The following is a 115,343-nucleotide window of genomic DNA, read 5'->3' as shown; positions in this document are numbered from 1 at the left end:
ACCCTTTTGTTGGCCCAATCGGGATCATATAACTTTAAGAATTCTATCAGACTTGTTCTTCCCAGACTTATTTCTTCGCCACTGAGAAGCGTCTAGCGATACCTATACTAAAGTGAACAAAGTAGCTAACTTATTCTTCACCGGGTTCAACAATTCGCTGGAATAGATAGCCAGTGCCTCTGGCTGTCAAGATCAGTTCGGGGTTACTAGGATCATCTTCTAGCTTGGCCCTTAGCCGGGAGATATGAACATCAACTACCCGGGTATCGACATGGCGTTCGGGGGTATAGCCCCAGACCTCTTGTAAAATTTCAGAACGAGAAAACGGTTCTCCTGAACGGCTTACGAGTAGCTCTAACAGGCTGAACTCCATGCCTGTCAGACGAATTCGTTCATCGCCTTTGTATACCTGACGCTTGTTGGTATCGATGCGAATATTGTTGATTGTGATCACGCCAGAGCTAGGAATGCCAGAGGCGCCTGTCTTTTCAACTCGGCGTAGGACAGAACGAATACGAGCTTCTAATTCTTTTGGAGAGAAGGGTTTGACGACATAGTCATCGGCGCCTAGCTCTAGCCCAGTGATTCGATCAGCAACATCGCCTAGCGCAGTCAGCATGATAATAGGAATATCCGATTCTTTTCGGAGCTCTTGGCAAACGCCATAGCCGTCTAGCTTCGGCATCATCACATCTAAAACGACTAAATCTGGGATAGTGTTGCGGAAGGTATCTAGGGCTTCTTCACCATCGGCGGCAGTGACTACGTCGTAGCCAATCATGGAAAGACGAGTTTCTAAAATACGACGGATGCTAGCTTCATCATCAACAACTAAGATTTTTTCTTTAACGCTTTCCAAGGCTATGTAAACTCCTATAAAACCGTGGCTGCAAAGAGACCACTAGCGGGAATGACTGTAATGTCGATCAAAAAGTTTATGACGTATGCATAACGTTTAGCAACTAAACTTTTTACCAAGGGTCATCTCAGCATTCTAATTGTATGCGGTTGAATCCCTCAAAGCTAGAGTCTCAGAGGGGTTTAGTGTTTCTTAAGGTTATGTGGAACTTGTTTGCGAACTAATACGAATCGCTACAATGCCGACCAGCTATGGCTTTAGCTTTATGAAAGTTATTATTTAGAGACCAATTGTGATTGGTTTACTCCTTGTTTTATGTATGACTAAAGGGGGGCATTTGCAAAGAAATGTATCGCATTCTGCCGTCTTAGCTGCGTCCCATTGTTGAACAAGGTACGTATATACTACTTTTGTTGGTTGTTTTGTCCTTGTTGACGTTGTTAACGATGGTCGTCCATGGCTAAGACCCGTTCTATCTATATATGTAATGCCTGTGGCGCAGAGTCGCGTCAGCACTTTGGCAAGTGTCCTACCTGTGGTACCTGGAATTCTCTTGTTGAGCAGGTGGTTGAGTCTCAGCTGGCGGCGAGCACTCGTCCTAGTATGAAATCGCGCACGAGTAGTACTCGGCGCAAGAAAGTACCTCCTGTGCCTCGGCTGTCGCTAAGGTTTGATCAGATTCAGGACCATCCTCAAACGCGGATTCCTTCTGGCTATCACGAACTAGATCGCGTCTTGGGTGGGGGTATCGTGCCCGGATCTTTGGTGTTGCTAGGAGGAGATCCAGGTATCGGCAAATCCACGCTGCTTTTGCAAACAGCGAACCAGCTCGCGAAGGGCACGCCGATTCTTTACGTGTGTGCAGAAGAATCTGGGCAGCAGGTGAAGCTGCGATCGCTCCGCTTGGGGATCAACCAGAGTGAGCAGTCGAACGGTATTCAAGAAAATTTGTATCTCCTACCAGAAACGAACCTAGAAACTATTCTCGAAGAACTCGATTCGCTGCGGCCTAAGGTTGCCGTTATCGACAGTATTCAAGCTTTGTTCTATTCAGCACTGACCTCTGCACCAGGATCAGTTGCACAGGTTCGAGAATGTACATCGGCGCTAATGCAGCTAGCAAAAAAAGAGAACATTTCTCTGTTTATTGTGGGACATGTGACCAAAGAAGGGGCAATCGCCGGACCAAAAGTGTTGGAGCATCTAGTCGATACTGTTTTGTACTTTGAAGGTGATCGCTTTGCGAGTCATCGCCTACTGCGCTCTGTAAAGAACAGATTTGGCGCAACTCACGAACTGGGTGTGTTTGAGATGGTGGATAAGGGTTTAGAAGAAGTGCTCAATCCTTCTGAGCTATTTATGAGCAATCAAGAAGAGAATGTCCCTGGCGTAGCTACGATTGTTGCCTGTGAAGGGACGCGGCCCCTAGTAGTGGAATTGCAGTCTTTAGTCAGTCCGACTAGCTATAGTTCACCGCGGCGCTCGACCACAGGAATCGAATACAACAGATTGCTACAAATTCTTGCAGTTTTAGAGAAAAGAGTGGGCATTCCGCTTTCAAAACTAGATGCGTATGTGGCGTCTTCGGGGGGATTGAACGTAGGCGAACCGGCGGCAGATTTAGGGATTGCGGTGGCAGTAGCGGCGAGTTTTCGCGATCGCATTATCGACCCAGAGTTGGTTTTAATTGGCGAAGTGGGCTTGGGCGGCCAGATTCGCCCCGTCTCTCAGATGGAGCTGCGGCTAAAAGAAGCCGCGAAGCTAGGATTCAAGCGGGCGCTGGTGCCGAAAAGTCAGGGTCGGAATGATTTGGGTATGGAAGTGACTGAGGTTGGACGGGTGATTGATGCGATCGCCACTGCCCTAGCTAATTCAATCCAACACGAACCTCAGACAGCCTCCGTAGAAGACTAAAATCATTCAGACTAAATTAATTTACTATGTGGATATATCTACGACGTAGACTCAACCGTCAACCTTATGGTTCAGTCAAAGCTGAAGAAGCATCTCCCTTCTGGCTCCGAGCTACCTGATTCGGACGACATCCCTGTGGACAATGAGGATCAAAATCTCCTGCCAAATATCTTATTGTTTGTGCTCAATACGCTGTGGGAGCACCGCAAGGACTGGTTTTTTGCAGTAGACATGGGTGTTTACCATACAGCGGAAGGTAACCCTAGAGTACCGGTTGTCCCAGATGCATTCTTGAGCATAGGCGTTCCCCGTCATAGAGAAGGTGAGAATTTTAGGCGCAGCTATGTTGTCTGGGAAGAGAACGATGTTGTGCCTCTGATGACGCTCGAACTGGTTTCGTGGTCACCCGGTGGAGAGTATGCCAAAAAGATGGAAACATACCGCAATCTTGGCGTTCTCTACTACATTATTTACAACCCTTTCTATTGGCAAAGAGACAGACACCAGCCCTTTGAGGTTTATAAATTGGTAGACGGCAGCTATCAACTACAGATCGGCGAACCTTTTTGGATGGAAGAAGCAGGACTTGCCTTAGGTCGGTATATGGGGACTTTTGGGGGCGAAACTCGTGAGCTGCTAGTTGGTTTGATCAAAATGGCGAGCGTATTCTAACTTCAGAAGAGAAAGCAGAACGCTTAGCCGCTCAGCGGAACGCTTGGCCGCTCGATTGCGCGAGCTAGTGAGGATCCAGAATCGGTTTGACCGCAACGGTTGCTGTCATACTAACTTTGAGACCAATAACCCCGATTCAACACGATAAACCTAGGGATGCTAGTATTGCTACGCCCTTCGACAATTTGGGGTAAGCAATTAGAAGTTAGTATAATCTCGCTTTCCTAAGCAGCTTAATATGTCCAAACGTACGTCTGTAAGCGCTTCAGATTTTTGAACTCGACTTAAAAACTGGCTATACCGCTAACACTATACCGCTAACAGGGGAGTAGTTCGGGCGTTGAAGTTTGCAGCCTTAAGGGAAGCGACCGCGGTTTCAGCATTGAGTACGCGGTATTGGTTGCCTAGGCGGACGGCCTGTCTCTGGTTGTGGGTGCGAATGACGGCAATGACAGGGGTTTTGGCGGCGAACTTATTTTCTCCTTGATGTTCCCTAAGGATGTCGCGAAGGCGGTTTTGTTTTTCGATATCACCTGCGATCGCAGGGTCTAAATCCAGCATCACCATGCGCACGGTTTCAATCGGCTGAGCATCGTCGATAATCATCTGAGTGCGATCATCACGGCGATCGACTTTGCCCCACACCATCAGACGAGCGTCAGGTTTGATATATTGACCAATACGGGCATAGGCTTTGGGGAAGATGACCGCTTCAGCGTGGCCGGTTAAATCTTCGATCTGGACAACGGCCATAGAGTCTCCTTTCTTGGTGGTTACGGGCTTAACCATGCTGAGCATCACAATCGCGCTGAGGGTGACTTTTTCAGGCTTTTCTCCAAGTTCTGATAGCTCAATGGGTGCCAGGATCTTGGCTGAGTGCTGAATATTTTTGAGCGGATGATCGGAGATGTAGAAGCCCAAAAGCTCTTTCTCTAGCTTTAGTCTTTCTTGAGGGTCGTAGTCTTCTATAGGGGGAGCTTTAGGCGCAGATTCAAAGGTTGTTGTATGTGTGGGTTCATTGCTGGTGCCACCGCCGAGCATATCAAAGAGATTCCCCTGGCCGACTTCGCGGTCTTTGGCTCTTGATTGGGCCCACTCTATGACTAGCTCTAAATCGTGCATGAGCTGCTGACGGTTCGGCTCTAGGCTTTCTAGGGCGCCAGAAAGGATAAGCGCTTCAAGCGCTCTCTTGTTGACAGCGCGCAGATCAACGCGATCGCACAAATCCGCTAATGACTTAAACGGCCCTTCCTCTTCCCGGGATTTGATCAGCGCTTCAATGGCCCCTAGCCCTACATTTCGAACCGCAGACAGACCGAATAGAATCTGATTCTCCAAAGGCGTAAAGTCTACTTCCGAGCGATTGATATCTGGTGGCAGCACCTGAATACGCATGCTAAGGCAGCTAGCAATGTACATTTGCACCTTGTCTTGATCGCCACTGATCGCCGTCAGCAGCGCTGCCATGTACTCGACCGGATAATTTGCCTTCAAATAGGCGGTTTGAAACGTAACAAATCCGTAAGCCGTAGAGTGAGACTTGTTGAAACAATACTCTGCGAACAGCACCATCTGATCGAACAGATCGTTGGCGTTCTTCCGGGGAAACTCATTTTTCCTCGCTCCTTCAATGAATTCCTCCCGGTGCAGCTCCATCTCTTTTATTTTCTTTTTACCCATCGCCCTACGCAACAGATCGGCTCGCCCTAGCGAGTATCCGGCAAGGTCTTGAGCAATTTTCATGATCTGTTCTTGATAGACCATGATGCCGTAAGTCTCTCTTAGGATCGGCTCTAGAATCTTGTGAGCATAGTCGATCTTTTCTCGGCCGTGCTTACGATCGATGAATTTAGGAATTAGCCCCGCGTCTAGTGGACCAGGCCGATAAAGCGCTAGCACAGAAGAGATATCTTCTAGGCCTGAGGGTTTTAGCTCTTTGACAATCTGTCGCATTCCGGAAGATTCTAGCTGAAATACGCCTGCGAGTTCTCCACCTGCGAGCAGTTCGTAGGTCTTTGGATCGTCTAGCGGTAGCGCATCTAGATCGATTTCGATATTGTGCCTTGATTCAATATGATCCACCGCCTTTTGAATCATGGTCAGGTTCCGGAGACCCAAGAAATCCATCTTCAGCAGACCGATTGCCTCTACATCTTCCATGTAGTACTGCGTAATTACAGAGCCATCGTTGTTGCGTTGCAAAGGCACAATGGTATCTAGGGGATGCTCGGAGATCACCACACCGGCGGCGTGCATCCCAAAGGTCTTGTTGGTCCCTTCGATCGTGATGGCTGTATCAATCCAGCGCTGAAAGGTAACGTTAGTTCCAGGGATCAGTTCGCCGCTATCGTACTTTTCCTTGAACGTCGCATCGGGCGTTTTATCGGAAATCATGACGTTGAGCTTGGTTGGCTTTCCGCGTGAAACAGGAATGAGCTTGGCGAGTTTGTCGGACTCGTTGTAAGGGATATCGAGCACGCGGGCCACGTCTTTGAGCACCGCCTTGGAGGTCATGCGGTTGAAGGTGATGATTTGGGCAACGTGGTCGGTGCCGTATTTTTCGGTGACGTATTCGATCACTTTTTCACGCTTTTCGATACAGAAATCTGTATCAACATCCGGCATGGATTTACGCTCGGGGTTTAAGAACCGCTCAAACAACAGTCCATGATGAACCGGGTCGATGTTGGTGATGCCCATGGCGTAAGCAACGAGTGAACCTGCGGCCGAACCGCGCCCCGGTCCGACTGAGATGTTGTGATCACGTGCAAATTTGATATAGTCCCATACGACCAGAAAGTAAGTGGCAAAGCCCATTTGGTGCATCATTGCGACTTCGTAGGCCATGCGATCACGATACTCATCTGTCAGCGCCTCTCGGTTGCTTAGACGCATCCGTTCTAGCAAGCCATCCCAAGCCACCTTTTCCATGTAGCTTTCTTTGGTATGACCCTCTGGAATTGGGAAATTAGGAATCTGAGGATTTCCCAGGATGTTGTATTCTTCAACTTTGTCAGCTACCTCTTGAGTTCTTGAGACCGCATCTTCAATGATCTCAGGCGCTATGTGGTCACGAAATAAGCGGCGCATCTCTGCTTCTGACTTCAGATATTCCGTACCGCTGTAGCGTAGTCTCTTATCTTCTGAAATCAGCTTGCCAGTTTGAATGCACAGCAGCGCGTCATGGGCTTCTACATCAACACAAGAAATAAAGTGAGAATCGTTAGTAGCAACAATTTTAATGTCGAGTTCTTGAGCAATTCGAACAATCTCTACATTCACGATTCGATCTTCTGGTGAACCGTGATCTTGAATTTCTAAGTAGAAATCATCGCCGAGCAAATCTTTATACCACTGGGCAACTCTACGAGCGACATCTAGCCGCTTTTTAAGAATGGCTTGGGGAATTTCTCCCCCTAAGCAGGCGCTAGTGATAATTAGCCCTTCGTGATACTGCTCTAACAAATCTTTGTTAATACAGGGGCGGGAAAAAAGCCCCTTGCCCTGAACACCTTCTAAGTGAGAAACGGTAGTGAGCTTGACTAAATTTTTGTAGCCGATGTCGTTCTTGGCGAGGACGAGCTGGTGATATTTTGGCCGCTTTTCTTGCTTGGTGATGTCACCGTTGATCACGTACATCTCGTTGCCGATTATTGGCTTAATGCCTTTTTTGCGGCATACCTTTAGCAGCTCAATCGCACCGTACATGACGCCATGGTCTGTTAGAGCGATCGCATCCATCCCCAACTCTAGCGCTCTGTCGACTAACGGATCAATATGGCTAGCACCGTCTAGCAGGCTGTAGTCGCTATGAATGTGCAAACCAACAAAAGACATACCAACTTCTCCAAAAGACGAGGACGCTGTGGATCGAATACTCAGACGAGTAGTCAGTCAATGAAGTACTAGATGTAAAGTACAAACCTACTACCCTACTGCTAACTATCTCATTAAACTCTCATTAAAATCCATTAAAAGTAGAGCTGATGGACGCGAAAAGTATTTATTCCCTAACTGATTCCCTATCGACCGATTCCCCATTGATAGATGACCGATTCCCCCACCAGATATAGTAACCTTCGCAAGGTATTTCGAAGTATAAACGCTATCAATAGCGCTTGCTAGAATTAAGCGTTGATCGTTACAGAACTCATCTCACCCAGCTGATTAGGTCTTGCGCTAGTCTGACTGTGGATAGATGCATCAAGTATTAGAGCTATCCACAATTGCAGCGTCACCGAGATTCTAGAGCCACACAGGTAGAGCGACCATTCGCTAGCGTTTTCCTTTCAATAAAACTAAACCAAACCGACCAGTTTAGATATACTCACATAAGGCCCCTAGCACGAAAACTTCTCAGGCATTCCATAATGGCGACCACTTCTGATTCTGTGATCGGCTCTCTTAAACGGCGACCGTCTCGTAAATGGATTGCCTGGCTAGGCCTCCTGCTATTAGCAGGCGGACTGGGCTTTTTGTTCTGGCGTGTTTTTGCGAGTAGAGGAAACCCAGGGATGCAAGGGCCGCCCCCGGTTGCTGTCGAAGTAGAGCGGTTAGAATCAGAGTCTTTGCAAGACAGCGCTGAGTTCGTCGGTATCCTAGATGCTCAAGCTGGCGTTAGTTTGCAGCCAGAAGCAGACGGTCGTATCGTCCAAATTTTTGTGGATTCGGGTAATACTGTTGCGGCAGGTGCACCGATTATGCAGCTAAGCTCGCAGCGATCGCAATCTGACTACAATGCGGCGCTAGCAAGCGTGAGTGCTGCCCGCTCTAGTCGCGATACGGCTAGGGCTCAATTGCGTGCGGCTAGAGCTAGGCAAACCGAGCTGCTCGCGGATTTAGAGCTACGGAATAACGACTATGATCGGACAGCGGCGCTAGTGGCACAAGGCGCATTGCCCCAGAATCAATTAGATGAAGTGGTTCGCGATCGTACCGTTGCTGAGTCCGCCCTAGCCTCGTCTAGAGAAGAAATCGCCGCTCTAGAAGCGAGTCTGACAGGAGCAGAAGCCACCCTCGAACAAGCTAACGCTAACGCCGCAGCAACCCAGCAAGATCTTTTAGACAAGACAGTTACTGCCCCAATAGCAGGCATCGTTGGCGATATCCCTGTGAACTTAGGTGACTATGTACAAGCGGGTGACCAGTTAGCAACCATCACTCAAAATCAAGATCTTGATTTGGAAATCGCGATTCCGATCAACGAAGCAGATCGGCTGCGAACAGGACTGCCAGTCGAACTGAGCTTGTTTGGCAGTGACGATACTATTGCAACGGGTGCGATTAACTTCATTTCGCCGACTACTGATACCGATACTCAAACCGTTCTCGCCGAGGCCCGATTTTCCACCCCGCGTCAGCCGCTTCAAGACGATCAGCGCCTAGAGGTTCGGGTCATTTGGGATGAGCGTCCAGGTATCTTGATCCCTTCCACTGCCATCACGAGATTGGGCGGGGAGACTTTTGTGTTTGTTCCAGGTGAACCCGATCCTCCTGAAGAAGGCGAGGATAGCGGTCCACCGCCTGGACAAGCCGGAGGGCAAGCAGATGGTCCCCCACCTACCGTAGCAAAGCTGATGCCCGTAGAGCTAGGCAGCCTGCAGGGCAACGAATATCAGGTGCTAGAAGGCCTAGAAGCCGGCGACACCATTATCACAGAAGGCATATTGAACCTTCGTGACGGCGTGCCTATCGACACTAGCGGTGGTAGCAGTCCGCCGGAGGGTTAAGGCCCGGCTTTACAATCTGCTTGGCGTATTAGCTTTTTTCCTCTCCTCTCCTCGGCGTTTTCATGTTCGTCAACTACTTTATTAAGCGGCCCGTATTCGCTACTGTCTGTGCCTTAATTTTGCTATTAGCGGGGGCGGTCAGTATTCCCACCTTGCCCATTGCCCAGTACCCGGATATCAGTCCGACGCAGGTCAATGTCACTGCGAACTACATCGGCGCAGATGCAGAAACCGTTGAACGGGGGGTAACTTCCATCATTGAACGACAGATCAATGGTGTAGAGGGCATGCGATACATGACCTCTAATAGCAGTAATGACGGTATTAGCAACATCGTCGTTACCTTTGATTCAACTCGCGATAAAGATATCGCTGCTGTCGATGTCCAAAACCGAGTCTCTCTTGCAGAACCCCAGCTTCCAGAGACTGTTAATCAAACAGGCGTAACCGTCTCTAAAGAGACCAGCAATATTCTGCTGGCAATGAGCTTGTACACCGAAGACGACCAGTACGACGACACGTTCTTAAGTAACTACGCCGATCTGTACGTCGCAGATGCGCTACAGAGGGTGCCAGGTGTGGGTAACGTTGTGATCTTTGGTGAGCGCACCTATGCTATGCGGATCTGGCTCGATCCACAAGAATTAGCAGGGCGAGGCTTAACGGCGGATGATGTAGTCTTGGCCCTGCAAGAGCAAAACATTCAGGTCGGCGCCGGTCAAATTGGTCAACCGCCTGTCGCTAGCGATCAAGACTTTCAAATTGACCTGCGAGCTGAAAGTCGATTGCGAACACCAGAAGAATTTGAGGATCTGGTGCTGCAAACGGGTGAGGCGGGCCAATTGATTCGGCTGCGAGATGTCGGTAGAGCAGAACTCGGAGCCGAGCGCTACAGTTCGTTCTTGCGCTTCCGTGGGCAAGAAGCGATTGGTCTAGGTATCTTTCAGCTCCCAGGAAGTAATGCCCTCGCGGTAGCCCAAGGTGTGAAGGCGCGAATGGCCGAGCTAGCATCAGACTTTCCGCCGGGGATGGAGTACGGCATTGGGTTTGATACGACTGAGTTCGTAGAGCAGTCTTTACTAAGCGTCCTGTGGACACTGATTCAGGCCGTTGGGCTGGTCGTACTAGTGATCTATATCTTCTTGCAGGACTGGCGAACGACGGTGGTCCCAGCGATTACTATTCCAGTCTCTCTAGTAGCGACGTTTGCAATCGTGAAGCTGTTTGGCTTTTCGATTAATAGCCTGACGCTGTTTGGCTTGACGTTAGCAACCGGGATGGTGGTCGACGATGCCATCGTTGTGGTTGAAGACATTAGCGCGAAGATTAATCAGCGCGGGTTGAATCCGGTTGAGGCGGCAATCGAGGCGATGAGAGAGCTGACGGGCGCGGTGATTGCGACTTCGCTAGTGCTGATGGCGGTTTTTGTGCCGGTTGCTTTCTTCCCAGGCACAACCGGCGCGCTGTACCGACAGTTTGCGCTGACGATTGCCTTTGCGATCGCCATTTCCACGTTCAATGCACTAACCCTTACCCCAACGCTTTCTGGCCTACTGTTCCGCACAAGATCAGAGCCGACTGGCTGGCGAGCCAAGCTGTTTAACCCGTTTAACGATGCGCTCGATTGGCTACGTGATCGCTACGGCAACGCCCTACAAAAGCTGACCAAGTTTAAGCCCGTTGTGATTGCTGCCTTTGTCGCCTCACTGGTCCTGACTGCATGGCTGTATACCACTGTCCCTTCGGCGTTCTTGCCAGATGAAGACCAAGGTTACTTCATTACCATTATTGGCGGCCCAGAGGGCGTTTCGCTCAACTACACCAGCGAAGTCATGGCAGAAGCCGAAGAAATTCTGCTCGCTCAGCCAGAGGTGAGAGCGACCTTCGCAGTTGGCGGCTTTGGTTTTAGTGGTAATACTGCCAACAGCGGCGTTATCTTTACTACGCTAAATCCTTGGGGAGAGCGGGATGCCAGCGCCTTCGAAATCATCGACCGGGTGCGTGGACCGTTAATGAGCAGTACCAAGGCCCGTCTCCTGCCAGTGAACCCACCGGCTATCCAAGGCCTAAGTAGCTTTGGTGGCTTCGAATTTCAGCTTCAAGACAGGCGCGGTAATGCTGAGCTGAATGATTTGGTCAATAGTATGGGCGCCATTATGGGTGCTGCTAACCAAAATCCACAGCTGCAAAATGTCTTTAGTACCTACGCTGCTAGCACGCCGCAGATTGCTATCGATGTCAACCGCGACCAAGCTAAAGCCCTCAACGTCAGCATTAGCGACATCTTCAGCACGCTTCAGACCAACCTAGGATCGCGCTATGTGAATGACTTCAATTTGCAGGGCCGGACGTACCGAGTCTATGTACAAGCCGACCAGCAGTATCGATCGACGCCAAGTGATATTAACAACCTGTATGTGCGATCGCAAACCGGTAACCTAATACCAATGAGCAATCTGGTTTCTACTACCGCTACCACGGGTGCCCAGACCATCAACCACTACAACCTCTTCCGTTCGATCGCTATCAACGGCGCCCCAGCGCCAGGGGTTAGCTCTGGTGCGGCAATTACCGCCATGGAAAACGTTGCCGACCAGGTGCTGCCTGCCGGCTTTGGCTATGAGTGGTCAGGAACCGCGTTAGAAGAGATCGAAGGCGGCAATCAAGCCCCTATTATCTTTGGACTAGGTATTGCCTTAGTCTTTCTAGTGTTGGCTGCTCAATACGAAAGCTATGTCGATCCGGTGATCATCCTCTTTGCGGTGCCGCTAGCTGTATTTGGGGCGCTGATTGCTCAGACCATCCGCGGCTTGCCCAACGATGTCTACTGCCAAATCGGACTGGTGATGCTGATTGGCCTAGCCAGTAAAAACTCGATCCTGATTGTGGAGTTTGCCAACCAGCTGCGCTGCCAGGGTCGCTCTATCACAGAAGCAGCGCTAGAAGCAGCCCAGCAGAGAATGCGACCAATTTTAATGACGGCGATCTCTACGCTGAGCAGTATCTTCCCGCTGGTGATTGCGACGGGTGCGGGCGCGGGCAGTCGCCAGTCGCTAGGCACGGCGGTTTTCGGCGGGATGCTAGTGGCGACTTTCCTCAGCCTATTCATCGTTCCAGTTCTCTATATCGTGATCAAAGGCTTTACCGTCGATAAGAAGGCTCAAATAGATGCCAGCGGGAACGGTGGCGGGAACGATGATGGGGAATTTTCTGGAACCTTGCTGGGTGAATCAAAACCTAACTTACCTGACTTGAATGAGGGCGTCGCGAAGTAGTAGGCCCACGATTCACAGTCTAAAAGCTTTAACAGGCCAAACGACCAGTGTGTAATGACTGTTTCACGCTGGTCCCTATGCTCACCATCTTCTATTGATATTTATTCTCATTTATGGTTGGATGTAGTGTATCGCTGTCTCTCGAGATAGCGATGATATTTCCATCGATAAAGGTATAGTCGCCTCAAGCGACTTTACCCAACCGAGTCAGCAAAAAATAGGAGATAGTTCAGACTCGCCGATAACAATACAGGCTGACGAAACGATAACGCGGAATACTCGTATTGACTTATGCAGTCAAATAATCTCGCTCAATCTACTGGCGGATCCTTGCAGGTTCTGAAGCACGAAGCGCCACAGTACAGTCTCAATAATGTTCAGTCGGTAAGAGATTCTAACTGCACTGAAATTTCTAAGTTGCCTAATCAAGTTTGCGATGGCCTCAGCCAACGTTGGCAACTGCGTCCTGGGCTAAGTCTAATGGTTCACGATTTAAAATTTCGAGAAAAAGCTGTTGTTAGCCAAAAAACCTCGGGTAGTACCACCACATTGGGAATGAGTTTTTGCGTTGAAGGGAAAATTCGGGGGCGCAGTTCCAATGCTAAACAAGCGATTCAGCTTCAGGCCGGGCAAGCAAGTTTAGGAATATTACGCAGCGCGGATCGGACGATAGAATATGCCGCCAAACGTCTGCTGCTGGTTCACCTGCATATTCAGCCTGAAGCCATTGGCTTGGCCGACCGGGAGATGATGAAACAACTGCCGAGACCTTTAGGTAGAGCGATCGCCAAGTGCGATTCAGCGGATTACTTTCAAACGCACACCATGACTACGGTAATGAGTGCGACCGTACAACAGCTCTTGAACTGTCCGTATCGTGGGCTACCTCAGCGCCTATATCTTGAGGGCAAAGCCACTGAGTTGATCAGTCTATATTTTGATCAAATATTGTCGAACCATCATTATCGGACAGCGTCGTCTGATCTTTCACCTGATCTAGCTTCCGGCTTAAGAGAAGAGGAAGTCGATCGAATCTTCTATGCCAGGGATATTTTGCTCAGCCAGGCCGCTAATCCGCCAAAGCTCATGGAGTTGGCTCATCAAGTTGGTATTAATGACCGCAAGCTAAAGCAGGGGTTTCGTCAGGTATTTGGAACTACTGTATTTGGTTACTTACACATCTATCGAATGCAGCAGGCTCATCAGCTGTTGTTGTTGCCTAAAGCCACGATTGCGAGTGTTTCTCAGCGCGTTGGCTATACCAGCCCCGAAGCGTTTAGTGTGGCCTTTCGGCGTACCTTTGGAATCAGCCCTAAAGCCTATCAAATGCAGCAGCGTTAACCGTCTGGTCTATAGCCTTCGCCACTTAGCTCTACACATTTCCAACAGGTAGAACCCTTGTTGCACATAGAGCTAAGTGGTCAGCAATGACCGAATGCATCCGGCCATTGCTATATCTAGGCCCAGAGGCGAGCCCATCAAAACAAACAGCCGCAGGCGTTAGCCTTCTGCGTGCAGCTGCATCCGGCTGTTGGCTATCTAAAAAGTCCGCCTGAGACAGAAAAAAAGTCCGCTTGAGACAGAAAACAACAGAACCCATCGGCTACTATCTTCTTGTCTAGATTATTGAGAATGAATCCCATTTGTTGCGATGAAAGTAAGCATGACTGCGACGCGGATGAGATGGGGTGGTTGGTTAGTCCAACTGATGGCGGGTTGTGGGCTGCTGCTAGGACCAGCCGCGATCGCAAGTGAAAGCGTACTCAAAGAAAATGCTTCAGCGATGGATATGACAGTGTCAGATGCGAAGCCAGATGAGGCCAGTACCCCAACGGTTACAACAGATAGATGGCTACGAGAGAGATGGCTAACGCAGTCTGATCTAGCTGAGCCAGCCGCTGAAGTCGTGGAAATAACAGATATTCAGCTAGAAGAGACCGCAGCAGGAATCGCGCTACAGCTAGAAACGACGGGCGAACTAATCACGCCCGAGCTGTCTGTGGCAGGCAATGCGGCAATTCTAGATATTCCCAATGCCATCTTGAACCTGCCTGAGGCGGAGCGCTTTGCTATCAGTGCGCCCAATGCAGATATTGCCTTCATTGATATCAACAATCGACCTGATAACCAGGTACGCATTGCCATCACAGGGACTGAAGCGCCGCCCACCCTGTCTGTGACAACGGTTGCAACGATGCTGACAGTCAGGGCGATTGCTAGAGCCTCTACCGCTCAAGATTCCATGCCAGATCCTATGCCAGAACCTATGCCAGATCCTAGCGAAGATGCGATCGCAGGTGACCCAGTCCCAGGCAGTTCAGGATCAGATGACGCTATCCAAATTATCGTGACGGGCGGGCAAGTACAAGATAATTACTTTGTCCCCAATGCTAGCAGCGCCACCCGCACCGATACGCCTATTCTAGAAACGCCTGCTTCAGTTCAGGTGATTCCTCGGCAGGTATTAGAGGATCAGCAGGTGAGGGATCTAGGAGATGCCTTGCGTAATCTCAGCGGGGCATCGGTTAATTCGACTGAGGGTAGAGGCTTTCAGATCAGTCTGAGAGGGTTTAACGGGGTCTCTGTGTATCGAGATGGGTTTCGGCTGTATAGCCCTAATGACAACGGAGATGCGGCTGGGCAAGGATTTCCAGAGATTGCCAATATCGAACGCATTGAGGTGCTAAGGGGGCCTGCTTCAGTTCTATTTGGCCAAAGTGAGCCAGGCGGCATCCTCAATATTGTTTCTAAAGCGCCTTTGGAGCAACCGTTTTACGAGATCGGGCTGCAAACCGATAGTCGCGGCTCAGTGCGTCCCCAGATTGATATCTCAGGCCCTCTCACAGAAGACAACCGTCTACTTTATCGACTCAATGCCGTCTATCAAAATGAAAATGAATTTCAAGATTTTGATGAGAGATCTGAGCGTTTCTTTGTAGCGCCAGATCTAGCCTGGCGAATTAATGATCGCACCGATCTCAATCTCCAGCTAGAGTATCTGAATGACGATCGCCCCTTCAATCCAGGGCTGGTAGCCTTGGGCGATGAGGTTGCCGATATTCCTCGCGATCGCATCCTCGGTGAACCCGACGACAGCATTTCGAGTGAGTTTTCTAACGTCGGCTACGATCTAGAACATCGCTTTAGCGACACGTGGAAAATCCGCAATGCGTTTCGCTATCTCAACCAAAGTGATGACATTAGCGCCACCTTGAGTTTCCCCTTTATTGGCGGACTCGATGAGGCCACAGGCGATCTTAATCGGGTCTTTGCCGAGCAAGATGTCAATAACAAAACATTGGCCCTGCAGACTAATGTGGTGGGTGAATTTTCTACTGGGCCGGTTGATCACACTTTGCTAGTTGGGGTTGATTTAGCTCGTTACAGCTTGGATTCAGATTCTTTTACTGATTTTTCGCCAGGACCGTCAAGAACGCCGATTAATATCTTTGATCCTGTCTATGGGACGCCACCTCGACCCGAGCGCGGTGATGTACCCACTAGAAGCGATCGCATTGATACCAATAGTCTGCAGATCTATGCACAAGACCAAATTGACCTGCTAGACAATCTGATCTTGGTGGCAGGCTTTAGTTACGAAACGGTGGAGCAAACAACAGTAACTACTAGTCGAGGTGTTACTACCGAGGTAGATCTAACCGAAGATGCCTTTAGCCCCAGAATAGGGCTGGTTTATCAGCCGATTGAAAATCTTTCTCTCTATGCAAACTACTCTCGTTCTTTTTTTCCTAGTGCAGCCGTCACGGTTGATGGCGAACCGCTAGCAGCCGAAGAAGGCGAGGGGTTTGAGGTGGGTCTCAAAACAGAACTGTTTGAGGGCAATCTGCTCGCGACTCTCGCTTACTTTAATCTGACCAAACAAAATGTTGCTACGACCGATCTAAACGATCCCAGATTTTCGGTAGCGACAGGAGAGCAACAGAGCCAAGGCATTGAGCTAGATGTGATCGGAGAAATTTCACCAGCCTGGAATGTCGTTGCGTCCTACGCCTACATTGATTCAGCGCTAACAGAAGACAGTTCCATTGAGACAGGCAACCCATTGCCAGGTGTGCCAGAACACAGCGCCAGCCTATGGACAAACTATGAAATTCAATCAGGAGACCTGACAGGCTTAGGCTTTGGCCTCGGGCTGAACTGGGTCGGCGAGCGCCAAGGCGATTTGAGCAACAGCTTTGATCTAGATAGTTACTTTTTGACCAACGCCGCTGTCTCCTACGAGCGAAATCGTTGGAAATTTGGCCTCAATTTTCAGAACCTGTTCGATGTGAGCTTTATTGAGGGTACACCGCGCACTCGAACCAGAGGCATTGAGCCCGGCGATCCCTTTACGGTGCTTGGCTCGGTTAGCTACGAGTTTTGATCGCTTTGATAATCAAGCTTTATCGCAACAAACAAAATCTTTTTACAACAGCTTTACCTAAACCCATAAGCCTGACAAGCCCTCTAAAAACTTAGCCCTACTTTAACTCATGGCCCCAAGTGTTCAATTAAAAGCTAAAGAGACTCTTTCTCCACGCAGAAAGTTTGTGTTGTTGAGCTGTCTTTATACCTCTCAGTTTTTACCCGCTGCTTTTTTCTTTCGAGCCTTACCTATTTTCTTACGCCAGCAGGGCGCGTCACTACAGGTCATTGGCTTGATGGGATTGCTTACCCTACCCTGGATTCTAAAATTTCTTTGGGCTCCACTGGTAGACCGCTACGGCTCTCGAAGATGGGGACACTATAAATCTTGGATTATAGGCACTCAGATTCTGCTTGCTCTCACACTAGTTGCCTGTGCCTCCCTCGACACTTTAAACAACAATGAGGTTTTACTCTTCCAGGGCGTGTTTTTAGTGGTAACGCTAGCTGCCACTCAAGATATTGCCACTGATGCTTTGGCCATCGGACTGCTAGATCCCCATGAACGAGGCTGGGGGAACGGTATTCAAAGCGCCGGGCGAGCCATGGGAGGGATCTTGGGCGGCGGCGTTTTGCTCCTCACCTTGAATCAGCTGGGCTGGCAGGTCAGCGTATGGCTGTTGGCGGGGGGCGTTTTGCTGGCACTGCTGCCCCTGCTGTCCTATCGGGAGCCGACCAGAGCCCGACCGCTAGAGAGAACAGCAGGTATTGCCCGTTCTGGTCGATTCCTCAGTGCGAGAAAATCTGTTTTGGACTATTTCAAGACGCTGCTGAGTTTTGTGAGGCGACCGCAGTCACTGTTGTGGTTGTTCTTTATCTTGCTCTATGCCACCGGTAGCAGTATGGCCGCAACTATGTTTCGTCCATTGCTGGTAGATCTGGGCCTGTCGATGGCGGATATCGGCTGGATGACTGGGATTGTAGGATCGGGTGCGGCTATTATCGGTTCGCTACTAGCAGGCGTACTGATTGAACCGTTGGGTCGTAGACGCGCGCTGATTTTGTTCGGGCTATTGCAGGCGATCGCAGTTGCTGCACTCACCCTGCCTGCAATCGGTATTCGCGATCCGCTTGTGCTCTATACCGTTAGTACTGGAGAAGTGTTTGCTCGCAGTGTTGCCAGTACAGCGCTATTCACCGTGATGATGGACAAAAGCCGCCCAGCAACAGCAGGGAGCGATTATACGCTGCAATCGTCGGTGTACGTGCTGGGTCACCATGTTGGGGTGCCTGCATTCAGTGGATTTATTGCCGCCGCCCTAGGCTATGTTGGCGTCTTTCTCATTGGTTTTGTTGTTTGCCTAGCGAGTGTTTGGTTGGCAACAAAAGTGATTTTTAGCCCAGATCTAACCCCTGAAATCGAGCATTCCCAAGATTTAGAACGCCTGAAAGTAAGCACTAAAGAACAGTAATAGCGAGCATCGTCACGCAATACAAATCACACAATACGGCAGCTAGACTGCTATGGAGGTAACCCTTGACAGATTCAAAGCTGGCAACCTCAAAGACGGCAACCTCAAAGCCAGCAAATTCAAAGCCGGCAACTTCAAAGACGGATCGCCAGCGAAATGGCGCTCCCCTAACTGATAAATTACTGCTGGCAATCACCCGGCATTTAAACCAAGATCACCTTGAGGACATATTGGCCTGCGCCAAGGCTGTGCCTCCCAAAGATCGGGCAATGGATTGGGCAGAACAGGCAAGCATTGCTCAGTTAGATGCCGCTGGGATGACGCTTGAGGTCACAGGACCTAACCAGAGCCAGTCCTTACGAATTGATTTTTTAGAACCGGCTCAAGGCGTGCTGTCTCTGCGGTGTCTGTTGGCTGAAATGATTACGGAAAGTCGCGCCCAGCTAGGGTGGAGCGCGGCAATAGATGACTCATAAAATAGATGACTCGTGAAATATATGTTTGACTTTACTGACAAACTCATTGTAGTAACGGGGGCAGCTCAGGGCATTGGTGCGGCGGTTGTGCGATCGCTCCTCCAAGCTGGCGCAACCGTTATCGGACTCGACATCCAGCCCGAAAAGCTGGAATCCTTGAGAATAGAATTAGCTTCGCCGCAGTTTGAGCCCTACCCAGTTGACGTTAGCGATAGCCTAGCGGTAAAGAAGATTGTTGATCATATCGAGAAAAATATAGGAGCCATTGCCGGACTGGTGAATGTAGCAGGCGTTCTTGTGCCAAAGCCTGTTGTTTCCTTGACTGACACAGATTGGAGCCGCACCTTTGCGGTGAATACAACAGGCGTCTTTAACATTTCTCGCAGTGTCGCACAGGCCATGATTCCTCGTAAAAACGGTGCAATTGTAACCGTTGGCTCCAACGCGGCTAGTGTACCCCGCCAAGAGATGTCTGCCTATGCTGCGTCTAAAGCGGCTGCGACTCACTTTACCCGGTGTCTAGGCTTAGAACTTGCTAGCTCTGGTATCCGCTGTAATGTCGTTTCTCCTGGCTCTACAGATACGCCTATGCAGCACATGTTCTGGACTGACGACACCGCTAAGGACGCTGTCATAAAAGGATCGCTAAACACATTTAGAACAGGTATCCCTTTAGGGAAAATAGCCAGTCCCAAAGATATTGCAGAAGGCATTTTGTTTTTGCTTTCTGAACAGGCTTGTCATATTACGATGCACGATTTGCGAGTAGATGGCGGAGCGACATTAGGCGCTTGATACTCATTTTTTGCAACAACCTATCCATCACCCTCCAAAGAATATGCTAAGGCCCTTACAAGAGATTCTGATGAAAAATACTGCCCAAAAGATTTTCCCCAATCAGCCGCAAAGCCAGTCACAAAGCCAGCTAAACAGTGCCACAGCGCTGCTAGAGGCCTCCGACCACGAGACATCGTTTTTCTTGGCGACACCTCACCAAACTATGTTGGCCCAAGGTATTCGAGACATTTTACCCGCTCAAAAAGGAGCGTTGGCTTACCCTGATCTACCGAAGCAGGCGGTCGCACTGTTCGATCGGCAATCTCAGCGCGGGTTATCAAAGCTGCCATTAGTGGGGGCGATTCCCTTTGATGACAGTGCCAACGTTCACCTGTTTATGCCCGATCGTCTTCACCGAGCAGGCCCGCTGAGAAATGACAGAAATATGAGTGTTGCTCCTAAACCTAAAGCATCGGCCTCTAACGCTTGTAGATTACAGATGCTCCCAGAGCCTGCTAGCTACATGGAGGGGGTTGAACAAGCGCTGGAGTACATTCAGCAATCGGAGCTACTTAAGATTGTTCTATCTCGTTCGCTTGAATTGTCATTTGCTCAAATGCCTCATCTAGGCGAATTATTAAACGGACTAGCTCGCTCTAACCGCTACGGCTACACCTATCTTGTTAATTTAGCCCGCTGCCAGCAGTCTGCGCCAAAGCAGTCGTTTATATCAGAGAAACAGCTCGCATCAGAGAAGACGCTGGCTCCAGAAAAGCAATCTGCATTCGTAAAACAGCTTGATTCTAAAAATACACACTCTTTTCTTCAGCACTCGCGCCATCACTTGGTTGGTGCTAGCCCTGAACTGTTAGTTCGGCGGCGGGGAATGCAGGTAGAAGCCAATCCATTAGCGGGTTCAGCGCCTCGTAGTGGTGATCCAATCATTGATCAACAGCGGGCTGAAGCGCTCATGAACTCTGATAAAGATCGGCGCGAACATGCGGTGGTGGTTGAGGCGATGGCAGAGGCACTGCGCCCGTTTTGTCATGACCTAGCAGTGCCCCCAACCCCTGACATTCTCCAGACCGACAGCATGATCCATCTGTCTACCTATCTGCAAGGCACATTGAAAAACTCAGAGACTTGTGCCCTTTCTCTGGCCCTGGCCTTACACCCGACGCCTGCCATCTGCGGTGCGCCTACCCAATGTGCCTATTCGGCCATTCACGCGATTGAACCGTTTGCGCGGCGTTACTTCACGGGTCTTGTGGGCTGGGTTGATAGTCAGGGTGATGGCGAGTGGGCTGTGACCATTCGCTGTGGCGAGGCGGAAGGTCGCCATCTGCGGCTATATGCAGGGGCCGGTATCGTAGCTGGATCGACCGCTGCAAAGGAGCTGGCTGAAACGTCTGCTAAATTTCGCACCATGCTCAAAGCGCTGGACCTAGAGCATCTGTTGGAGGCAAGACTGTGATTGAACAACTTTTTCAACCCTTACAGAAAGAGGGTTTGCAGGCAGACTGTCCGCGCTGGCCCAAAGCATATGCCGATCGCTACCGCAATTTAGGCTATTGGCAGCCTCAGACGTTTGGCCAAATGCTACGGCAGCAGTCACAGCGCTATGCTCAGCGGACGGCCCTAGTCAGTGGAAACGACCGCTGGAGCTACGCAGACCTGAATCAGCGGGCCGATCAGCTGGCGGCGGGGTTACAATCTTTGGGAATTACGGCAGGCGATCGCGTCATTGTTCAACTCCCCAATATTCCAGAATTCTTTGCCGTGTTCTTTGCGCTCACCCGCTTAGGGGCACTGCCCGTCCTAGCACTGCCGGCCCATCGTCGCACAGAAATTCACAGCTTTCTATTAAAAACTGAGGCGGCTGCTTACATTATTGCTGATAGCGATGGACACTTTGACTATCGAGCTCTGGCGCGTACCCTGATGCCTGAGCACGGTAGTTTACAACACATTATCGTTGTTGGTCAGGAACAGGAATTTGTGGCCCTCGATCAACTCTACCTACAGCCGCTTGCTCTATCTGAGCCCAAAGCTGAAGCTGTTGCTTTTTTTCAGCTCTCAGGCGGCAGCACCGGTACGCCCAAACTCATTCCCAGAACCCACGCCGACTATCTATACAGCGTCAGAGCTAGCGCCAAAATCTGTGCGCTAGCGCCTGAGAGCGTCTATCTAGCGGCTTTGCCAGTGTCCCACAATTTTCCACTGAGCTCTCCAGGTAGTCTTGGTACACTTTACGCTGGAGGAAGCGTCGTCCTCGCTCATCACCCCAATCCTGACGAAACTTTTGCACTAATTGCGCGTGAACAAGTCACTATCACCGCGTTGGTTCCGCCGCTGGTTCCTATCTGGCTAGATGCTACCGCCACCCGCAGTCACGATCTCTCAAGTTTGCAGATATTGCAGGTTGGAGGAGCCCCGCTTGCTCCAGAAGTTGCCAGACGTATTTCACCTATTCTGGGCTGTCGATTGCAACAGGTATTTGGCATGGCAGAAGGGCTAGTGTGCTACACGCGGCTTGACGATACAGAAGAGGTGATTTTGCATACTCAAGGTCTACCGATTTCTCCCGCCGATGAGATTCTGATTGTGGACAATCTAGATCAGCCGGTTTCTCCTGGAGAAACTGGGAATTTGTTGACCCGAGGCCCTTACACCATCCGGGGCTACTACCAAGCCCCTGAACACAACAAAAGGGCATTTACACCGGATGGATTTTATCGAACGGGCGATCTTGTCCGGCTAAGCCCGTCTGGGCAGATCATTGTAGAGGGCCGTGCCAAGGAGCAAATCAACAAAGGCGGCGAAAAGATCAGCAGTAAAGAGATTGAACAGCATCTGTTGACTCATCCCAATATTTGCGCTGCGGCTGTTGTCAGCATGCCAGATCCCTTTTTAGGAGAGCGTATTGGCGCTTTTGTAGTCGCGCAAAACGATGTTTCTTCAAATGATTCGATAGGAGACAACAGCATTGAGATCGACCAGGTGAAAGCTTTTTTGCGCGATCGCGGCTTAGCCCATTACAAGATTCCAGACCAGCTAGAATGGCTCGCGGCCCTACCCAAAACTGGCGCAGGCAAAGTCGATAAGAAAGCGCTAAGGGCTCGGTTATAGCAAAGCTTGCTTGTAGCAAAGTTCTAGCAAAGTGCAGAACCTACATTAGACCACTTTCACGTTTACAGGCTTCAACCCATTTCTTTCAGGAGACATCTGATGACCATTCCTCAACTTCCTGCTTACCGCATGCCTACAGCGACAGAGTTCCCCTCAAGCCGTGCGAGCTGGGAAGCTCAGGCTCCCAGGGCAGCACTGCTCATTCATGACATGCAGGACTATTTTCTAAATTTCTTTGATGCCCAGCAATCTCCGATTACAGAACTGCTTCAAAATATTGTTGTTTTAAAGGCATGCTGCCAGTCATTAGGAATTCCAGTTTTCTATACCGCTCAGATAGTAGAACAATCTGAGGAAGATCGCGGGTTGCTGACTGATGTTTGGGGGCCTGGATTGAGTGCCCATCCTGGACAAGAGGCTATTGCAGAAGTACTGATGCCCAGCGGCGGCGATCGCGTCTTAACAAAATGGCGATACAGCGCCTTTCAGCGGACACAGCTGCAAACGTTGCTGCAGCAAGAGGGCCGAGACCAGCTGATCATCTGCGGGGTTTACGGTCATATCGGTTGTCTAGCAACGGCTTGTGATGCATTTATGAATGATATTCAACCCTTCTTGGTAGGAGATGCTATTGCTGACTTTTCTGTGGACTATCACCATATGGCGATGAATTATGTCGCTCAGCGCTGTGGCATTACGTTACCGAACCAAACGGTGATTGAAATGCTGTCGAATTCTGTAAGTGCTAATCATACAGGATTAAACAGTGCAGAAATGCCACTATCTGAGTTGCTCTCTCCCGTTTCAGTCACTCAGGTCTTGAGGCAGCAGCTTGGTGAATTATTACAGCTGCCGCCGCTGCAGGTGAGTACTGAAGAGAATCTGTTGGATTCGGGGTTAGATTCTATTCGCCTGATGAGCTTGGTAGAAGACTGGCGACGTAAGGGCGCTGAGGTCAGCTTTGCCGACCTTGCAGAGCAACCAACAATCTCAGCCTGGAGTCAGCTCCTGTCTCGAAAGTAGGCAACAACCATTCAGCCATCCGTAATCGAACGATCGCGATCGCATTTACCAGGAAGACTCACTATGACCGATGTAGCTGAGAAAAATATAGCTAAGAAAAATACAGCTAAAGAAAATCAACTCAACTGGCCCCTATCTGCTGCTCAAAAAGGAATTTGGCTAGGGCAGCAGCTCAATCCACAAAGTGCTATTTACAACACTGCAGAGTGCTTAGAACTTATAGGAGATCTCGATCCTGTTTTATTTGAGCGAGCGGTGCGCCAAATGGTGGCAGAAGCCGAAACCCTTAACCTATGCTTTACCGTTGCAGACCAGAGCCCAGTTCAGTCTGTTGCTGAAAATTTAAAGTGGAGGCTGACACATCTCGATCTAAGTGGTGATGATCATGCTGAGCAGGCAGCTTGGAACTGGATGAGACAAGACCTGAGCCAGCAGACTCATCTCGGCGCAAACCCCCTCTTTGCTCAGGCCCTCATCCGAGTAGCGAGCGATCGCCACTTCTGGTATCAACGTATTCACCATATTGCAATAGATGGCTACGGGTCTTCTCTACTCTTGCGGCGAGCCGCCGAAATTTACACGCGCCTAAAGCAGCGGCAGCCGGTTTCTCTTTCTCCTTTTGCCAGCTTACGGGCTGTGATAGAAGAAGATATTGTCTATCAAAAGTCTGAACAGAAAGCGCGCGATCGCAGCTTCTGGCTACAGGCTTTAGAAGGCGCACCTGAGCCCGTCAGCTTGAGCTGTAAACCCATGCCTGCCAGCGACGTGTGCCTCCGCCAGAAAAGCGCGCTGCCATCTGAGGTATTTCAACAATTGAAAACAGTTGCACAACAGAACGGCGCTGCCTGGTCGGATCTGCTGCTAGCGGTTACCGCTGTATATCTACATCAGGCCACAAGCGCTGACGATCTCACCCTCGGCGTCCCGATGATGGGCCGGCTAGGATCAGCGTCCCTAAGAGTTCCAGCCATGGTGATGAATATTGTGCCGCTGCGAGTATTGATCAGTCCTGACATTTGCTTTTTAGAACTGGTAGAACCAATCAGGCAACAGCTTCGAAGTATTCGCCCTCACAGCCGCTACCGTTATGAGCAGCTACGGCGCGATCTGAAGCGGGTAGGTGGAGGACGCCGACTTTTCGGCCCGATTGTAAATATTATGCCTTTTGACTATGCCATCCACTTTGGCGAGACAGCAGGCATTGTGCATAACATTTCTGCAGGGCCAGTAGAAGATATCGCTATCAATTTTCGCGCCCAAGCTGGGGGAAAGAGGCTCACACTTGAGCTAGACGCTAATCCAGACTGTTATTCTCTTAATGAACTCACTCAACATCAACAGAACTGGCTAGCAACGCTACACTCAGTACTTAATCATCCAAAACAGGTGATTTCAGCCGCCCAACTCGTTACAAGAACAGGCATTACAGCACTGAACGCCACGGAACTACACAATACGGAATTACACAATTCTCAGAGAGACAGTTCCCAAAGAAGCATAATTTCTCAGAGAAACATAATCAGGGGTGAGCCACTCTTATCAACGCCCCAGCCTGTACTCACCAGATTGATAGAACAGGTTTCCTTACGGCCTCATTCCACAGCTATAGTAGCCAGTGAAGTGAGTATGTCTTATTGCGAGCTGTTAGCAGCGGCTCACAATTTAGCCGTGAGGCTGACGAATGCAGGCGTCAAACCAGGTCAGATCGTAGCGATTTATCTACCCCGTAGCTGGGAAGCGATCATCACCATTCTAGGCGTATTGTTTTCTGGTGCGGGTTATCTAGCTCTTGATCCGACAGCCCCTGTCGCCCGCAATAGTCATCTACTCAAAGATGCACAGCCTGCTCTATTGATCACCACATCAGAGTATCAACCTCACTCTATTTCAGGGTTGCCGCCTACCATTCTGTTGAATCCTTTAGAATATTTGCCAACAACAGACCTTTCAATGGCAGAGGTTGTAACCTCTGATCTTTCAACGATTCCAGCTCAAAATAGCCCCGCCTATGTCGTGTATACCTCCGGCTCTACGGGAGTACCTAAAGGCCTGGTGATCGATCATCGGGCGCTGTCTAATTTTGTCAGTGGAGCCTTACAGCGATATAAGATTCAGCCTGAAGATCGGGTTTTGCAATTCGCTTCGCTACACTTCGATGCCAGCGTAGAAGAGATTTTCTTGACCCTTTGTAGCGGCGCTACCCTGGTGCTGCGTGAGGAATCAATGCTCCAATCTCTTCCTCATTTTCTAAAGGTCTGTCAACAAAAAGACATTAGCATTCTCGACCTTCCTACCGCCTTTTGGCATGAGCTAGCGTTTTGTTTGAGTAACCATCAGGAAAGCTTGCCTACCAGCTTACGAATGGTGATCATTGGTGGAGAAGCAGCCCAGTCTGAGCGGATTAAGCAGTGGCACTCAGTTGTGGGCAATGAGGTGAGGCTGCTCAATACTTATGGCCCAAGTGAAGCCACCGTTGTTGCAACTGTAGCTACGCTAGAGCCTGGATGCGTCGATCAGGGCAAGGTCCCTATTGGTCGCCCCCTACCGGGCATAGACATTGCGGTGATCAATGCCGCTGGATATCCAGCAACTCCGGGACAGCGAGGTGAGCTGTGTATATTAGGGCCGACGCTGGCAAAAGAATACTTAGGAAAATCTCAGCTAACCGCAGATTGCTTTGTCTGCTTGCATCAGCTTCCAGGTAAACCTAGAGCCTATCGGACTGGCGATCAGGTGTTTATCCGCCCGGATGGTCAGCTCGTTTTTACGGGTCGTCTTGATGCGGAATTCAAGATCAGTGGGCATCGAATCAACCCGGCTGAGATTGAGTCTGTGCTGTTGACAATACCAGGTATCCGAGAAGCGGCTGTGGTTGGTCATCACCTGCCAGAAGGGATCAAGCGCCTCTGTGCCTATCTGGTTGCTAAAGCGCCTCATCCACCCGTTCGAACGCTGCGGCAGCATCTGAGTGAAAGGTTACCTGCGGCAGTTATCCCAGCCGGATTCAACTTTCTAGAGGCCCTACCTAAAACATTGTCAGGGAAAGTAGATCGAACCGCACTACACAGCTGCTCACCCAAATGGATCACACAGCGCGAAAACGCCGCATCCTCTTTAGAAGCTGTAATTCTTCGTACTTGGGAAGACATTTTGGGGCAGCAGGGACTCACTGTACAAGATGATTTCTTTGAATTGGGCGGCCAGTCATTACAGACCATCCAAGCGACCAACTGGCTTAGCACAAAGCTAGATCGTGAAATCTCAGTTTCAACTATTTTCCGCCATCCTACAGCCGCAGCCCTAGCGAAGGCGTTGAATTCAGACATTAGCAGTTCGGAGGTTGAGGGCGCTGGTGGTCGTCAGTTTCTCTCTACTGGCTCAAGCACTGGCGATACCTTATTCTCTCCTTTGTTTCCTATTACCGAAGGCAATCAACCTCTATTTTGCATACACCCTGCTGCTGGCATTAGCTGGTGCTACATGAGTTTAGCCAAACATCTGGGAGCTCAGCATTCCCTGTATGGCTTACAGTCTCCTTACTTGGATGCTGGGGCGCTGGCTTTAGAATCTCTCTCGCAAGGCATCTCTAAAGACAGTTGGGAACAGATGATGGAGAGATATCTGGCAATGATTCGTCAGGTTCAACCAGAAGGTTCGTATCGCTTATTAGGATGGTCTTTTGGCGGGATGGTTGCTCAGGCGATCGCAACCCAACTACAGCAGCAAGGCAACAACATTGAGCAGTTAATTTTACTAGATGCATATCCTGGACACTGCATCAAAAGGCGCGATCGCCACTCCGAACAAGAAGTCCTAGAGCTTCTCCGTCAGGCAACCGGACAAGCCTCGTTGCCCTCAAAGCAGATAGCCGGCAAAGAGGATAATAACCGACCTCAACAACTGCAAAGCAACCTAGGATCTCACCTTGATCTGCTTAGGCAAAACACCTTATTAGATATCACCCGATACAACATTCAAATGGCTCAACAAGCACCCACGCCCGATCCATACAACGGCAATCTTATCTTCTTCACAGCCAGCCACGGCCGAACAGATGCCACTCTCACTCATAGACAATGGCAGCCCTTTGTCACCGGCTCGATCAAAAATTACAACATTGATACGACCCATGGGCAGCTACTGACAGGAGAGTATTCGCAAATAATAGCCCGAGCGATCGCAGCCCATCTAGAGGCTTAAGTTTCAAGAACACATTAGCGCTCTCAAAAAAAATACCGTTAACTCTACCTAGAACGTACACATGAATTCCACATCACTTAATTGGAGTCAGATTGATGCAGACAAACCAGCATCCTTCATCGATTATCTAGACACCGCAACAGCACAATCTGAAATGCAGCGATACAAGCGCAAGTCGTATGATCTACTCGGCGCAGCGCCAGGGGCGTTTCTCCTAGACGTTGGCTGCGGCACTGGAGAAGATGCCGCCGTCCTAGCTGAGCGGGTAGGCCCGGATGGTCGAGTTGTCGGTCTAGACTGTAGCGCTGCCCTAATCAAGGAAGCTCGTCATCGTATTAGAGCAGGTGACCTCTCGCTGACGTTTCAAGTTGGAGATGTGCATCATTTAGATATGCTAGACAACAGTTTTGACGGCTGCCGTGCTGACCGACTATTTATGCATATAGAAGACCGTCAGCAAGCTCTAGCCGAGATGGTTAGGGTCACTCGACCCAAAGGGCGGGTTTTGGTTAGAGAGCCAGACTGGGATACGCTGATTGTTGATCATCCTAATCGGGCGCTCACTCGAAAAATTCTCAATCCTCATTTTGATCAAGCAATACGTCATACCTTTACAGGCGGAGAGCTATACCGACTCTTTCACCATGCTGGGCTCGAAAATATCACCGTCGCAGATACCTCCACCCTGCTGCTAACAGACTTCTCGACGGCCAATCAGCTTTATGGATTAGGGCCTGCTGCCACCCGAGCAAAAGAACAGATGCCACAGCTGAGCGCTCAAATTTCAGCTTGGCTAAGCGATCTTCAGCAGGCGGATAAGGAAGGAATGTTTTTCAGTGCCATTACCGGATTTACGGTTGTTGGCTATAAACCTACTCAATAGGACCTTGCAGTTGAATAAGTTCAAGCCTTGGCCTTCTGTAATATGGGATAGGCAATGTATCTATCTGTGCTCTTAATCTGCCTAGATGTTCGTCTTTCAAATACGACTCTAGGTTTCTTCTCAAGATGCGATACCACGGAGCCAACTTTGAGCTGGTTGAACCATCAGGACGTGAGCGATCTTCTCATAAGCAATCTTCAGAACAACTGATAGATATCTATCGGCGCAGTTCAGAAGGCAGAGTGATGTAGGCTTTCAAATAGAAGCTAAGATTCAAATTGAACATTCAATAGCTCTATAAGATCCTCAGGTCCGCTGATTGTGATGAATGCGCTCAGCGGCACGGGCTCTTCTGGCGCAAAGGTAATCGCAAAGCTGTCGGGGTCGTTGATGAAGTCTTTCATCTCTTCTATAAATTCGGGGGAAAGCGTATTACCGTTGGCGACTTCGCTTTCTAGCCCTGCGATCGCCTCTGCCTTAACTTCTTCTACACTGATGCCTTCTGCAGCTGCCGTCGTTTCAAACAGCCTTTTGACGAAAGAGTCATCTTCGTAGGTGATTTTTGCGCCTTCAAACTGCGCTCCAAACAAAGAGAAAGGCAAACTATTGAGGGTTGATTGATCTAGCGCAATGTTGCCCAGCTCAAGGGTCATTTCCATATCACCAACCTGGTCAGCCCCTAGTTTCAGCTGCTTTAGCTCTACTGTTCTATCGTCTGCTTCGTACTCGTACTCGGTGATGACAGTAGCTGAGATTTCCTTGCCATACCCCAGCTCAGAGAACATCTCAGCATTTTCTCCTAGCGCAGTCTCATCTAGCTCAATGCCTCTGATAGCCATGTTTAAATAGGTCGGAACTTGATCTTCATCTTCGTATCTATATAGGGTCATCTCGTCCACCCTAATCGCGTTGCCAGAAGCAATCGGTGTAACCACTACATCTTTGAGCGTAGTGCCCCGACCTAGCAAAGATACGTCTACTTTTCGATAGTCAACATCGACATAGTCTGAAACGTCGGCAATGGCTTTGTCTACTTCTTTGGCAGCCGACCGGGAGACCCAGAGCTTTCCGCCAACGACTAGCGCGATCGCCCCCACAATACCAATACCTAACCAGGCTTTCTTATTCATCAGCTTTGTTACAAAACTCCCCTGTTTGAAACCTCTACAAAAATTAGGTGGAAACCTAGTCGAAAGCAAGCCCCGCTATTTCTACCCATCTATACCTACCCTCTCACAGTACCCACTTCCGCATAGTCTATCCGCTAATAGCTATGCGCAAACTTTCACGACTGCCTGTCTTTTGACTCCCTGTCTATTTGTCTGCACTATAAAAGGCTACGCAGTTTCGTTCCTCCGCGACTTCATGGTCAACTATCGTCACTATAAAACAACCCACAAAACAAGCCTTCAAAGAACTGTAATCATAGGCTTAACCCTTTTAGCTATTGGCTGCAGCCATTCCACACCAAAAAGTGAGAATCACTCAACCGACCTAATCGATCAAGAGCAAGCGATCGCTCAGCCCACCGTATCATCAGAAAGCATAGACGCCGCTGGTGGAGACTCGCATAGTCACGGTAAGGGAGATACCAACCATAGTTCCCATTCCAAAGCAATCGAAATCCCTGCCCGAACGCCAGTACCGGCGCTCACTATCCAGGTCAAAGAAGATCCTGTACGCGGCTGGAACCTGTATGTAGGCACGACGAATTTTGACTTTGCCCCCGAGAAAGTTAATGACGAAAGTAGCCCTACCGAAGGCCATGCCCACCTATATATCAACAACAAATCTATACAGCGCATCTATGGCCCGTGGACGCATCTACCCGAGCTGCCCAGCGGCACGAATGAAATTCGAGTCACGCTCAATGCTAACGGCCATGAAGTTTTAACCACTCAGGGAAGTCAGATTGAAGATAGCGTTACTATCGAGATCTATGGCCCCGATTCAAACTAAATCGACTGATTAAACTGATTTTGAGCTCTCTCTATTTAGCATGCCAACTTCTTTAGATCTATGGTTGACTGCGGCCATAGGCTTTTTTGGAAGCTTTGGGCACTGTGTCGGTATGTGCGGCCCGGTGGCCACTGCCTTTGCTCTGTCTGTAAGGACTTCGTCAGGGAGTTCATCAAGTTCGTCCTCAGCGAATGGACTGAAAACGAATGGACAGAAGACTGCTGGCTCAAGCGCTGACTTGACTGCTAAAGCGCTTTCTAGCAGCTGGCGCCAGCAGGTGGCTTTTCACCTCTTACTCAATCTAGGTCGGCTGTTAAGCTATGCCTTAGTAGGCATGGGAATTGGGGCACTTGGCTCTGTGCTGTCCGCAGGCGGGCAGATTGCTGGGGTGGGCTCTACGCTTAGGCGGCTGGTTTCTTTAGCAACGGGTATTTTGCTGATCTGGTTTGGTCTGACTCAGGCGCGTCCGGGCTTCTTGCCAAGTCTGCCGCTTTTGCATCCGGCTAAACAGCAGCGGCTACACCAGCAAATTAATGCGTCTATGAACCGAGTTGCTCGCTGGCATCAGGCGATTATGCCGCTTACTCTGGGATTGCTTTGGGGGCTAATTCCCTGTGGATTTCTGTACACAGGTCAACTTCGTGCAGCGGCTACCCAGAATGCGCTTGGAGGCGCGGCGGTGATGCTAGCTTTTGGGCTAGGTACATTGCCGGCGATGGTGGCAGTGGGCCTAACAGCGTCTCGGCTAAGTCAAGATCGCCGATCGCAGCTCTTTCGTTTGGGTGGCTGGATTACCGTAGTCATTGGCATCTTACTGCTGCTGCGAACGGGTGACATGACGACTGACTACAGTGGGCATGTGGCGATTGTCTGCTTGACCTTAGCGCTGATCGCTAGACCGATAAGTCGTCTCTGGTCCGGACTCTTGCACTATCGGCGACTGCTGGGGGTCGGGGCATTTGCGCTCAGCCTATTGCATGTGTTGCATATGGTAAGTCATGCCTGGCAGTGGAACTGGCAAGCGGTGCAGTTTATGCTGCCGCAGCATCAGACAGGTGTGGTACTGGGTCTAGTTGCTATTCTACTTATGCTGCCCGCTGCGATTACGAGTTTTAATAAAGCTCAGATCACGTTAGGTAGTCGCTGGCGAAAGCTGCATCTGCTAAGTCTTCCTGCTTTGCTGTTAGCCGCAGGCCATGCGATCCTTGTCGGCTCTCACTACTGGGGGGCGCTGGCTCTAACTTGGCAAAATCAGGCTATGGTTGGCGGGCTGACGGGGGTTGTATTGTTGGTTTTGTTAGTGCGATCGCGCTTAGCCTGGAATCTGCTCTCTCAAGGAGAAAATTATGCCCCACCTAAAATCCAGAGCGTTCGCTCTAGCTCTAATGACTGCTGCGACAGTTTGCCTTAACACAGTTCCAGTGCCTTTTTCTCAGCTAGCCACCGCTCACCAGGTAGAAATTTCCAATGAAGTCGGTGGCACGTTGCATATAGAACCTGACGACACTCCCCGGGCCGGAGAGGAGGTATTAGCTTGGGTCGCGCTGACTAGGCGAGGCGGCGAGACCATTCAGCTAGCCGAGTGCGACTGCCAAATGACTGTTTACACCCAGCCTAGACAACCGAGCTCAGAGCCGATTCTATCGCCTTCGCTTAGTGCCGTGGCCAGCGAAGGCTATCAGGGTATCCCCGGAGCTAATCTAACTTTCCCGACCGTGGGTTTATACACGATTGCCGTCAGCGGCAGTCCCAAGCAATCAGATGACTTTTCTCCTTTTGAGCTAGCCTTTGATGTGACGGTTGCCGCCGGAGCGTCTCCGTCTGAATCACCCGCCGATTCTGCTGCGGCTCCACCGCAGGATAGTTCAGAAGCAGCGTCAGGCGGATCTGCTCTAGATGACGTATCTACTTCAGATACAGCTGTATCGGACGCAACAGCACCGCCCGATGCGGTTGCAAGCGATAATGTATCAGATGCTGGGCAGCGACCTCTCTTGATTTTACTTTTAGGTGGGGTAGTGATTGGCGCGATTTCTTTTCTGGTGCTTCGCAAGCGCTAGGCGGCCAGTCGCTATACAGGTTCAACCTGTTTATTCAACAAAGGCAAGACAACTACGAGATATCCATGCATACGGTTGAAGCACATAAAGACAATCTGTTGGATCGGCTGTTTATTTGGCTGTTTTCTCGAAAAATGGCCAACGCTATCGGTTCAACAACAGCGGCCACAGGCTACGAAGGATTTGTTGATCTTTCTAAACAGATTATGCAGGGACGCAATGCTCAAGAGCAGCAGGCCGCTGTTGCAAGGGTGCTGCAATCTCTGGTTCCGGCTCCGGTACTATGGGTAATTCGTACTGTTTTCTCGCCAACTCGACTGGTGTGCGTCCTAAATGCCTGGTTTGCGACGCAGATGTTTGAGTGGCTAGTCGGACCGTGTGAAGTAGCGCAGGCAGAGGTGAAAGGGTTGGATGGAGAGGTGCGATCGCAACCCAGCGCCGTCCACATCAAAAAGTGCCGCTATCTAGAGGAAAGTCAGTGCGTCGGCATGTGCGTCAACATGTGCAAACTACCTACCCAAACCTTTTTCACCGAGAAGTTTGGTATTCCTTTGACAATGATTCCAAATTTTGAAGATCTAAGCTGCGAGATGGTGTTTGGTCGGGTGCCACCAGCCGCTGATGAAGACGAAGTGATGACTCAATCCTGTCTAAGTGAATGTTCTACCGGTACGTTATCAGTTGGCAGATGCCACAAGCTTCAGGCATAGCAATAAGATGAGCTAAGGCTTCGGTTCTATAATATGCCTATCACTAAAGCTGGTCTTCCAACTATGACCGCAACTATCCCAGCGCCCACTAAACTACGTCTGATCACGACAAACGAGTATCACCGCATGGCGGAAGTTGGTATCTTGTCCCCAGATGAGCGGGTGGAGCTGATTGCCGGACAAATTATTCAAAAGATGCCAAAAGGGCCTCGTCATAGCGCGCTTTGTAAGCGGATAGAAAAACTAATCGAGCGGCTTTTAGGAGATAAGGTACTGGTTCGGCTGCAAGATCCGATACAGCTAGATCTCTATTCAGAGCCTGAGCCCGATATTGTCGTTGCCCATCCTAACGCTAGCTTTTACGTGGATCACCATCCCACACCGAACGAGATTTATCTGATTGTTGAAATTGCAGACTCTACTATAGAGCGTGACTTGGGATTCAAAGCAGATCTTTACGCAGCGGTAGGCGTTGCAGACTATTGGGTGCTCAATGTGCAGGCACAGCAGCTTCATATCTTTAGACAGCCCCAGGCAGACGGATATCAAAGGCAGATGATACTGAAAGGTCAGCAGTCAGCTAACCTTTTGGCTTTCCCGGAATGCAGTATCACTGTGCAATCGTGCTTTGGCTAATACGATTGACTGGTTGATCTGGCAGTATTCTGCTTCTAGCCAAGGCTAAATACTAAACCAGTTAGACTTAAGAAGAACTCTCTTAACCCTTTCATATGACGCTCTCAGCTACAAAATCTAGCCGCCAAACCCCAGATACCAGTGACTGGAAACTTAATCTACTCTACGACGGTGCTTGTCCGCTATGCGTGAGAGAAGTCAACTTTCTACAAAAAAAGGACGCTGGACGCGGTATTGTCAAATTTACAGATATTGCGGATTTGGACTACAGCCCCGAAGAAAATGGTGGTGTCGATTTTGAAACGGCAATGGGCCGTATTCATGCGGTTCGCGCTGACGGTACCGTTGTCAAAAACGTGGCTGTTTTTCAAGAAGTGTATGACGCGCTTGGCATCGGCTGGATGTATGCACCGACCAAGTGGCCAGTTATTGGCCCGGTGATAGACAAGCTGTATGACATATGGGCTGACTGGCGGCTGGCAGTGACAGGACGGCCTGCTTTGGATCAGGTGATTGCCGAGCGGCAGGCCAAGATTGAACAACTAAATGAAAGTCGCTGTCGGGTTGAGGAAGCGTAGTTTCGACTCCGCTTCTTAATGCTTTCTAAAACGATAGCCGAATACCGCCTGCGACCTCAACGCCGTCGTCGCCACCAAATACGTTCTCAATTTGCAAGTAGGCACCAGGACCCTTAGATTGGTCCGTACCTACGCGCTGAGGTATCGGATCGCCATTTTCGTCTAGCACAAACTGATTGACTGCGATCGCCCAAGACTCTCCATTCTCGTCTGTGACGATCTCGACGACTGGATTCCCACTATCATCTAGCAACGGCTCAGTTTGGTAGACAGGAATTGCGTTACCTGCTAGATCAACCTGATAGCTATCCTGCTTGACCTCACCGAACGGATGAAAAACCAGCTCGCCTCTGATACCTACCCCTGAGCGATCAGCGTCGTTGCCAAACACCGTATCTCTGTAAAACACTTCGGTTCGTACCGTATTAGCGGCGGCTGTTTAAGGTGTGTTGCCAAAGTTATAGACACCGCCAAAAGTCAGCTCACCCTGGACAGCTGAAAAGTTGGGATAGCTTTCTTGCTGAAGGAATGATTCTTGCTTGCGTGAGATTTCTCTAACGGGTTGAGTAACCGCAGAGATGTCTTCAGCAACATCTATTTGCGTCCTCGGACCTACTTCTACGTCGCCAATCTGATGAGTTTCTCTATAGCTTTCTGCCACTGTGATTGTATCGAGGCCGGGAGTGAATTCAATATCGGTCAGCTCACCTGCCTCGTTGATCATAAAAGAAGCCCTGCCTATGTTTTCCTCGGTTGTGCCATGCTCTGTGCTAATTGTGTCCATATGCGACTGAGATGAGGAGAACGTCTCGATGGTCCGCCGCTGCAACAGCTGATCAACCGCGCTAACTGTCGTGGTTCGCGACAGGAAGATCGTATCTTCCTGGTTCCCTAGACCACCGCTCAAACTACCTCCTAGATAAAGCCCACCTGCCCTTGTGACGTTGACATAACCCGGCTGCCCTAATGCTTCGAGTTCAGACACGGGCTCAGGGGCGATCGCATCTAACGCATTGCCTAGCCTGGCATCGACTTCGGCTGCTACAGAGACATCAACAGTCGACACCCGCTCACCGCCAAAGACCTCAGCATAGACGCCCTGAACGCCATTAAACTCCTCAGTTACCGCGTTCCCAGTCGCTACCGTATCTTCTACAGCGTAAACTTCCGTCATCTCTTGAACGAAGTCTTGAGGCTGTAAGTCGGCTGAAATAATTCTAAACTCGCCGTCAGTAATTAGGTGCTGCGGCGCTCCTCTAGTTACTGCGTATGTTTGGCCTAGCTGCAGGTTTTGCCCAGATTGCTGAGGCACTAACGCGTACATAATTCGAGTAGCTTTACCTGCTGCTAACGTCGTTGGCGACTCTATATAGCCATCTTTCGTCCACTGCGGTACGAAGGAGAGCGTACCCTCAGCGCTTTCAATCAGTAGGCCGCCGACATTGTCTGTGTAGGCAGAATTGCCTCGACCTACTTGCTGTGGATTAGGTGGTGCGATCACAACAGCTTGATCTGCTGGCAGCGCAAAGATGCCGTCTGTAGAAGCGATCGGCAGCGCCTGCGTAGATGCTGGGACGGCAGGCACATAGCCAACTATCCGGCGATTATTGAATAGGCCAGTAGGTACAAGTAGATTAGACGCTTCTGCGTCTGCCAAGCCCAAACGATTGCCAAAGACATCTTCCGCTCGGCGGTGAGTCGGCGTCAGATACTGGGTGAGCCCTACTGTGGTCACCAGCCCTGCTTGATTGTTGTTCGCAAAAGGATCGAAACGTAGCTGGCCTGTCAGCAGCGTCGGCGGCGCACTAGGGTTGTTGATCAATGGCCGCGTCTGGCCAGTGACACTCAAACCATCGCTACCTAAACGCGCTTCGATAGCGTTGGCATAGCGACTGTATACTAGCTGTTCCCCTTCATCTGTGCGGACACCTCTCGCATGGCCCAACAAGTTTGATGTTGTCTGGTCGTCAATTTCAATCTGGCCTCGTTCTGTCGCTATCTCTATCTCTTCAACAGTGGTTTGTGGCTCACCTTCGACCAACACATCAGATAAGGTCATTGTTTGCTCGATAAGGTCAGGAAGCTCTATTCGCTCAGTGCGCGTGGTCACGGTTAGATTATTGATTTGTCTGGTGGCGATCGCACTGCCTACCCCTGTTGGTCCTTGTACATACTCACCGTCATCGAAGTCTAAATCACCACCATCTTGCATATCTTCAACAACAAATTCTCCAACTTTCCCATCATCGGAAAAATTGCTAGTAAAGTAAATTGCTGACTCAGTCGGTTCTGCAAAGTTACGTCTGATATTCAGTACTCGCAGTTCAACAACATCATCTGCGCCGTAGGCGACCTCTACTGATGCCATGGTCCCTAGACGGCTACCATCGGGTCCTCTTTTCACATTCTGACCCCGCACATATACAGTCTGAGGGACACTTCTGCTACCGTCTGGGCTGATGACTGTTACTTGGATACCCTCCCCGTAGCCATGATGCCCTGGCGCTTGCCTTAGCTCAAAAGTTGTTGTTATCTGTAGTGAATCTCGTAGGATGTTGTAGCGCGCTTCTAGGCCTCCTCCTGACTCATTGACAACCTGATTGAAAGTCTCTTCGATATATGAAACATCGGGTCTAATTTCAATGCTGTTGGGTGCTAGTCGGGTCATGTCGACATCTACCGCTACCCCTTCGGCAGTGCTTGTAGGTAGACTTGCGGGCAATGGCGTATTTGAGCTATTGCGCAAGGGCCCTGTCCGGATCTCGCGAGCATTGTTGTTGACCCAAACTGATCCGTCATCGCTGCGAATAGGAACATTGCGTGGTGCGGACTGGGCTAGGGCTGATTGCGCATTGGCATCGATGCTCCCTATTGCGCTGATGACTGCTAAATGAAGCAGTACAGACTTGATAGAAGCTGTCGGACGAAAGAATTTGAAACAGGACTCAGATAGAGACGATGTTAAAGCCATTGGTGTGATATTTCAGGATTTATAAGTGCAAATTTCTAAGTAGAAACACTGAGAAACCAAGGCCTGAGGAGAGAATTTTGCCCTGGTATTCGAGATTCTACTTAAGTCAATTTGACAACTACAACCCGTCCACCGAGAAAACGCTAGATCTTCACGGGGCCAACATTTATATGAACATCTACATGCCTGTATAGAGCAGCTAGTGCCATATTCATGTTTCTCGTATCTAGCTAGATGCGTGTAATCGCCTAGCAGAAATAGCTTGAATTCCCTGTGATATTTATCACTTGGTTGCTGTGATATTCGTCACGACCGCTAAAGTGTTCCGTGCCTTCATCACTCCTGTACAACAATATGTAAAAGATGTAAAAGCTAGGACAACATAAAACCAGTCCAACAACATGTATTGTCTGTTGTTGGACTGGTTTGTGTGTATGTATGAAGTTGTTGGAAACGTACGGATTCTTTCTTTAAGTTCACAACTCGATTATCTAGGACTCTTGTAAAAAGCTTAGATAGCCATTAGTCAAATCCTTTACAGCGACTTCGTAAAACTGCTTGCCATGCTCTGGCGTAGCTAGCTTAGGATTAGAGCCCATGCGTCCGTCCGGGTAAAATGCTCTAAAGTCTGTTGGGTTGTAGATAGAGCGACCAGAAGGGGCGATCGCAGGCGAAAGCGAGGCTTGTTTAATATCGTTAGGGTAAACAAACTGAGTGAGCGCAACTTCACTAGGGGTTGCATGAGAGCCTTCTTGGTTGCCATAAAGCTGTTCGGACAAAGCAGCAATGGCCTTACTGCCGTACCAGTTGGCAATTTTACAGCGGATACGTCCTGCATTCGGCAAGTTAGCATCTGCGATCACAGCGTACGTTTCGGAAAAAGCCGCTTTCATAGAAGCTACATTGCCGCCATGCCCATTGACGAAGTAAAACCGCTCGAATCCGTGCCTAGCTAACGGCTTCACATAGTCTTGAATCAGAGCAATGAGCGTGCTAGGGCGTAGGCTGACGCTGCCTGGAAAGGCTAAATGGTGAAGGGCCATGCCGACGTTAATCGTCGGGCCAACTAGGGCGCCAGTCGCCTCGCCTACCCCTTTAGCCACCGCTTCAGCGCAGATAGCATCCGTGCCAATCAGCCCAGTTGGACCATGTTGCTCGGTCGAACCAATAGGAAAAATGATGCCGCGCGATTGCGTTAGATACTCTTCCACCTCTAGCCAAGTAGATAGATGCAGCAGCATTAGCTTCTTCGTCCTATAGTTGTTTCCGTGCTTATTCAGCAAAACTCTATTCGGCACTGACAAGATCAAACACCTGCCCATTTACTAGCAGCCGAGTAATTCCCTTTGCTTGTAGATAGGGCCTTGTCCGCGTGATCAAGTTCCCATCAGGCACTTTAATCACCCGCTGCTTATTACGAGAAAACCGTCTTGCCACTCTATGGTTGTCAAATACAGGTAGCGTAGTGGACTTCTCCTCATCACTAGGAATCCGACCCAAATGTCCAAACTCACTTAGCGGACAGGTGATCAGCTCAGCGCGCATATCTACCACTAGATAGCAAGGCTTCGGTATCTTCGCCGTACCCAACGGCATAATCTCTACCGACTCCTTAGTCTGAAGCTTTGGTGGAGGGACTTCAAACTCATCATCGTCGTCCAGATCGTCTTCGTCTTCCTCTAGATCATCATCGTCATCACCAAAGTCATCGCCTATCGTCTCGTCTAGCCCTTCCAAATCGTCCTCGTCGTCGTCATCCTCATCAGAACTCGACTTCACAACTAATACTGGGGGTGCAACTACCTTCTTATCTTTTACCTCCTCGGTCACTGAGGTAGACATATCCTCTTCTACGTCATCTTGCTCTTGGGTTGAGCCTTGATCAAGTAAAGGTAGCTGACCGTCATCAGCATCTTTTTTACGGCTACGCCGTCGACGCGGCACAGATGAAATGGTATCGGTAGATTCTTTAGCAGTTTCCTTCTTTAGCTTCGGTGGCTCTACTGGCGTGCCAGACTGATCAACATCAGATGACTCACGAGCGGTATCAACGTCTGCTTTTGAGCTAGCTTTTGAACTGGCTTTTGATGCAGACCGTTTGGAAGTCGCACTACGCTTACTAGATGCTTGTGTCTTTGATGCCGTTCCTGAGGACATCCGCTTGTGAGCAATTAGCTCGCTATATTCGTCTGAGGGCAGCGCTGTCTTAAGAATTCGACTGATCGTGCTGTTGCTGACGCCAAACTGTTCAGCCAAAGTAGAGGTGGTCTGCTCTGGCTGTTTGTATAGATCAACAATGTCGCTCTTATCTGAGTCAGACAGTTTTCGAGGAGCCATGCTGCCGGTATCCTTACAAATGCCTTTCTAGTATGGCAGTTTTTGGAAAGTTAAGCCTGATACATTAACGCTAGTTTTGCCAGGTATGAAACTGCGGATCATCTCTAATGAACGCTGCATCTTTCTTCAGCGCCCAGACTGATGATGCCAGCTAGCTGTATGTACTTCTGTCTTTACGGGACAGCCAGAGACTGCCTAGAAAAGACAACTGCAGCCAGTTTAGAAAAATGGTCTTTTCATTACCCAGTAAGACATCGAGGGCTGAGAGGGTGCGGGGTGCAAATTGCGATCGCCCAAAAAACTGACTTCCTAGCTGATGCAGCTTTATCAGTAGCGTGCACAAGTCGTTTTCGTCCCAGTCAGGTAACGTCTCTATCAATGGGTTCAGTTTGAGCAATGCGCCTAGGCCCCCTACCTTCTGGATTGGCACCGGCGCCTGCTCCAAAAGATCAGTGCCGAAAGCTTTCGCCTGCTTGCTGCCCAAAAACTGCTCTACGTCGCCGTGCAGAGCCTGAACTAGCAAAAGGCAAGCCTTTGTGTGTGCTGAGGGTAATACAAAGCTCAGCAGTTCCTTCTCAATCCGAATATGTCGCCACAGGCTCAATTGGTGCGGTTCTGTTAGTAGTATGCATACCTTCCCTTCATTGCTAGTCAAATCTTGCCAAGAGGCTTGAGCTTCTACTTGCTGATGAACTTGAAACACACCCAACAGACGAAATGTTTTGTCTTGATAAGATAAGATCGGCACCCGCTTAGACCGTTTGGGATGCTGAACGCTGCTCATTTCGACATTATCAAGGGTGAGCATAGGCATATCGATTTCTATGAAGGCGAATAGTCTAAATCAGCATCAGCGGCTAAGCTAACGTACCCTAAAACATATTTTCCTGATTCATCAAGGCTGTTGGTTAGTTGCGGCAATGCGGTATATTTTCTATCGAGGTAAGCTAGTTCACACACCTTTTCCCTTTGGATCCTTAGCTCAGCTGGATAGAGCAACCGCCTTCTAAGCGGTCGGTCACAGGTTCGAATCCTGTAGGATCCGTTGATAAAACAAGGCTTGTAGCCCTTTATTCATAAGGATTGGATACAACGAGGTTACTCGGTTGTGTCTATTTTTATCCGGACTTTTAGGGAAAAAGTAGGGAAGATTTAGGGAAGCCCTCAGTCGTGATTGAGGGGCCTACGGGCTGAAAAAGAGAATGAAAAGTCATGTAGATGAGCAGCTACTTGCGGATGCAAACGCTCGACTAAAAGCCGCCAGAATTCGTGTCACTATTCGTTGCCAAGGTGAAGCATTGTATCTTCGGGCCACACTGCCACCTAAACCGGGCAGCCGTCGGGTCAAGCCAGGACTACAAGCGTCAGGGGTTGGAGAAATATCAGCAGTATCGGGTGGTTGAGTGTGACGCAGAGGCGAACCGATTGACGGTGGAAACGCCTGATGGTCAACTTATGATGATTAACCCGGCTCGGTGTCAGCGGAAGACGGTGTATGCGGTGCAGGAGATTGCGGTTGCGAAGGGCGATCACCTGCGATAGACGCGCAATAACCGAGCTGCAAAAATCCGCAATGGTCAGCGATTCACCGTGGCTGGCGTTGATAGCAGCGGCAATGCCCAGATTGTGGATGACCGTGGCAACTGCTCTTACATCAATCTACAAGGACAGCAATACATTGACTATGCCTTGGTGAGCACTACCTACAGCAGCCAAGGCAAAACTGCCGACCGAGTGTTGGCCCTGATGGATAGCACCACTAGCCAGGAATCGTTTGATGTGGCGGCTTCTCGTGCCAAGCATCATCTCAGCATCTACACCGCAGACGTCGCTGAGCTGGCTCAGAAAGTTCGGCGATCACGAGCGAAAGAAAATGCCAGTGACTACATCCCTTTATTCCAGGTGGTAAATAGCCATGCCCAGACCCAGAAAGAAAACGACTCAACCCTTGACTACACTCATGACCGTCGAGATGTCGGGGAGTGTATTGGAAGCCGCATTGCTGAAAGGCTTACAGCCTCTCTATGGAGAGATAGCATCGCTCAGGCAAGAGAGTATCAAGCAGCAAGCAGCACAATCAGATACACAAGCCTTTCTGAAAACCTTGAGCGAGCAGGTTCTAACCTTACTTATTCAGCAAACGCAATTGAATCAAACCCTAGCCAAATTATCAGAGCCATCGAAAAGCGACAACGACATTGGCAACAGTTTAGACAAGCTACAGCAATGCTTAATGCAATTGGAAAAGGGGTTGACCGTCTTACATATCAAGTTGGACAACAACAGCGGTTATCAACACGAGTTAGCGAAGGATTTATCCGACTTAAATCAGCCATTGTCGCAGGCCGATTGAATAGGAAACACCACTATCAGAAGTTATGGAAAAAACACAGCCAAGGCGTTCAAGTAAAAAATCCTTGTTCGTTAGATATTCAAGTCGCAGCTAGAGCTTTTCGTACTGGCCTAGCTCGTAGAGACATCGTACTCATGTTGATAGCTGGAAGTCCCTATGTAAGGAGCCTCTATCGAGAGACGAACAGAAAACAAGTCATGCTTTATATGCAGCAAACGGTTAAACATTTGCACCGGCAGAGCGGCTACCAGAAAGTGAGCAAACAGGACAATTAGAAATGTAGAAAAGCACTGAATACAGAGACATAGAGGCATTGTGCTGAATGAGTACAACACCTATTTAAAGGCAAGTAATTCTACGTACGAAAAACCCTGTTTAGATACAGCGCTGAAAGCACTACGCAGGACATTTGGCCAAGCATCCTTAAGACTAAAAAGAAAAATCAATTTTGGTTGAACTTTTAGTAGTGAAATCGAGGTTGCTGCCAAATACATCTATATTTGAATGGCTGTATTTTGTAAGTTGAGAAAAACTCTAAAAAATCAGTTGTTTGGGCAGTAAATTGCCTATTTCTCAGTTTTCAGGACTTTATGACGGATCAATTCTTCGAAAAGCCAATTCTCAATTCGCCCTATGACTATCCAAGCCAGCATTGGGAGTTAGATGAGAAAGGTCAACCGACACAAAAGATCTTGCAGCAACGGCGACCCGCTGAGTTTGTCTCGCTAGTTGCGCCAATACCGAAGCCAAAAAAGCGCAGACAAGGCCAAGATGACGAGCAACAGACACTCGCGCCCTACGATACGGCAGGTATTTCGGATGAGCAGCAGAAGTACGATTTGTCCCTATTTATTAACAGCGTGCGGGAGAAGGTGAATGCGTGGCGCAGGTTGCCGAATCCAGTGGACTGGAAGGTGACACCGGAGACGGCTAGGCTGCTTCAGCATTGGCGGCACCATAAGTTTCAGTCGAAACGGCCTTTCTTTTGTCAGGTGGAGGCGGTGGAAACGGCGATTTGGTTGGCGGAGGTTGCGTCCAGTAGCGGCAAGAAGGAAAAGGCGTTTTTAGAGCATGTTGTGACCGTCAACCAGGCGGCGAATCCGGAGCTGCTGCGGGTGGCGCTGAAGCTGGCGACGGGAGCAGGGAAGACGACGGTGATGTCGATGCTGATTGCTTGGCAGGTGGTGAATGCGGTACGGCATCCACAGAGCAGTCGGTATACCCGTGGTTTTTTGATTGTGGCTCCGGGAATTACGATTCGCGATCGCCTCCGTGTCCTTCAGCCCAACGACCCCAACAGCTACTATGCCGAGCGGGAGCTAGTGCCCAACGACATGCTGGCAGATTTGCAAAAGGCCAAGATTGTCATTACGAACTATCACGCCTTTAAACTGCGTGAGCGCGTAAAGCTGGCCTCGGGTACTCGCAAGCTGATACAGGGGCGAGGCCCGGAGCTGAATACGCTAGAGACAGAAGGCCAGATGCTTCAGCGGGTGATGCCGGAGCTGATGGGGATGAAGAACATTCTGGTGTTAAATGATGAGGCGCACCATTGCTATCGCGAAAAGCCAGATACGGACGATGAAAATAGCCTCAAGGGAGACGATAAGAAAGAGGCAAAAAAGAACAACGAGGCAGCTCGGCTGTGGATTTCTGGCATTGAAATTATTAAACGCAAGATCGGGGTGCAGAAGGTATACGACTTGTCGGCAACGCCTTTTTTCTTGCGCGGTTCTGGCTATGCGGAAGGAACGTTGTTTCCTTGGACGGTGAGTGACTTTTCGCTGATGGATGCGATTGAGTGTGGCATTGTGAAGCTGCCTCGGGTGCCAGTAGCCGACAACATTCCTGGCGGTGAGATGCCCAAGTTTCGCGAGCTGTGGAAGCACATTAGCAAGCGCATGCCGAAGAAGGGACGGGGTAAGGCTAAGGTGTTGGACCCGTTGAGCTTACCGACTGAGCTGCAAACGGCGCTGGATGCACTGTATGGTCACTATGAGAAAACCTATCAGATATGGAAAGAACAGAATATTGGCATTCCGCCTGTGTTTATTGTGGTGTGCAATAACACGTCCACTTCTAAGCTGGTGCACGACTATATTGCGGGCTTTTTCCAAGAAGGAGAGGATGAGAGCCGTACGTTTAATGCAGGTAGGTTAGAACTGTTTCGCAATTATGACGAGTATGGTGAGCGACTGGCACGGCCCCGCACGCTGCTGATTGACAGCGAGCAGTTGGAGTCGGGGGAGTCTTTGGATAAGGGCTTTCGGGCGATGGCTGCGGACGAGATTGACCGATTTCGCTACGAGATTGGGCAGCGGGATGGCGGGGTTGCGGCAGCGAAGATTACGGATCAGGATCTGCTGCGGGAGGTGATGAACACCGTTGGTGAGAAAGGCAAGCTGGGTGAGTCGATTCGCTGTGTGGTGTCAGTGTCGATGCTCACCGAAGGATGGGACTGTAATACGGTGACCCATGTGCTGGGTGTGCGGGCTTTTGGTACTCAATTACTGTGTGAGCAGGTGATTGGCCGGGCGTTGCGGCGGCAGTCTTATGAGCTGAATGAGGAGGGTAAGTTCCATGTGGAGTATGCCGATGTGTTGGGCATTCCGTTTGACTTTACAGCGAAGCCTATGGTGGCAAAGCCAGTGCCGCCCAGGCAAACGGTGGCGGTGAAGGCAGTGCGGCCTGATCGCGATGGGTTAGAGATTCGGTTCCCTCGGGTGGAAGGGTACCGGGTGGAGCTACCAGATACTCGGATTACGGCGAGCTTTAGTGAGGATTCGGTGCTGGAGCTAACGCCGAACTTGGTAGGGCCTTCGACGACGCGCAATGAGGGGATTATTGGTAAAGGGGTGGACCTCACGGTGGAGCATCTGAAGGAGATGCGAGAGTCTACGGTGCTATTTGAGCTGACGAAGCATTTGATTTATAACCAGTACCGGGAAGTGGGAGAAGAGCCTAAGCTGAACCTGTTTGGACAGTTTAAGCGGGTGACTCGTCAGTGGATGAAGGGGTATTTGCGCTGCATTGGAGGGACGTATCCGGCCCAGCTTTGCTACAAGGAAATTGCGGATATGGCCTGTGAGCGGATTAAGAATGCGATTACGGAAGCGACGGGCGATGATAAGCCGGTGAAAGCGATTTTGGATGCTTATAATCCGGTGGGGTCTACGGTGCATGTGAAACTTTACTACCTCTAAGCAAACGCTGTGGCAAACAGATTCGCGGCGGTGCCATGTGAACTGGGTGGTGTGCGATAGCGACTGGGAGGCAGAGTTCTGCCGGGTAGCGGAGGCGCGCCCTAGGGTAAGGGCGTATGTGAAGAATCAAAACTTGGGCTTGGAAGTGCCGTATTTGATGGGGTCTACCCAGCGAAAGTATCTGCCGGATTTTGTTGTGCAGGTGGATGATGGTCAGGAAGACTTGCTGAATCTGATTGTAGAAATAAAGGGATATAGAGGAGAAGACGCGAAAGATAAGGCGAATACAATGCGCACCTATTGGGTGCCGGGGGTGAATAACCTGGGCGGCTACGGGCGCTGGGCTTTTGCAGAGTTTAAGGAGATCTACGAGATTGAGACTGATTTTGCACAGGTGGTTGAGGCACAATTCAAAGCAGTGATGGACACTCACGTTAAATAGGGAGTTGGCAAGATGCTAAAAAGCTATGAAGCGATTTATGAGAATGGACAGGTGAAGTGGCTAAATGAGCAGCCAGTGGCAGCTTCTGCTCGAATCATTGTGACTGTATTGGAAGAATTTCAAGTGTCTACGACTACAGATGAACAGGTTAAGCCTAAGCGACGTACTTTCCCGACAGAATTAGCTGGGCAGGTGAAGATTTTAGGCGACATTGTCAGTCCGATTGTAGATGAGGAAGATTGGGAGTGCCTAAAGTGATTATCCTAGATACTCACATTTGGCTCTGGCAGATCAACGCGAACTTTGATCGGTTTCCGTCACACTGGCCAGCAGTCTTTGAGTCTGAAGATCGCTTAGGTATATCGCCTGTATCTTGCTATGAAATTGCGCTAGCTAACAAGAAAGGCCGATTGGAGTTACCCTATCCAGCTAATAAATGGTTTGAAGCAGCGTTGGAACCTGCGGGGATAGAGCTTTTTCCGTTAACTGCTGAAATAGCTTCTAGGGCAGTAGCCTTATCTGATGCTCATAGAGACCCGTTTGATCGAATGATTATCGCTACAGCTTTGAGTCATGGGTCCAAGCTAGCGAGTGTTGATAGTGTGTTCTCACGGTATGACGAATTGAAAGATTGTTTGATGGTGTAATCAACAGTTTTTCGTTCTTTATTTATTTCTCTTACTTTTAGTTTCTATGGCATCCCGCAATTCTAAGTCTAAGCTGCCGAAGAAGGTGGACGCCCTCAAACATGATGAGGCCACGCGCAAGAATATTCCGACGGCGGAGTATCAGTCGGTGATGGCTGAGGATGAGAAGAGTCCTGTGCAGGTGGCGTATGAGCGGCGCAATAGGGACTTAGACCCGCAGTCGGGGTGGCGGGGAAAGGATGAGCAGGATGTGAGTGATTTGGTGGTGAGTGCGCCGCCGCTATACATTCAGGCGAAGGTGTCTCCGAATGTGCTGACGGTGGATGATTTGCTACGGCAGCACCAGATGCGGACATTTAATATCTCTGGAAAGCAGCTATGAAGTTTTGGGTTGGAGTAACAGATAACAACTGGTACAGTTTTCTTTCTGAGCGGCAACCAGACGAAGTGAACTTCTGGCAGCCAAGCGGTACGCCACCCTTTAAGAAACGGCTTGAGCTTTTTCTCTTCAAGCTCCATAGTCCACTAAACTACATTGCCGGTGGCGGGTACTTTGTCACATACACTTCTTTGCCTATCTCAATAGCGTGGGAGACTTTCGGAGAAAAGAACGGTGTGCAGAGTTATTTGCAATTAAAAGAAATTATCAGCAAATATAGAGAATCTCGGGGAAGAACCAAGACTCTTGACCCCGAAATTGGATGCAGTGTTTTGGCGCAGCCTTTCTTCTTTAAAAGAGAAGATTGGATTTCGATTCCAGAGGATTGGAAATCTAATATCGTTCGAGGCAGGACATACGATACGCAAACAGATATCGGCAAGAAGCTGTTTGAAGACGTGCAATTGCGCTTATCTTCGCAAAGCATTGCACTACCGAAGCAAGATACCTCACCGAGAACGAGCGAACTTTCTACTGAAAGATATGGAGCAGAATGTATAACTCGTCTAAGACTAGGTCAAGGATCTTTTAGAGCGCTAATCACAAATGCATACAGCAGACGTTGCGCGATGACTGGTGAAAGAACCTTACCTGTGTTGGAAGCAGCACATATTAAGTCATATGCAGAGTTTGGCCCTCATAGTATTAAGAATGGACTTCTTCTACGGGCAGATTTACATAAGTTGTTTGATAGACAATACATTACAATCACGCCAGACCTTAAAATCGAAGTCAGCAAGCGCATTCACGAAGAGTATCAGAATGGCAAAGACTACTACAAGCTGCATGGGAAAAAGCTAGCTGTTACACCAAATGACCCAAATGATTTGCCTGCACGAGAGTATATTGAATGGCACAACCAAAGGTTTTACGGATAAGTAAACTACAAAAAACTGCCTGTATTCATAACGCCGACTTCCACATTGCCACCGTCCTCAAAGCAACAGATGAAGCCAACCTCCTGGTCTATATAGCTTTGACCACTTAGCTTACGCCACTACGCAAGGCTGCAACCCCTGTTCTACAAAGCTAAGCACTTAAGCTTTGTAGAACCCAACCTTAGCATCGACGAAGTAGACAACGGCCAAATCCAAGTCACCATTTATGGCGTAGACATAGTCCATCCGCAATCTGGCGAAGTCCCTGCCAGCAGCACCGACGAAATCGTCGCTGGTTCATTGAGACCGACTAAGCGTCTTCGTCCGTTATGCTTACTTCCTGGGGGCTATCTATCCATATGAGCTAATCGAAACTACGCCAAAAGCTGAAGTTGCTGTCGAAGCTTGCCAAGCTTCGACAGCGAGACCTTATGTTCCTTTGATAAGCCAAAATCTGGCCGTATCGCAGTGGAAGTGATTAACCACTTGAGCGATGAGGTTATGAAAGTCTTTAGCGTAGATAGCATATAAAATCAGGTCATATCCTTCCGCTAACCGCTACATCAGAAAACGCTAGCTTTTCGACTAGAGAGGACTCATGAGCAAACAAATCATTGAATATGCTTCACCTGTAGATACTTTGATCGCTCTAGTCAAAAAGCTATATGCCTACGAAACTGAACATCATATGGATTCTGCTGAGTTTTTCGAAAAGTACAATCGAGGAGAACTGGGTGATAATGAAGTGTTTGCTGAATGGTCGGGTAACTACAAACACTTCTCAGCCATAAGAAAAGAGCTAAAAACGAAACTACAGTATGCCGCTTAAAGTCTTTCAAGCATACTTTAGTTCTATTGAGACACGGCTGGCCCCATTCCCGATATCTCTATTTGCGATGATACAGAGGCAGAAAATAAAATCGTGAGCGACTGGATTTCAGCACGTTTGGCAGAAGGATTGCAGCCGGATGAGATAGGGGTGTTTGTGCGATCTTCAGCAGAGTTTGGATAGAGCGATCGCAGCCATCCAATCATCAGGAGCCACCCCCACCGAGCTAGACGATCAGGTAATGCCGTCTAAAGGATGCATTGCCGTAAGCACCATGCACCTAGCCAAAGGTTTAGAGTTTCGTGCTGTCGTCGTTATGGCCTGCGACGATGAAGTCATTCCTTCCCAAACCCGCATCGAAAACATTTCAGACGAAGCAGATCTTGAAGAGGTTTATAGTACCGAACGCCATTTACTTTATGTCGCCTGCACCCGTGCCCGCGATCAGCTATTGATCACAGGCATGGAACCAGCTTCAGAGTTTCTAGATGATCTCGATATAGTCAATTCCATATCGAGTTAAACCAAGATTGTCCTTAAATGAGCTTTCAGAGCATCTAGCGGCTTCCAACGTTCCATAAGACTAGGGCTATTGAGCGATTTTACTTGGGTATTTTGCCAGCCCCAATCCCTCTCTAGTTCTGCATCTAAAGGTGCATGTTCAGGATCGGCATTGGCCCAAATAACCTTCACCCAACGAATAATTCCCCACTCTGAATTATTCCACTGTGGTCTGTCTTCAGAAGGCTCATTGACGACTTCGACCACATGAGATAGATAACGTTTCCCCTCAGCATTTCGAGATTTTTCTGCCCTATAGTTTTGAGACAAAATAATTAAATCTCCCTTCTCTAGATTCATGGCATTTGTTTCAACGCCTTTTCCTTCTCTAAAATTTAAGGGAAAATAAGAACCCTTACCGTATTCTTCGTAGGCCCATTTACCACTTTCTAAATAGCTGACATTTTAAATATATTCCAACCGTTCAAGATTCATTGGGTTTTCCCTCATGGCTATCCTTACGCTAGGAAGATACCCAAGTCAGATGGAACGACCTTAACCACAAATGCAATCGCGAAGAGACGGATTTGTGCGATCGCACAGACACTCAATTACCCAAACCTAGAAGCAGAGTGCTTAACCGGGGCAGTCAATCCATCATGGCTTGACTACAGGGAAAATTCGATCTATCGTCAAAACCAAGGCTGTGATATCTGTCACAGTCGTTCCTTAGAACTCAATTTTTCTTAGCGCCATCGGCAGGTGCTACCAACACCTAGCCGACGGCTAACCCCCAGGATTCACAGGCAATCCCGGACGCTAGGGTTACTCTACCCCAGCCACCCCGATTTGCACTACATCTTCGTGGGGTGGCTAGGTTTAGTTGAGTTCTGGTTTCCTCCCAAACCCATATCTGGAGACCAGATCTCATGTTTATCCCTTCCGTTCAGGACGCCTCAGCGTCCACAGCTTCACCTATCGCGAGTACTACGCCACCACTAATCAACGACACTGAAACCGTACGCCACCTGCTATTCGGCAGCCTCAGCGCCGTACAGTTCACCATCCGGCTCCTATACAAGCGGGGCTACGCCGAACCAAACGACTGGAGCCAGCTTATTTCCACCGGCAGACCCAATGAAGTCATGGCTATTTTGACCAGGCGGATCAGGCTAGAGAGTCAATAGCAAGGTGCAATAGAACCCGATAACGGAGCCGATTATGCTGTCGGCTCCACCGGCTCACCCATTCCCTGACGTCGATAACGCAGAAACTCCGCAAACGTTTGAACCTCTTCGAGTAGCTCTTCTGGCATTTCATCCAGTAGTCGAAATCAACCAACTTTCACCACATTAGAAGGCTTGAGAAGCGTCATTTGCTGCGATCGCAAAGCCTCTCCCGTGGAGACTCGCACAACCTCAACCCCCAATGTTTCCTGAAAAGCGCCTTCCTTAGAAGCCTGTGCTCGCCGCAAACCCTCCGCCCCTTCCAACTTCACCCAGCCATCAAAAAGCTCTACTAAGAACACCTGCCCCGGCTCCAGAACCTCCGCGATAGTGCCCGTCGTCCCAATAGGAGCCTCATTTTGAGCCGTTAAAGCATTACTAGAATCGCTCGCCAATGCAATCGGCTCTAATAACCGCACTTGCTCTAATAGGTTGAACTGCTCCATTTTCACCTCTGCGACCTTTCTGGGATAGCGGTTACAAATCTAGCCGTTGTGTCTCACCAAAGCGTAAATCCATCCAGTTCTCACCCACCAACCAATACCAGAAAGCCCTTGAATCTACTCTACGGACTAATGTTGCTCTCCATACTGATTCTGATAAGGAAAATATAATCTGCCACTTGGACACAATTTTCTGACACTGATTGCACTGGGACAGGTATCTTAGAGCAATTCTCCTGGAACCACTGGAACCATCAGCTAAAATGAAGTAGCAAGGAATCAATGTCCTAGGAGCCCCTCAGGTTGCAACTCCCTAATTGCTCCCAGGCCTACATCCAGCCCAATAAACTAACAGGTTACCTCTTATCTCAGACCCATGATATCGGTAAAGCAAAAGCTAAGTTTTTTCTCGGAGTAGGCTTCAGCCACACAAACCCAACGCCACTGGAGCAAGCACTGCTCAACCTGACTAAAACTCAAGGCGTCCATGAAGTTATCGAGACCATTCATGGAACAAAATACGTCATCATTGGCCCTATCAAAACCCCTTCAGATAAAACAGTTACCATCTTGACAGTCTGGATTATTGATAATGGAGAAGACTCCCCCCGATTTATTACGGCTCGACCTTATAAAGACAGCTAGAGGCGAAGGATTTACTGATTCATGATTAAGGAACTCGACGTCATCACCCTCACACGCGATATCAAAGAGCAGGGCTCCGGAAAGGTCGTTCCGAAAGGCAGCCGGGGCGCAGTGGTGCATTGCTATAGCGACACGCAAGGCTTTGAAGTCGAATTTATGGATGATACTGGAGAAAACTCTAGTGTACTGACCTTAGAAAAATCTGATATCCAGCTAGATAGAACAACGATTCAGGCCCAGGTCATCGAACTACTGAACTATTTACCTGAAGACCTATTGGCAGAAGTTCGAGATTTTGCAGAGTATCTACAACAGAAGCGATCTAAAAAAGCAGGCTAATCCAATAGCGCATGGGTCACGCAGCCTTAGACAAAACCATCTCAAACCGAAGAATTTCTTCAAGCTGCTGACGGCTTAAGTCATAATCGTCAGCCAACGATTCCAAGCTTTCGCCTGCCCGGAAACGGTCAATAATCATATTCGCAGGAATCCCTGTATTGACCACCACAGGCCGTCCAAATGATAACCGTGGGTTAATCTCCAATACACGAGGCTCATCTGCCTGCTGTAGCTGAATCAGTGGAAATAGCCGTTGCGGGTGCCCTTCCTCATCCCATTCAATACGCTGGAGGAACTGCTGTAAGGTCTTTTTCATAGCCAGCTGACCATCTCTAGACGCATTAATCAGCTGACCTACAGACTCCACAAACAAATCCACACCGTCCGTCTGAAATTGGGCTCGCGCCAGCGGGTGAGGCAACCCAAACTTTTGCTCTACGTAATCCAGCGCCGTACGCACCTTGTCCAAACGCACCTTGTGGTTTTGCCTAATCACCCTCAGCACATGAGCTTCAACCAGGTTAGTGAACGAAAGCTGGGGACTATTGCCATCTGGCAAGTGAATCAACGGCTCAAAATACTTATTTCCATTTGCAGTCGGATACGTCCGCCCATGCAACCACGATCGCAATGTCCCCGCTGGAATAGCCAAGTAGCGAGCAGCATCAGCAACCGGATAAGTTGCCACATTACGAATATCTAGTTGCTCATAGGTGGAGGTCATAAATGTTACGCCCAACTAGCCTAATGCGTATTTATACGCAATGAAACCATCTTGATACGAGTGTTTTTAAGACCTGCTCACGGCCTATCGTTTTCTGATTGTGGTGTTGGCTGTTGTTGGGAATATGTTGGGTCGGAGCCCAACACAGTCAATGTGCTGTGTCCAAGGACATCTAGAAATAAGTCAGGTAAAATATTGGTTGTAGGGTAGATAATATTCAAGCGTTTGTATCGTAGCTAGGGAGGTGCTCTGTGACATTGCAAGAGCTTCAAGCTCAAGTATTACAGTTACCCTTAAAGGAGCGCTGGCAACTGGTTCAGCAGTTGTTAGGTTCGATCCAGCAAGAAACGATAGGCTCGGGATTATCTTTAGAGCACGAGCAGGCTTTTCCTCAGATTCAATATCGCGTGGGCACAAGCGGACAAGCCAGTGCGAGCATTAAGGGCACTGGTATTAGAATACAGACTATGGTCATTGCGAAAGCTGACTGGGGCTGGGACGTGAGTAAAATTGCGGATGAATATAACCTGTCCACAGCTCAAGTTGCAGAAGCTTTGAGCTTTTATGAGGCTCATAAAGCAGAGATAGATGATGCGATCGCATCCGAAGCAGCACTAGAAGCAGCTTCCTATGCCTAGTTTAAAGCTGCACTTGGATGCCGATACATCTATCAAAGCCCTGCATAAAGCATTGATAGAGCGCGGACATGATGTCACGCGAACACCAAATAATTGGATGCCGGAAGATGCTAGCGATAAAGCCCAATTGTTGGGAGCTAGTGAGCATAAGCGATGCATATTTACCTTCAATATCAAGGATTTCATCGTATTATCAGCTCAAATTCCCGAGCACAGTGGCATTTTACTCGCGGCACAAAGAAGTTGGTCTTTGTCAGACTTAATCCGCGCTATTGATCGGGTGTTCACCGAGACTCAGAGTGAGGACTGGCGAAGTCAAGTCCTCTGGCTCAATCAATGGCGTGAATGATGCCCTAAAAAATCAGGCTCATGGCACTCAATGAAGTAGAAAATAGCAGCAGGTAGTATGTTGGATATGGGGCAAATTTCGACCTGAATTTTCCACTGAATGGCCGCATGGTTACAGCATCTAGGGAAGATGCTAAATCCAATCTCTACAAAGCCTATACACAAAGGGGCTTACAGGCGAATGTCCACCGTCTTCTAAGCGGTTGGTCACAGGTTTGAATCCAGTAGGATCCGTTGATGAATAGAGACCTGCAGTCCTTTCTCCGAAGGTTTAGGCACAACATAATTAGGATATTCGATGCAGTTTTTCCTGCTAGCAAATGAAGTCGAGTATCACTGATGTTATTTGCACAGTTCGCGAGAATTGTACAACGCTTAAATTTGCCAGTCAGTCATTGGAAGCCAATAGCGCAACCTCACATTCCAGGGTGAAAATCTCTTTTCACCACATAGACTCTAACTGTATGAACCAAGCATATGCTCGTCCGCTTCTTCGAAAAGTGCTAGAAGTGGCGCCACGAGATACCGTCTGCGGGTCTTAAGCAGATTTCGGGCGGGTTTCAAAACCTGAAACGAACCCGTGCTTGTCTGGAAAGTGGGTCAGGCTGTTGATGTTACGACTAAGAACATCACTCAAACCGACGGTTTATGAAACGCTCTTGGACGCTTTTGTTGATCGGATCTGCTTTAGCAACATCTAGCTTTAGTAGTTGTGCTCAATCACCTAACGAGAGTCAGGTAGACTTTACAGAACCAGCAGCAGTCGAAAGTGACGTTGCACCAGACATTGATCAGGTACCGACTGCTCTAGAGGTAGAACAAGCGAGCGAGTTACCAGGAGAACGACCTCAAACGACTAGACCTCAGCTGACCAAGCGAGCCTATCTAACCCTAGGGGTAACTTCAATAGAAGATAGCTTTGGGCAAGTCCGCCAGATTATTCAAAAGCAGCAAGGCGATTTGCTTTCCTTACAAGACAGCAGTGACCGTCAGCGCTCTCTTAGCCTTGAGCTACGGGTACCTCAAGAAAGGCTCGATGCGACGCTAGACGACTTTACGGTCTTAGGTGAGGTTCGCGGCCGATCAATCAGCACAGAAGACGTATCTAGTCAGATAGTGGATCTGCAGGCAAGGCTGAAAAATGCGCGAAAGTCAGAAGAAGCATTACTAGAACTGATGGGACGCACTGGAGAAATTTCAGATATACTCGAAGTCTCCAAGGAGCTAAGCAACGTCCGCCAAACAATTGAACAGATGGCGGCCCAGCAGCAGAACCTTCAGACTAAAGTGCGCTACTCGACGATTACCCTTGAACTGGAGAGCGCGATCACCATAACGTCAGATCAACCTGCACTCTCTCGCCAGCTTGCTAATTCTTGGCAATTGGCGACCCATTCTGTAGGCAGCTTCACTACTAATCTTTTGCAGATTGGTCTCTGGCTCTTCGCCTATAGTCCGTATTTGGTAGTTTTACTTTGCGGGGCAGCGATAGTCAAAAAAGTTAGATTAGCTGATCGCAGCTAGAGGGTATGAATTCCTACTACTTCTGTAGAATTCCTCGGGGCACTATTAGAAGGGCACTATCGGAGATGACACTCCCGATGTAACGCGCGATCGCGATAGATGACTACATCCTCTCAAAAAGGTTGAGCAGGTTTTACTGTGATTCACTCGACGGAACGCTTAGGCTGAACATACGGGCTAATCAGCGCGTGCCTCACGACTGAACTATCTGAGGAAAGACCTGTGGAAAACTCTGTGGAAAACTTTGGATTGAAGAGACGAGTTTATCAAAACCTTAAATATTTCAGAAGAGACAAAGTCTGTCAACAGTGCTGTAAGTGCCTAAGGACAACGGTTGAGATATTGTTAACTCAGATACAGATCCGTGTAAATACTGAGCTGGTCGGTGGTGTAAGTTTTCCACAACTCTCTCAAAACAGTCATAAGATCTAGTCTCACGCACCGCTGTAATGCGGAGCTGCCAATTTGAACCAGCTAGGAACAGTGTGCTTTTCTCTAGCTTTAGGATTGCTGTTTACTAGAGAGCTGCGCAATCTTTTCTTTTAGCAGCTCTATCTGGGCTTTCATCGCATCGATTTGGCCGTCTTTTTTCGCAAGTAGCTCTTCATACTTAGCTAGCAGATGCGTTTTCTGCTTGATTTCTAGCGCGCTTAGCCCAGCACGAATGAGGTTGGAATAGGGTAACTCTGCAACATCTACGGCCTGCGGAGTTTCTGCTGAAAGGTATAAAAATCCTTTCTGCTGGCTCATTTGCACAACTAACAGATGCCCTTCTCCATTCTCAATTGTAAGCTGTTTCTCGTCGTCATTCGTCTCTAGGGTGCCTTTGTAGAGCCGCTTGCTGTGATAGAACTCGATGTCGAGGCGGGCAACGCTTTCTAAGACGCTATAGCACTCAGAGCTATAGTTCGCTAGCTGGGTCTGTGCTCTTAAGTGGCTCTGTTCAGCTACTAAGGAAAGATCGGATGAATCAGCAGGCTGTTCTTTTGCGAGGTCAGCTGATGGTGAAGAGTCAATTAGCTGGATATTTTTATTAGGGTATGGTGATGGTGTGGCTATCTTTGCTTCTCCTTGGCTACCTGACCAAGGGTGGATACCTGCCTTTGTCTGAGGCGCTGGCTTAGAAGGGCGAACGCCGACTAAATCAAGTTCTACGGTACGATGACCTTTCCATTCATTCAGACGTAGCTTGTAGGCAATATCTAAAATTCTTGGAAGCGGATAGTATTCTGCCCAACGCCAGGCGATCGCTTTCATCACTACCTTCTGGGCGTCATCGCTAGCCTTATGAGCCATCGTCAGTTTCAGATGATCACTGTTCTTTCCGATCACCTTTTGTTCGACAATCGTAACAGCAGCAGTCCAAAATACCGGATCGGGATTCTTAATACCGCAGGGATGAATCTGATCGAGCTGCTGGTAGAGATCCAGGGTCACCTCTTCTAAGGGGGCATGAACATCTACTTTGATTAGTGGCTTTAGATGATCCGGCTGTAGATGCTTTCGAGCAAAGTTGCTGAGCCGAGACTTGACTTGTCTAAGCTTATTAGATCTAAAGGAAAAGCCGCCTGCTGCCTGATGGCCGCCGTATTTATTCATCAGGTCATCGCAAAACGTCAACGCCTCGAATACGTTGAATTCTGGAATGCTCCGAGCTGAGCCGCGAATTTCTTTTTTGTTTTCGTCTTCGTATGTACCAATAAAAACAGGTACGCCATAGCGCTCTACTAGCCTAGAGGCCACGATACCGATGACGCCGTGATGCCAATCGGGCTGCACGACAACGAGCACCCGTTCTTTTTGGAGGTTGATTAAACCGGATTCAATCTGAGCATCGCACCATTCTATTGCCTGCTTCTCAATGATCTGACACATTTCACGACGCAGCAAATTCGCTTCTTCGCACTGCATTGCTTGCTGAAGCGCCACACCGACATCATCCGTCGTTAGTAGATCAATTACGATTTGTGGATCGGCAATGCGTCCGACGGCGTTGATTCTAGGGCCTAATCGAAAGCCGATCGCTTCTGGCCTAAGCGCAGTCTCTTTGCTAAGTCCAGCGACTTCAATCAGCGCCTGCACACCTGGAATCAGTGACTTTGGAAGTAGTTTTAGCCCTCTTTTTACCCAACGACGGTTGACACCTGTAAGCGGAGCAAGATCGGCGATAGTGCCTAATGTGAATAGTGCTAGCAGGGTAGCTGTGAGATCTTGCTGTTTGTTTAGACGTTGAGCCAGACAGACGGCCAAAACATAGGCCACACCGACACCTGCTACCCCACGGTAGGGTGAGCTTTCGCGGATCAGCTTAGGATTGAGAATAGCATCGGCTGGTGGTAGCTGCTCAGGAAGATCGTGATGGTCTGTAAGGATGATAGTAAGACCCAGTTCTTTGGCCCGGGAAATGGGCGCGTAGGCAGTAATGCCGTTGTCTACCGTGAGTATAAGGTTGCCACCAGCAGCGTGAAAGTCTTCAACCATGCGCTGATTAATGCCGTAGCCTTCATGCATGCGACTGGGGATGGCATAGGCTACCTGAGCGCCTAGGTATCGAAGCGATCGCATCAATAACGCTGTGCTAGTCATGCCATCAGCGTCATAATCACCACAGATCAATATTTTTTCTTCTAGGGTGATCGCCTGCTCTAGTAGCTCCAAGCTTTTCTCTAAGTCTGGAAATTCACATAAGGGCGAAGGTAATTGGATCGTTTCAGGATCTAAAAACTCCCATGATTGCTCTGGTGTGTAGATGCCTCTGTTGATTAGAACCTGGGCCAGCAGTGGTGATAGTGCCGTTACCGCCGCAATGTGATCAGCTTGAGATTTCTGCGCAGGGAAAATTTGCCACCGCTGCGCTGGAAATGATGCCGGCGATTTGGGATGCGATTTAGGCGACGGCCCTGGACTAGGCAGCGCCAGCTCCCCACCAGCGAGTGCCGTTTCGATAGAGGTTTCTGACACGTTAGACCACAGAGATTAGCTTCAAGTACTCATTCAAAAGCACTATACTCCAAAGCTACTATAGATCATATGTTCTAGCCAAGACGAATATATTATATATTAAGAATGGATTGAGTGGGGCCACCGGCTACTACCACGGTAATCGACTGCCATCCCAGGAGAAAAATGCTCCACTATCTTTAATCGTTACGTTCTCTAAAACACTTAATAGTTGAGTAACCGTCCTTTCGGTGGAGAACAGTTTCTCAGGCGCAACTCCCCTTTGAAAAGGCTTCGAAAGCCCGGTATCTGTTGTTCCAGGATGTAGCATCACCAGTATTGTTTTCGGACTACGCCGGCTGTATTCAATTGCAGAGGTCTTGAGAAACATATTTAGTGCTGCTTTAGAAGCTCTATATCCGTACCATCCACCAATACGATTATCACCAATACTGCCAATCTTGGCTGAAATAGTGGCAAATATACTTAGTTCTGCGTGCTTAAACAAACCCAGTAAGTGCTTTGCTAGCAACACTGGACCAATGCTATTAATTTGAAAATAAGTTAGAAGATTCTTTGAATTCAGCTGTCTGAGCGCCTTCTCAGGCTGTTGCTGCTGATTATGCAACAATCCTACGCAGTTGATAGCAACATGAAGATTGGGGGCTATCAACTTCACTGCTGCAAGACCACTTTCGATCTGTTCTTCATCAACAATGTCTAGCTTAATTAGATGCAAGCGATTAGGATGCTGACTGGCTAGTGTTAGCAGGCTTTCTGCGGTCTGTTTTGAGCGATAAGTGGCAAATAAATGCTTCACTCGATTGTCTAATAACAGCTGTTGAGTAAAAGCTAGACCAATTCCCTGAGTTGCACCAACGACAAGAGCGTTTATAGTCATCACAGAGGGTAGCAGCATCAGTTATAACCTCTGATAATGGACGCTCTGAGCTTATCACTTTTTTTCTTTATCTGTATAGGTTGTCCATAAACGCTGGTCGCATTAGCTTCTTCTACATCCTCCTGTCAGTTATAAGCTATAGGCGGCTCGCCTTATTAGCAAGATAGTGAACTTGCTAAAGAATGAACTTGTTGAAGGCTAAGTTTAGAGGCAAAGTGTCAAGTTCTATAGTCGTCTAAACCTTTGGCTACCACTGCGTAGATACTACACCTGCTATTACCGTGTCTCAGCAGGGTAACGAACATGAGATAAAATCTACGTAGCGGTAACCAACGAAAGGCGAATTGAAGAAAGCGCTCTAGTACTGGCTAAGGGTCAGCCAACGATAGCATCACGAACGAAGAGATAACTCTGCTCAAAGCTCATCTCGTTGATGGCGCTAACTAGCTGTTGGGCATCGTTGGATAGACTATAATCGCCAGGAACTTGAATAACAGATCCTTTTGCCATACCCTGTCCTAAACGATACCAAAGCGCGATCTTTGTAGTATTGCTTAAATTGTTGTACGCATTGGTTAAATCATTCCCCTCACCAGAGAGGACATCGCGCATGAATTGAAGCTGTTCTTCTTTAGACTTCTCTTTAATCTGGTTGTACAGATCGCTAGAGCTGTCTGACTCCTTATTATCATCAGGGTTTTCAAGTCTCTCTTCGCCTAACCCTTCATATACGTACCACAGAGTCGCTAGCTTCTCGTCGGCGCTTAGCGCGTCAAACCGTTGCTTTTGTTCTTTCTGTGATGTTGTGTAGTCGGCAGCAGTGGCCATAGAATTATCTCCTTGCAAACGTATTTGCAAACTTAATTTGGTAAGCTAAACGCGCTCAACTTTCTTCTTGCTTTGATTTTTCTCATTCTAATTGTTTGCACTTCAAACAGTTGCTAAAAACCTCTCATCTCTAGGACAGGTCTTTCAACGCACTTTATGAGAACAATATGTTTTGTGAGAAGCCTCTTATAAGAAGTACTTAAGAATTGCTCGCTTGTCCTTAATGTAGTGAATCGCATCGTCTGAATACGACCTTCTGAAGATAGAACAAGAATACCAATAATCTCTTACGTCTGAAGTAGCCAGATTGTACCTTTAGGACTGCTATTACAGTTGATCTTCTCGTCGCTATGATCTTAGTTTTAGCAGTTCGTTCAGTTTTGCTAGGAGCTTGACCTTTACACTCACTATCTGTTGAGTCTCATTAAGCACAAATTCCCAAGCGACGTTGACTACAAAAAGTGGTGTTTTAACTTTTCCTCTGACGAGAGAGTGTGGGGATAATTGCTGAGATGATCCTGAAGTGTCAGTCTTAGACTCTTCTAAATCGAGAGTTTCGTGGTCAAAGGTGTCACGACCAAGGGCTTCATAGTCTAAAGGTGTAAATCTCATCCCAGTCGCTTCGGAAGTTAGATACTGAGCGATCGCCTTTCTCCCTACAATAGGCTTCTCAAAAGGTGGTATGAGCTGTCCCTCTTCTACAAATAAACCTGCCATCTGCCCAAACTCACCCGCGTTCGCAGTTTCGAAATATCGTCGAATCGGACTGGGTAAAACTAACTCTGCCATTGGATGGGAGTTTGGTGAAGTGGAGGGCTCTGCCATAGCTCTAGTTGTGATGAATTTGTGCTGGTAAATTTGTATCCATACGTTTGCGTTTGTGAATTCATATCTGTGAAAGATAACGCGGGTACGAATTCTAGATGCCTTGTAATCAAACGCCCTTTAATCAAACGATAGAGCGTCTTGGTCTTTCCTCTACCGTAGGTCAGAATCCCCCTTAGACTGGATAAAATCGCCCCAAAAGTGCTTATTGCATAGCTTGCTCTGCAATTAAGAAGTCGACAAACTGCCTGGCGGTGCGACCCGAACGGCCATTGTTTCTGGTGGCCCACTGCCGAGCCCGCCAGTCTAGGTTCCCAGCCTCTATTTCTAAGCCCGCTTGTTTGGCAAGTTCGCGAACGATTGTCAGGTAGGTCGGCTGGTCGGCAGGAGAAAAGGTCAAAGTCAGCCCAAAGCGATCGCTAAACGAAAGTTTCTCTTGTACGGTATCCCAAGCTTGAATTTCGTCGGCATCTTTGGGCCGAGGTCGCTCATCGAAGAACTCACGAATAAGATGGCGGCGATTCGATGTTGCATATACAACCACGTTTTGAGGTCTGACCGTAACCCCCCCTTCAAGCACAACTTTGAGCGCTTTGAAGTTCTCGTCATCATCCTCGAAGGACAAATCGTCCACAAAAATGATGAACTTCTGTGGAGCCTGACTAAGCGGTTCTAGAATCTGAGGCAGGTTGGGCAAATCAACTTTGGGCACCTCGATTAAACGCAAACCGCGATCGCTATACTCATTGAGCAGTGCCTTAACTAAAGAAGACTTACCTGCTCCACGACTACCGTACAACAATACATTTTGAGCAGTGTAACCTCGCAATAGAAACTCTGTGTTCTGAATCAGCTGTTGCTTTGGATGGTCGTAGCCAACAAGCTCAGAGAGTCGGATAGGATCTGGCGTTGAAATACCAACAAGCTGACCGATTGCAGATTTCCATCGGAATGCACTAAATTGTCCGAACAGACCAACGCCTTTAGCACGATAGTAGACAGTGAGTTCTCGTATGGCACCTGTCCATTCTGGTTCGTAGGGAAACTCAACCGGAAGCTTTGCTTCCAACCCAGATTGAGCAGCAGGCAAGTCTACGCCCCCACCTGCGTCACCATTTGCACTATCACAGGTCACTTTTACCCACTCACTGATCTGCGCTGTCGGCAGACTATAGAGATTGTGAAGGATGACAAGATCGTGATGAACAGCAGCAAGGATGCTAGGGCTAAAGTGATTTGATAAGTCGCTTTCGGCAGGGCCTTCAGTCATTGAAGATAGGTGCTGTGCCTGCTGTGAAAACGGAGTATCAGCAGCTAGAATTTGTTGGATAAGGTATTGCTGCCAGCTCTGTGTTCGCGCGGCTAGTGCAAAGAACCATTCCCCGTAGGCCCGGCGACAAGCGGCTATCCGTGCATTTTTGAGAGCTGGTGTAGTCTTACCGGTCAGTACGCTTGCTTCTAAGTTGTCTGTCTTTAGATCAACTATTTGGATCGATAGTAAGGTTTCGAGTAGTCGAACAAAAGCTCGACCAACATTACTCTTTAATACTGACTGATAGAGTAACAGTGAGGCAGATTGCTGGTAGTAGTTCTGAATTTTGGCAACATCTTTAGGGAGTGAGTTGGCCGTCACGTTTGGCTCCATTGCTGATTTAATTTGCGAGTGACTGGTCTGCTTACTAGTAGTCTTTCATTGTGTTAGCTCACCAACTAAGTTCTCTGCAGTGAGTTCTAAAGAGAAGGCACAGGCACCCGCCGACAAGATTTCTCGGGCTTATCTTCAAGCTCATATCTGATAGAACGTGTGTCTCCCAACATTGCTTGGCATCGGCAAATATCGCGCTCCCTCATCTCGCCGTATAATTCCTATGCATAGCCGCATTATGAATTAAGACAGCATTATGAATCTTACTTTTGCACCTTTGTTTACATTGATCTATGGCATCCTTGCGATCGCAGGGGGCGCCATAGGATACAAGCAAGCAGGTAGTCAGGTCTCTCTTATCTCTGGCTTTATCAGTGGGCTACTGCTATTGATTGCAGCCTATCTACTCTATGGCAGAAGTCAAGCAGGTCCTTTGCTAGCTGGCGTGGTTAGCTTGGTCTTAGTCATCGTTTTCGTTATTCGGCTAGCCAAGACACGTAAGTTTATGCCCGCTGGACTAATGATTATCATGGGTGTGATTAATTTAATCTCTCTTTCAACACTATTTACCTCAGTCTAGCGATCGCTCAACTAAACGTAGGCCAAACTGCGCCAGCGTGCGTCAAAGTGCATAGTTGGGCATGCCTACAGTTAAGCCTTCTGAGAGTGCCATTGCAGATAGCGGGTTTGTCACGATATTAACCGGTCCTTTCCAGTACCTATCTACGTTTGCATACCTGTAATTATGTCGTCCGAAGATCTCAGCGCTCTAATCACGCCTGCCTCTGTTCAAGATCTTGCTATCAACCAGCAGATATATTCGAAAGCGTCTAGCTACGAAGGGACTGCTCAGAAAGGGATCTTTCAGAAGGCTGTCTCTTTCGCCTCACATACTCAGCAAGCGAGTGGCCAATCGGGTCAGGCCCGTCTGTGGAAGCCTCGTCAGGTGCTATTTACCCCTGCTGCTTTGGAAGAAGCGTGGGGACAGCAGATATACCAAAGGGTGAGCGATCTGGGCCTATCGATCACCGAGCTGAAAAGCAACCGAATTACCGGGCTGCGGGGCAAAGACGAACGCGAAACCTACGCCAAAGCCAAGCAGACAATGGCCGTGGTCACTGCGCCACCAGGACAGTTCAAGCTACAGCCAATTCCGCCTTCCGCCGACTGGCAATTTCATCTAGCAGAAGGCTGTCCGGCGCACTGCCAATATTGCTATTTGGCCAGCAGTCTTTCGGGGCCTCCGGTGATTCGAGTCTATGCCAACCTTCCTGCTATCTTGGAAAATACCGACCGCTTTATCAAAGAAGACAGCGCGTCTACGAGCTTTGAGGTTAGCTGCTACACTGACCCACTGAGCCTAGAGCATCTAACAGGTAGTTTGGGAGAGTGTATTCGTTACTTTGGTACACAGCCACGCAAGCACCTCCGCTGGGTCTCGAAATTTAACAATGTCGAACCGCTGCTAGAGATTGAACATAATGGGCGGACTCGATGCCGCGTAAGCATTAATGCTAATCCGGTGTCGAAGGGGTTTGAAGGTGGAACAGCAAGTGTGAGCGATCGCATTCAAGCATTAAGAACTTTGGCACTACCAAAATCGCAGGGCGGCGGTGGCTACCCTATCGGTTTTGTCATCGCGCCGATCATGGCCTTTGAAGATTGGAGAGACAGCTACACTCAGCTACTCGAAGAGATTGCTACTGCTATAGATTTTGAGTGCGATCTGACGTTTGAGCTAATCACCCATCGATTTACCGCTAAATCAAAGCAGGTACTAAACGAATGGTATCCCAACAGTGAGCTAGACATGCAAATGGACTCACGAACGACAAAGCGCAACAAATTTGGCGGCATCAAATATGTTTACGATAAAGACACCACACAGGCGTTGCGTAGTTTCTTTGAAGAGAAGATAGAACAGAATTTTACCAACGCGAAAATCTTGTACTGGACATAGTAGTTGTGCGAGATTTACTTCTGAAAATATAGTGGCTAGAACCAATGCATGCATAGAAATCGATATATAGAAGATCGAATACTATTGACCCATGCACTAGATATTATTGGAAATAGTGACGAATTAATGAGTTGTTAGCCTATACCTTATACGATACTGTTGACGAACTAAATATCGACGGCTGAACCCACGAGTTTTCGTTGATTTAGGAAAGGAGGCTACCACGAGCTTATTAGGTTTGAGCCGCTTGAACGGAGTTCGCCAACAGTATCTTATACTTTCTCGGAAATAGTATAATCCTTGCTGTATAAGGCTTTCACGGATTTACAAAAAAGACCTCAAATGAATGCTGAGTAAGGGCTTGAAGCCATTTTGGGCCTCTTATTACCGATAAAGTCTCTTGATTATGTCGGTAGCACTCATTATCCACGATAAGCTAGTCGGAAGTCGTGCAGTTTGTCTTCTTGGTACATTTGATATGATCAAACATGGACATGAGAACGTAGAAAAAACGCTATGGTAATTAGCCTTGACCTTCCGTCGGAGCTGGAAAATGAGTTGTCTACAGAGGCTTGTCAGCCTAAATTGCCTCTAGCAGAGTATATTGTGCGTGTGCTTGCATTCCGCCCTTTTCTCCTAAATCCTCATAGAACGGGTGTAAAACTTGTGGCTTAACGGGAAGATATTGGGATAGTTGGCTCCTGACCTGATATTACTGATAGTCAGGAATATGCACACAGGTTGCGCAACCAAGCTGAGTACCGCGAGCAGGTTTAGGTAGCGAATGCGTCGTAGATACTGATGTCATGATTGACATCCAGTGAGGTTATGCCCCTGTGCTTGCCTAGTTTGCCTCTGCCTCAGAACTGCCCAACATTCCTAACTTCATTGTCATGGAACTGATTCAGGATGCTCAGAATAAGGAACAGATTCATAAAGTCCTACAAACGGTGGCTCCATCCTAATCTTTTGGCCTACTGAAACTGACTGTGCTTATGCTCTGTCGGACTTTACGGCTTATCATTTGTCTCATAAGGGTGGCTTTATTGATGCGTTGATAGCCGCTTGTGCCGCTGGACAAAATGCGACTCTCTGTGCGTTCAATGTGAAACACTACCGAATCATTCCGGGCTTAAGGTTGGAGCAACACTATAGCCGCTGAACCGCCTAATACCGCGTTAGTGCGGACGAAATGAGTGGTATCAGTAAGAGTTTAAGGTTACCTACGCAGCATAACTTCACTGTTAACTGGCTCCCCAAATTTAGTTGGGTGAAGCTTGAGAATTTGGTTTGGTCACTGAGGGTTTGTGATTTTTAGCTTAATTCGGGGAATACTAGCACAAGTCGTGAATATTTTTTAGGCAATTTAGAGCGATTGTTAGAGGTTAAACAATGACGGTTGCGGAAGATTTCAACTTTGAGGCTACAGTCAAAGCTGCTTTACACGAAGCTCTAAGGGAACGTGGTCATGTCAATGTTCTAATCGCCGGACGAACCGGAGTAGGTAAGAGTACTCTTATCAATTCGGTCTTTCAGGGAAACTTTGCTACTACTGGTCAGGGTCGTCCTGTCACGCAGAACACAAGAGAAATCAAAAAAGAAGGGATTCCACTTTCTATTTTCGATACTCGCGGTCTTGAAATGGCAGATTTCTCTGAAACATTAGATGCGTTGAAGTCTTTGATTAATCAGCGTTCAAGAAATACCGACTCAAACCAACACATTCACGTTGCCTGGATTTGTATAGCGGAAGATTCCAGACGTGTTGAACCAGCAGAGGAAGAACTGGTAAAAATGCTGGTGGACCGTAATATACCTGTCATTGCTGTAATTACAAAATCGAGATCCGATAAAGGTTTTCGTGCTGAGGTCCTACGAATATTGCTACCTGTAAGCAATGCTGTTAGGGTTCGTGCTATTGATGAAGAATTAGATGAAGGCATTGTTCTTCCTGCTATGGGGTTGAAAGATCTTGTGGATTTGACTATGCAGGTTGTCCCAGAAGGATTGAAAAGGGCTTTTACGGCAGCTCAGAAAGTAGATATTGAGTTAAAAAAAACACAGTCTCATGTAATCGTTACGGGCGCAGCGACTAGTGCCGCAGGAATTGCGGCTTGTGCCAGTTCCATTTTCTGATGCGGCCGGTATTGTACCAATTCAAGTTGGCATGCTGGCTGGTATTTCAGCAACATTTGGTCTGTCGATTGACAAAAGTTTTCTGAGCACTATAGTCGGGAGCATCATTACCGGAGCAGGTGGGACACTTGCAGGACGCTCTATTGTATCTGGTCTGCTCAAAATGATTCCTGGTGCAGGTTCTGTAGTCGGTGGAACAATTGCAGCAGCTACAGCAGCAGGGCTTACCACTGCTTTTGGTGAAGCATATATTGCCGCATTAGATATGTTATTTATCCAAAATAATGGTGAGCCACCCACATCTGAAGAAGTTGCAGAGGCATTCAAAGCCAAATATCTGCTACTTGCTGGTGGTAAATGAGCTACAGAAGTTTAGACAGTTAGAATTTTTTGGGGTGGGCTCAACGCGACGTATTGACGAACATTCTAGCGTCTGTCTAGTTCTCAAGGCTGAGTAGTTGAATCTGTTGCTTCGCCTTCTTCATTAGATATCCAGTCAGGGACAGGGCGTTCGATCGCGTTGGCGATTCCACCAGAAACAAGATGAATTTCCATCTCACTAGACTCTTCAGCTTCAACTAAGTTGGCGGAATCTACTTCCTCATTGCTGCTATTTTCATCACTGCTAGTGGCATCTGCTTGGCCCATCAGCTCAATAACCTGTACATATCGCTGGTCTCCACCGAAGTCAGCTCCGCCTAGCAGCAGCTGATAGGTATGCTTCTCTGCTTCTGAGGCGGTTGCTTCTAGGGTGATGGTAGCTTCTGGATCTTCTAGGCCGAAATCGACGAGGTTGTTGCTTTCGGCGGTTATAACTCGATTGGATGGACGGGTGATCTGGCTGAGGAGAAAGGCGATCGCCCCCCCTTCTGCTATTGTTTCTTCGGGTGCGCTCATCTGCCAGACACCCGACTCATCTTTTACGAAAGCCAAATCGCTCTGGTTAGAACGGCTCAGCGTGAACCGCGTGATCGCACTTTCTTCAAATGGCAGCAGCGGTTTGCCTTGCGCTTCACCTACGGTTTCATCTGCATTCCTAGCGCGCTCTGCACTATCACTGTTTTCAAATAGTAAAACACCACCGCCAAGCGTGATCGCAATCAACAACAACAACAGCGTTCCGCGATTCAACATAGATCATTTCTCCTAATCCGATCTCTCCTATCGGCGTTTTAGCCATAGCGATCCAGCGCCGATTAACCCAGCTAACGGCAAGACGACCAGCGCTAATACTGTCAGCATAATCTGCTGTCGAACCGTCATATTCAACCGTCTGTCAGTTACCTCCTTCGGTCGAATCTCCAGCGTTGGATTCTCTACCTTGCTTAGCCAGCTCACAGCATTCAAAAATACATCGCCATTGAGCTGCTGGTTGAACAATCCATCGGTCGCAAAGCTAGAATTGCCAATCACGACCATCCGCGCATCGTTAGGGCCCAAGAGGGCTACGCCTAAAGCGAACGGCCCCGCTGGTGGCTGGTTAGGATCGATCGATAGTTCGTCATCATCAGCTAGCGGCTGCGTGTGACTGTTTTGGTTTGTAAATAACAAAGGAGTCCCTTCTATGTCTGGGATTTCTCTAATCTGTAATGGCCTGGCTACTGGAAAGAAAGAGCGCCCCTGCTCGAAAGGCTCGGTAATAGGATGATCGCCATAGTCAGTGACCAAAGGCGCTGCTGGTCCCAACCCGACTAGCTGTCCACCACCTGAGGTATCGATCACAACCGTTTCTTCTGGCACTACGCCCCACTGGTTCATCAGCGCTTCTAGTCCTGTCTCCACTCGCGGATCGATCATCACTAGCAGACTTCCACCAGAGTCTAGATAGTCTTGCACAATGATCACTTCAGTCTCAAACAGTTCCTGCTGTGGCCCTGCTACAACGAGCACATCAGCGTCGTCTGGCACTTGGTCAGTCTCAGCTAGATTTAGCGGTGCCACGGTAAAGTTTTCACTTTCCAATCGACTAGCAGCCTCAAACAAACCAGGCCTCGAACCATCAATCACATACTCATCGTGCCCTTGTAAAAAATAGGCGGTGGGCGATTCATTCTGACTGAGCTGCGCTAGTTTGCTCGTTAGCTGTCTTTCGCTTAGCCGTTCTTGCAAGTCAACTGTTTGAACCAGAAGGGCTCGACTATCGGGCTCTGCTTCGATAGTTTCTTCGGCATTCTCTTCGACATTCCCTAAAGTGCCTTCAGTAGTCGGTTCTGCTTGAACATATACTTCGCCTTCTGTCGTGACACCAAGCGCCTGGGCTTGCTCTGGATTGGCAAAAGGATCGATATACTCGTAGCTCAGATCGCTGTTGTAGCGGCGATAGTTTTCCAATAGCCGCTGGTCTCTTATGTCTGCGTTCGAGCTAAAGATCAAAACTTGAGTGGGAGTCTCTAGATTTCGTACGACTTCTTGGGATGCAGGAGAGAGCGTCAACAGTTGACCGTCGGTTAGATCGATGCGGCTGTCATAGCGAGCGCCGATGAAATTAATCAAGCCTAAGATTGTCAGCACAGCAAGGACTGAGACCGCTGCGTTCGTGCCAGCTTGAGTAGAGCGACGCTGCCAGAACCCTAGCTTGAACACGCCAAAGTCACCAGCGGTAATGCCAACTACTAGCATCAACAAACCCACCACTAGTAGCAATACGGCAACCAGCGTCCAGCTATTTAGCAGACCGACCACGATTCCTGCTGTTATCAGCACAATACCTGGCCAGACGAGATACTTAAGCAAGCCCTGAAGATTTTTCATAAGAGATTACTAAAAAGATTAGGACCGTTGGAACCTTAGCGTATCGATTGATTGCGCAGTTAGATAGAGCCCTAAAACGCTGTATGAGAGAAAGAGAATTAGCCCGCTGGTATCAAATACCCCTTCTGTAAAGTCGGTGAAATGGGTCAAGAGTGAGAGATGACTAAGTGATAAGCCAAACGGTCCAGGTAGGACAGTCGCGATCGCATCGACAACCCATAGCAACAGAACGACACCAAATGTCATCACGGCTGCTAGCACCGTACTGTCTGACAAAGAAGAAATAAACATGCCCAGTGCTAGCGTGCTAGCCCCTAACAGCAAGAGTCCGAGATGTCCTAGTAGAAACAAAGATAGCGGAAACACCGGGTCGCTAGCGCTAAGTGCAATCAGCTCTAGTCCCATCAGCGGCACTAGCATCGCACTGTAGAACGTCACAACCCCTAGCAGCTTACCGAGCGCCACCACCCAGTTAGTCAATGGAGAAGTCGCTAGTAGCTCCAGAGTGCCTTGCTTGCGTTCTTCGGCATATAGCCCCATTGAGAGCATGGGTAAGACAAACATCGATAGTGAGCCCAGTAGGTTGAGGTATATCTTTAAAAACTCATACGGTACATCGTAGGTCTGTCCTAGCCCTAGCTGGTCGGACGCACTGACCTGGGCGATAATGCCTTCTGGCGAAAGCAGTAAGACAATTAAAAACAGTCCACCAATGAGCCAAAATACGACGGCGATAACATAGGCAAACGGCGACTTGAAATAACTCTGTAGCTCTCGTTGATAGATCGCTAGTAGGTTTGCGATAAATGTCTTCATGAGGGCGCTTCCTTATTCAGTATCAGCCGCTGGCTCTGCTTTAGACGACTTAGCTTCAGACGACTTAGCTTCAAACGTCGTAGTTTGTTCTATGTCTAGTTCCGCACTTTCTTCCGCCTGCGCAGCCTCTTGGGTGGTTAGATTGATGAATACGTCTTCTAAGCTCGCCCGGTTGCGAGTGAGTTCAAACAACCCCAAACCTTGCTCGACGACTTGAGCTGCGATCGCACTTCCTACATCTTCGGATCCTGTCGTTACTTGAAAGCGTGAATGCCCAGCCGCTAGCCCTTCGCTCGCAGTTATTTCGGCGTTTACTACCCCTGGTACTGAACGCAGCGCCGCTAGCCCTGCGTCTATATCTCCGGCTATCTCTACCCAGTAGCCTCCTCTACCAGTTAGCCGTTCGACCAAATGTTCGGGGCTATCGGTCGCGATAATTTCGCCTTGGTTAATGATGGTAATGCGATCGCACGTCATACTCACTTCGGGCAAAATATGTGTCGATAAGATAATCGTATGCTCGCCGGCTAAGCTCTTGATCAAATTTCGCACGTCGATAATCTGCTTCGGGTCTAGTCCCACTGTTGGCTCATCAAGGACAATAACCGGTGGATTGTGAACAATTGCCTGGGCAATACCTACTCGCTGCTTAAATCCTTTGGATAGCTTACGAATCATCACCTGGCGCTTTTCTTCTAGATTGCAGCGAACGATTGCAGAGGAGACTTTAGAGGGGCGATCGCCTGCGCTCATGCCCTTGATTCGCGCTACGAAATGCAAAAAGCCTTCTACGGTCATCTCCGGATATAGCGGTGGTGCTTCGGGTAGATAGCCAATTCTTTGACGTACCGCCATCGACTCAGTGTGAACATCCTTTCCCGCTACCCGAGCCGTCCCCCCTGTCGCTGGCAGATAGCCGGTTAGAATTCGCATGGTCGTTGTCTTGCCCGCGCCATTAGGGCCCAAAAAGCCTAGAATCTCACCTGGCGCTACTTCAAAGGTCACATCCTTGATTGCCAGCGTAGATCCGTATGCCTTGCTTAGCTTCTCTACCTCAATCATCGATGCATCTCAACCGTTCTAAACTAGATACAGATACTTCATAGAAAAGGCATATTAGCACCTACCTGCTTAAACCAACCGCCTCGGTCAACCACTTCTTCAACCCTATCTGCTGTGCCCAAACAAAAATTTCCCCACCTGCTTGGTTCAAAGTGGACTGCTCAGCAGAAAACCCTTGGCTGGCGTCACTTTCATGTCGTCAACCGCAAGAACCAAGACACTCTCGTCTTTGCTGAACTTGCGGCCGCTTGCGATCCTAGCGTTCGTTTATGGATCAACGCTAAAGTTCTGAAGAACCGTCTGCTGTGGGCCGCTGGCTGGCAAACTTTACACGAAATTGATGCAGTGGCTACTGACTATACCGGCAGACCTCATCGGCTCAATCCTCCCAATGAATAACCCTTTTCTATCCCTAGTATCGTAACAAAGTCGTAACACTCAAGAGAGTTCATACTAATATAGAGAAAGCTGCTAGCCGCTCTTTGTACTTCTATGCCTTCACCGTCCGTCCCACCAGAAGATGCTGAATTGTTAAAAGCAGTTCTCCCACCGCTTTTAGATGATTTTCAGCACTGGTTTGGTCGGACAGCTACCCTGCTTGAAGAACAAAACATTAGCTTTTTAAGTTCGATGGAACAGGCAGACCTCCTTACTAGAGTCCAATCCGCTCAGCAACAAGTCGGTGCATCACAGACACTTTGCTCTATTACTGATGGACAGGCAGGTATTGAAATGAAAGTTGTGATGGCTTGGCACAAGCTTGTCAATGAATGCTGGAGCGTGGCCATGCGCTATCGCCGGGACCAAGCCAATCAGGACCAAGACAATCAAGACCAAGCTAATTAGCAGAGCTAGCCATCTAGCAAACCGCCTACAGTTAGTTCTTTACAGTCAACCTGTTACAGTCAAACTATTTAGAGTCAAGCCACAAGCGCTAAGGCAACATAGTCAAACACTCACAGCTCATTCATCGAATCACATTACTTTTCAGCGATCGCCCAGCCTAACCCTCTCCCCTTCTCCTACGACCCATGCTCCACCTGCTATACGTTCTTGCTTTCACTGTTTTAGCGGTTCTCGCCGTTTCTAACATGATTCGTAATATGGTTAGGTTGGGCACCGAAGTGCGTCAGCCTATGCAGACAGTAAAATCTGACCGTCCGGTTCCTCACCCTGAATTACTTAACGATAGTGGCGACGTGATCAATGAGCCATTACTAGTGATGCGCTCTATCTCTATTAAAGATGCGAGAGATCAGCTAAATGCGCTTTACGAATCTTCTGGAAATTCTTCTATCAACAATGAAGACCCCCCTGCTGAAGATGTTTAGTCTCATCGGATGCGGCCTATTGTATGATTTGAGCTTATGAATTGCTTGAGTGATGCAACGAAAGATTCTGACCCTTATCCATAAAGAGACGAGCATACCCGGGTTAATAGGCCACAAGCTGGAGCTAATGGGCTATCAGCTTGATATTTGTGCGCCGATTCTAGGCGATCCGCTACCTAGTGACCTTGATGACTACGCGGGCGTATTGGTGTTTGGGGGGCCGATGAGCGTTAATGACAATGAGGCCTTTTTGCATCAGGAAATAGAATTGATCCGACAGGTGCTTGCGGCGGAGCTGCCGTACTTAGGAATCTGTTTAGGAGCGCAGTTGCTAGCTAAGGTTTTAGGGGCAGAGGTTGGACCTCATAGGGAGGCGGTAGAAGAGATAGGCTACTATCCAATTTATGCAACTGAGGTAGGGCGATCACAGTTCCCCGAAAAAATGATGATCTATCAGTGGCATAAAGAAGGCTTCAACCTACCTGATGGCGCAATATTGCTAGCAACGGGTGATAATTTCCCTCATCAGGCCTTTCGATGGGGCGATCGCGCCTATGGTCTTCAATTTCATCCAGAAATGACTGCTGATATGGTTGATTTTTGGAGTACAAACGGCGCGGACCTGATTGGTGCTCCAAACACTCAAACCAAACAGCAGCAGATAGATAACCATTACCGCCACAGCCAAAGCGTAGAGTCTTGGTTGGAAACTTTTTTAAACAATTGGCTTTCCCCCGTGCCTGAACCAGCATGATTGAGAGGTTGCGTTTGTCGGCGAGCAGATGAGAGGCACTAAAGGGAGAAGATCTCCGAGCAGGCCTATTGTTAAGAACTTGGGGAGCTGGCTGCTGGCAGTGATCCTCTCTATCCCCTTTCTCTTTCAAGCCTGTGGATCCAATCCGGCCATTCAGTCAAGCGGTGCTAGCGGCCAACCTACTACAGAACAGCTTGCCACCGAACGTCTTGCCGCCGAACATGAAGGCGATAAACCTACTGCCACACCGATTGCGATCGCCAAACCCTCTGTCTTGGTCACCGGTCAAGCCATTACCTACGCCACCATCGAAGGACAGCCCGTTACTGGCTATCTAGCTCAGCCATCAAATCCTAATAGCGATACACTTCCCGCTATCCTTAGCATCCATGAGTGGTGGGGGCTCAATCAAAATATTGAGGCAATGACTCGTCGGCTCGCAGGTGAAGGCTACACCGTTTTAGCACTGGACTTATACGACGGCCAAGTTGCCACAGATCCTAGCTCTGCCCGGCAGCTGCTGCGCGCTGTGATGGACAATCCAGAGCGGGCTCAAAATAATATTCTTCAAGCGGCCAATTTTCTAGAAACTGAGCTTAATGCGCCTAAAATTGGCTCTATTGGCTGGTGCTTTGGTGGCACCTGGTCTTTACGTACTGGGCTTTTGCTTTCGTCTGATCTAGATGCCTTGGCTATCTACTACGGGCAGCTAATTCTAGAGCCCGAAGCACTTGACGGACTAGAGGTGCCGATTATTGGCTTTTTCGGCGAAGAAGATAGCTCGATTCCTATTAGTGACGTGCGAACCTTTGAATCTGTACTAGAGACCACTGGCCAGACTGCTGAGATCACGCTATACCCCAATGTGGGACATGCTTTTGCTAACCCCTCTGGCCAAAATTACGACGCGGCCGCGGCGGAAGATGCCTGGGAGAAGACCATTGCTTTCTTTAATACTCATCTCAAAGCCTAGACTGCCCAGGCCCAGGATTCTATCTAGAATCTGTCTAGAAAGTTCAAACAGGTGCGGCGGCTCATTAGCCAATACTTGCCAACTCATGTTATGAAATTGGGCACCATCCGACATATTGACTTGTCATGTTGATGTTTAGTAAGTGGCGTCAAGTTGGTCTAACTTAAATTAGGCAGCTTAGTAGACGAAACTAGCATCCAAACCGAAAATATCCAAGCTTTAGAGACTCTATCAAATGAATAATCTTACTCTTACCACCTTAGAAGGCGTTCCCGGCAGAGAAATTGTCGAGCACTATGGCCTAGTTCAAGGCAGCACTATTCGCGCTAAGCACGTTGGAAAAGATATCCTTGCCGGCTTCAAGAATATCGTCGGTGGCGAACTCAAAGGTTACACTGAGCTTCTTCAAGAATCTCGGAGAGAATCAATTGAGCGAATGGCGATGCAAGCCGAACAGCTAGGGGCTAACGCAGTCGTCAACATTCGCTTTGCCACCTCTTCTATTGCGCCGGGTGCAGCCGAGCTGTTTGCCTATGGCACTGCTGTTAAAGTCAGATAGGATGGGATGACTAGGGTGGCCGACTAGTTAACGAGCGACGATTCGGGAGTACTGATCAAGCTAACTGTCACTGTTGAGGAAAACCATGGAGCAGCTGTTAATTCTGTTGATCTTAGTAGGTGTTGGCTTTTTTGCAGGTCGACATTTCGAAGCCAAACACTACGCGTCTATCAAAGCTAGAGAGAAAGCAACGCTTCACGTTCCGATGATTAATGTCGGTGCTAAGCAAGATTTGCCATATGCTCACGATGCTCAGCTGTTTGTAGGCAGCGTTGTCGTGGCCAATGACTATTTCAAAACGATTTCTGCGGGTTTGCGTAATCTAGTAGGTGGTCGAGTAGTCGTTTACGAAAGCCTAGTAGATCGCGGTCGAAGAGAAGCCTTGCTGCGGATGAAAGAAGATGCGATTGAATGGGGTGCCTCTCAAATTGTTAACGTTCGCTTTGAAACCTCTAGCATTGGAGGAAAGTCACGCGACCAGGGCCTTTCCGCAGTCGAAATTCTGGTCTACGGAACGGCGATTCGATAGGGATATTTGATAGTAGCCTCCATGAAGTTTGTCCCCAAAGAAATTACCGAAGAGGTCAACGTTACGCCGATTCATCCCTTAGTGAATCTAGCGCATTTGCTTGGAACGGTGACGTTGGCGGGTGTTGTTATCTATGTTGTGCTAGGTCTAATAGCTGGCCAGCTAGTCAAACGAATCGGCCCTGAAACAGAGGAAAAAATTGGGGCAAGCTTAGTCAGCTCTTTGCCTGATAGAATAGCCGCTGGCGATAGTCGGCTAGAGTATTTGCATGATTTAACCAGCTCGCTTCAAAACAATCTATCGCAAACGGGAATAGCCGCCGTTGATTACCCGCCGGTCAAGATCAGTATCCTAGATACGCCTGAAGAAAATGCAATGGTCACAGCGGGCAGCTATTTGATTGTGACCGAAGGTCTGCTTGCTGAAGTGGAAAGTGAAAACGAACTAGCGTTTGTCTTGGCCCACGAGTTGGGTCACTTGCATAACCGCGATCCGCTCAATGCGCTAGGGCGATCGCTCGTATTGCTGACTGTTAGTGGCCTGTTGGGGTTAGGACAAGGACCGACCTCTGTACTGGTTCCTAATGTATTGAATTTGACAGAACAGGGTCATAGTAGAACCCAAGAGACTACGGCTGACGAATATGCGATCGCGTTGATGATGGCTCGCTATGACCATGGGGGGCATAGCCTAGACTTTTTCAAACGTCTCCAGTCAGAGGAATTCGATTTAGGGATCTTTAGTCCTGTTGCCGAATGGCAACACACCCATCCTCTAACGAAAAACCGTATTCAAAACCTAGAATCTATTGCTGAAGCAAACGACTGGCCCCTTACTGGCTCGCCAATATCTTTACCGGAAGGCATTGAATGCCCTAACTTCAATACGCCCTGCTGAAGGCATCTTTACGCTGCATTTGAAGGCTCTAAAGCAATGCAGGCCCTAAAGTAGCGGCGGGATGACTAGTTAACGTCAGTTCGGGTTAAGCAGCAGGGGGAAGTTCCCACTCCATATGGAGAGAAGGCTTCTTCGGTTGGTGGCAATAAGCAATCAGTCCACAGAGGATGTTGACCCAGCAGTTGACCGGACTACGGTGACGAGAATGCTCTATCTGCGAAATGTTCTTCAGTTGGTCGATAATCGTTTCGATGATGGAACGTTTGCGCGAGAGTAGCTTGTCAGTTAGCCGCACTAGCTGGTTCTTCATGTTGCGCCGAGGCTTAGCAAAGAACTCGATGTTGAACGCGTCGAGTAGTTGCTTGGCCAGCTGCTTCGATACATAGCCTTTGTCTGCGCAGACTTTTCCCCATAGTCCAGTAAGTAAGTCAAAGGCGGGCTCACGGTCGTCCGTATTGCCCGGGGTCAGGGTGAGGTTGAGTAGTTCACCGCACTCGTTCACCACCAGATGTAGTTTGAAGCCATAGAACCAGCCGACAGAGGTTTTGCCCCTAGCTGCCGTATCTTTGCAGACCTTATGCTGCCAGATCCGACGGTTGTGGCAGACCGATAGACTGGTCGCATCGATAAAACTAATGCCTGTACAACGGCCGAAGCAGCGCTTCAGATAACAGCACAGCGGGAACAAACAAGAGGGCGTCCATTCGACAAAGCGGTTATAGCTGACTAGCGTTGGAAACGCTTGCTTCCAGTACTGGCATACATGATGAACGTAGTAGTGTTTGAAGGTGCGGTAGTGGCTTTGGTGAAAGCCGATGAGTATCGTCATGATTTCGCTCAAGCTCAGCGAACGAGCGCGTTGTCGCGTCTTTAGATGGTGGCTTAGCAGTTGACGCTGCCAGAGGGGTTCAAACACTTGGCAGAAGTCATCGACGTGGCAGAACAGTTCTTCTAAGCTGAACATAGTGGAGGATAGGGCTGATGGGTTTTACAACTTCAGCTTACCTATCCTCCTTTCTTCGAGCTTTCCTTATCCCGAACTGACGTTAGTTAAGTAAGAATACTTGCTATGAAACGGCCACCAAAGGGCTGAGGATAGAAGTTTTATCCCTCCCGATATTTTTCCTGGCAAAGTCAGGGATTGTGCTTTTTATACTGGGCATACTGAGCGTAGAACAGCAAACATGCTAATAAAAACAATAAATCTTCATATTTCATTGTTTTTCGGTAACCGGCTCTTTCCCAGATACCTAGCAAGCTGTCGCAAATACCTGTTCACGCTTGCTTAGAATTAACCACTAGCCAAAGTTTTACGTATAACCTCATTCTCTGCTGTCTCCAGCATCTTACGGATGCATATTCATAGAGAAGGCTACGCCTACTAGAAACGCAAGTCACTTGGCCTGTCGTTTCGCCAGACTTTCAGCCAGAAAACTGTAACCCCAGCTAAGTGACAAACGCTATAGAGAGATGAGGCTAAGCGTGATGATGCCTAGTGTCTAGGCTTAGCAAGTATTACCAAATTAGGTCTAAAAATGTCTGAATTTTCGAAGAGTGCAAAGACTAGGACAGACAATACTAGTGAATTGATAGTTCAGCAGTCGATACCTCAAGAATCAGTAGCAACCAAAGCTGATTTGTCGAAAACTAGTCTAAAGCACGTAAAGCTGAAGCGAACAACGTTTGAAGGAACACAGCACAGTCATGCTAGTTCATGTCGTGTTGACCTAAGTGGCGCTAAATTAGACAACGCTAACTTGAGAAATTCCATTCTAAGCGGTGCTGTTTTGCACCGTGTTAGCCTGCGTAAGGCTAGAATGAGCGGTATTGATCTAAGAAATTCCGACCTTAATGAGGCCGATCTTAGCGGTGCTAATCTTAGTCAGGCAAAACTGCACAAGGCAAGTCTAAGTGGTGCTATCTTGCACGTTACCAACTTGTGCCGCTCCAACCTAGGCGGCGCTAACCTATACCGTGCCGATCTGCGTCGCGCTAATTTGAGCCAGACCAACCTAAGCAATGCTAACTCGAGCTGTGCAAAGCTGCGTCATGCCGATCTAAGCTGTGCTAACCTTCGCCACGCTGACCTAAGCCATGCTGACTTGCGTAATACCTATCTAGTAGATGCTAACTTAAGCGGCACTGACTTACGCCATGCCAACTTGGGCAACGCCGATCTGGAGAATGCCAAGCTGTGGGATACCAATCTGAGCAATGCTAACCTGCGAGGCATCAATCTAGAAGAGACTAATTTAAGGAACGTCAAATTTATAGGGGCCGACCTACGGTGGGCTGATCTTAGCGATGTCGACCTGCGCAATATCGACTTGCGAGGTGCTGACCTGCGTAACGCCAACTTACGCAATGCTGACTTGCGAGGCGCTAATCTAGAGGGCAGCAAAGTGCATGGTGCTAATCTTAAAGGTGCTTATATAGCAGATATGAGAATCAACCCAAAGGACAAGCTATCGCTAGAGGACAAGCAGTTCTTGACTCAGCTTGGAGTAGTCTTTTCTAAGGATCCGCGCAAACAGCAAGAGCACTCTTCCATCGATGACGCCTCTAAATTAAGTTGATACGCCCAGTCTATAAATAGAATTCTTCCTATGCACAATAGCAGAAGTCTTTTTTCGTCGTAGTCATGCCCAAGAGAGGAACTCTATGAGGTTACTAAGCTTTAGTGCTCACGGATAAAGATCTCCTTAAGGAGATTACAGGAATCGAGCTATTGTCATCTGTTCTATGATCTCGTCGGACGATTCGCTAAGGTGCTGAGCATAGCGCTGGGCGACAGGTGGCACTAGAGCGAAAGGACCCGTAAAGCCGCTGAAAAGGTGCAGGCCCTTGATACTAGGAACCGAACCAAGCAGCGGGAGATTGTCCTGGGTGAAGGTAACTAGGCAATGTCTCCAGGTGCCAGGGACGTCTTTGAGATTGGGGAGCGGATGGGCGATCGCCTCTCTAATCGCACGTTCACCCACGCTTGCCTCAACTGGTGGCATTAAGGCTGTGTGAAACCGACTGATCTGTCCAATTCGAGCTGTCTTGTCTTGAAACTGAATAACGCCGGCTTCTAGAACGGGCGGCATTACCTGATGATTGGGCTTTTGCCACTCGGCTGGCTCAGGCGAGGCCGATTCCAAGTCGGTGCGAGCATTCGTAGCAGGCATAATCAGTGATCGCACCTCAAAGTCTAAAGGCGCTGTCTCGATGATTTCTGCGTGCGTAAAATACAGCGGCACCTGCACTCCCACTGCTCGCAGTAGCTGTAAGCTATACGCCCCCGCTGCGACAATCACCTTTTTCGCTGCGTATGCTTGTGCCTGGGTCATCACACCCGTTACCGTATCCTCGACTCGAACTATGCCGGTCGCTGCCGATAGGTTGTGATGTCCTCCTAATTGTCGAAACGCTTTGTTGTATCCAGCGACTAGTGACATCGGATCGACCTGGGCGTGTCGAATGGTAAAGGCTCCCTCAATGGCTGTTGGGTTTAGCTGCGGCTCAATCTCACAGGCCGTTTTCGCATCGACAAATTGCGGCGGCGTCCGCATAGCGCAATAGCTTTCTTTCGCAGCCGCGATCGCCTCGCCTTTTGCTACCGTTAGTAATAGATCGAGTTCTCTTAGCTGAGTGTCTACCCCTAACTCGTCCGGTAGTTCCCGATGCCGAACGATACCAGCTCGAAACAGCATCTCTGTTAATTCTGTTGTTCCAGCCCAGTAGCCGATGCCACCATAGCTGTATCGCGTTCCACTATCAGCTCTGCCATCATCTATCAATAGAACAGACTGCCCTACCTTTGATAGCTCGTAGCTAATAGCCGCACCGGCTAACCCATTCCCGATGACGATTGTGTCGTAAGTCTGCATTGACAAGGACTATGAGTTGCGATGAACAGTGCGATGAGCAGAAGGTTATGGGTGGATTTGCGAGAGAATCATTCGCAGGCGATCATAGTCGTCTTTGAGTAATAGGCTAACCATTCGACCTGCACTGATCAACCAGTCGCGATCCAATTCACGCAGATTGTACACTTCTCGAATTGCCGCTGCTATGAGGCTTTCAGTGGGCACACCGCTGACTTGCAACAGCGTTCGTAGCCAGTCTAGCTCTTCTGTAAATTGAACGATCTCTGCTGGCTCACATTGGTACACCGCCTGATGTACTTGTGGCGGCCTAGGAGGCAAATGCTGATAGTAGCGATCACCTAGTTCCATAGCGTCTTTACGCTTGCGGCTAACCCGCATCGGGACAAAGCCTACGATCGCCACTCGAAACTCTGTTTTGAGCATGGCAAAAATCTGTGGCTGCTGCTCACGCAAGTCATCCAAAGACATTCCCAAGGCTCTCGCTCGGTGTACAGAGTCTAGGGGGCTAGTCGTGGCGTGATAGACCACACCGTAGATCTGGTTAGCGGCTTGTTCGTCATAGGCTTTCACCCAACTACCAAACGGCGGCATCGCTGGGAAGCTCAAATCTTCAGGTTCTAAGCACTGGGCTAGAAACTCAGTTGTGCTCGTCTCAATCACCTCAGCAATATGAGTCGAACGACGTTTGGCGGTGGCAAACTGCGGCAGCGGCAGATGCATTATTTACTTCTTCCCACGTTTGGGCTTGACAACTTCTAGATCAGAGGATTTGAAGGTCACTAGCTTGTCCCAGTTACCGCCCTCAAATAGGACTGCAATTTTGCCATCGGTCACACGCTGTACTTGTCCTTCAAACCCGTAATAAGTATCGTCGGCGTTCGTTACTCGGACGGGAGATCCCGGAAAAATCATCATGGCTTTCTTGTGCCCTAATCTCGGTTTTATAGTCTTTACATAGCTTACAGCGCTGATCTTAGACTACACCCCTTATTTTAGATAGTTATCCTAAATATCATCCTATATATCGCTTGAGAGAACGGCTATGTTCATAGAATATCTGTACAACGCGGCCAATGTTTTTGCACTTCCTTTTTGGCTGTTGATGGTTGTGTTACCAGGTTGGTCGGTGACACGGCGGGTGATGGACTCTGTGTGGCCGTTTGTGCCGTTGGCGCTAGCGTATATCTATTGCTTTGTAAATAGCTTAGACCCAGATTCTATTAGGGCTTTTGCGAATCCGACGTTGGCTACGCTTGCTGGACTGTTTGCCGATGAGCGAGTGATGGCCACTGGGTGGATTCATTTCATTGTGATGGATCTATTTGTGGGTCGCTGGATTTACTTACAAGGGCAGGAGAAGGGAATCTGGACTCGGCATTCTTTGGCGCTGTGTCTTTTTGCAGGGCCCATAGGACTGCTTTCGCACCTAATGACAGCTCAGCTACAGGAAAGCGTGTTGGGGCTAAGTGTTGGGGCTGACTAAGGGCAGTGATTCTGAAATGATCAGATGATCTAGATCTGGCTATTTGCTGAACTGACACCCTCTTTGCTGCTAATCTACTCGCCATCACTCATAATGACGTGTTGTAGCTTACACAAGCAGCCCATGATTGTCACTTTATTCTTCAACCGAGCGCATTCTAGACGATGGTTCTTTAGAACAGGGCGCTATGTCGGTCTGTTTAGCCTGTGTCTGATGTTGGTTGTGGGCTGTGGTGGTGATGTTCAGTCTCCAGACCAAGCGAGGGCTGTCGGTGATCGCATCTCTATGGGCACCACGCTCAGTGCCAGGACGCTAGATCCAGCCGATGCCTACGAAATCTTCCCAGGTATCTTGCTCTACAACATGGGCGATCGCCTCTATACCTACAGCCCTGGCACCACCGATTTGGTGCCGCAGCTAGCGACCGAGCTGCCGACGGTCAGCGACGATGGGCTTACCTACACCATTCCTTTGCGTGACGATGTTACCTTGCACGATGGCACGCCTTTTACCGCCGAAGTGATGGCATTCTCTATCGAACGCTTTATGGAGAACGGCGGTCGCCCGGCTTCGCTACTTGCTAGCAAAATTGACTCTGTGACTTCTGCAGACGGGCGCTAGAAATTGTTCTTCAGCAGCCGTTTGCCGCATTTCCAGCGTTGCTGACCTTCTCCGGGGTAACGCCTGTTTCTCCAGAGGCCTACGAAGTCGGGGCAGGTGAATTCAACCCCGATACGTTTATTGGCTCAGGTCCGTACAAGCTGGCCTCTTTTAGTAGCGATGTGATCAAGCTAGATGTTAACGAAGACTATTGGGGCGATCGCCCTGCCAACGACGGTATTGATATCCAGGTCTTTACTAGCGCGGTAAACCTGTACAACACCTTTACCTCGGGCGGTCTAGATGTGGCCTACCAAACGCTTGATCCTGATCAAATAGCTCAGCTAGAAGAAGATGCGCCTAGTAATGACTGGCAGGTAATTGAGGCAGGGTCTACGGTGGTGAACTATCTATCGCTTAACCAAAAGATTGCGCCGTTTGATGATTTAAATGTGCGAAAGGCAGTGGCATCAATGATTGATCGTCAGCTGATTAGCGATCGCGCCTTTAAAGGTCAAGCCGAACCTCTCTACAGCCTGATTCCCAAAAGTTTTCCTGTCTATGATCCTGTCTTTGAAGAAGCCTATGGCGATGGTAACTATGACGAAGCGAGAGCATATCTAGAAGCGGCAGGTATCACCGAAGCTAATCCACTAACCTTCGAAATCTGGTATCCCTCTGCTTCAACCCCTAGGCAGGTTGCTGCCCAAACGATTAAGCAGTCAGTTGAACAAGAACTATCCAACCTAGTCAATGTCACTGTTAGCACTGCTGAATCCGCCACCCTCTGGGAAAATGTAGAAAGCGGTGCCTACAATAGCGTGCTCTCCAACTGGTACGCTGACTACTTCGATCCTGAAAACTTTGTTCAGCCCTTTCTCACCTGCGACGAAGGCTCTAACGAAACCCTCTGTACAGCGGGATCTACGCAGGCCAACGGCTCTTTCTACTACAGCGACACGGCCAATCAGCTTGTCGCTGAGCAAAACGCTGAGCAAGACCCAACCGAGCGAGATGCCATCTTTGCTGACCTGCAGCAGCTAATGATTGAAGATGTTCCCTACGTTCCTCTCTGGCAAACCAAAGACTACGTATTCACCACCGCCGATGTTAGCAATGTTGCGATAGAGCCCAACCAGCAATTGCTATTCTGGCAAATCGACAAAAACAGCGAACAAGCTGCAAAGTAGAGAAATCCTATGTCGTCTCGCACCCGCTCTCTTCGCCTCTACGTTGTCTCTCGCCTGCTGCTCGCGCCGTTAATGATCTGGACGATCACCACCGTCGTTTTCCTACTGATGCGAGCGACTCCTGGTGATCCGGTCGATGCCTTGCTAGGTCCACGTGCCCCAGAAGCCGCCAAGCAGATTATGCGAGCCAAACTAGGGCTCGATCAGTCTTTGATCAAGCAATACATCGACTATATTGCGCAGCTATTCACGTTTGATTTGGGAAGCTCGCTCGCTAGTCAAGGCCAAACAGTCTGGCAGATTATTGGCGATCACTTCCCAGCTACTGTAGAGCTGACCATCTGCGGCATGTTGATCGCAGCAATCGTGGGCTTAACGGTAGGATCGATCGCTGCGTCCCGGCCAAACACAGTATTTGATGCTGGTGGCAGGGTCTTCGGCATTGTCACCTATGCAGTGCCAATGTATTGGTTTGGGATGATTTTGCAGCTAGTGTTTGCAGTGCAGCTACGCTGGTTTCCGATTGGTACGCGCTTTCCTTTAGGTCAGCTAGCACCGACTGGACCGACTGGACTGTATTTGCTAGACAGCCTTTTGCATGGGAACTTAGCGCAGTTTGGCACCGCCCTGTATCACCTAGCGCTACCAAGTTTGACACTAGGCGTGTTGATTAGCGGTGTGTTTGAACGAATTGTCCGGGTGAATTTGAAGCAGACGCTAAAGGCAGATTACGTTGAGGCGGCGAGGGCTAGAGGAATTTCAGAATTTCGTATCATTACCGCCCATGCCTTGAAGAATGCCATGATCCCGGTGATTACGATCTTGGGATTGACCTTTGCTTCCTTGCTCGGTGGTGCAGTGCTTACGGAGGTGACATTCTCTTGGCCAGGTCTAGCAAACAGACTATACGAAGCGATTAGTCAGCGGGATTATCCAGTTGTGCAAGGGCTTATGGTTTTCTTTGCGGCGATTGTAGCGATGGTAAGCATTGCTATTGATATCTTGAATGCCTACGTCGACCCGCGCATTCGTTATTAGGTCTACAAAGTCATAACTTTCATTGGATTTTCTAGTGTAGAAGACAGATCATCCACCCATTGCTATATGCATTGCTATATGTTTAGAACTGCTGTATGGAGCATTAGTAAGCAGATACGGGGTAATGCCGGTTTCCAAGATAGAAGGGTTTGCAAGCCTTGTAAGGGATAAGCGTAGACAACGCTAAAAGCTCTGCTATTTTCGGATGCCAATAGGGGTTTCCCGGTATTTTTGATGTCCTAAATCACGTACTTAGCGATAGACTGTCGGTAGACTTCGGTGAGACAAGACCTGCTGAGCTAAAACCAGCACCTTGAAGTTGAAATATAGCTAAAGTAGGGCTGTATTTTTACTTTATCTTGGTAGGCATTCCCTATCCTGGTGAACATTCCCGGCGCCGTACGACGACGCGAGGTCTTACCGCTGCTAGTTAGGTTAGTTGTCTCATTCAAGGCTTTAAGCAGATATTCACTGTCCAACTAACCTAGCAGACGCAATCCACGCATCCAATACAAGTATCAAAGCGTAACTATCAAGGTGCGGTTGTATCGGTGCTATTGGACGCTTTTCTTGAGGAGGCGAAGAGTTGTCTAAGTGGTTAGGAATCGGTGCGATCGCCTGGGTAGCCTTTTCACTACCTGCTCAAGCAGAATGCACATTATTCTCGGAACCACAGCGGTTTAATACTCGACCAACACAGGACGCTATTGTAGTCGGACATCAGCCTGCTCTCCCCTACCGCGTAGTGGTGATAGATGACTCAGAGGCGACGTTAGATCAGCTTAGGCGCTGCGTGCTAGATGCTTATTTAACGCGATCGCGTTTAGGTAGCTACATCCACATTGCTAGCTTTAGCAGGCGACAAGATGCTGAAATGCTACGTCGAATACTGCAACGCTACGACTATCCGGCTCGTGTGATCTACAGACGTTGATCTATTCGTTTTTAGAAGGTTTAGGAGGCGATTATCCAACTCAATCTACGGCTAAACAATAACAGAAAAGACAATATGATGATGACGATATAAAATTCTATGCTCAAAGTTAGACCTACCTTGCTGCTTGTAGCGCTGTTGGGCTCGTTATTCTGTCTGGTTCCAGCTTACGGACAACTATGGAGGGTTGAGGGCAGCCGCTGGCTGAGTATCACTCAGATTCAAGGAGGGGTCGAAATCGTTCCTCTAGGTCGTAGCCCTCGCCGTGCACTAGTCGGAAATCGCCTTAGCCAAGTTGGCGATCAGCTGATCACCGGACAAAACGCCTCGGCTCAGCTAGCTGTTGATCAAGGTATTGCCAGTATCTCTGTTGCTGAAAAGACCCAACTGCAGATTCGAACATTGAGTATCACTCAATCTGGTGGGCATGTTACCGAACTTTTGCTTATTAGGGGTCAGGCTCGTCTTCAAGTACGTCCTTTCACCAATCCTGATAGTCGATTGGATCTGTATACACCTGCTGGCGTTAGCGGCGTACGCGGCACAGACTTTGGTGTTTCGGTGCAGTCAGATGGCAGAACCGGTGTCGCGACCCTAGAAGGTAGTGTCGCTTTTAGTGCTCAAAATCAAACCGTATTAGTAAGCGACAACCAACAATCGTTAGCGAGTCCAGGAGAGCCGCCAACTCCGCCTGAACCGCTTAGAGACAATCCTTCGCTATCTATCGCTATCCTCAAACCCATCGGAGAGGGCTCTATTCAAGTCTCAGGATCTACAGATCCCGTTAACCTATTAGAAGTTATAGAAGAATTCCGTGTCTTAGATGAGAGTGGTCAGTTTGATTTGACTGTCGAGCTGCCGCGAGATCGTCTGATTCCGGTGAAAGTGACCACGCCTTTAGGAACCCAACAAGCCTACGAACTAGTGGTGCCGTGATTTTTAGAATAAGTAGACGATTCAAAGGAGTCAGTCGTTTGGTTCCTGGACTGATTGCTAGTGGTCTGGTCACACTACTGTTGAGCCTTCAAGCATGGGCTCCAATAGAGCGAATGGTCAACAATCAGGTGATTCGCTGGTATGGCGCCCACGGCTGGGATAGCCGTCTGGTGGTGATTAGCATTGATGATAAAACGATCAACCAGCTTGGACAGTTTCCTATCTCTCGTAACTACTACGCCCAGCTACTAGAAGTTCTAAGCGAAAATAGTGAGACTCAGCCTAATATTGTCGCTTTTAATCTGATTTTATCTGACGATATTGTTGCTGATAGTCCCCCTCCGAGCCTTATTTCCTCGCATGATGGGGAAATCAGGCTTAGCCAGACGGATGGCAGGTCGGCGACGGCGCGTATGGCCGAAGCAATGCGCCAGCATGGCTATGTGGTTCTAGGTCAGATATGGGACTCAGAAGGGAAGCCCATCGAGCCAGCGCCTGTCTTATCAGAGGCTGCGATCACCATCGGTCATTTACGGCTGCCTATTGATCGAGATAGCTTTACCCGATCGGTAGAAGTCTTCTATCGAGATGTGCCGGCGCTAGGAATGGCGGCGGTGCAAGCCTACAGCCTAGATCATGATCCCGTGCACCTGCCGAGCAATCTTAATAACTTCCAAATCAACTGGCCAGGGCCCGTTAGCGATCTTACGACCCTCAGCTTTGTAGATGTGCTCAGCGGCGCTACCCCGCCTGATTTTTTCTCAGACAAAATCGTTTTTGTCAGCTACGGCGCGACTGCGAGCCATACACCTCTGCGAACACCGTTTGACTATCGCTGGCCGGTCCCCGGAGGATACATGCATCCGGCAGTCGTTGACAACTTACTTAATCGTGATTGGCTACGGTCTTTCCCTTGGCAGAGTGTAGTGCTGTTACTGCTATTTGGGGGACCAATTTTAAGCAAATTGCTGTTCTCTTGGAATTGGCTAGTTCAGCTAATCGTTGTGATGACAGTGACAAGCATCTGGCTTTTAGTCTGTGTGATAGCGGTGCGTATGGGCTATTTACTCCCAGTGACATCGCCAGTCGCGGTGGTTCTAAGCACATACGTGTGGGTCGTTGTTTGGCAGCGACTTCAGGCTAACGCCCTGCTACAGGTTCGATCGGCCTTCTTAAATACAGTGAGTCACGAGATTCGAACACCGCTAAACGCGATTGTGAATCTGTCTGAAATGCTGCAGGAAACACCTTTAGATAACAGGCAAAGAGAATATGCAGAGTCGTTACATAGCAGTAGCCAGACATTGATGACGCTAATTAACGATGTGCTCGATTTCTCTAAGATTGAATCGGGACAGCTGCTTATAGGTGATTATCCAGTCAATCTTGTTGAAACCATCGAACGCAGCATCGAACTGCTGGCGCCTAGAGCCGCCTTAAAGAACATTGAACTGGTTTATGCAATCGCTCCGAATGTGCCTGCGCTGATTAGAAGCGATCCAGTTCGCCTACAGCAGATCTTGAGCAATCTACTGAGTAATGCGGTGAAGTTTACTGCTGTTGGTGAAGTCAGCGTGCGGGTACGGGCAAGTCCATCTCATCAATCACGTAGTCACACGCTTTGGGGGCGTCTGCTTGCAAGCGTTAGATCCAAGTTGCCTGACTGGATCTGGCCTCACTGGCTGCGCGCAAACTACGCTGAACGATCACGGCCTGATCAAGGACTGTACGAACTTTGTTTTGAAGTCAAGGATACGGGAACGGGTATTCCGGCTGCTCGCATCCCCCATCTGTTTAGACCGTTTAGTCAGGGTGATATTTCTACTGCCCAAATGTATGGGGGGACCGGACTAGGGTTGTCTATTAGCAAGCGTTTGATCAGACGGATGGGCGGCGATATCTGGGCCAAAAGCACACTGCGTAAAGGCAGTCAGTTTTTCTTTACTTTCGATGCTCAAATCGCTCAGGCGACGCTCCCACCACCTAACTATTTAATCGGTTTGCGCGGTACACGTCTGCTGGTGGTTGATGCTAATCCGACTCGGCGAGAACAGCTCGCTCGCACTTTACAGACGATTGGCATTTTGACCTTACTCGCTGAGTCTTTGGCCGAGGCAAGGCCGTTGATGAATAATAGGCTGACTTTGGCTGGACTGATTCTAGATGAGACTGCCATCAGTACAGCCGAGGCTAGTCAGGCGATCAACGAGCTGCGTCACCTAAGTGGCGATCGCCAACTCCCGGCTATCTTTATGAGTGCGCTCAAAAGTGATTTAGGTAGCGATCTAGGTGCAGCCTTAGATGATGTCGTTATCCTCTGGAAGCCGGTTAAGCAATCTGCGCTTTATCAAGCCTTACGTTCTATCCAATCACCAGATCTGAAGGCCGCTCCTAAAACGCTTGTTTCTAGGCCCACCTCACTACTGAGTAGAACCACGCTCAAAATTCTGGTTGCAGAGGATAATCGGACTAATCAAAAAGTAGCTTTGCGGCTGCTAGAGCTCCTGGGCTATAGAGCGGACGTGGTTAACACTGGAATAGAAGTATTAACTGCGCTTGAGCATCAGCGCTACGATGTGATTTTGATGGATATGCGAATGCCAGAGATGGATGGCGTAGAAGCTACCCAAAGGATTCGTCATATGCCACACCACAAGGAAACCTGGATTATCGCAATGACGGCAAACACGATGGACAGCGATCGCGAGCTATGTCTGTCGGTGGGAATGGATGACTATCTTTGTAAGCCGATTAAGCGCGACGCCCTAGAACTAGCGTTAGAGAGTAGTCCGGCGTTGCAGCAGCTAGCTCTAGAGTGATAGCCTCGGAGGGATTGCTTTGGAGTGCTCTTCGAATCACCGCAGTGAGCTTATCGTAGACGGTTAATGCTGGTGCTATTGCAGCAAATAATCGCTTGTCCTACCTAGATAACGCTAATGCTAGCGATTAGAACCAGCAATAACAGATTTTAAGACCTGATAGCAGTTGCGAATTGCACTGAGATGAGCAATCTCATAGCCATGGGTATTCTCAGTCGGAAAGGCCAGACAAGCGCCTCTAGCCACATGGCCAAACTTCATCGCAATTGAGGCGTCGCTCCCGAATCCATCGATGGTAGCAACTTGCAAGGGTAAATCCATGCGCCCTGCAGCTGCCATGATCTCTCTGTTTAGACCCTCGTCATAAAGACCGTAGCTATCTTGCGAAAATAAAGCTGGTGTAGGGCTATCTATCAGCGGGTATTCCTTTGAAAGCGGGCAGATCTCCAGCGAGATCATCTGATCAAACTGATGTCGCTGCGTGAAATACAGCGCCCCGACCGCGCCAACCTCTTCTTTGGCAGAAGCTACTAGGTAAACATCTATTGGCGGTGATTTTACCTGTTCGGCTAGGGCCAGCAAAATTGCTAAAGATGCTTTGTTATCTAGGGTGTAGCTAGCAATATGATCGCCCATGCGAAACGGTCGTTTGCGATGCTTACCGATGACCATTCTCGTTCCAGGCCGCACGCCAGCAGCGCGCAATTCACCAGGTGAAAGCTTGGTTTCTACCCAGGCAAGTGGCCATTCCACTGCTTTCCCTGCTTGTAATCTTTTTTGAGGTGATTCGTGCGAGACATGGCGCGAGCCAAAGCTGAGAATGCCGCTAACCGTAGCGCGATCGCCTAGCAAATCTACGACCCCTTCGCCATACACCCATGGGTATGCCCCGCCTAGAGCCCGCACCGAAATGCGGCCATCGTGTTCTAACCCCTTCACAATTCCACCAATCTCGTCTTTATGACCAGTAATCACCAGCGAAGGCACCGATAGAGGAACATCTCCTTCCACCTCGGCCGCAAGCCGCACCACAATGTTGTCTGCCTCATCTTGCCAGTGCTCTACGCCTAGCCCTGAAAGCCTAGCTAGCAGATAATCGTTCACCTCATCTTCTACGCCGCTGGGCGAATGCAGCATGACCAGCTCGGAGATAGTGTCAAAGAAATGGTCATCATTCCAGGGATCGCGATCTAGCACGCTATCAAATGGACGAACCTCTTTAGCATGGGGACTTCCAGAATTAGCGCTTTGAGACGGGGTGGAATCATTCATTATCTTCGCTATCGGTTGTAGTCGCTGACGCGGTAGGGTTTAGCACTTCGTTGGCAGTGATGCCTTCAGCAGGATTGCCAAACCGCCAGAGCACGGCTGCAGTCTCAGCGCGAGTAGCCGCTTTATCAGGCTGGAAGAGCGTCGTGTAGCCGAAGGTACGACGAATGTTTGAAAAGTCGCCTAGCTGATGATCCGCGATTAGAGCTTGAGCTACGCGCGGCTCGATGGTATCGGTATCTTGAAAGCTCCACGCTTGTCTGACAGCGGTAGCGGTAGCTTCAGGTAGTGGCTGACGCGTGTCTAGAGGAACTTTCCATAGCAGCAGATCTTTGCGAGTTAAAGGCGCGTCGGGGCGGAAGGTAATGGTGGTACTACTGCCGGTGAGCGAGCTGGGGATGATGCCCGCTTCGGCCAGTCCTTGGATGGCGGCAAAGTCGGCATCGCTGACAGGAACGTCTTGAAAAACGGGTTGACTACTGGTAACGCCAGGGCGGATTCTGCGGTTGGGAGTCCCCTGATAAAAGCGATTGTTCGCAGCGAGTAGCCAGCGAGCGTACTCTCGCCGGGTCGTGGCTTGATTGGGACGAAACTCATTTGCCAGAGGGGGCGATGGTGTCGCATTTTCAGAGGTAGGCGTAGGCGATCGCACCGTCAATACCTCTAGCGCTATCAAGTCAGCTAGATAAGGCCGAATTTCTTCTGGCGCTTTATCAAGATCGATATAGTCTGCTGCTTGATTAGATGACTGACTATCACCATCTAAGTCAGTGGTGGTTTCGGTATCAGACTCGTCCGAGTCCTCTGTAGCATTTTGATCGGTATCAGTCGCTGGCCTAACGGTGATCCTTTGATCATCAGCCGTATCAGAATTAGTTGACTCACTTGGACTATTGCGATTAGCCCGTTCAGCGAGCTGCGGGTCCGGCTCTAGGCTTTGACCTACGCGATCGCCTAGGTTGCTACCAGCACAGCCGGATAAGGATAGCAAGCTGAGGAGCGCTACCGTGCTTGCTGTAGCTGCTTTTACAGTCTTTTTGGCAGTCTTTCTAACAAGCTTTTTAGTAATTTTCTGAATAGTTGATTGTCCAACAAGGCTTCGAGGTATCACCATCGCCAATGAAAGTACTCAAAAGATACTTTGGATAAACGAGTTCGCTATTTTGCGCTATGGCTTTAAGCTATCGTAAAACGCAATACTTCTGCCGATATCGACTGTTATAGAGCGCGGTCTATGAGTAGGCGGCCCCAAGACAAATGGTGTGATCGCTCATTTCCTCTTTTTCAGTGGAGTCGTTGATCCGCCAGCTTCCGCACCTTGCTAAAATGGTGCCAAACTTATCACCCGGCGAGCTATGGCCTACACCACCGCCCAGCTATTAGACATTCTCAACGCCGAGATGAAAGCCGCTGTTCGAGGCGATCGCCTACTACTCAGTACAGACAGCCGTATCGACGACCCTGTTATCGCTAAAGCCATCGGCCCTCAAAAACTTAGCCAAATCTACGCTTTTCGAGACTTTCGTGAACAAATTCATCAGTACCAGATTGCTGAGGGCGTCTCAGGTATCGTTTGGCGTGACTGTCGCTTTAAAGGAGAGTCCGTTCGTTTTCCAGAAATTCATCCTCAGCTTACCGCTACTGCTGAAGATAAACTGCGTTTGAGCGCAGCTAAAGGCGCTGTAATTTCCTTTTGGCGGCGGGCGATCACAGGTCTCAATCTCTGGCGAGCTAGCAATCCTCCGGAGCCTATCACCCTAGCGCGCGTCGAAACCCTAATTGAAAGTGCTGAATGGGCCGATGTCGAAGCTACCCGCAGTGAGCTGTATTTGCTCCTGTGCTGGGGAAATCCCAAAGAGAGCTATTACGCCTGGGCCTATCCTGAATCGGGATGCGATCGCATCATTGCCACCGAAGGGCGGCCTAGCGGAATCAAGGTATGAACAATGAATAGCCGGTGATGGTTTTGGGCTTCCGCTTTCGTCCATATAGAAGGCATATTCTTTTTTCCCGCACTGTTGACTTATCGGACGCTGGTGCTTGTGGACTTTGCGATCTATCTTAAGCATTGAACGAGCACTGAACGCAGAAATCACTACCGTTATCCTGAAATCGACTGGGTTGCTTGGTTTTTGATCTAGTCGAAAGCGTATGATGAATTAGTTAGTACAAGTAGCCCGTAAAAAGCTTTCCTGTACCATTATTTCTTACTTTCTCGTTCCCCTATGCCTATTGCCGTTGTCACTATCGAAACTCATGGATTTCCTGCTTCTTTGGCGGCAGCAGATGCGATGGTCAAAGCTGGCCGCGTCACCCTGATCAAAATTGCGCCGGCTGACAGTGGCCATCAGTACGTCGTCGTGCGTGGGCCTAATGCAGAAGTCGAAGCGGCGCTAAAAGCGGGCCTTAAAGCGGCTAATGCCTGTCATGGCGATGGCGCGTATGCACATACGCTGATTCCAAGCCCGTCTCAAAATGTCATTACGACCCTAGAACTGGACTATACAGAAGAGTCTTTGCCGTTTGTCGAGTGACTTCGACTCCGCTCAGCTACCGAGCCGGATGCATGTATGGTCTGATTGCTTCGATAAGAAACGTAGACACTCACCTAATTGAGGGCGTTCCCCTTCTCATCAATTACTGCTGTCGAGTTGCTCAAAAGAGTCTTCGTCTAAGCCTGTTGTAGGGCAATAGCCACTCGACTAGCAAAGTAAGACTGCATCCTTACTTTGCTATACAATCAGTGATGGAGTTCATAGAGTCACTGCAATAGCAAACGGGTGATCTCCATTCACCTTTAGGAGAGCATAGATGGGACAGGCAGTTGGATCACTTGAAACCAAAGGGTTTCCGCCCGTATTGGCGGCAGCAGATGCGATGGTCAAAGCTGGTCGAGTGACCCTAGTTACCTACATCCGAGCCGGTAGCGCTCGGTTCTGTATCAATATTCGCGGCGACGTTTCAGAAGTCAAAGCCGCTATGGAAGCGGGCGTAGAAGCTGCTCAAAACGCGCCGGGCGGTGTACTAGAAACCTGGGTGATTATCCCACGCCCACACGAGAACGTGATTGGTGTCTTGCCTATTCAGTTTGATGAAAGCGTCGAAGATTTCCGCGAGGCTGTAGAAGTCCCCGTCATTCCTGGCAGCAGCACATTGGGTCGACAGTCATAAGAACAATCGCTCTAGATTAAGGTCTTAGACAATTCTGATTGGTTTCGCTACGTGCTGAAGTCCACTGCTACTCTTCGGGGAGGAGGCTCAATAGGTCGCGGTTGACTCTTTCACCCAAAAATCTCTCACAAAAGAAAGTCCCTGCTCATGCCCGCGCTACTGACTAACAATACTCCAGATACATTTCCGCTGATGGCTGTTGTCGGCCAGGATTCTATCAAGTTTGCGCTGTTGCTTTGTGCGGTTGATCCAGGTCTAGGCGGGGTTGTTATTGCCGGACGAAGGGGGACGGCTAAATCTGTATTGGCAAGGGCACTTTATCAGCTTTTGCCGCCGATTGAGATTATTCAGGGCTCGTGCAACTGCGATCCAACCAACCCAAAAGAGTGGGACGATGAGACTGCTGGCCGGTTTGCGGCAGATACGCCGTTTGACGAGTTGCCTACCCAAGTGATCAAAGCTCCCTTTATCCAGATTCCTTTGGGAGTCACTGAAGATCGCCTGCTAGGTTCTGTGGATGTGGCGAAGTCTATTCGGTTAGGAGAAAGTGTCTTTCAGCCAGGACTGCTAGCAGAGGCGCACCGAGGAGTGCTTTACATCGATGAGATTAATCTGTTAGATACTCAAATCAGCAATTTGTTGTTGACTACGCTGACAGAAGGGCGAAACAAGATTGAGCGAGAAGGCATTAGCTTTCAGCATCCCTGTCGACCGCTGATGATTGCAACGTATAACCCGGAAGAAGGGGGCTTGCGAGAGCATTTGTTGGATCGGATTGCGATCGCGCTGTCCGCAGACGCTGAACTCAGCATAGAAGATCGCGTTGCCGCAGTCGGACAAGTCAATCAGTTTGCCAACAACCCCAAAGCCTTTCTGGCTGATTTTGAAGAAGAAATCGACACGCTCAAAACTCAAATTGTGTTGGCTCGCGAGTGGCTAAAAGATGTGACTATCACCACCGAGCAAATTAGTTATCTAGTCACCGAAGCGATGCGCGGTGGGGTAATGGGCCACCGGGCCGAACTGTTCGCCGTTCGCGTCGCCAAAGCCTGCGCGGCCCTAGATGGTCGGGCCATCGTCAATGCCGACGATCTGCGTAGCGCTGTAGAACTTGTGATCGTACCGCGCTCTAGTGCGATTCCGCCGATGGAAGATGAGCAGTCCCCGCCCCCGCCCCCACCGCAGGATCAGCAGCAAGAAGACTCTGACGATAATCAGGACGAGTCTGATAGCGAGGATGATAATGAAGACGATAACGAAGAGTCAGAACAACCTGAAACGCCACCTTCTATTCCCGAAGAGTTTGTCTTCGACGCCGAAGGCGTGGCCATGGACGAAAATCTGATGTCTTTTGCCGAAAGCACTGGCAAGCAGGGCGCGTCAGGTAAAAATAGCGTTATCTTCTCTGACGAAAGAGGGCGATATATCAAGCCTTTCATTCCATCTGGTCAAGCGCGCCGAATTGCGGTAGATGCTACTCTTCGTGCCGCTGCGCCTTACCAGAAAGCTCGTCGCGCTCGCCATCCTGATCGAAAGGTGATTGTCGAGCAGGCAGACATTCGCGCCAAAAGGCTGGCCCGTAAGGCCGGTTCACTGATCATTTTTGTTGTAGATGCCTCGGGTTCAATGGCATTAAATCGGATGCAGAATGCCAAAGGTGCGGTGCTAAGTCTGCTGACTGATGCGTATCAAAACCGCGACCAAGTGGCGCTGATTCCGTTTAGAGGCGAGCAGGCTGATGTGTTGTTGCCACCTACCCGGTCGATTACCGCTGCCAAGCGAAGATTAGAAACGATGGCCTGTGGCGGAGGCTCACCGCTGGCGCATGGATTGATGCAGGCGTTGCGCGTGGGCATGAATGCTCAGAAGTCTGGTGATGTTGGTAGCGTAGTGATTGTGGCGATCACCGACGGTCGTGGGAATGTACCCCTCGCTAGATCCTTAGGCGATGAGCTAGATGAACCGGAAGAAAAGCCAGATCTTAAAGCAGAGCTACTAGAGATCGCTGGGAATATTCGCACAGCCGGCTATCAGATGCTGGTGATCGATACTGAACGGAAGTTTGTTTCTACTGGCTTTGGCAAGGAGTTAGCAAAAACAGCAGGTGGCAAATATTATCAACTGCCGAAGGCGACTGATCAGGCGATCGCGTCAATGGCTCGCAGCGCTATGTCAGAAGCTAAGGCTTGAGGCAATAGAACCATAAAATTGCATCATAGGCGTTGTGGCACTTCGTCCGATTCGATCTGGCCATAGTCTAGTTTGATGATGCGATCAGCAATGTGAAAGTAGTGATCGTCGTGGCTGATGACGATGATCGTTTTTCCGCGTGCAATTAGCTCGCCTAATAGCTGAGTGTAGAAAATTTCTCGAAAGACGGGGTCTTGATCGGCAGCCCACTCGTCGAATAGATAGAGGGATCGATCTTCTAGATAGGCAGCTAGTAGCGCGAGTCGCTTCCTTTGCCCTTGCGATAGAGCGGTCGTAGAAAGCTGACCGTTCTGAATAGAGACTTTTTCCTCTAGCTGCAGCTTTTCTAGATAGTTTTGAGCAGTGCTTCTAGGAGTGACTTCTTCAAGCGAGGTTTCTTCAGTGCTGACTAGCCGCTCGAATAGGTAGTAGTCTGAAAAGACGGTAGAGAAAAGCTGCCGATACCACTCTCTGTTAATATCTGTAATCGGTTCGTTATCTAGAATTAGCTGGCCCGAGTCAGGAATGTACAGACTTGTAATTAGCTTAGCAAGGGTAGACTTGCCGCTACCATTACCACCAACGATGAAAATTAGCTCGTTTGCCTTGATTGTTAGATCGATCGGTCCAACTGTAAAAGTCCCATCTATTTCCTCACTACGGTAGGTATGGGTTACTCCTTCTAGGGTGAGGGTTCGCCAAGCCGGGAAGTGACTGCTTTTGGTAGGGGAGCTAATTTCTGCCTGCTGGGATAGGGTAAGTCCCATTTCTGTGACTTTGCGAATAGAGGCGTTAGCGCTAAGCAAGTTAGGTAGACGTCCGAGCAGCCCTTCTATATCGCTAACAACGTACGTCAGCGTCAGAATGTATGCTGGTAGAACGGGGCGGATGTTAGGGACAAGCTGAGGAACCCCAAACAACATGATGCCAATGAGGGTAAAGAACAACAGTTGGCCGCTACCTGTAGACAGGGAAGCTAGCTTAAAGGCGGTTTTGTTGTAGTCGCGAGTGGTCGCAGCAGTCACCCGCAAATCTTCGTCTATAAAGCGCTGCCGCCTAAGCGTATTTAGCTTCAGCTCTTTAATTCCTTCAGTAATGCCACGAAAGTTCTTGAACAACCGATCAACTTCTTCACGGGCAAGGGCAATGTAGCGGTATGCTGCGGTGATTAAAGTCTGGACAAGCGCGATCGCAACAACGAGAAAGGCGACTACAAGCGCTACACCCTGGGTAGAAAGAATACCTAGATAGAGCAGACAGCCGCAAATAACAGCGATGTCAATGCATAGATAAGGAAGTACGAAAACAGAATTTGAGATAGACTGCACGTCTTCCGTCAATACGGCGAGTAGATTGCTAGGTCCAACTGCTTCTAGCTGCTGTAAGGGTGAGGCGAGAATTCGCTGGCTAAGCCGCATCCGTAGCTGATAGACCGAATCTTGAGCGAGATCGATTAGTAAGAACTGAGAGATTGCGCCAGTGACGAGGGCAAGTAGCGCTAGTCCTGCAAAGGGAAGGATGAGCGATCGCGGTGTTCCCTGTTCTATCGCCGTATTAATTAGGGCAATCAGCGCCGCACTGCCCACACCGCTAATCAAACCAGAAACAACCGCCACTACTACACTTATCCAAGAAGATCGCAGCAGCATCCAGATAATGTCCATGAGCTAACAAGCTAGTAAGAATGAACGCTTTCTAAGGATAGAGAAGATGTGGAGCCTATGACACCAAGACTATGACACCGAGCCTATGGCAGGGAGACTACGGCGATATGTCAATACTAGAAAGCAAACCATCAGTTACGACAACAGTGACCGAATGCACATTGCCTGCTGCTGTCTGCGCCCGATAGCGCTGCCAGATACTGTTAGGGTGAGCTGCGCGTTCGAGCAGGTTAAGGGACTCGATCGTGTGTGCTTGGATGTATTGCCGAACCTGCTTAGAATCGACTGACCGCGTAGCGTCTGTAGGGCGATTATTCTTTCAGGTGTATGGGCGATCGCTCGGTTATCCCCGTTCACATAGGCCAAAATCTGCTTAGTGAGCGCCGGTTTAAGGTCGAGGATAGCCGCAGTCTCTCTATTGACGATCTTTAGGACCAACCGGAGACCGTAGTCAACGACTCGTCCGTTGCTGAGCCCATCGAAGTTATATTAACTGAATAGAGAAAGAAACGTGATTTTGCTACTAGGTCAGGAAAAGAACAACAAAGAGATTGCTTAGGCGCTACACCTCAGTTAGGGACAGTTCGCAATCATATCAGCCGAATTGTGAGTGGATTAGAATTGCGTGATTGCACTCAAGCCGCGCTTTGGGCGCAGAAGTATCTGAAACATCTGTAAAGCTCTCAAAGTTCAATCATAGGCCACGTTCCATCACGGCTTTACTCACACAGCTATTAGCGCCTCTATATCGGCCTGAGTGATGATTTCTAGATTGCGTGTGATCTTTTCAATATCCCAGTTCCACCAGGCAATCTGTAGCAGTGATCGCACTGTTTGATCATCGAACCGCTGACGCAAGCACTTCGCTGGATTGCCACCTACAACCGTGTAGGGCTCCACGTCTTTCACAACAACAGATTTCGCCGCGACAATTGCACCATCGCCAATTTTCACACCAGGCATGATAGTTACCTCGCAGCCAATCCACACATCGTTGCCGATCACTGTATCTCCTTTATATGGGAAGTCTCCAGCTTGCGGCGTCACCTTTTCCCAACCGTTGCCAAAGATATAGAAAGGATAGGTCGAGAATCCGTCTAGCTTGTGATTTGCGCCATTCATAATGAATTTTGGATTGCGGGCGATCGCACAGAACTTTCCAATAATCAGCTTGTCGCCGATGAAGGGAAAGTGATAGAGGACATTGCGCTCGAAATTCTCTGAATCTTCTGGATCGTCGTAATACGTGTAGTCGCCAACAACAATGTTGGGATTAGTCACCGTATTCTTGATAAAGCAAATCTGAGGAAACCCTGCCATCGGATGCTTGCTATCAGCGTTTGCTCCATGCATTTTGTCGCCTGACTAAAGGGCTCTATCTAAACAATCGCTAGCTATGATAGTCCTAACGCCACCTAAATATTGCTATGCAAACGGGAAAATTAACCATACCGATCTTCAAGAAGAATCAGATGAGTCAACTCACTGAAATGATCACCGTCACCAATCATCAGGCAACAGTTGAAAACGTTGCCGATGATTGGAGATGGCTCATACCTCTATGCGGTTTGATCTCTTGCTAATACCGACCGAGAATATCAAAAAGCCCCAAACTCAAAGAAGAGGTCAGGGCTCAAGGTAGATCTATCTGTTAGTTAATTGTCTGACCAATACAGAAGCTTAACGGCGAGGTTCGCGAGGCTTGGCTTTGTTGACACGCAAATCACGACCCATCCACTCAGCGCCATCAAGCGCTTCGATAGCAGCATCTTCTTCAGAATCAGAGCTGAGGTCAACGAATGCAAAACCACGAACGCGCCCAGTCTCACGGTCAGTCGGCAAGGTTACTCGCTTGACAGTTCCGTACTCAGCAAAAACGCCATTGAGGTCTTCTTGGGTGACATCATAGGAAAGATTCCCTACATAAACGCCCATAATCTTTATCTCCAAAAAATAGGTGAAAGAACGAAAATTGAGAAAAACGAAAGTTGGAAAAAGTTGTTGAATACTCTGTCAGTGCATGAGAGTAAAGATTTTGTTCGCACAGTTAGCCTCAATACAGCTACCCCTGTAGACAGTGTTCTGCCTAGGTAGCGTGTCGGGAGACACAATTCAAGGAACACAATAAGCCTCGAACTCAACAGAGCTCAAGGCTTCTCTCTAGTCACTTACGTATTCACTAGACATGCAAATTCTTAACGACGCGGCTCGCGCGGCTTAGCTTTGTTCACGCGCAAGTCACGTCCCATCCACTCAGCACCGTCCAAAGCCTCGATTGCCGCTTGCTCTTCTTCATCAGAGGACAAGTCTACAAAGGCAAAGCCTCGTACGCGGCCAGTTTCACGATCTGTTGGTAGGGTTACACGCTTGACAGTTCCGTACTCGCCAAAAACAGAGTTAAGGTCGTCTTGGGTGACATCATAGGAAAGGTTTCCTACATAAACGCCCATACAAGTAGTCTCCAAAAATTAAACAGGGTATTGAGAATGATAAGTCGGTCGGAAGCCTGTAAAAATTAAGGAAGATCCCTTTAAACAGAAAAGCAAACCTGTAGCCGATATCGATTTCTTCATCACCATCTTATATCCAATTTAGAGAATAGATCACAGATGCAACGCAAATATCGTCACAAATTGCTAAGTTCACTCTAATGCCCATCCAAATGCTCACCTATCTCAAGGACATCATCACTACGCCGCTGACCATAATGCTAGCACCTAGAAGGCGAGCCCTAAGCCCTTTCTCTCTAAAAATGAAATGACCGAATAAGACGGATAGCAATGCGCTCATACGCTTGACAGCAATCACCTGGGCAACTGGGGCCATCGTCAGCGCTAGCATCTGAAAGGTAATTGCGATCGCATTGAATCCGCCTGTCGTCGTCAATAGTCGCCACTGACACAGCAAAGGCTTGAGCCCAGCACTAGGCTTTCGCCAGAACACAAAGGGCACCATACCACCTGCGATCAACGTAAATAGAGACATTGCCCAAAATAAGGGTGAGGAATTAACAACGCCAATTTTGTCAAAGTTAGAAGTAATGCTCCAAATAAAGGCCACGCAGAGCATCAGGCGGCTGCCTGGATTTTGAACCATAGACAGTAGAGGTGCCCAAAATTTTTTGCGAGCGCCATTCTGATAGGGGTTGGAAAGATTAGCTTGGGAGGAAATAGTTGGCGTGATATTAAGGACATAGGAGCCAACAACTAAAAGGATGGCGCCCAGTGCGTCAGCTAAGGTGGGTCTCTCGTTAACGATAATTGGGGAAGTAATAAGTAGGAACAGAGGTGTAAGGGTGACCAGAGGAACAGTGAGCGAAAGATCGGCAATCTTGATAGCGCGAACGTAGAGCGTGAAGGCCAATATGTTGAGCCCTCCACCAATTAAAAGAGCCCACCAAAAGTTTGGCTCAAGGGTGGGAATCCCGCCAGAAAACCAGAGGATTGGCAGCATGAGTACAACGCCTACAGCCATGAAGCTGAACAAGACAGAATATTCGTCTAGGGTTTTGAGGCTTTGTTTTCCAGTGGCGTCTTTACAGGCCTCGAAGAAAGCAGTGAGCGAGGCAAAAAAGAACCACATATTTAGGGCGAGAAGAGGATAGAAGGTGGAGGGAAAGATAAAGTGGGAAAGGAAGAAAGCTGCTAGATTTTTAGAGAACAGAAAGAGCCATACCGGCTAGTAAGATGAAGCCGATGGTGACGTTTTGGCGAAATAAATTGCTGAAAACTTTTGGAGATGTAGGGAAGTGGGTAAGCTGACGGTACTGGCGATACCAGAGGTAAGTGCTGATAGCTAGAGATAGCCAGTAGAAGATGCCAAGAGACATCACCAGACCCAGCCAAAGCAGCATTAAGACAGTACCGAGGTAAAAAAGTCCGACCGCTTGGGGGACTCTAGATCCAAAGAATAGGGCGCTAGAGTTGATGCCGAGCTTTCGATCAAAGTCGCGATCTGGGATGGCATAGACGGTATCGAAACCTAGGGTCCAAAAAACGGTAGCGGCCCACAGTAGCCAAGTGGCAAATTCAATCGTACCTGTCACTGCGCTCCAGCTAATTAAGACTGCGAAGCCCCACGCAATAGAAAGAACTAGCTGCGGAACGGGAAAGACTCGTTTGGCTAAGGGGTAGAGCACAATCACCGGGAGGGCTGCGACACAGAGCCAGAAGCTCGTTGGATTGAGATAGAACGAGAGCCCCCAAGCGCAGAGAAAAGAGACCAGAGCAACTGCGATGCCTACTTTCGCAGAGAGGGCCTTAGCTGCTAGTGGACGATTGCGAGTGCGTTCTACCTGTGGATCGATGTCGCGATCCCAAAGATCATTGACGACGCAGCCACCGGCGCTAGTGGCAAGCGTTCCTAGAACGATCACACCCAGTAGAGGAAGATCTGGTAGGCCACGCTCTGCTAAAAAGATGGCCCACAATGCTGGAATCATTAAGATCAAACGGCCTTCTGGTTTGTCCCAACGCAGAAGGCGAACAATAGCCATTCGAGTGGTCATTGGAGCGGACTGATCAGATGAGTCACGAGGGCCTTCCTGGGACACTTTTCGGACGATGGGGTTCATATAAAGAGGCGTTGAAAAGAGAAAGTAAAGACCATCTCTCACGATACTTTAGTTTTTTCGCACCGTCTGAAGGAATTTAATTTGAATAAGTATTCAATACGTTATTTTGGTTCCCTTTACTAAATAGAAGCTAGATAGAAAAGAGAATAGTCGCATGCTGCCTCGACAAGTTAATCATCTACAGCCGAGGTAAATATAATGAAATCGTCATCTACCGAATAAAGAAGTAGCGCTATCAAAATATTTATGGTTAAAATAACCATAAATCACTGTGGTTAGCGTATACGTTAACGAAGGCTAATGGATCTTTCTCTCAATGGGACTTCAACGCCAGCTTCTCAGCCCGATGCCCTAGCAGCTTCTTCGGCCATCGAAAAAGGCATCGGTGTAGGGCTAATGCGATCGCAGTCTATGGACTCCCTAGCACAGCCGCTTTCGGTTCTACCGGGTGAGTATGGGCTGCTAAACGATCTATATCAGCTAACGATGTCGGCCTGCTATACAGGTGAGGGAATAGCGAATAAGCCAGCTAGCTTTGAGCTATTTACACGCAAATTGCCCTCCGGCTACGGCTATCTAATTGCGATGGGCCTAGAGCAAGGGCTGGACTATCTGCAGAACTTGAGCTTTAGTCCAAAGCAGATTCTAGCGTTGCAAAAGACAGGTCTTTTTGATGACGCACCGAATAGCTTCTGGGGATTGTTGGAAGAGGTCCGTTTTGAGGGCGATGTCTGGGCGGTGCCAGAAGGAACGGCGATTTTTGCCAATGAGCCGATGTTGAGAATTGAGGCTCCGCTATGGCAGGCACAGATCGCAGAGACCTATCTATTAAATACGCTGAACTACCAGACGCTAATCGGGACGCGGGCAGCTAGGATACGGCAGGCGGCTGGGCCAGAGGCGAAGCTGTACGAGTTTGGCACGCGGCGAGCCTTTAGTCCGCAGGCATCGCTTTGGGCGGCAAGAGCTGCGATCGCAGGTGGGCTAGATGCCACTTCTAATGTACTGGCTGCGCTGAAGCTCAATCGTAAGCCCGTAGGGACGATGGCGCATTCTTTAGTGATGGCAATCTCGGCGCTAGAGGGCAGTGAAGACGAGGCTTTTGAAGCGTTTCATCGCTATTTCCCTGGCGCACCGCTATTGATAGATACTTATGATACGGTAGCAGCTGCAGAGCGATTGGCTCAGAACGTTGCCGCTGGGCTACCGTTGAACGGTGTGCGAATAGATTCGGGTGATCTAGCCAAGGACTCTCAGCAAGTGCGATCGCGTCTTCCTGATACACCGATTTTTGCCAGCGGCGATCTCGATGAATACGCCATTGCACGGTTGCGCTCACGAGATGCCTGCATTGATGGATATGGATTGGGGACTAAGCTAGTAACTGGCCCGCCTGTCAATGGCGTTTATAAACTGGTCGAGATTGATGGCACGCCGGTGATGAAAGAGTCTCGAGATAAGCTGACCTATCCGGGCTGCAAGCAGATTTTTCGTCAGTATCAAGACGGACAGATCGTCGGTGACCGCTTGGCTTTAGCGATAGAAAGTACGCAGCAAGGTGAAGTGCCACTTCTAAAAAGAGTCATGCATGATGGTATGCGACTCTCAAAGGCGCAGAGCCTAGATGAGATTGCTCTGCGCACTGCTCAAACGGTTCAAACCCTACCTGAGTCTGTTCGCCGCCTAGAAAATCCTGAGTCTCTACCAGTCGATCTTTCGCACGGATTAGAGAGTCTCATGCGGTCTACGCAAAAACAGTCTCTTTAGGCGACTGCTCTTTTTAGCTCTTTTTTCTTCCGGTTGCTCATGCGCTTGCTTCCAAAATCACCCCGCATTGCTCTTTTTGGCACTAGTGCCGACCCGCCACACCTAGGACATCAGAGCATTCTACTTTGGCTGTCATCCCATTTTGACCAAGTGGTGGTTTGGGCTGCCGATAATCCCTACAAAGAAGAACAGTCTCCTCTCGGCAATCGCGCTCATATGCTTCGTCTTTTAGCAGACACGCTCTCCACCTTAGAATCAAGAAATAATATCAGCGTTAATCAGCAGCTGAGCGATCGCCATTCTATTAATTCCATCATCCGCGCTCGTAGACTCTGGCCAGAAGCTAAATTTAGCTTTGTAGTCGGATCAGATCTACTCGACCAACTACCCAAATGGTATCGGGCCAAAGAAATCTTTAACCAGGTCAATCTTTTGGTTTTTCCTCGACCTGGATACCCTATTGAGGAATCGTCACTGATAAAACTTCAACAGTTAGCTAGCGTTGATATCGCTCATCCACCGGCGCAATATGATGTCTCATCGAGTGCCTACCGCCAAACTCGCTGTGATCATGCTAGGCAAACGGCCCATTTTTTCGATGACCTCCCTGCTGTCATCCGCGACTACATCACCGAGCACGACCTCTACCCATGCCTACAACAAACCACCCCAGCAAAAACCTCGAGTCGCTAGTATCGGCACCGCCTACAAACCGGCCCACAGAGCCAATAGAACAACCTACGAGATCAACAAGACTGGCTGATTTTAAGGTAGGTGTAGATACCGTGATCTTTTCAGTAGATACGGTACAGCATCGTTTGCTGGTTCTACTGGTAATGCGGCACCAAGGCCCCTTTAGCGACTATTGGAGCTTGCCTGGCACACTTGTCAGAGAAGGTGAATCACTAGAGGATGCCGCCGATCGCGTGCTGACAGAAAAAATACGAGTCAACAACCTCTACCTAGAACAACTTTTTACTTTTGGTGGCCCGAACCGAGACCCTAGGGAATCTGAAGATGCTGATAATATGCGCTACCTTTCGGTCAGTCACTTCGCGCTAGTTCGCTTTGAAGATACGGCGCTAATTGCTGATGGCGTTAGCGGCATTGCCTGGTATCCCCTAGATAGAGTGCCTCAGCTCGCGTTTGATCACAATCAAATCTTGACCTACGGCTATCAGCGACTGCGCAACAAGCTCGAATATAGTCCGGTTGCGTTTGATGTGTTACCTAAGATGTTCACCTTAGGTGATGTCTATCAGCTCTATGCAACGGTACTAGGTGAAGACTTCTCTGACTATTCAAACTTTCGAACTAGGTTGTTGAAGCTAAGAGTATTGAAAGAGACCGGCATCAAAACCTCTCGCGGAGCGGGGCGACCGGCTAGCCTCTACCAGTTTGACGCGGAAGCCTTTGAGCCGTTGAAAGATAAGCCAATGGTGTTTCTATGAACTAGTTACTGCGAACTAGCTTTCATGACCTATTCGACTCCTGAGTACAGTTACTTCGATACGTTGGCCCCAATTCGGTTTGCTTATAAGGGCTTCTTACCAAGATAGAACAGCGCCACAACTTCTAGCTTCTCTTTTTTTCAATTATCTCTTCAATCATCCGTTCCTATCGCTAAATCCTAAACTTATCCCAACCTTATGAAAATTGCGATCGCACAAATCAATCCTACCGTCGGCGATCTTTCTGGCAATGCCCAACGTATTCTCGAAGCTGCGATTCAGGCCGCCGATCTTGGCGCAGATTTAGTGCTGACCCCAGAGCTATCCCTGTGTGGCTATCCCCCTAGAGATTTGCTAATGCGGCCAAGCTTTATCACCAAAACGAAGAGACAAGCAGAAGCACTAGCAAAAGCGTTACCTTCAGATTTATCTGTGCTGGTCGGCATTGCCGAGGATAATCCAAGCGCGGCAATGCAAGGACAAAAGCCTATCTTCAACAGTATGGCGCTCTTGCAGTCTGGAAAAGTGAAAGAGGTTTTTCACAAGCGACTACTGCCCACGTACGATGTATTTGACGAAGATCGCTATTTCGAGTCGGGGACAAAGGCCAGTAGTTTCCTTTTACAGGCAGAGCGCGAGTCTATTCATGTTGGCGTTACCATCTGCGAAGACTTGTGGAACAATGAGACTTTTTGGGGTAAGCGGACCTATTCTATTAATCCCACTCAAGAGCTAGTCGAGAACGGTGTCGATCTTGTCGTTAATCTATCGGCATCTCCCTATGTGTACGCCAAACAGGTGCTAAGAGAAGACATGATTGCCCACGAGGCCAAACAGCATCAAAGAGCCATTGTCTATGTTAACCAGGTTGGTGGAAACGACGATCTCATCTTTGATGGACAAAGCGTTGCTTTCAATCGTCAAGGAGAATTAGTCTGCCGAGCAGCCGCTTTCTCCACAGATTTAAAGCTGGTCAACTTTGATATTGACAAGCAAGATTTACAGCCAGCGGTTATTGAGACTACGCTGCTAGCAGCGGATGCAGAGATCTGGTCAGCGTTAGTGTTAGGGGTCAAAGACTATGCCCGTAAGTGTGGCTTTAGAAAAGCAGTAATCGGCTTGAGTGGAGGCATTGATTCTGCCCTAGTGAGTGCGATCGCCGCCGAAGCCCTTGGCCCTCAAAACGTACTCGGTGTTCTGATGCCTTCCCCTTATAGCTCCAAGCATTCCATCAGCGACGCTGAGCAGCTCGCCAAAAATATTGGTATACCTACCGAAACAATTCCTATTGGCCAGCTAATGTCAGGCTATGAGAAGACGCTAGACGATCTATTTAAAGGAACAGAATCCGATGTTACAGAGGAGAATCTACAGTCTCGTATTCGCGGAAACCTATTGATGGCAGTTAGCAATAAGTTTGGACATTTGCTATTAACAACCGGCAACAAGTCAGAAATGGCCGTTGGTTATTGCACGCTCTACGGTGATATGAACGGCGGTCTAGCAGTCATTGCCGATGTGCCCAAAACCCGAGTATATTCTATCTGTCGTTGGTTAAATCGAAAGCAAGCGCTTATCCCGAATAACATCATCACCAAGCCACCTAGCGCTGAGCTAAAACCCGGACAGGTGGACCAAGATTCGCTACCAGACTATGAAATCTTAGACGATATCTTAGAGCGACTAGTTCAAAAACAACAGTCTGCAGACGACATTGTTGCCGCAGGGCATCCAGCGGCAACCGTAGAGAAGGTTGTTCGTCTAGTCACCCGCTCAGAGTTCAAGCGTAGGCAAACGCCGCCTGTGTTGAAAGTAACTGATCGCGCGTTTGGTATGGGTTGGCGAATGCCAATTGCTAGCCAATGGTCTCTAGAGCTTTCTGCAGAGTCAGATAAGTCAAAGTAGAACAAGAAGCCTATGACAAGCGCTACATTGTCCAAACTAGCCTGATAGCTGTCTAGCATGGACGCTGTTCTATAGCATTCGTTGAGTGGCTTAGGAGAGATTTATCAATTGAGACCATTGTATGCCTACTATGTTTATGTTTGTCGATCCTGGTAGCATGAGATCCTGTGCCAAGTCTCAGGACCAACCTCTTTCTCGAACTCTGTTATCACCCACTCTTCTAGATCGCCTGTGATCTTTCGGGCGCTACGATATAGGTAGTCAATGATATCGAGCTGCTCGTCCCATGTCGGTTTCGCACCATACAGAGACCCAAAGCACCATTCTGCTCTAGGTTCGCGTCCGCACTGATCCATGAAGGTCCTATCGGCCCAGCCGGGTCCTCTACCCTGTTTATAGGCCCGTCGCCGGTGCCCATGATATAGCTCTATTAAAGTTGGAACATCTTTGATCTGTTGAGCTTGAGCGTTCGAATATATTTCCACCATATTCTCGGTGTTTATAGGCCGCTCGCTAATCCATTGATGAGCGCAATCTGGGCATTTCACGATGAAGGAGAGAACAATTCTGCCACAAGCAGGGCAAGGCTTCGTTGGCGGTGCGCCGCCACCGCCAGAGGAGGCTGCTCTCGTAGGTAGTGAATAGCTTTCTATATCTTCAGGAAAGCCTAGCCGCTGTAGATTTCCAGCTTGATCGAGGATAATTCCGTACTCTTTGCCCGTCTGGGGCGAAATCCGCATCACCCGTCCTAGCTGTTGAAAGTGCATGGCGCTAGACATCGTCGGGCGTAGCATCAAGCCTACCTCTACGCTAGGCTCATCAAAGCCAATACTAATCACATTGCAGGAGGTCAGCACCATAAGCTCGCCGACCTTAAGGGCCTGATACAGCCGCTTTCGCTCTTTAATCGACGTGTTGCCATCGACTGTCTCGGCGCTGATACCTGCTTTTTGAAATTCTGCGGCCACGTGGTTAGCATGTTCTATATCTACGCAAAAGGCAATTGTGCGCTTGCCTTTACCAATGCGGAACCACTCTTGAACAATCTTTTCTACAAGTTCGATGCGATCGCAAGCATTCTTTAGATCTTGTTCATCATAGTCACCTCTAGCTGTCTTAACCGCTTCTAAATTCGCCATGCTGTCCCTAGGCATGCTGTAATACTTCATTGTCGACAGATAACCCATCTCTTGCAGCACATTGGGCACCGGAGAAGACACTAGCGTTTCTAAATAATCTCCTAACTGTTCTTTTCCTAGCCGCAGCGGAGTTGCTGTCATTACCAAATGAACAGCATTCGCATGAGTCTTTGTCATTACCTTCTTGCCCACCTGGCTAAAGAGGGTGATGTGTCCTTCGTCATAAAACACCACATCCGCTGGCCACTTCTGCCACCATCTGCGCTTCGCCATCGTCTGAATGCTGGCGATCTGAATCGGTGCGTCCCGGTTCTCTTCCCATCCGGCTTTGATGAAGCCACACTGTAAGCCAAAGGCCTTCATCTTTTCATAGGTTTGACCCACCAGCACATCTAAATGCACCAAAAACATTAACCGCTTACCCGCCGCTTCGGCATGGGCGCAGATCTGCCCACTAATAACTGTCTTTCCAGCGCCCGTACCCGCGATAATGGCAACTCTCTTATGGCCAGCGTTCAGCTCCTTATAGAGATCCTTGATTAGCGTTTCCTGATAGGGCCTGAGTTTGGGAGGCCCAGAGGCTATAGACGCAGCGATGATAGGCTGCGCTTCATCGAGTTGGCTAGGCACAACGACACACGGGTTGTAAATTGTTTGTCGTTCAATAGGATATACGTATAGAAGCTCAATTTGCTATGCGCTCAGCTAGTCGTTATGACGTCTAACCACATATATAGTAATGGCCGGATGCATACTCTGCGAGAAGGTAAAGCCTATGGTCATTGCTGACCACTTAGCTCTTCATGTATTAAGGGTTTCAGCCCTAGAAAGCGTGTAGAACTAAGTGGCGAAAGCTGTAGCTTTCGTAGATTTGCTTTGGACATGCTCATCGGCTAAAACCGTTACAGCAAACAACGCACTGCATTCTGCTACTTGCTAAGCACTCAGCTTCATAGAAGGCGGGTTGTAGCGTTTGATCATGCTATAAGCGAATGTAGATTGCTATATCATCGAATCAGATAGTGTTAATTCTGAGAAAAAATATTCAAAGACTGTGGCGTACATACTCTCTTGTGTGAATTGCTTAAACAAGTGAAATGCTTAAACAAGTGAAATGCTTAAACAAAGATGAATGCTTGAGTTTGTAGCGTCAACCCATTATTGCCACGAACGATCCCAATCAGCTCAGCTTCATCCCCTGCGTTTAAGAAGATGCCTTGTCCGCCTTCGCTACCTTTAGGTGCGCTTCCTATAGAATAGTCGCCGGCACTGCCGTGAAGCTGAATGCGATCGCCTTCATTCGATCGAAAGTCCGAGATAAAAGCATAGTCACTAGTCCCTACCGTGTCGGAGAGTCCATCATCATAGAAACTTCCTGCTTGATTTCCCAACACGAACAAGTCACTTTGGGCTCCGCCTATAAGCGTGTCCTTCTCTCCGATACCTTTCTTCCCAACCCCTTTCTCACTATTGTCTACGCCTACTAAAGTATCACTTCCTTTACGTCCACTAAGATAGTCATTGCCTGTGCCACCCACTAATACATCTTTACCCTGCTCACCAATTAGACTATCGTTCCCCTCTCCGCCATCTAGGAAATCGTTGTTTGCATTTCCAAACAGCTCATCATCGCCGCCTTCCCCAAAAAGCTGGTCGTTACCCTTATCCCCAATTACCGTATCAGACCCCTCTCCTGCGCGAATCTGGTCATCTCCGTTTAGCCCCTGAAAGGTTTGCGATCTCTTACTACCTAGAAGCACGTCATCAGCATTGGTCCCTAGCACCAAAGCGGCGTCAGAGTTCGGTACTTCGAAGACTGGCTTGACTAATCCCTTTCCCTTTCCATACAGCGCTCGAATACCCTCAATATCATCGCTATATAAAAAAGCAGTCCCTAGTCCCGAATAGATGTCGGATGCAAAAGGATGCATAACAGCGTCCTTGTTGGATTCATGATTTAGACCTAGCGTATGGCCAATCTCATGAACAGCAACTGCTAAGAAGTCGAACGCGCTGTCTGTTTGGTCTATTGCCCAATTTTCACTACTATCGAAGTCGATCTCTGTTGCTAAGTCGCCAAAATAGGTCAGTGCTGCTTCTCCTAAAGTACCACCGCTGCCGTCGATCGTTCTGTAGCCGATTCGAATATCTGCTGCATCGGGGTTGCTTTGCGACTTTCTCCCCGTGTCATCCACTTCAACAAAGTTGAGCGGTGCATATTGAGCCCACAGTTCAAAAGATTCTTCGATCGCTGATCTCATCTCCGATTCGGTAATACCGCCTTTGATTCCTCCATCGAGCAAATTGTCATAGCTGTAGGTCAGTGTGATTTCTGAGCCTTTGCCGTTAGGCTGCTGCCATCGAAAGAGCGGATCTTGTAAAGAGAATCCTAATTTGATTGTGCTACCGTCTGAGGTGAAAGCAGCATTTAGTTTCATATCCGAATTAATATCTGAGATGTTCATGGAGTTAAATTTTTTGACATTGTTGAGATGTTCTTATCTGGGTAGAGCTTCAGTAAAACTTGTTCAAGCGCTCGCGATTTCTCTACGATCTCTCTAGTGAAGTAACTGCATAGACTTTTTCCCAAAATAGACTGTTTTTCCCAAAGAAAGTGAATGACAATTGCAGCTTAAAGTCCTTACTTTTAAAGAAACCTATGCTCTCAAATTGTGCGTTTCGATCATCGTGCGTTCTGAATCCTTACTGCCCGCCTTTCAAAAGTGTTCGTACTCTAGAAGAAACTCAGACCTCTAGGCTACTATCATCAAAAGCTGCTATCTTCAGCAGTCTCATCCTCTATAACGCTGCATTCCATAAAGCGATATATTCAGACAAATTAGACAAAGTTTATACAAAGGTGCAGGCTCTTCCCATATCTCTAACAGGCTATACGTGAGAGGTAACATACTATGAGAACGCTTGTATTCCTGAAGAGAATATCAGCAAACAGAACTTGATCGAACGGGGTCACATCATCAGCGTTTGATGAATTATACCGTATAAACACTTAATCTGCGATAGTCGCTCTAGCTATCGATCACGTTTGCTTTGTGTGGACTATTTATATGGAATGTCCTCTTGTTCGGCTTCCTTTCACGAAAGCGCATATAATTCTAATTCGATTACTTTATCTCTATCACTCTATCAGTGAAGCTACCAAGAAGCCTCTAGAAGTGAGGTCTTAAGAAACTGTGCCATCCTCCACACCACCTAGGCCCAAAGTAGATCTGCTAAGTTTCTTGCGATCGCGACTTTCTCAGAAAATCGTACTTTCCGTTTTCGGAAGCATCGTTGCGATTGAAGGACTTATCCTGATTCCATCTGTCATGCGTCGTCAGCAAGAACTGCTAGAAGGGCTAAGGCAGCAATCTTTAGCTAGTTTAAAGGTCGCCACAGTGGATGTGAAAACGACTGATGAAGTTGTCTTTCCTAATCAACTACTTGCAAAGCTCAGTCGGCTAGAAGCCATTCCTGTTGTGGTAGGTGGGAGCCTCTATAACGCTAGGGGTGAGCTAATCGGCAGCTTCGGCGAAGCGCCGACTATGACGTTTTCAGACTTCTCAGCTGAAGAAGATGCGGTAGACTTCAATCCTAATTTGGATAGATACGAGACAGCTCAATCGTTTCCCCTAGTTGGGATTCCTCACTGGGTGGTGATCAACCACGATACTACCAGCGTACGGCGGGAGGTCGGCGCGTTTGTCTGGCGTATCTTCGGGTTAGTCCTGCTTATTTCAGTTGTAGTTACGCTGACTACAATGGTGGTTTTACGGGCTGTATTGATCTCACCTATACTCGCGCTAAACGATGATTTACTAGAGGCAGCGCCCGCTGCTCTAAATGAAGAGAATACGACAATGCAGCCGTTCAAGTCGCTTCGTTATCGGTACAAGAAAGACGAGATAGGGGCGGTTATTTGTGCTTTTCAGCAAATGTTTGAGCGAATTTCTACTAACATCGCACAGCGTCAGCAGGCAGAAAACCAGCTTAGAGATAGTGAAAACCGCTTTCGCACGTTAGTAGAACAGGCAGCAGAATCAATCTTTGTTTTAGATCAAGATGCAAGAATCTTGAATGTTAACCAGTTTGCCCTGGATAGTTTGAATTATGAGCGCTCTGAATTAATTCAGTGTCGCCTATTTGAGATTAACCCGGCGTTCACACCTCAAGACTATGACTTACTTTGGCAAAGGCTACAGGCTGGGATGCCTATCACTATAGAAAGCGTTCACCGCCGCAAAGATGGCAGTTGTTATCCTGTAGAGATCCGGGCTAGTTTTATAAAGATGACGGGTGCGCAGCAGGCACTGGCGCTAGTACGAGATATCAGCGATCGCAAGCAGGCAGAGAAAGCACAAGCGCGCCTGGCAGAGATTGGTCAACTTGCTGCCATGATTGTCCACGAGGTTCGTAATCCTTTTACAACTGTATATATGGCACTTTCTACTTTCCAGACCATGGAACTGCCGCCTAGAGGAAAGATGCGGCTATCTCTTGCTATGGAAGAATCGGAGCGATTAAAGCGGCTACTCAATGAGATCTTGGCCTATTCTAAAGAACAAAAGCTAGCTGAAGAAGCGATTGAAATTAACGACTTATCAAGAGAGTTACTCGGTTCACTACAAGACTCGCCAGCGGCAGTAGATAAAAATATACAGCTGACCACGCCGTCAGAGTCATTGGTGGTCAAGGGTGATCGTGACAAGCTCAAACAGGTATTAATTAATTTAGTCACTAATGCCTGCGAAGCCATTCCAGCCAAAGAAACGGTTACTTGGCAGTTGCAGCGTACCTCTCAACAACTGATCGAAATCCAAGTTCATAATGGTGGCGATCCGATTCCGCCCGAAGTTCTTCCGAAGCTTACTCAGCCTTTTGTCTCTACGAAAGCCAATGGTAATGGTCTAGGATTAGCAATTACTAAACGCATTGTTGAAGCTCACCAGGGCAGTATGACCATTAGCTCTACAGCGCATGAAGGTACAACTGTCACTGTCTTCCTCCCACTATCTACAAACTTGATTAATCGCTAGAAGCCGATGAAAGTGTACAAGTAAAGAGAAAGATTCTTGGCTTTCAACATAATTACACCAACATAATTACACCAAGCTTGATTTGCCGATAAAAGGAGAACCTTTAGCGCCGACTAACGACAATATTCACAAGTTAATAGAATTCTAATAAGTAGAGTCACTAACAACTCCTACGGCTGTTCTACCCACGTTTTATCAACTAAAGAAAATCTTTAAGGAGAGGCGATAGCATAGATTAGACGCTGGGTTAAAACGATGAGTGCTAGAGTAGTCACATCAGGTGCGTTTGCCATTGCGTATAAAATATAAGCAAGTTTCTCTTTTGTACAAGTTCTGCGCTTCTAGCTTGATTCATGGTTAAAATTCTGCATTTATCAGATACTCACATGGGCAGTGGCTTTAGTCATGGCCGGATTAACCCAGAAACAGGATTGAATACAAGACTAGAAGACTTTTCGCGCGCGCTAAGCAAATGCGTAGACAATGCGATCGCCCAGAAAGTGGATCTGGTTCTTTTTGGCGGCGATGCCTTTCCTGATGCGACCCCGCCGCCTTATATACAACAGGCATTTGCCAAGGAATTCTGCCGCCTAGTCGACGCCAAAATCCCGACTGTTCTATTGGTGGGCAATCACGACCAGCATGCTCAAGGTGCAGGCGGAGCTAGTCTTTGTATCTACCGCACCCTCGGCGTTCCAGGATTTATTGTAGGAGATACCCTAACGACGCATCGGATCGAAACTAAAAGGGGCCCCATTCAAATCGTAACGCTTCCTTGGCTCACCCGCTCTACGCTGCTCACCCGCCCAGAGACTCAAGGACTTTCGATGGAAGAGGTCAGCGAGCTGCTATTAGAGAAGCTACGAATTGTTTTAGAAGGAGAGATTCGCAAATTAGACAAAGCGCTGCCAACGGTACTATTAGCGCATGTAATGACAGATACTGCCCGCTATGGCGCAGAAAAAATCCTAGCGGTTGGTAAAGGATTTACAGTACCTATGGCGATTCTTGCTCGCGACTGCTTTGACTATATTGCCTTGGGTCACGTCCATAAGTATCAGCAGGTCAACCAATCTCCCTTGGCTATCTATCCTGGCAGCATTGAACGGGTAGATTTTAGTGAGGAAAAGGAAGAAAAAGGCTATGTCCTTGTAGAGATTAGTCAGGGAAAAACAACCGCAGAATTTCAACCTTTACCAGCACGGGCGTTTAGAACTGTAGAAGTTGACCTAACAAAAGTAGAGAATCCGCAGTCGTACTTGATAGAAGCAATTGAGCAGGCAGCAATCACGCAAGCGGTAGTCAGAGTAATTTATCAGGCCACTGCTAGTCAAATAGAGATGATAGATAATGCTGTTATTGGTGAGGTATTAGCCGCGGCGCATAGCTATACGATCCAACCACAGCTTGTTAGCATGACCTCTAGGCCAAGGCTGCCTGAACTAGGAACAGATAATACGCTGCTGCCAATGAATGCGCTACAGGCTTATTTGGATAATCGAAAAGATTTAGTTGCGATCGCTCCAGATATTCTACAAGCGGCGCAATCGCTTTTGAACCAAGACCCGAACGGTGATAAGACTATAGAGAAAGAAGAAAAAGAAGATTTGCTCAGCGTCGAAACAGAAGACAGTCAACAGCTTAGACTTTTGTAGAGAGTTTGTAAGACCCTATAGAGTTTGTAGGGATAGAGTTTGTAGGGAAGATTGTGGAGCTGCGTAGGCTTATTGAGTTCGTAGGCTGCCTTTTGCCTCTTTTGTTGCTATTATCTGCTCTAAACGAGGTAGCGCACTTTCAGCGGTTTCCCTGATGTAGCTATCGACCGAATCATCGGTAATTAACTGACGCAAGACTTCAAGCGCTCGAGGATCTCCAATGGAGCCTAGGGTGTTTGTGATAGTAAGGGCGATCGCCACGTTATCTGTTGTCTTTAGCGCCTCTAGCAGCGTGTCAACAGCCGGCACACCGACTTCCCCTAGCGACATTACTGAAGCAATCTGCACAACTGGATATGGATCATTCATTGCCTGCCGCAATCCGTCTAAACCTTCGATAGGAAAAGGCTCGTCTGGATGGTAAACCGCAATTTGAGCCATTGCTTTTGCACAGCTAGCTCGCACTGTGTCGTTCTCGCTATTAATCATCTGTTCGACTACTCTGGGAACAGAGGCCATGCCGATCGCACCCAGGGTCTT

Annotated in this window: 103 protein-coding genes and 1 tRNA gene (1 of these 104 only partly in view); 67 read left to right on the top strand and 37 right to left on the bottom strand. The window is 48.7% G+C overall.

All coding sequences use genetic code 11. The features are described from left to right. Positions 1–130: 130 nt before the first annotated feature. The gene (gene rpaB / locus S7335_RS04015) at positions 131–859 is read right to left on the bottom strand and encodes a response regulator transcription factor RpaB (protein ID WP_006453376.1); all 729 of its coding nucleotides are present in this window, start codon (positions 857–859) and stop codon (positions 131–133) included. 456 nt (positions 860–1,315) lie between these two features. Here rpaB and radA point away from each other — a divergent pair, with 456 nt between their 5' ends. Together radA and S7335_RS04005 are read left to right on the top strand one after the other, a co-directional pair. After that, on the top strand, positions 1,316–2,773 hold the full coding sequence (gene radA, locus S7335_RS04010) for a DNA repair protein RadA (RefSeq protein ID WP_006456230.1): 1,458 nt from the start codon (positions 1,316–1,318) through the stop codon (positions 2,771–2,773). A 66-nt stretch (positions 2,774–2,839) separates the two neighbouring features. Further along, positions 2,840–3,445 carry a Uma2 family endonuclease gene (locus S7335_RS04005; RefSeq protein WP_006453852.1) on the top strand — a complete coding sequence of 202 codons (606 nt, stop codon included), beginning with the start codon at positions 2,840–2,842 and terminating at the stop codon, positions 3,443–3,445. 309 nt (positions 3,446–3,754) lie between these two features. On the opposite strand, the gene S7335_RS04000 is transcribed toward S7335_RS04005, so the two are convergent. After that, on the bottom strand, positions 3,755–7,282 hold the full coding sequence (locus tag S7335_RS04000) for a DNA polymerase III subunit alpha (RefSeq protein ID WP_006453613.1): 3,528 nt from the start codon (positions 7,280–7,282) through the stop codon (positions 3,755–3,757). 533 nt (positions 7,283–7,815) lie between these two features. On the opposite strand from S7335_RS04000, the gene S7335_RS03995 reads away from it, so the two are divergent. From S7335_RS03995 to S7335_RS03935, 12 genes are all read left to right on the top strand, one after another. Continuing rightward, positions 7,816–9,174 carry an efflux RND transporter periplasmic adaptor subunit gene (locus tag S7335_RS03995; RefSeq protein ID WP_006457472.1) on the top strand — a complete coding sequence of 453 codons (1,359 nt, stop codon included), beginning with the start codon at positions 7,816–7,818 and terminating at the stop codon, positions 9,172–9,174. Between the two features lie 62 nt (positions 9,175–9,236). Continuing rightward, on the top strand, positions 9,237–12,449 hold the full coding sequence (locus S7335_RS03990) for an efflux RND transporter permease subunit (protein ID WP_006455290.1): 3,213 nt from the start codon (positions 9,237–9,239) through the stop codon (positions 12,447–12,449). Between the two features lie 291 nt (positions 12,450–12,740). Next, positions 12,741–13,790, top strand: a complete 1,050-nt coding sequence (locus S7335_RS03985) for a helix-turn-helix transcriptional regulator (protein ID WP_006454921.1) — start codon at positions 12,741–12,743, stop codon at positions 13,788–13,790. A gap of 322 nt (positions 13,791–14,112) precedes the next feature. Beyond that, on the top strand, positions 14,113–16,833 hold the full coding sequence (locus S7335_RS03975; RefSeq protein ID WP_006457569.1) for a TonB-dependent siderophore receptor: 2,721 nt from the start codon (positions 14,113–14,115) through the stop codon (positions 16,831–16,833). A gap of 109 nt (positions 16,834–16,942) precedes the next feature. Continuing rightward, a complete protein-coding gene (locus S7335_RS03970; protein WP_157620082.1) occupies positions 16,943–18,286 on the top strand; it encodes an MFS transporter in 1,344 nt (447 codons plus the stop codon). Positions 18,287–18,351: 65 nt separating this feature from the next. Then, positions 18,352–18,762, top strand: a complete 411-nt coding sequence (locus S7335_RS03965; RefSeq protein ID WP_038015566.1) for a DUF2470 domain-containing protein — start codon at positions 18,352–18,354, stop codon at positions 18,760–18,762. Between the two features lie 21 nt (positions 18,763–18,783). After that, positions 18,784–19,557, top strand: a complete 774-nt coding sequence (locus S7335_RS03960) for a 2,3-dihydro-2,3-dihydroxybenzoate dehydrogenase (RefSeq protein ID WP_006457329.1) — start codon at positions 18,784–18,786, stop codon at positions 19,555–19,557. Positions 19,558–19,627: 70 nt separating this feature from the next. Beyond that, the gene (locus tag S7335_RS03955) at positions 19,628–21,013 is read left to right on the top strand and encodes an isochorismate synthase (protein WP_006457317.1); all 1,386 of its coding nucleotides are present in this window, start codon (positions 19,628–19,630) and stop codon (positions 21,011–21,013) included. Continuing rightward, complete coding sequence (locus tag S7335_RS03950; RefSeq protein ID WP_006456198.1) at positions 21,010–22,668, top strand: (2,3-dihydroxybenzoyl)adenylate synthase; 1,659 nt, start codon at positions 21,010–21,012, stop codon at positions 22,666–22,668. The genes S7335_RS03955 and S7335_RS03950 overlap by 4 nt, the downstream gene beginning before the upstream one ends. A 99-nt stretch (positions 22,669–22,767) precedes the next feature. Next, complete coding sequence (locus tag S7335_RS03945; RefSeq protein ID WP_006455725.1) at positions 22,768–23,691, top strand: isochorismatase family protein; 924 nt, start codon at positions 22,768–22,770, stop codon at positions 23,689–23,691. A gap of 63 nt (positions 23,692–23,754) precedes the next feature. Continuing rightward, on the top strand, positions 23,755–27,891 hold the full coding sequence (locus tag S7335_RS03940) for a non-ribosomal peptide synthetase (protein ID WP_006456721.1): 4,137 nt from the start codon (positions 23,755–23,757) through the stop codon (positions 27,889–27,891). Between the two features lie 61 nt (positions 27,892–27,952). Further along, complete coding sequence (locus S7335_RS03935; protein WP_006454623.1) at positions 27,953–28,774, top strand: methyltransferase domain-containing protein; 822 nt, start codon at positions 27,953–27,955, stop codon at positions 28,772–28,774. Between the two features lie 266 nt (positions 28,775–29,040). Here the strand turns inward: S7335_RS03935 and S7335_RS03930 are convergent, their stop codons facing one another. Next, positions 29,041–29,904 (bottom strand): hypothetical protein, encoded by an 864-nt coding sequence (locus S7335_RS03930; protein ID WP_006454266.1) that lies wholly within the window; start codon positions 29,902–29,904, stop codon positions 29,041–29,043. A 235-nt stretch (positions 29,905–30,139) separates the two neighbouring features. Between S7335_RS03930 and S7335_RS03925 the strand changes: the two genes are divergently transcribed. The 6 genes from S7335_RS03925 to S7335_RS03900 all read left to right on the top strand — a co-directional run bounded on the left by S7335_RS03925 (position 30,140) and on the right by S7335_RS03900 (position 34,717). Beyond that, the gene (locus S7335_RS03925; RefSeq protein ID WP_050765769.1) at positions 30,140–30,733 is read left to right on the top strand and encodes a hypothetical protein; all 594 of its coding nucleotides are present in this window, start codon (positions 30,140–30,142) and stop codon (positions 30,731–30,733) included. A gap of 40 nt (positions 30,734–30,773) precedes the next feature. Beyond that, positions 30,774–32,144 carry a sulfite exporter TauE/SafE family protein gene (locus S7335_RS03920; RefSeq protein ID WP_050765768.1) on the top strand — a complete coding sequence of 457 codons (1,371 nt, stop codon included), beginning with the start codon at positions 30,774–30,776 and terminating at the stop codon, positions 32,142–32,144. A gap of 10 nt (positions 32,145–32,154) precedes the next feature. Further along, a complete protein-coding gene (locus tag S7335_RS25675; protein ID WP_006456324.1) occupies positions 32,155–32,793 on the top strand; it encodes a hypothetical protein in 639 nt (212 codons plus the stop codon). 65 nt (positions 32,794–32,858) lie between these two features. After that, positions 32,859–33,503, top strand: coding sequence for a DUF4033 domain-containing protein (locus S7335_RS03910; RefSeq protein ID WP_006454034.1), 645 nt, complete (start codon positions 32,859–32,861; stop codon positions 33,501–33,503). Between the two features lie 63 nt (positions 33,504–33,566). Then, positions 33,567–34,139 (top strand): Uma2 family endonuclease, encoded by a 573-nt coding sequence (locus tag S7335_RS03905; protein WP_038016980.1) that lies wholly within the window; start codon positions 33,567–33,569, stop codon positions 34,137–34,139. Between the two features lie 95 nt (positions 34,140–34,234). Next, positions 34,235–34,717, top strand: coding sequence for a thiol-disulfide oxidoreductase DCC family protein (locus S7335_RS03900; RefSeq protein WP_006454210.1), 483 nt, complete (start codon positions 34,235–34,237; stop codon positions 34,715–34,717). Between the two features lie 25 nt (positions 34,718–34,742). Here S7335_RS03900 and S7335_RS03895 read toward each other — a convergent pair whose 3' ends face one another. From S7335_RS03895 to S7335_RS03875, 5 genes are all read right to left on the bottom strand, one after another. Then, positions 34,743–35,126 carry a hypothetical protein gene (locus tag S7335_RS03895; protein WP_157620080.1) on the bottom strand — a complete coding sequence of 128 codons (384 nt, stop codon included), beginning with the start codon at positions 35,124–35,126 and terminating at the stop codon, positions 34,743–34,745. A gap of 30 nt (positions 35,127–35,156) precedes the next feature. Next, the gene (locus tag S7335_RS03890; protein ID WP_006453785.1) at positions 35,157–37,688 is read right to left on the bottom strand and encodes a hypothetical protein; all 2,532 of its coding nucleotides are present in this window, start codon (positions 37,686–37,688) and stop codon (positions 35,157–35,159) included. 491 nt (positions 37,689–38,179) lie between these two features. Beyond that, positions 38,180–38,929, bottom strand: a complete 750-nt coding sequence (locus S7335_RS03885) for a creatininase family protein (RefSeq protein WP_006453638.1) — start codon at positions 38,927–38,929, stop codon at positions 38,180–38,182. 46 nt (positions 38,930–38,975) lie between these two features. Then, positions 38,976–40,025, bottom strand: a complete 1,050-nt coding sequence (locus tag S7335_RS03880; protein ID WP_006453507.1) for a hypothetical protein — start codon at positions 40,023–40,025, stop codon at positions 38,976–38,978. 151 nt (positions 40,026–40,176) lie between these two features. Continuing rightward, positions 40,177–40,839 (bottom strand): hypothetical protein, encoded by a 663-nt coding sequence (locus S7335_RS03875; RefSeq protein WP_006456367.1) that lies wholly within the window; start codon positions 40,837–40,839, stop codon positions 40,177–40,179. Positions 40,840–40,996: 157 nt separating this feature from the next. Between S7335_RS03875 and S7335_RS03870 the strand changes: the two genes are divergently transcribed. The 11 genes from S7335_RS03870 to S7335_RS28345 all read left to right on the top strand — a co-directional run bounded on the left by S7335_RS03870 (position 40,997) and on the right by S7335_RS28345 (position 49,339). Continuing rightward, a tRNA-Arg gene (locus S7335_RS03870) sits at positions 40,997–41,070 on the top strand. 245 nt (positions 41,071–41,315) lie between these two features. Further along, entirely contained in the window at positions 41,316–41,567 is a 252-nt protein-coding gene (locus S7335_RS27675) for a hypothetical protein (protein ID WP_227499942.1), read from the top strand. A gap of 48 nt (positions 41,568–41,615) precedes the next feature. Continuing rightward, complete coding sequence (locus tag S7335_RS03860) at positions 41,616–42,653, top strand: hypothetical protein (RefSeq protein ID WP_006454019.1); 1,038 nt, start codon at positions 41,616–41,618, stop codon at positions 42,651–42,653. Positions 42,654–42,968: 315 nt separating this feature from the next. Continuing rightward, entirely contained in the window at positions 42,969–45,581 is a 2,613-nt protein-coding gene (locus S7335_RS03855; RefSeq protein WP_006456637.1) for a BPTD_3080 family restriction endonuclease, read from the top strand. 37 nt (positions 45,582–45,618) lie between these two features. Further along, a complete protein-coding gene (locus tag S7335_RS28350; protein WP_006456828.1) occupies positions 45,619–46,023 on the top strand; it encodes a hypothetical protein in 405 nt (134 codons plus the stop codon). Positions 46,024–46,035: 12 nt separating this feature from the next. Then, a complete protein-coding gene (locus tag S7335_RS03850; protein ID WP_006454792.1) occupies positions 46,036–46,281 on the top strand; it encodes a hypothetical protein in 246 nt (81 codons plus the stop codon). Further along, entirely contained in the window at positions 46,269–46,670 is a 402-nt protein-coding gene (locus tag S7335_RS03845; protein ID WP_006454181.1) for a type II toxin-antitoxin system VapC family toxin, read from the top strand. Before S7335_RS03850 ends, S7335_RS03845 begins: the two co-directional genes overlap by 13 nt. A gap of 46 nt (positions 46,671–46,716) precedes the next feature. Continuing rightward, positions 46,717–47,052 carry a hypothetical protein gene (locus S7335_RS03840; RefSeq protein WP_198011342.1) on the top strand — a complete coding sequence of 112 codons (336 nt, stop codon included), beginning with the start codon at positions 46,717–46,719 and terminating at the stop codon, positions 47,050–47,052. Continuing rightward, complete coding sequence (locus tag S7335_RS03835) at positions 47,049–47,987, top strand: HNH endonuclease (protein WP_006456542.1); 939 nt, start codon at positions 47,049–47,051, stop codon at positions 47,985–47,987. The genes S7335_RS03840 and S7335_RS03835 overlap by 4 nt, the downstream gene beginning before the upstream one ends. 598 nt (positions 47,988–48,585) lie before the next feature. Beyond that, positions 48,586–48,816: an antitoxin TumA gene (tumA, locus tag S7335_RS03830; RefSeq protein ID WP_006456428.1), complete on the top strand. Its 231-nt coding sequence runs from the start codon at positions 48,586–48,588 to the stop codon at positions 48,814–48,816. A gap of 154 nt (positions 48,817–48,970) precedes the next feature. Further along, the gene (locus tag S7335_RS28345; protein ID WP_227499941.1) at positions 48,971–49,339 is read left to right on the top strand and encodes a 3'-5' exonuclease; all 369 of its coding nucleotides are present in this window, start codon (positions 48,971–48,973) and stop codon (positions 49,337–49,339) included. Here the strand turns inward: S7335_RS28345 and S7335_RS03820 are convergent. Continuing rightward, the gene (locus tag S7335_RS03820; protein WP_198011341.1) at positions 49,336–49,677 is read right to left on the bottom strand and encodes a hypothetical protein; all 342 of its coding nucleotides are present in this window, start codon (positions 49,675–49,677) and stop codon (positions 49,336–49,338) included. The two genes, S7335_RS28345 and S7335_RS03820, sit on opposite strands and share 4 nt — an antisense overlap. 415 nt (positions 49,678–50,092) lie before the next feature. Next, the gene (locus S7335_RS27670) at positions 50,093–50,248 is read right to left on the bottom strand and encodes a hypothetical protein (protein ID WP_157620075.1); all 156 of its coding nucleotides are present in this window, start codon (positions 50,246–50,248) and stop codon (positions 50,093–50,095) included. Here S7335_RS27670 and S7335_RS03815 point away from each other — a divergent pair. Further along, positions 50,247–50,504: a hypothetical protein gene (locus tag S7335_RS03815; protein ID WP_006455185.1), complete on the top strand. Its 258-nt coding sequence runs from the start codon at positions 50,247–50,249 to the stop codon at positions 50,502–50,504. The two genes, S7335_RS27670 and S7335_RS03815, sit on opposite strands and share 2 nt — an antisense overlap. Positions 50,505–50,650: 146 nt before the next feature. On the opposite strand, the gene S7335_RS03810 is transcribed toward S7335_RS03815, so the two are convergent. Next, positions 50,651–50,989, bottom strand: a complete 339-nt coding sequence (locus tag S7335_RS03810; protein ID WP_006457332.1) for a hypothetical protein — start codon at positions 50,987–50,989, stop codon at positions 50,651–50,653. A 300-nt stretch (positions 50,990–51,289) separates the two neighbouring features. Between S7335_RS03810 and S7335_RS03805 the strand changes: the two genes are divergently transcribed. Together S7335_RS03805 and S7335_RS03800 are read left to right on the top strand one after the other, a co-directional pair. Beyond that, positions 51,290–51,631 (top strand): DUF6883 domain-containing protein, encoded by a 342-nt coding sequence (locus S7335_RS03805; protein WP_038015561.1) that lies wholly within the window; start codon positions 51,290–51,292, stop codon positions 51,629–51,631. Between the two features lie 21 nt (positions 51,632–51,652). Further along, positions 51,653–51,970, top strand: coding sequence for a DUF4926 domain-containing protein (locus tag S7335_RS03800; RefSeq protein ID WP_006454911.1), 318 nt, complete (start codon positions 51,653–51,655; stop codon positions 51,968–51,970). A 16-nt stretch (positions 51,971–51,986) separates the two neighbouring features. Here S7335_RS03800 and S7335_RS03795 read toward each other — a convergent pair whose 3' ends face one another. Continuing rightward, positions 51,987–52,694 (bottom strand): DUF433 domain-containing protein, encoded by a 708-nt coding sequence (locus S7335_RS03795; protein WP_006454511.1) that lies wholly within the window; start codon positions 52,692–52,694, stop codon positions 51,987–51,989. 251 nt (positions 52,695–52,945) lie between these two features. Here S7335_RS03795 and S7335_RS03790 point away from each other — a divergent pair, with 251 nt between their 5' ends. From S7335_RS03790 to S7335_RS03780, 3 genes are all read left to right on the top strand, one after another. Beyond that, on the top strand, positions 52,946–53,332 hold the full coding sequence (locus tag S7335_RS03790) for a DUF433 domain-containing protein (protein ID WP_050765765.1): 387 nt from the start codon (positions 52,946–52,948) through the stop codon (positions 53,330–53,332). Beyond that, positions 53,325–53,681, top strand: coding sequence for a DUF5615 family PIN-like protein (locus S7335_RS03785; protein WP_006453812.1), 357 nt, complete (start codon positions 53,325–53,327; stop codon positions 53,679–53,681). Before S7335_RS03790 ends, S7335_RS03785 begins: the two co-directional genes overlap by 8 nt. Before the next feature lie 647 nt (positions 53,682–54,328). Then, the gene (locus S7335_RS03780) at positions 54,329–55,204 is read left to right on the top strand and encodes a DUF4349 domain-containing protein (protein WP_006454071.1); all 876 of its coding nucleotides are present in this window, start codon (positions 54,329–54,331) and stop codon (positions 55,202–55,204) included. Positions 55,205–55,705: 501 nt separating this feature from the next. Here the strand turns inward: S7335_RS03780 and recJ are convergent. From recJ to S7335_RS03755, 5 genes are all read right to left on the bottom strand, one after another. Next, positions 55,706–58,165 (bottom strand): single-stranded-DNA-specific exonuclease RecJ, encoded by a 2,460-nt coding sequence (gene recJ / locus S7335_RS03775; protein WP_006454434.1) that lies wholly within the window; start codon positions 58,163–58,165, stop codon positions 55,706–55,708. Between the two features lie 130 nt (positions 58,166–58,295). Beyond that, positions 58,296–59,063 (bottom strand): SDR family NAD(P)-dependent oxidoreductase, encoded by a 768-nt coding sequence (locus S7335_RS03770; RefSeq protein ID WP_006455801.1) that lies wholly within the window; start codon positions 59,061–59,063, stop codon positions 58,296–58,298. A 357-nt stretch (positions 59,064–59,420) separates the two neighbouring features. Further along, complete coding sequence (locus S7335_RS03765; RefSeq protein WP_006454254.1) at positions 59,421–59,873, bottom strand: orange carotenoid protein N-terminal domain-containing protein; 453 nt, start codon at positions 59,871–59,873, stop codon at positions 59,421–59,423. 348 nt (positions 59,874–60,221) lie between these two features. Beyond that, positions 60,222–60,698: a nuclear transport factor 2 family protein gene (locus S7335_RS03760; RefSeq protein ID WP_006457059.1), complete on the bottom strand. Its 477-nt coding sequence runs from the start codon at positions 60,696–60,698 to the stop codon at positions 60,222–60,224. A 205-nt stretch (positions 60,699–60,903) separates the two neighbouring features. Beyond that, positions 60,904–62,343 (bottom strand): ATP-binding protein, encoded by a 1,440-nt coding sequence (locus S7335_RS03755; RefSeq protein ID WP_038015559.1) that lies wholly within the window; start codon positions 62,341–62,343, stop codon positions 60,904–60,906. A 256-nt stretch (positions 62,344–62,599) separates the two neighbouring features. Here S7335_RS03755 and S7335_RS03750 point away from each other — a divergent pair, with 256 nt between their 5' ends. The 4 genes from S7335_RS03750 to S7335_RS28725 all read left to right on the top strand — a co-directional run bounded on the left by S7335_RS03750 (position 62,600) and on the right by S7335_RS28725 (position 66,800). Beyond that, entirely contained in the window at positions 62,600–62,923 is a 324-nt protein-coding gene (locus S7335_RS03750) for a TMEM14 family protein (protein ID WP_006455054.1), read from the top strand. A gap of 165 nt (positions 62,924–63,088) precedes the next feature. Then, positions 63,089–64,303, top strand: coding sequence for a spore photoproduct lyase family protein (locus tag S7335_RS03745; protein ID WP_006457052.1), 1,215 nt, complete (start codon positions 63,089–63,091; stop codon positions 64,301–64,303). Positions 64,304–65,695: 1,392 nt separating this feature from the next. Next, positions 65,696–66,439, top strand: a complete 744-nt coding sequence (locus S7335_RS03740) for a GTPase domain-containing protein (RefSeq protein ID WP_227499940.1) — start codon at positions 65,696–65,698, stop codon at positions 66,437–66,439. Further along, positions 66,420–66,800 (top strand): DUF697 domain-containing protein, encoded by a 381-nt coding sequence (locus tag S7335_RS28725; protein ID WP_006454490.1) that lies wholly within the window; start codon positions 66,420–66,422, stop codon positions 66,798–66,800. The genes S7335_RS03740 and S7335_RS28725 overlap by 20 nt, the downstream gene beginning before the upstream one ends. A gap of 83 nt (positions 66,801–66,883) precedes the next feature. On the opposite strand, the gene S7335_RS03735 is transcribed toward S7335_RS28725, so the two are convergent. Genes S7335_RS03735 through S7335_RS03720 form a run of 4 tightly spaced genes read right to left on the bottom strand, consistent with a single transcriptional unit; the run spans position 66,884 to position 71,068 of the window. Further along, the gene (locus S7335_RS03735; RefSeq protein WP_006455782.1) at positions 66,884–67,573 is read right to left on the bottom strand and encodes a DUF4340 domain-containing protein; all 690 of its coding nucleotides are present in this window, start codon (positions 67,571–67,573) and stop codon (positions 66,884–66,886) included. A 27-nt stretch (positions 67,574–67,600) separates the two neighbouring features. After that, positions 67,601–69,190: a Gldg family protein gene (locus S7335_RS03730; RefSeq protein WP_006456117.1), complete on the bottom strand. Its 1,590-nt coding sequence runs from the start codon at positions 69,188–69,190 to the stop codon at positions 67,601–67,603. A gap of 18 nt (positions 69,191–69,208) precedes the next feature. Next, positions 69,209–70,006, bottom strand: a complete 798-nt coding sequence (locus S7335_RS03725) for an ABC transporter permease (RefSeq protein WP_006456882.1) — start codon at positions 70,004–70,006, stop codon at positions 69,209–69,211. A gap of 12 nt (positions 70,007–70,018) precedes the next feature. Beyond that, positions 70,019–71,068, bottom strand: coding sequence for an ABC transporter ATP-binding protein (locus tag S7335_RS03720; protein WP_006453576.1), 1,050 nt, complete (start codon positions 71,066–71,068; stop codon positions 70,019–70,021). A 114-nt stretch (positions 71,069–71,182) separates the two neighbouring features. On the opposite strand from S7335_RS03720, the gene S7335_RS03715 reads away from it, so the two are divergent. From S7335_RS03715 to S7335_RS03680, 8 genes are all read left to right on the top strand, one after another. Further along, positions 71,183–71,467 carry a TIGR02450 family Trp-rich protein gene (locus tag S7335_RS03715; RefSeq protein WP_006457103.1) on the top strand — a complete coding sequence of 95 codons (285 nt, stop codon included), beginning with the start codon at positions 71,183–71,185 and terminating at the stop codon, positions 71,465–71,467. A gap of 93 nt (positions 71,468–71,560) precedes the next feature. Further along, the gene (locus tag S7335_RS03710) at positions 71,561–71,914 is read left to right on the top strand and encodes a DUF2605 domain-containing protein (protein ID WP_006455098.1); all 354 of its coding nucleotides are present in this window, start codon (positions 71,561–71,563) and stop codon (positions 71,912–71,914) included. A 185-nt stretch (positions 71,915–72,099) separates the two neighbouring features. Beyond that, the gene (locus tag S7335_RS03705; RefSeq protein ID WP_038015557.1) at positions 72,100–72,399 is read left to right on the top strand and encodes a DUF2973 domain-containing protein; all 300 of its coding nucleotides are present in this window, start codon (positions 72,100–72,102) and stop codon (positions 72,397–72,399) included. A 52-nt stretch (positions 72,400–72,451) separates the two neighbouring features. Beyond that, a complete protein-coding gene (locus tag S7335_RS03700) occupies positions 72,452–73,153 on the top strand; it encodes a gamma-glutamyl-gamma-aminobutyrate hydrolase family protein (RefSeq protein WP_050765764.1) in 702 nt (233 codons plus the stop codon). Positions 73,154–73,181: 28 nt separating this feature from the next. Continuing rightward, positions 73,182–74,126: a dienelactone hydrolase family protein gene (locus S7335_RS03695; RefSeq protein ID WP_157620073.1), complete on the top strand. Its 945-nt coding sequence runs from the start codon at positions 73,182–73,184 to the stop codon at positions 74,124–74,126. Positions 74,127–74,361: 235 nt separating this feature from the next. Next, entirely contained in the window at positions 74,362–74,685 is a 324-nt protein-coding gene (locus tag S7335_RS03690) for a YbjQ family protein (protein ID WP_006457378.1), read from the top strand. An 85-nt stretch (positions 74,686–74,770) separates the two neighbouring features. Further along, entirely contained in the window at positions 74,771–75,214 is a 444-nt protein-coding gene (locus tag S7335_RS03685) for a YbjQ family protein (protein ID WP_006453701.1), read from the top strand. Between the two features lie 21 nt (positions 75,215–75,235). Further along, complete coding sequence (locus tag S7335_RS03680) at positions 75,236–76,111, top strand: M48 family metallopeptidase (RefSeq protein WP_006457055.1); 876 nt, start codon at positions 75,236–75,238, stop codon at positions 76,109–76,111. 85 nt (positions 76,112–76,196) lie between these two features. On the opposite strand, the gene S7335_RS03675 is transcribed toward S7335_RS03680, so the two are convergent. After that, entirely contained in the window at positions 76,197–77,075 is an 879-nt protein-coding gene (locus S7335_RS03675; protein WP_006455051.1) for an IS982 family transposase, read from the bottom strand. A gap of 571 nt (positions 77,076–77,646) precedes the next feature. Here S7335_RS03675 and S7335_RS25670 point away from each other — a divergent pair. After that, a complete protein-coding gene (locus S7335_RS25670; RefSeq protein ID WP_006454556.1) occupies positions 77,647–78,687 on the top strand; it encodes a pentapeptide repeat-containing protein in 1,041 nt (346 codons plus the stop codon). A gap of 135 nt (positions 78,688–78,822) precedes the next feature. On the opposite strand, the gene S7335_RS03665 is transcribed toward S7335_RS25670, so the two are convergent. The 3 genes from S7335_RS03665 to S7335_RS03655 are packed head-to-tail and all read right to left on the bottom strand — an operon-like array spanning position 78,823 to position 80,895. Then, entirely contained in the window at positions 78,823–79,983 is a 1,161-nt protein-coding gene (locus S7335_RS03665) for an FAD-binding oxidoreductase (RefSeq protein ID WP_006455384.1), read from the bottom strand. Between the two features lie 45 nt (positions 79,984–80,028). After that, the gene (locus tag S7335_RS03660) at positions 80,029–80,703 is read right to left on the bottom strand and encodes an HAS-barrel domain-containing protein (protein WP_006453634.1); all 675 of its coding nucleotides are present in this window, start codon (positions 80,701–80,703) and stop codon (positions 80,029–80,031) included. A gap of 3 nt (positions 80,704–80,706) precedes the next feature. After that, positions 80,707–80,895, bottom strand: a complete 189-nt coding sequence (locus S7335_RS03655; protein WP_006454704.1) for an NAD(P)H dehydrogenase subunit NdhS — start codon at positions 80,893–80,895, stop codon at positions 80,707–80,709. Between the two features lie 130 nt (positions 80,896–81,025). On the opposite strand from S7335_RS03655, the gene S7335_RS03650 reads away from it, so the two are divergent. The 7 genes from S7335_RS03650 (at position 81,026) to S7335_RS25665 (ending at position 88,983) form a co-directional block, all read left to right on the top strand. Next, the gene (locus S7335_RS03650) at positions 81,026–81,466 is read left to right on the top strand and encodes an ABA4-like family protein (protein ID WP_006454688.1); all 441 of its coding nucleotides are present in this window, start codon (positions 81,026–81,028) and stop codon (positions 81,464–81,466) included. 123 nt (positions 81,467–81,589) lie between these two features. Continuing rightward, positions 81,590–82,087 (top strand): ABC transporter substrate-binding protein, encoded by a 498-nt coding sequence (locus S7335_RS29150; protein ID WP_006457582.1) that lies wholly within the window; start codon positions 81,590–81,592, stop codon positions 82,085–82,087. A gap of 38 nt (positions 82,088–82,125) precedes the next feature. Next, entirely contained in the window at positions 82,126–83,256 is a 1,131-nt protein-coding gene (locus S7335_RS03645; RefSeq protein ID WP_006454935.1) for an ABC transporter substrate-binding protein, read from the top strand. Between the two features lie 9 nt (positions 83,257–83,265). Then, entirely contained in the window at positions 83,266–84,294 is a 1,029-nt protein-coding gene (locus S7335_RS03640; RefSeq protein ID WP_006456234.1) for an ABC transporter permease, read from the top strand. A gap of 586 nt (positions 84,295–84,880) precedes the next feature. Next, positions 84,881–85,228 carry a hypothetical protein gene (locus tag S7335_RS03635; RefSeq protein WP_006454112.1) on the top strand — a complete coding sequence of 116 codons (348 nt, stop codon included), beginning with the start codon at positions 84,881–84,883 and terminating at the stop codon, positions 85,226–85,228. A 99-nt stretch (positions 85,229–85,327) separates the two neighbouring features. After that, on the top strand, positions 85,328–86,164 hold the full coding sequence (locus tag S7335_RS03630; RefSeq protein WP_006453686.1) for a FecR domain-containing protein: 837 nt from the start codon (positions 85,328–85,330) through the stop codon (positions 86,162–86,164). Positions 86,165–86,202: 38 nt separating this feature from the next. Continuing rightward, positions 86,203–88,983 carry a CHASE2 domain-containing protein gene (locus S7335_RS25665; protein WP_006456527.1) on the top strand — a complete coding sequence of 927 codons (2,781 nt, stop codon included), beginning with the start codon at positions 86,203–86,205 and terminating at the stop codon, positions 88,981–88,983. 120 nt (positions 88,984–89,103) lie between these two features. Here S7335_RS25665 and S7335_RS03620 read toward each other — a convergent pair whose 3' ends face one another. Together S7335_RS03620 and S7335_RS03615 are read right to left on the bottom strand one after the other, a co-directional pair. After that, positions 89,104–90,255: a peptidase M42 gene (locus S7335_RS03620; protein ID WP_006454917.1), complete on the bottom strand. Its 1,152-nt coding sequence runs from the start codon at positions 90,253–90,255 to the stop codon at positions 89,104–89,106. Further along, positions 90,248–91,366, bottom strand: a complete 1,119-nt coding sequence (locus S7335_RS03615; RefSeq protein ID WP_157620071.1) for an S-layer homology domain-containing protein — start codon at positions 91,364–91,366, stop codon at positions 90,248–90,250. The genes S7335_RS03620 and S7335_RS03615 overlap by 8 nt, the downstream gene beginning before the upstream one ends. Positions 91,367–91,607: 241 nt before the next feature. Between S7335_RS03615 and S7335_RS03610 the strand changes: the two genes are divergently transcribed. The 4 genes from S7335_RS03610 (at position 91,608) to bchD (ending at position 95,613) form a co-directional block, all read left to right on the top strand. Then, positions 91,608–92,195 carry a hypothetical protein gene (locus S7335_RS03610; protein ID WP_006455077.1) on the top strand — a complete coding sequence of 196 codons (588 nt, stop codon included), beginning with the start codon at positions 91,608–91,610 and terminating at the stop codon, positions 92,193–92,195. Between the two features lie 282 nt (positions 92,196–92,477). Beyond that, positions 92,478–92,786: a BMC domain-containing protein gene (locus tag S7335_RS03605; RefSeq protein WP_006455011.1), complete on the top strand. Its 309-nt coding sequence runs from the start codon at positions 92,478–92,480 to the stop codon at positions 92,784–92,786. A gap of 277 nt (positions 92,787–93,063) precedes the next feature. Continuing rightward, on the top strand, positions 93,064–93,423 hold the full coding sequence (locus S7335_RS03600; RefSeq protein WP_006454573.1) for a carbon dioxide-concentrating mechanism protein CcmK: 360 nt from the start codon (positions 93,064–93,066) through the stop codon (positions 93,421–93,423). Between the two features lie 147 nt (positions 93,424–93,570). Further along, complete coding sequence (gene bchD, locus S7335_RS03595; RefSeq protein ID WP_006456157.1) at positions 93,571–95,613, top strand: magnesium chelatase ATPase subunit D; 2,043 nt, start codon at positions 93,571–93,573, stop codon at positions 95,611–95,613. Positions 95,614–95,636: 23 nt separating this feature from the next. On the opposite strand, the gene S7335_RS03590 is transcribed toward bchD, so the two are convergent. The 7 genes from S7335_RS03590 to S7335_RS03565 all read right to left on the bottom strand — a co-directional run bounded on the left by S7335_RS03590 (position 95,637) and on the right by S7335_RS03565 (position 101,784). After that, positions 95,637–97,277: a cyclic peptide export ABC transporter gene (locus tag S7335_RS03590; RefSeq protein ID WP_006457428.1), complete on the bottom strand. Its 1,641-nt coding sequence runs from the start codon at positions 97,275–97,277 to the stop codon at positions 95,637–95,639. A gap of 135 nt (positions 97,278–97,412) precedes the next feature. Beyond that, a complete protein-coding gene (locus S7335_RS27665; protein ID WP_006457550.1) occupies positions 97,413–97,715 on the bottom strand; it encodes a hypothetical protein in 303 nt (100 codons plus the stop codon). Between the two features lie 285 nt (positions 97,716–98,000). Continuing rightward, positions 98,001–98,630: a Vat family streptogramin A O-acetyltransferase gene (locus S7335_RS03585; RefSeq protein WP_006453894.1), complete on the bottom strand. Its 630-nt coding sequence runs from the start codon at positions 98,628–98,630 to the stop codon at positions 98,001–98,003. Between the two features lie 327 nt (positions 98,631–98,957). Next, on the bottom strand, positions 98,958–99,212 hold the full coding sequence (locus S7335_RS03580; protein WP_006455807.1) for an RNA-binding protein: 255 nt from the start codon (positions 99,210–99,212) through the stop codon (positions 98,958–98,960). 260 nt (positions 99,213–99,472) lie between these two features. After that, a complete protein-coding gene (locus S7335_RS03575) occupies positions 99,473–99,727 on the bottom strand; it encodes an RNA-binding protein (protein ID WP_006456680.1) in 255 nt (84 codons plus the stop codon). 220 nt (positions 99,728–99,947) lie between these two features. Continuing rightward, complete coding sequence (locus tag S7335_RS03570; RefSeq protein WP_006457102.1) at positions 99,948–100,859, bottom strand: EamA family transporter; 912 nt, start codon at positions 100,857–100,859, stop codon at positions 99,948–99,950. 70 nt (positions 100,860–100,929) lie between these two features. Beyond that, on the bottom strand, positions 100,930–101,784 hold the full coding sequence (locus tag S7335_RS03565; RefSeq protein WP_006453717.1) for a 4-hydroxybenzoate solanesyltransferase: 855 nt from the start codon (positions 101,782–101,784) through the stop codon (positions 100,930–100,932). 366 nt (positions 101,785–102,150) lie between these two features. Between S7335_RS03565 and S7335_RS03560 the strand changes: the two genes are divergently transcribed. The 4 genes from S7335_RS03560 to S7335_RS03545 all read left to right on the top strand — a co-directional run bounded on the left by S7335_RS03560 (position 102,151) and on the right by S7335_RS03545 (position 106,973). Then, on the top strand, positions 102,151–103,617 hold the full coding sequence (locus tag S7335_RS03560; protein WP_006456288.1) for a nicotinate phosphoribosyltransferase: 1,467 nt from the start codon (positions 102,151–102,153) through the stop codon (positions 103,615–103,617). Positions 103,618–103,656: 39 nt separating this feature from the next. Further along, positions 103,657–104,310 carry a nicotinate-nucleotide adenylyltransferase gene (locus S7335_RS03555; RefSeq protein ID WP_038015553.1) on the top strand — a complete coding sequence of 218 codons (654 nt, stop codon included), beginning with the start codon at positions 103,657–103,659 and terminating at the stop codon, positions 104,308–104,310. Next, the gene (locus S7335_RS03550; protein ID WP_083785038.1) at positions 104,268–105,068 is read left to right on the top strand and encodes an NUDIX domain-containing protein; all 801 of its coding nucleotides are present in this window, start codon (positions 104,268–104,270) and stop codon (positions 105,066–105,068) included. The genes S7335_RS03555 and S7335_RS03550 overlap by 43 nt, the downstream gene beginning before the upstream one ends. Before the next feature lie 198 nt (positions 105,069–105,266). Next, entirely contained in the window at positions 105,267–106,973 is a 1,707-nt protein-coding gene (locus tag S7335_RS03545; protein WP_006456482.1) for an NAD+ synthase, read from the top strand. 134 nt (positions 106,974–107,107) lie between these two features. Here S7335_RS03545 and S7335_RS03540 read toward each other — a convergent pair whose 3' ends face one another. Further along, positions 107,108–108,742: a DEAD/DEAH box helicase gene (locus tag S7335_RS03540; RefSeq protein ID WP_006454504.1), complete on the bottom strand. Its 1,635-nt coding sequence runs from the start codon at positions 108,740–108,742 to the stop codon at positions 107,108–107,110. Positions 108,743–109,230: 488 nt separating this feature from the next. Continuing rightward, entirely contained in the window at positions 109,231–110,577 is a 1,347-nt protein-coding gene (locus S7335_RS25660) for a matrixin family metalloprotease (protein WP_050765763.1), read from the bottom strand. Positions 110,578–111,306: 729 nt separating this feature from the next. Here S7335_RS25660 and S7335_RS03530 point away from each other — a divergent pair. Then, complete coding sequence (locus S7335_RS03530; RefSeq protein WP_006455243.1) at positions 111,307–113,148, top strand: nitrogen regulation protein NR(II); 1,842 nt, start codon at positions 111,307–111,309, stop codon at positions 113,146–113,148. Positions 113,149–113,501: 353 nt separating this feature from the next. Beyond that, complete coding sequence (gene sbcD, locus S7335_RS03525) at positions 113,502–114,803, top strand: exonuclease subunit SbcD (RefSeq protein WP_071776905.1); 1,302 nt, start codon at positions 113,502–113,504, stop codon at positions 114,801–114,803. Between the two features lie 69 nt (positions 114,804–114,872). Here the strand turns inward: sbcD and S7335_RS03520 are convergent, their stop codons facing one another. Then, positions 114,873–115,343: the 3' portion of a HEAT repeat domain-containing protein gene (locus tag S7335_RS03520; RefSeq protein ID WP_006454697.1), read on the bottom strand. The gene runs 159 nt beyond the window's last position; only the last 471 of its 630 coding nucleotides appear in the window; its start codon lies off the right edge, out of view — the gene reads right to left on this strand; it ends in the stop codon at positions 114,873–114,875.

The organism is Synechococcus sp. PCC 7335 (genome assembly GCF_000155595.1).
In the GTDB taxonomy this organism is placed as follows: domain Bacteria; phylum Cyanobacteriota; class Cyanobacteriia; order Phormidesmidales; family Phormidesmidaceae; genus Phormidesmis.
Note: the sequence above shows the minus strand (reverse complement) of the source record. Positions and strands in the feature narration are given on the sequence as shown.

Coding starts and splice junctions, on each gene's coding strand:
- radA (WP_006456230.1), top strand. CDS start 1,316: ATGGCTAAGACCCGTTCTATCTATATATGTAATGCCTGTGGCGCAGAG.
- S7335_RS04005 (WP_006453852.1), top strand. CDS start 2,840: ATGGTTCAGTCAAAGCTGAAGAAGCATCTCCCTTCTGGCTCCGAGCTA.
- S7335_RS04000 (WP_006453613.1), bottom strand. CDS start 7,282: ATGTCTTTTGTTGGTTTGCACATTCATAGCGACTACAGCCTGCTAGAC.
- S7335_RS03995 (WP_006457472.1), top strand. CDS start 7,816: ATGGCGACCACTTCTGATTCTGTGATCGGCTCTCTTAAACGGCGACCG.
- S7335_RS03990 (WP_006455290.1), top strand. CDS start 9,237: ATGTTCGTCAACTACTTTATTAAGCGGCCCGTATTCGCTACTGTCTGT.
- S7335_RS03985 (WP_006454921.1), top strand. CDS start 12,741: ATGCAGTCAAATAATCTCGCTCAATCTACTGGCGGATCCTTGCAGGTT.
- S7335_RS03975 (WP_006457569.1), top strand. CDS start 14,113: ATGACTGCGACGCGGATGAGATGGGGTGGTTGGTTAGTCCAACTGATG.
- S7335_RS03970 (WP_157620082.1), top strand. CDS start 16,943: ATGGCCCCAAGTGTTCAATTAAAAGCTAAAGAGACTCTTTCTCCACGC.
- S7335_RS03960 (WP_006457329.1), top strand. CDS start 18,784: ATGTTTGACTTTACTGACAAACTCATTGTAGTAACGGGGGCAGCTCAG.
- S7335_RS03955 (WP_006457317.1), top strand. CDS start 19,628: ATGAAAAATACTGCCCAAAAGATTTTCCCCAATCAGCCGCAAAGCCAG.
- S7335_RS03945 (WP_006455725.1), top strand. CDS start 22,768: ATGACCATTCCTCAACTTCCTGCTTACCGCATGCCTACAGCGACAGAG.
- S7335_RS03940 (WP_006456721.1), top strand. CDS start 23,755: ATGACCGATGTAGCTGAGAAAAATATAGCTAAGAAAAATACAGCTAAA.
- S7335_RS03935 (WP_006454623.1), top strand. CDS start 27,953: ATGAATTCCACATCACTTAATTGGAGTCAGATTGATGCAGACAAACCA.
- S7335_RS03930 (WP_006454266.1), bottom strand. CDS start 29,904: ATGAATAAGAAAGCCTGGTTAGGTATTGGTATTGTGGGGGCGATCGCG.
- S7335_RS03925 (WP_050765769.1), top strand. CDS start 30,140: ATGGTCAACTATCGTCACTATAAAACAACCCACAAAACAAGCCTTCAA.
- S7335_RS03920 (WP_050765768.1), top strand. CDS start 30,774: ATGCCAACTTCTTTAGATCTATGGTTGACTGCGGCCATAGGCTTTTTT.
- S7335_RS03910 (WP_006454034.1), top strand. CDS start 32,859: ATGCATACGGTTGAAGCACATAAAGACAATCTGTTGGATCGGCTGTTT.
- S7335_RS03905 (WP_038016980.1), top strand. CDS start 33,567: ATGACCGCAACTATCCCAGCGCCCACTAAACTACGTCTGATCACGACA.
- S7335_RS03900 (WP_006454210.1), top strand. CDS start 34,235: ATGACGCTCTCAGCTACAAAATCTAGCCGCCAAACCCCAGATACCAGT.
- S7335_RS03890 (WP_006453785.1), bottom strand. CDS start 37,688: ATGGCTTTAACATCGTCTCTATCTGAGTCCTGTTTCAAATTCTTTCGT.
- S7335_RS03885 (WP_006453638.1), bottom strand. CDS start 38,929: ATGCTGCTGCATCTATCTACTTGGCTAGAGGTGGAAGAGTATCTAACG.
- S7335_RS03880 (WP_006453507.1), bottom strand. CDS start 40,025: ATGGCTCCTCGAAAACTGTCTGACTCAGATAAGAGCGACATTGTTGAT.
- S7335_RS03875 (WP_006456367.1), bottom strand. CDS start 40,839: ATGCCTATGCTCACCCTTGATAATGTCGAAATGAGCAGCGTTCAGCAT.
- S7335_RS03855 (WP_006456637.1), top strand. CDS start 42,969: ATGACGGATCAATTCTTCGAAAAGCCAATTCTCAATTCGCCCTATGAC.
- S7335_RS03850 (WP_006454792.1), top strand. CDS start 46,036: ATGCTAAAAAGCTATGAAGCGATTTATGAGAATGGACAGGTGAAGTGG.
- S7335_RS03840 (WP_198011342.1), top strand. CDS start 46,717: ATGGCATCCCGCAATTCTAAGTCTAAGCTGCCGAAGAAGGTGGACGCC.
- S7335_RS03835 (WP_006456542.1), top strand. CDS start 47,049: ATGAAGTTTTGGGTTGGAGTAACAGATAACAACTGGTACAGTTTTCTT.
- tumA (WP_006456428.1), top strand. CDS start 48,586: ATGAGCAAACAAATCATTGAATATGCTTCACCTGTAGATACTTTGATC.
- S7335_RS03820 (WP_198011341.1), bottom strand. CDS start 49,677: ATGAATCTAGAGAAGGGAGATTTAATTATTTTGTCTCAAAACTATAGG.
- S7335_RS03815 (WP_006455185.1), top strand. CDS start 50,247: ATGTTTATCCCTTCCGTTCAGGACGCCTCAGCGTCCACAGCTTCACCT.
- S7335_RS27670 (WP_157620075.1), bottom strand. CDS start 50,248: ATGAGATCTGGTCTCCAGATATGGGTTTGGGAGGAAACCAGAACTCAA.
- S7335_RS03810 (WP_006457332.1), bottom strand. CDS start 50,989: ATGGAGCAGTTCAACCTATTAGAGCAAGTGCGGTTATTAGAGCCGATT.
- S7335_RS03800 (WP_006454911.1), top strand. CDS start 51,653: ATGATTAAGGAACTCGACGTCATCACCCTCACACGCGATATCAAAGAG.
- S7335_RS03795 (WP_006454511.1), bottom strand. CDS start 52,694: ATGACCTCCACCTATGAGCAACTAGATATTCGTAATGTGGCAACTTAT.
- S7335_RS03785 (WP_006453812.1), top strand. CDS start 53,325: ATGCCTAGTTTAAAGCTGCACTTGGATGCCGATACATCTATCAAAGCC.
- S7335_RS03780 (WP_006454071.1), top strand. CDS start 54,329: ATGAAACGCTCTTGGACGCTTTTGTTGATCGGATCTGCTTTAGCAACA.
- S7335_RS03770 (WP_006455801.1), bottom strand. CDS start 59,063: ATGCTGCTACCCTCTGTGATGACTATAAACGCTCTTGTCGTTGGTGCA.
- S7335_RS03765 (WP_006454254.1), bottom strand. CDS start 59,873: ATGGCCACTGCTGCCGACTACACAACATCACAGAAAGAACAAAAGCAA.
- S7335_RS03760 (WP_006457059.1), bottom strand. CDS start 60,698: ATGGCAGAGCCCTCCACTTCACCAAACTCCCATCCAATGGCAGAGTTA.
- S7335_RS03755 (WP_038015559.1), bottom strand. CDS start 62,343: ATGGAGCCAAACGTGACGGCCAACTCACTCCCTAAAGATGTTGCCAAA.
- S7335_RS03750 (WP_006455054.1), top strand. CDS start 62,600: ATGAATCTTACTTTTGCACCTTTGTTTACATTGATCTATGGCATCCTT.
- S7335_RS03745 (WP_006457052.1), top strand. CDS start 63,089: ATGTCGTCCGAAGATCTCAGCGCTCTAATCACGCCTGCCTCTGTTCAA.
- S7335_RS03740 (WP_227499940.1), top strand. CDS start 65,696: ATGACGGTTGCGGAAGATTTCAACTTTGAGGCTACAGTCAAAGCTGCT.
- S7335_RS03735 (WP_006455782.1), bottom strand. CDS start 67,573: ATGTTGAATCGCGGAACGCTGTTGTTGTTGTTGATTGCGATCACGCTT.
- S7335_RS03730 (WP_006456117.1), bottom strand. CDS start 69,190: ATGAAAAATCTTCAGGGCTTGCTTAAGTATCTCGTCTGGCCAGGTATT.
- S7335_RS03725 (WP_006456882.1), bottom strand. CDS start 70,006: ATGAAGACATTTATCGCAAACCTACTAGCGATCTATCAACGAGAGCTA.
- S7335_RS03720 (WP_006453576.1), bottom strand. CDS start 71,068: ATGATTGAGGTAGAGAAGCTAAGCAAGGCATACGGATCTACGCTGGCA.
- S7335_RS03710 (WP_006455098.1), top strand. CDS start 71,561: ATGCCTTCACCGTCCGTCCCACCAGAAGATGCTGAATTGTTAAAAGCA.
- S7335_RS03705 (WP_038015557.1), top strand. CDS start 72,100: ATGCTCCACCTGCTATACGTTCTTGCTTTCACTGTTTTAGCGGTTCTC.
- S7335_RS03700 (WP_050765764.1), top strand. CDS start 72,452: ATGCAACGAAAGATTCTGACCCTTATCCATAAAGAGACGAGCATACCC.
- S7335_RS03695 (WP_157620073.1), top strand. CDS start 73,182: ATGAGAGGCACTAAAGGGAGAAGATCTCCGAGCAGGCCTATTGTTAAG.
- S7335_RS03690 (WP_006457378.1), top strand. CDS start 74,362: ATGAATAATCTTACTCTTACCACCTTAGAAGGCGTTCCCGGCAGAGAA.
- S7335_RS03685 (WP_006453701.1), top strand. CDS start 74,771: ATGGAGCAGCTGTTAATTCTGTTGATCTTAGTAGGTGTTGGCTTTTTT.
- S7335_RS03680 (WP_006457055.1), top strand. CDS start 75,236: ATGAAGTTTGTCCCCAAAGAAATTACCGAAGAGGTCAACGTTACGCCG.
- S7335_RS03675 (WP_006455051.1), bottom strand. CDS start 77,075: ATGTTCAGCTTAGAAGAACTGTTCTGCCACGTCGATGACTTCTGCCAA.
- S7335_RS25670 (WP_006454556.1), top strand. CDS start 77,647: ATGTCTGAATTTTCGAAGAGTGCAAAGACTAGGACAGACAATACTAGT.
- S7335_RS03665 (WP_006455384.1), bottom strand. CDS start 79,983: ATGCAGACTTACGACACAATCGTCATCGGGAATGGGTTAGCCGGTGCG.
- S7335_RS03660 (WP_006453634.1), bottom strand. CDS start 80,703: ATGCATCTGCCGCTGCCGCAGTTTGCCACCGCCAAACGTCGTTCGACT.
- S7335_RS03655 (WP_006454704.1), bottom strand. CDS start 80,895: ATGATTTTTCCGGGATCTCCCGTCCGAGTAACGAACGCCGACGATACT.
- S7335_RS03650 (WP_006454688.1), top strand. CDS start 81,026: ATGTTCATAGAATATCTGTACAACGCGGCCAATGTTTTTGCACTTCCT.
- S7335_RS29150 (WP_006457582.1), top strand. CDS start 81,590: ATGATTGTCACTTTATTCTTCAACCGAGCGCATTCTAGACGATGGTTC.
- S7335_RS03640 (WP_006456234.1), top strand. CDS start 83,266: ATGTCGTCTCGCACCCGCTCTCTTCGCCTCTACGTTGTCTCTCGCCTG.
- S7335_RS03630 (WP_006453686.1), top strand. CDS start 85,328: ATGCTCAAAGTTAGACCTACCTTGCTGCTTGTAGCGCTGTTGGGCTCG.
- S7335_RS03620 (WP_006454917.1), bottom strand. CDS start 90,255: ATGAATGATTCCACCCCGTCTCAAAGCGCTAATTCTGGAAGTCCCCAT.
- S7335_RS03615 (WP_157620071.1), bottom strand. CDS start 91,366: ATGGTGATACCTCGAAGCCTTGTTGGACAATCAACTATTCAGAAAATT.
- S7335_RS03610 (WP_006455077.1), top strand. CDS start 91,608: ATGGCCTACACCACCGCCCAGCTATTAGACATTCTCAACGCCGAGATG.
- S7335_RS03605 (WP_006455011.1), top strand. CDS start 92,478: ATGCCTATTGCCGTTGTCACTATCGAAACTCATGGATTTCCTGCTTCT.
- S7335_RS03600 (WP_006454573.1), top strand. CDS start 93,064: ATGGGACAGGCAGTTGGATCACTTGAAACCAAAGGGTTTCCGCCCGTA.
- bchD (WP_006456157.1), top strand. CDS start 93,571: ATGCCCGCGCTACTGACTAACAATACTCCAGATACATTTCCGCTGATG.
- S7335_RS03590 (WP_006457428.1), bottom strand. CDS start 97,277: ATGGACATTATCTGGATGCTGCTGCGATCTTCTTGGATAAGTGTAGTA.
- S7335_RS03585 (WP_006453894.1), bottom strand. CDS start 98,630: ATGCATGGAGCAAACGCTGATAGCAAGCATCCGATGGCAGGGTTTCCT.
- S7335_RS03580 (WP_006455807.1), bottom strand. CDS start 99,212: ATGGGCGTTTATGTAGGGAATCTTTCCTATGATGTCACCCAAGAAGAC.
- S7335_RS03575 (WP_006456680.1), bottom strand. CDS start 99,727: ATGGGCGTTTATGTAGGAAACCTTTCCTATGATGTCACCCAAGACGAC.
- S7335_RS03570 (WP_006457102.1), bottom strand. CDS start 100,859: ATGTGGTTCTTTTTTGCCTCGCTCACTGCTTTCTTCGAGGCCTGTAAA.
- S7335_RS03565 (WP_006453717.1), bottom strand. CDS start 101,784: ATGACCACTCGAATGGCTATTGTTCGCCTTCTGCGTTGGGACAAACCA.
- S7335_RS03560 (WP_006456288.1), top strand. CDS start 102,151: ATGGATCTTTCTCTCAATGGGACTTCAACGCCAGCTTCTCAGCCCGAT.
- S7335_RS03555 (WP_038015553.1), top strand. CDS start 103,657: ATGCGCTTGCTTCCAAAATCACCCCGCATTGCTCTTTTTGGCACTAGT.
- S7335_RS03550 (WP_083785038.1), top strand. CDS start 104,268: ATGCCTACAACAAACCACCCCAGCAAAAACCTCGAGTCGCTAGTATCG.
- S7335_RS03545 (WP_006456482.1), top strand. CDS start 105,267: ATGAAAATTGCGATCGCACAAATCAATCCTACCGTCGGCGATCTTTCT.
- S7335_RS25660 (WP_050765763.1), bottom strand. CDS start 110,577: ATGAACATCTCAGATATTAATTCGGATATGAAACTAAATGCTGCTTTC.
- sbcD (WP_071776905.1), top strand. CDS start 113,502: ATGGTTAAAATTCTGCATTTATCAGATACTCACATGGGCAGTGGCTTT.